104 protein-coding genes and 4 pseudogenes (1 of these 108 only partly in view) are annotated in these 115,343 nt (G+C 41.9%); 80 read left to right on the top strand and 28 right to left on the bottom strand.

Going from position 1 to position 115,343, the window contains the following annotated elements; all coding sequences use genetic code 11:
• Positions 1 to 785: the 3' portion of a response regulator transcription factor gene (locus NSQ50_RS20010; RefSeq protein ID WP_038572376.1), read on the top strand. Its footprint begins 622 nt before the window's first position; 785 of the gene's 1,407 nt are visible here — the last part of the coding sequence; its start codon lies off the left edge, out of view; it ends in the stop codon at positions 783 to 785.
• Positions 782 to 2,449, top strand: a complete 1,668-nt coding sequence (locus NSQ50_RS20005) for an extracellular solute-binding protein (protein ID WP_076225099.1) — start codon at positions 782 to 784, stop codon at positions 2,447 to 2,449. The genes NSQ50_RS20010 and NSQ50_RS20005 overlap by 4 nt, the downstream gene beginning before the upstream one ends.
• Before the next feature lie 59 nt (positions 2,450 to 2,508).
• On the opposite strand, the gene NSQ50_RS20000 is transcribed toward NSQ50_RS20005, so the two are convergent.
• Positions 2,509 to 2,928, bottom strand: coding sequence for a MarR family winged helix-turn-helix transcriptional regulator (locus NSQ50_RS20000; RefSeq protein WP_036685765.1), 420 nt, complete (start codon positions 2,926 to 2,928; stop codon positions 2,509 to 2,511).
• Between the two features lie 164 nt (positions 2,929 to 3,092).
• Here NSQ50_RS20000 and NSQ50_RS19995 point away from each other — a divergent pair, with 164 nt between their 5' ends.
• Positions 3,093 to 4,553, top strand: a complete 1,461-nt coding sequence (locus NSQ50_RS19995) for an MFS transporter (RefSeq protein WP_076100124.1) — start codon at positions 3,093 to 3,095, stop codon at positions 4,551 to 4,553.
• A gap of 33 nt (positions 4,554 to 4,586) precedes the next feature.
• Here the strand turns inward: NSQ50_RS19995 and NSQ50_RS19990 are convergent, their stop codons facing one another.
• From NSQ50_RS19990 to NSQ50_RS19980, 3 genes are read right to left on the bottom strand one after another with little or no spacing between them, the layout of a single operon-like run.
• Positions 4,587 to 5,654, bottom strand: a complete 1,068-nt coding sequence (locus NSQ50_RS19990; protein ID WP_036685768.1) for a glycosyltransferase WbsX family protein — start codon at positions 5,652 to 5,654, stop codon at positions 4,587 to 4,589.
• A gap of 13 nt (positions 5,655 to 5,667) precedes the next feature.
• On the bottom strand, positions 5,668 to 5,982 hold the full coding sequence (locus NSQ50_RS19985) for a glycosyltransferase family protein (RefSeq protein ID WP_081386992.1): 315 nt from the start codon (positions 5,980 to 5,982) through the stop codon (positions 5,668 to 5,670).
• 7 nt (positions 5,983 to 5,989) lie between these two features.
• Complete coding sequence (locus NSQ50_RS19980; RefSeq protein WP_076225097.1) at positions 5,990 to 6,706, bottom strand: DUF3880 domain-containing protein; 717 nt, start codon at positions 6,704 to 6,706, stop codon at positions 5,990 to 5,992.
• A gap of 207 nt (positions 6,707 to 6,913) precedes the next feature.
• Between NSQ50_RS19980 and NSQ50_RS19975 the strand changes: the two genes are divergently transcribed.
• Complete coding sequence (locus NSQ50_RS19975; protein WP_232061415.1) at positions 6,914 to 7,324, top strand: hypothetical protein; 411 nt, start codon at positions 6,914 to 6,916, stop codon at positions 7,322 to 7,324.
• 89 nt (positions 7,325 to 7,413) lie between these two features.
• Here NSQ50_RS19975 and NSQ50_RS19970 read toward each other — a convergent pair whose 3' ends face one another.
• Together NSQ50_RS19970 and NSQ50_RS19965 are read right to left on the bottom strand one after the other, a co-directional pair.
• Positions 7,414 to 8,769: a PFL family protein gene (locus NSQ50_RS19970; RefSeq protein ID WP_256717116.1), complete on the bottom strand. Its 1,356-nt coding sequence runs from the start codon at positions 8,767 to 8,769 to the stop codon at positions 7,414 to 7,416.
• 17 nt (positions 8,770 to 8,786) lie between these two features.
• Complete coding sequence (locus tag NSQ50_RS19965; protein ID WP_036685776.1) at positions 8,787 to 9,056, bottom strand: ACT domain-containing protein; 270 nt, start codon at positions 9,054 to 9,056, stop codon at positions 8,787 to 8,789.
• 217 nt (positions 9,057 to 9,273) lie between these two features.
• Between NSQ50_RS19965 and NSQ50_RS19960 the strand changes: the two genes are divergently transcribed.
• From NSQ50_RS19960 to cysI, 5 genes are all read left to right on the top strand, one after another.
• Positions 9,274 to 10,905: a diguanylate cyclase gene (locus NSQ50_RS19960; protein ID WP_038572367.1), complete on the top strand. Its 1,632-nt coding sequence runs from the start codon at positions 9,274 to 9,276 to the stop codon at positions 10,903 to 10,905.
• A 61-nt stretch (positions 10,906 to 10,966) separates the two neighbouring features.
• Entirely contained in the window at positions 10,967 to 11,347 is a 381-nt protein-coding gene (locus NSQ50_RS19955; protein ID WP_036685780.1) for a response regulator, read from the top strand.
• Complete coding sequence (locus NSQ50_RS19950; RefSeq protein ID WP_076225095.1) at positions 11,325 to 14,585, top strand: ATP-binding protein; 3,261 nt, start codon at positions 11,325 to 11,327, stop codon at positions 14,583 to 14,585. The genes NSQ50_RS19955 and NSQ50_RS19950 overlap by 23 nt, the downstream gene beginning before the upstream one ends.
• Positions 14,586 to 14,819: 234 nt before the next feature.
• The gene (locus NSQ50_RS19945) at positions 14,820 to 16,676 is read left to right on the top strand and encodes an assimilatory sulfite reductase (NADPH) flavoprotein subunit (RefSeq protein WP_076100412.1); all 1,857 of its coding nucleotides are present in this window, start codon (positions 14,820 to 14,822) and stop codon (positions 16,674 to 16,676) included.
• Between the two features lie 46 nt (positions 16,677 to 16,722).
• A complete protein-coding gene (cysI, locus tag NSQ50_RS19940; RefSeq protein WP_076100127.1) occupies positions 16,723 to 18,447 on the top strand; it encodes an assimilatory sulfite reductase (NADPH) hemoprotein subunit in 1,725 nt (574 codons plus the stop codon).
• Positions 18,448 to 19,456: 1,009 nt separating this feature from the next.
• On the opposite strand, the gene NSQ50_RS19935 is transcribed toward cysI, so the two are convergent.
• The gene (locus NSQ50_RS19935) at positions 19,457 to 21,082 is read right to left on the bottom strand and encodes a cellulase family glycosylhydrolase (RefSeq protein ID WP_076225094.1); all 1,626 of its coding nucleotides are present in this window, start codon (positions 21,080 to 21,082) and stop codon (positions 19,457 to 19,459) included.
• 398 nt (positions 21,083 to 21,480) lie between these two features.
• Between NSQ50_RS19935 and map the strand changes: the two genes are divergently transcribed.
• Positions 21,481 to 22,227, top strand: coding sequence for a type I methionyl aminopeptidase (map, locus tag NSQ50_RS19930; RefSeq protein WP_036685786.1), 747 nt, complete (start codon positions 21,481 to 21,483; stop codon positions 22,225 to 22,227).
• Between the two features lie 54 nt (positions 22,228 to 22,281).
• On the opposite strand, the gene NSQ50_RS19925 is transcribed toward map, so the two are convergent.
• Positions 22,282 to 22,686 (bottom strand): CBS domain-containing protein, encoded by a 405-nt coding sequence (locus NSQ50_RS19925; protein ID WP_038572361.1) that lies wholly within the window; start codon positions 22,684 to 22,686, stop codon positions 22,282 to 22,284.
• A 176-nt stretch (positions 22,687 to 22,862) separates the two neighbouring features.
• Between NSQ50_RS19925 and NSQ50_RS19920 the strand changes: the two genes are divergently transcribed.
• From NSQ50_RS19920 to NSQ50_RS19895, 6 genes are all read left to right on the top strand, one after another.
• Positions 22,863 to 24,971 carry a methyl-accepting chemotaxis protein gene (locus NSQ50_RS19920; RefSeq protein WP_052097158.1) on the top strand — a complete coding sequence of 703 codons (2,109 nt, stop codon included), beginning with the start codon at positions 22,863 to 22,865 and terminating at the stop codon, positions 24,969 to 24,971.
• 684 nt (positions 24,972 to 25,655) lie between these two features.
• Positions 25,656 to 25,856, top strand: coding sequence for a cold-shock protein (locus NSQ50_RS19915; protein WP_036685790.1), 201 nt, complete (start codon positions 25,656 to 25,658; stop codon positions 25,854 to 25,856).
• A 64-nt stretch (positions 25,857 to 25,920) separates the two neighbouring features.
• Positions 25,921 to 26,148 carry a hypothetical protein gene (locus tag NSQ50_RS19910; RefSeq protein WP_036685795.1) on the top strand — a complete coding sequence of 76 codons (228 nt, stop codon included), beginning with the start codon at positions 25,921 to 25,923 and terminating at the stop codon, positions 26,146 to 26,148.
• Between the two features lie 208 nt (positions 26,149 to 26,356).
• Complete coding sequence (locus NSQ50_RS19905; protein ID WP_038572355.1) at positions 26,357 to 27,166, top strand: GNAT family N-acetyltransferase; 810 nt, start codon at positions 26,357 to 26,359, stop codon at positions 27,164 to 27,166.
• Between the two features lie 8 nt (positions 27,167 to 27,174).
• Complete coding sequence (locus tag NSQ50_RS19900) at positions 27,175 to 28,278, top strand: LCP family protein (RefSeq protein ID WP_051491411.1); 1,104 nt, start codon at positions 27,175 to 27,177, stop codon at positions 28,276 to 28,278.
• 37 nt (positions 28,279 to 28,315) lie between these two features.
• On the top strand, positions 28,316 to 28,798 hold the full coding sequence (locus NSQ50_RS19895) for a DinB family protein (RefSeq protein WP_051491412.1): 483 nt from the start codon (positions 28,316 to 28,318) through the stop codon (positions 28,796 to 28,798).
• On the opposite strand, the gene NSQ50_RS19890 is transcribed toward NSQ50_RS19895, so the two are convergent.
• Entirely contained in the window at positions 28,795 to 29,004 is a 210-nt protein-coding gene (locus NSQ50_RS19890; RefSeq protein ID WP_036685800.1) for a hypothetical protein, read from the bottom strand. The genes NSQ50_RS19895 and NSQ50_RS19890 overlap by 4 nt on opposite strands.
• Before the next feature lie 280 nt (positions 29,005 to 29,284).
• Here NSQ50_RS19890 and NSQ50_RS19885 point away from each other — a divergent pair, with 280 nt between their 5' ends.
• Positions 29,285 to 29,644 carry a hypothetical protein gene (locus tag NSQ50_RS19885; RefSeq protein ID WP_036685802.1) on the top strand — a complete coding sequence of 120 codons (360 nt, stop codon included), beginning with the start codon at positions 29,285 to 29,287 and terminating at the stop codon, positions 29,642 to 29,644.
• A 40-nt stretch (positions 29,645 to 29,684) separates the two neighbouring features.
• On the opposite strand, the gene NSQ50_RS19880 is transcribed toward NSQ50_RS19885, so the two are convergent.
• Positions 29,685 to 30,956: a serine hydrolase domain-containing protein gene (locus NSQ50_RS19880; protein WP_076225093.1), complete on the bottom strand. Its 1,272-nt coding sequence runs from the start codon at positions 30,954 to 30,956 to the stop codon at positions 29,685 to 29,687.
• A 66-nt stretch (positions 30,957 to 31,022) separates the two neighbouring features.
• Here NSQ50_RS19880 and NSQ50_RS19875 point away from each other — a divergent pair, with 66 nt between their 5' ends.
• From NSQ50_RS19875 to NSQ50_RS19860, 4 genes are all read left to right on the top strand, one after another.
• The gene (locus NSQ50_RS19875; RefSeq protein ID WP_076225092.1) at positions 31,023 to 31,706 is read left to right on the top strand and encodes a response regulator transcription factor; all 684 of its coding nucleotides are present in this window, start codon (positions 31,023 to 31,025) and stop codon (positions 31,704 to 31,706) included.
• Between the two features lie 2 nt (positions 31,707 to 31,708).
• Complete coding sequence (locus tag NSQ50_RS19870) at positions 31,709 to 32,983, top strand: HAMP domain-containing sensor histidine kinase (protein WP_038572352.1); 1,275 nt, start codon at positions 31,709 to 31,711, stop codon at positions 32,981 to 32,983.
• Positions 32,984 to 33,143: 160 nt separating this feature from the next.
• The gene (locus NSQ50_RS19865) at positions 33,144 to 33,917 is read left to right on the top strand and encodes an ABC transporter ATP-binding protein (RefSeq protein ID WP_036685808.1); all 774 of its coding nucleotides are present in this window, start codon (positions 33,144 to 33,146) and stop codon (positions 33,915 to 33,917) included.
• 2 nt (positions 33,918 to 33,919) lie between these two features.
• A complete protein-coding gene (locus NSQ50_RS19860) occupies positions 33,920 to 36,262 on the top strand; it encodes an ABC transporter permease (RefSeq protein WP_076100135.1) in 2,343 nt (780 codons plus the stop codon).
• A 57-nt stretch (positions 36,263 to 36,319) separates the two neighbouring features.
• On the opposite strand, the gene NSQ50_RS19855 is transcribed toward NSQ50_RS19860, so the two are convergent.
• A complete protein-coding gene (locus NSQ50_RS19855; RefSeq protein WP_036685812.1) occupies positions 36,320 to 36,748 on the bottom strand; it encodes a VOC family protein in 429 nt (142 codons plus the stop codon).
• Positions 36,749 to 37,182: 434 nt separating this feature from the next.
• On the opposite strand from NSQ50_RS19855, the pseudogene NSQ50_RS19850 reads away from it, so the two are divergent.
• Positions 37,183 to 39,853, top strand: a pseudogene (locus NSQ50_RS19850) (glycoside hydrolase family 6 protein).
• Between the two features lie 130 nt (positions 39,854 to 39,983).
• Here the strand turns inward: NSQ50_RS19850 and NSQ50_RS19840 are convergent.
• From NSQ50_RS19840 to NSQ50_RS19830, 3 genes are all read right to left on the bottom strand, one after another.
• Positions 39,984 to 40,838, bottom strand: a complete 855-nt coding sequence (locus NSQ50_RS19840) for an IS3 family transposase (protein ID WP_340900762.1) — start codon at positions 40,836 to 40,838, stop codon at positions 39,984 to 39,986.
• Positions 40,839 to 40,858: 20 nt separating this feature from the next.
• Positions 40,859 to 41,548: a helix-turn-helix domain-containing protein gene (locus NSQ50_RS19835; RefSeq protein WP_340900311.1), complete on the bottom strand. Its 690-nt coding sequence runs from the start codon at positions 41,546 to 41,548 to the stop codon at positions 40,859 to 40,861.
• A 95-nt stretch (positions 41,549 to 41,643) separates the two neighbouring features.
• Entirely contained in the window at positions 41,644 to 42,039 is a 396-nt protein-coding gene (locus NSQ50_RS19830) for a DUF2871 domain-containing protein (RefSeq protein WP_036689034.1), read from the bottom strand.
• A gap of 185 nt (positions 42,040 to 42,224) precedes the next feature.
• Here NSQ50_RS19830 and NSQ50_RS19825 point away from each other — a divergent pair, with 185 nt between their 5' ends.
• From NSQ50_RS19825 to NSQ50_RS19765, 13 genes are all read left to right on the top strand, one after another.
• Entirely contained in the window at positions 42,225 to 42,779 is a 555-nt protein-coding gene (locus tag NSQ50_RS19825) for a GNAT family N-acetyltransferase (protein ID WP_038572346.1), read from the top strand.
• 125 nt (positions 42,780 to 42,904) lie between these two features.
• The gene (locus NSQ50_RS19820; RefSeq protein ID WP_244886359.1) at positions 42,905 to 43,588 is read left to right on the top strand and encodes an MgtC/SapB family protein; all 684 of its coding nucleotides are present in this window, start codon (positions 42,905 to 42,907) and stop codon (positions 43,586 to 43,588) included.
• Between the two features lie 467 nt (positions 43,589 to 44,055).
• The gene (locus tag NSQ50_RS19815) at positions 44,056 to 45,213 is read left to right on the top strand and encodes an ROK family transcriptional regulator (RefSeq protein WP_076225085.1); all 1,158 of its coding nucleotides are present in this window, start codon (positions 44,056 to 44,058) and stop codon (positions 45,211 to 45,213) included.
• A gap of 28 nt (positions 45,214 to 45,241) precedes the next feature.
• On the top strand, positions 45,242 to 46,246 hold the full coding sequence (locus NSQ50_RS19810) for an asparaginase (RefSeq protein ID WP_076225084.1): 1,005 nt from the start codon (positions 45,242 to 45,244) through the stop codon (positions 46,244 to 46,246).
• Positions 46,247 to 46,335: 89 nt separating this feature from the next.
• Positions 46,336 to 47,940 carry a glutathione ABC transporter substrate-binding protein gene (locus NSQ50_RS19805; RefSeq protein ID WP_036689025.1) on the top strand — a complete coding sequence of 535 codons (1,605 nt, stop codon included), beginning with the start codon at positions 46,336 to 46,338 and terminating at the stop codon, positions 47,938 to 47,940.
• Between the two features lie 112 nt (positions 47,941 to 48,052).
• A complete protein-coding gene (locus tag NSQ50_RS19800; RefSeq protein ID WP_076225083.1) occupies positions 48,053 to 48,976 on the top strand; it encodes an ABC transporter permease subunit in 924 nt (307 codons plus the stop codon).
• A gap of 147 nt (positions 48,977 to 49,123) precedes the next feature.
• The gene (locus NSQ50_RS19795; protein WP_370510612.1) at positions 49,124 to 49,954 is read left to right on the top strand and encodes an ABC transporter permease; all 831 of its coding nucleotides are present in this window, start codon (positions 49,124 to 49,126) and stop codon (positions 49,952 to 49,954) included.
• A 13-nt stretch (positions 49,955 to 49,967) separates the two neighbouring features.
• Entirely contained in the window at positions 49,968 to 50,969 is a 1,002-nt protein-coding gene (locus NSQ50_RS19790; RefSeq protein WP_076225082.1) for an ABC transporter ATP-binding protein, read from the top strand.
• A complete protein-coding gene (locus tag NSQ50_RS19785; RefSeq protein WP_143760565.1) occupies positions 50,966 to 51,958 on the top strand; it encodes an ABC transporter ATP-binding protein in 993 nt (330 codons plus the stop codon). The genes NSQ50_RS19790 and NSQ50_RS19785 overlap by 4 nt, the downstream gene beginning before the upstream one ends.
• A gap of 41 nt (positions 51,959 to 51,999) precedes the next feature.
• The gene (locus NSQ50_RS19780) at positions 52,000 to 53,439 is read left to right on the top strand and encodes a leucyl aminopeptidase family protein (protein ID WP_076225080.1); all 1,440 of its coding nucleotides are present in this window, start codon (positions 52,000 to 52,002) and stop codon (positions 53,437 to 53,439) included.
• A 24-nt stretch (positions 53,440 to 53,463) separates the two neighbouring features.
• Entirely contained in the window at positions 53,464 to 54,156 is a 693-nt protein-coding gene (locus tag NSQ50_RS19775) for a copper homeostasis protein CutC (RefSeq protein WP_038572334.1), read from the top strand.
• A gap of 28 nt (positions 54,157 to 54,184) precedes the next feature.
• Positions 54,185 to 55,135 (top strand): ROK family protein, encoded by a 951-nt coding sequence (locus tag NSQ50_RS19770; RefSeq protein WP_036689009.1) that lies wholly within the window; start codon positions 54,185 to 54,187, stop codon positions 55,133 to 55,135.
• Positions 55,136 to 55,183: 48 nt separating this feature from the next.
• A complete protein-coding gene (locus tag NSQ50_RS19765; protein ID WP_076225079.1) occupies positions 55,184 to 56,461 on the top strand; it encodes an alpha-L-fucosidase in 1,278 nt (425 codons plus the stop codon).
• 401 nt (positions 56,462 to 56,862) lie between these two features.
• Here NSQ50_RS19765 and NSQ50_RS19760 read toward each other — a convergent pair whose 3' ends face one another.
• Together NSQ50_RS19760 and NSQ50_RS19755 are read right to left on the bottom strand one after the other, a co-directional pair.
• The gene (locus NSQ50_RS19760; RefSeq protein ID WP_038572325.1) at positions 56,863 to 57,858 is read right to left on the bottom strand and encodes an HAAS signaling domain-containing protein; all 996 of its coding nucleotides are present in this window, start codon (positions 57,856 to 57,858) and stop codon (positions 56,863 to 56,865) included.
• On the bottom strand, positions 57,845 to 58,192 hold the full coding sequence (locus NSQ50_RS19755; protein ID WP_036689003.1) for a PadR family transcriptional regulator: 348 nt from the start codon (positions 58,190 to 58,192) through the stop codon (positions 57,845 to 57,847). The genes NSQ50_RS19760 and NSQ50_RS19755 overlap by 14 nt, the downstream gene beginning before the upstream one ends.
• 281 nt (positions 58,193 to 58,473) lie before the next feature.
• On the opposite strand from NSQ50_RS19755, the pseudogene NSQ50_RS19750 reads away from it, so the two are divergent.
• The 7 genes and pseudogenes from NSQ50_RS19750 to NSQ50_RS19720 form a co-directional block, all read left to right on the top strand.
• Positions 58,474 to 58,824: pseudogene (locus tag NSQ50_RS19750) on the top strand (aminoglycoside phosphotransferase family protein); the annotation flags it as partial.
• A 52-nt stretch (positions 58,825 to 58,876) separates the two neighbouring features.
• The gene (locus NSQ50_RS19745; RefSeq protein ID WP_076225078.1) at positions 58,877 to 59,572 is read left to right on the top strand and encodes a response regulator transcription factor; all 696 of its coding nucleotides are present in this window, start codon (positions 58,877 to 58,879) and stop codon (positions 59,570 to 59,572) included.
• Positions 59,573 to 59,675: 103 nt separating this feature from the next.
• Positions 59,676 to 60,914, top strand: a complete 1,239-nt coding sequence (locus tag NSQ50_RS19740; protein ID WP_170914176.1) for a histidine kinase dimerization/phospho-acceptor domain-containing protein — start codon at positions 59,676 to 59,678, stop codon at positions 60,912 to 60,914.
• A 98-nt stretch (positions 60,915 to 61,012) separates the two neighbouring features.
• Positions 61,013 to 61,726: a CPBP family intramembrane glutamic endopeptidase gene (locus NSQ50_RS19735; RefSeq protein WP_076225077.1), complete on the top strand. Its 714-nt coding sequence runs from the start codon at positions 61,013 to 61,015 to the stop codon at positions 61,724 to 61,726.
• An 80-nt stretch (positions 61,727 to 61,806) separates the two neighbouring features.
• Positions 61,807 to 62,274, top strand: a complete 468-nt coding sequence (locus NSQ50_RS19730; protein ID WP_076225076.1) for a MarR family winged helix-turn-helix transcriptional regulator — start codon at positions 61,807 to 61,809, stop codon at positions 62,272 to 62,274.
• An 87-nt stretch (positions 62,275 to 62,361) separates the two neighbouring features.
• Entirely contained in the window at positions 62,362 to 63,333 is a 972-nt protein-coding gene (locus NSQ50_RS19725; protein ID WP_076225075.1) for a ring-cleaving dioxygenase, read from the top strand.
• A gap of 106 nt (positions 63,334 to 63,439) precedes the next feature.
• Entirely contained in the window at positions 63,440 to 64,534 is a 1,095-nt protein-coding gene (locus NSQ50_RS19720) for a winged helix DNA-binding domain-containing protein (RefSeq protein WP_076141085.1), read from the top strand.
• Positions 64,535 to 64,931: 397 nt separating this feature from the next.
• On the opposite strand, the gene baiCD is transcribed toward NSQ50_RS19720, so the two are convergent.
• Positions 64,932 to 66,857 carry a bile acid Fe-S flavoenzyme BaiCD gene (gene baiCD / locus NSQ50_RS19715; protein ID WP_076141084.1) on the bottom strand — a complete coding sequence of 642 codons (1,926 nt, stop codon included), beginning with the start codon at positions 66,855 to 66,857 and terminating at the stop codon, positions 64,932 to 64,934.
• Between the two features lie 181 nt (positions 66,858 to 67,038).
• Here baiCD and NSQ50_RS19710 point away from each other — a divergent pair, with 181 nt between their 5' ends.
• Together NSQ50_RS19710 and NSQ50_RS19705 are read left to right on the top strand one after the other, a co-directional pair.
• A complete protein-coding gene (locus tag NSQ50_RS19710; RefSeq protein WP_036688994.1) occupies positions 67,039 to 67,560 on the top strand; it encodes a PadR family transcriptional regulator in 522 nt (173 codons plus the stop codon).
• 68 nt (positions 67,561 to 67,628) lie between these two features.
• The gene (locus NSQ50_RS19705; protein WP_076225074.1) at positions 67,629 to 67,835 is read left to right on the top strand and encodes a hypothetical protein; all 207 of its coding nucleotides are present in this window, start codon (positions 67,629 to 67,631) and stop codon (positions 67,833 to 67,835) included.
• Positions 67,836 to 67,904: 69 nt separating this feature from the next.
• Here NSQ50_RS19705 and NSQ50_RS19700 read toward each other — a convergent pair whose 3' ends face one another.
• Both NSQ50_RS19700 and NSQ50_RS19695 read right to left on the bottom strand, forming a co-directional pair.
• A complete protein-coding gene (locus tag NSQ50_RS19700) occupies positions 67,905 to 69,173 on the bottom strand; it encodes an alkaline phosphatase (RefSeq protein WP_076225073.1) in 1,269 nt (422 codons plus the stop codon).
• 128 nt (positions 69,174 to 69,301) lie between these two features.
• Complete coding sequence (locus tag NSQ50_RS19695) at positions 69,302 to 69,910, bottom strand: methyltransferase family protein (RefSeq protein ID WP_076225072.1); 609 nt, start codon at positions 69,908 to 69,910, stop codon at positions 69,302 to 69,304.
• 107 nt (positions 69,911 to 70,017) lie between these two features.
• Between NSQ50_RS19695 and NSQ50_RS19690 the strand changes: the two genes are divergently transcribed.
• The gene (locus NSQ50_RS19690) at positions 70,018 to 70,548 is read left to right on the top strand and encodes a hypothetical protein (protein ID WP_076225071.1); all 531 of its coding nucleotides are present in this window, start codon (positions 70,018 to 70,020) and stop codon (positions 70,546 to 70,548) included.
• On the opposite strand, the gene NSQ50_RS19685 is transcribed toward NSQ50_RS19690, so the two are convergent.
• Positions 70,518 to 71,066, bottom strand: a complete 549-nt coding sequence (locus tag NSQ50_RS19685; RefSeq protein WP_081384448.1) for a MepB family protein — start codon at positions 71,064 to 71,066, stop codon at positions 70,518 to 70,520. The genes NSQ50_RS19690 and NSQ50_RS19685 overlap by 31 nt on opposite strands.
• Positions 71,067 to 71,318: 252 nt before the next feature.
• Between NSQ50_RS19685 and NSQ50_RS19680 the strand changes: the two genes are divergently transcribed.
• The 9 genes from NSQ50_RS19680 (at position 71,319) to NSQ50_RS19640 (ending at position 82,141) form a co-directional block, all read left to right on the top strand.
• Complete coding sequence (locus tag NSQ50_RS19680) at positions 71,319 to 71,510, top strand: cysteine-rich CWC family protein (protein ID WP_076141099.1); 192 nt, start codon at positions 71,319 to 71,321, stop codon at positions 71,508 to 71,510.
• 86 nt (positions 71,511 to 71,596) lie between these two features.
• Positions 71,597 to 72,166 carry a 5' nucleotidase, NT5C type gene (locus NSQ50_RS19675; protein WP_076225070.1) on the top strand — a complete coding sequence of 190 codons (570 nt, stop codon included), beginning with the start codon at positions 71,597 to 71,599 and terminating at the stop codon, positions 72,164 to 72,166.
• A gap of 219 nt (positions 72,167 to 72,385) precedes the next feature.
• Positions 72,386 to 74,086, top strand: a complete 1,701-nt coding sequence (locus NSQ50_RS19670; RefSeq protein WP_076225069.1) for a molecular chaperone HscC — start codon at positions 72,386 to 72,388, stop codon at positions 74,084 to 74,086.
• A complete protein-coding gene (locus NSQ50_RS19665; RefSeq protein WP_076225068.1) occupies positions 74,083 to 75,567 on the top strand; it encodes a J domain-containing protein in 1,485 nt (494 codons plus the stop codon). Before NSQ50_RS19670 ends, NSQ50_RS19665 begins: the two co-directional genes overlap by 4 nt.
• A gap of 16 nt (positions 75,568 to 75,583) precedes the next feature.
• Complete coding sequence (locus NSQ50_RS19660) at positions 75,584 to 76,261, top strand: DUF1266 domain-containing protein (RefSeq protein WP_051491590.1); 678 nt, start codon at positions 75,584 to 75,586, stop codon at positions 76,259 to 76,261.
• Between the two features lie 681 nt (positions 76,262 to 76,942).
• A complete protein-coding gene (locus NSQ50_RS19655; protein WP_038572259.1) occupies positions 76,943 to 77,566 on the top strand; it encodes a TetR/AcrR family transcriptional regulator in 624 nt (207 codons plus the stop codon).
• A gap of 42 nt (positions 77,567 to 77,608) precedes the next feature.
• Positions 77,609 to 78,856, top strand: coding sequence for an MFS transporter (locus tag NSQ50_RS19650; RefSeq protein ID WP_179087784.1), 1,248 nt, complete (start codon positions 77,609 to 77,611; stop codon positions 78,854 to 78,856).
• A 166-nt stretch (positions 78,857 to 79,022) separates the two neighbouring features.
• The gene (locus tag NSQ50_RS19645; RefSeq protein WP_076100187.1) at positions 79,023 to 81,362 is read left to right on the top strand and encodes an ABC transporter permease; all 2,340 of its coding nucleotides are present in this window, start codon (positions 79,023 to 79,025) and stop codon (positions 81,360 to 81,362) included.
• A gap of 14 nt (positions 81,363 to 81,376) precedes the next feature.
• On the top strand, positions 81,377 to 82,141 hold the full coding sequence (locus NSQ50_RS19640) for an ABC transporter ATP-binding protein (protein WP_036688966.1): 765 nt from the start codon (positions 81,377 to 81,379) through the stop codon (positions 82,139 to 82,141).
• 237 nt (positions 82,142 to 82,378) lie between these two features.
• Here the strand turns inward: NSQ50_RS19640 and NSQ50_RS19635 are convergent, their stop codons facing one another.
• Positions 82,379 to 84,241: a rhamnogalacturonan lyase gene (locus NSQ50_RS19635; protein WP_162164293.1), complete on the bottom strand. Its 1,863-nt coding sequence runs from the start codon at positions 84,239 to 84,241 to the stop codon at positions 82,379 to 82,381.
• 165 nt (positions 84,242 to 84,406) lie between these two features.
• Between NSQ50_RS19635 and NSQ50_RS19630 the strand changes: the two genes are divergently transcribed.
• Together NSQ50_RS19630 and NSQ50_RS19625 are read left to right on the top strand one after the other, a co-directional pair.
• The gene (locus tag NSQ50_RS19630) at positions 84,407 to 85,447 is read left to right on the top strand and encodes a phosphotransferase (protein WP_340949688.1); all 1,041 of its coding nucleotides are present in this window, start codon (positions 84,407 to 84,409) and stop codon (positions 85,445 to 85,447) included.
• A 218-nt stretch (positions 85,448 to 85,665) separates the two neighbouring features.
• Positions 85,666 to 86,217: a hypothetical protein gene (locus NSQ50_RS19625; protein WP_143760563.1), complete on the top strand. Its 552-nt coding sequence runs from the start codon at positions 85,666 to 85,668 to the stop codon at positions 86,215 to 86,217.
• 23 nt (positions 86,218 to 86,240) lie between these two features.
• Here NSQ50_RS19625 and NSQ50_RS19620 read toward each other — a convergent pair whose 3' ends face one another.
• Both NSQ50_RS19620 and NSQ50_RS19615 read right to left on the bottom strand, forming a co-directional pair.
• Positions 86,241 to 87,506, bottom strand: a complete 1,266-nt coding sequence (locus tag NSQ50_RS19620; protein WP_036688957.1) for an MFS transporter — start codon at positions 87,504 to 87,506, stop codon at positions 86,241 to 86,243.
• A gap of 48 nt (positions 87,507 to 87,554) precedes the next feature.
• A complete protein-coding gene (locus NSQ50_RS19615; RefSeq protein ID WP_051491589.1) occupies positions 87,555 to 88,466 on the bottom strand; it encodes a LacI family DNA-binding transcriptional regulator in 912 nt (303 codons plus the stop codon).
• Positions 88,467 to 88,667: 201 nt separating this feature from the next.
• Here NSQ50_RS19615 and NSQ50_RS19610 point away from each other — a divergent pair, with 201 nt between their 5' ends.
• From NSQ50_RS19610 to NSQ50_RS19600, 3 genes are all read left to right on the top strand, one after another.
• Positions 88,668 to 90,257 carry a peptide ABC transporter substrate-binding protein gene (locus NSQ50_RS19610; protein WP_076141071.1) on the top strand — a complete coding sequence of 530 codons (1,590 nt, stop codon included), beginning with the start codon at positions 88,668 to 88,670 and terminating at the stop codon, positions 90,255 to 90,257.
• A gap of 184 nt (positions 90,258 to 90,441) precedes the next feature.
• Positions 90,442 to 90,993: a polymer-forming cytoskeletal protein gene (locus NSQ50_RS19605; protein WP_076141070.1), complete on the top strand. Its 552-nt coding sequence runs from the start codon at positions 90,442 to 90,444 to the stop codon at positions 90,991 to 90,993.
• Positions 90,994 to 91,674: 681 nt separating this feature from the next.
• On the top strand, positions 91,675 to 91,920 hold the full coding sequence (locus tag NSQ50_RS19600; protein ID WP_036688955.1) for a hypothetical protein: 246 nt from the start codon (positions 91,675 to 91,677) through the stop codon (positions 91,918 to 91,920).
• 63 nt (positions 91,921 to 91,983) lie between these two features.
• Here NSQ50_RS19600 and NSQ50_RS19595 read toward each other — a convergent pair whose 3' ends face one another.
• Positions 91,984 to 92,601: a histidine phosphatase family protein gene (locus tag NSQ50_RS19595; protein ID WP_076100194.1), complete on the bottom strand. Its 618-nt coding sequence runs from the start codon at positions 92,599 to 92,601 to the stop codon at positions 91,984 to 91,986.
• 158 nt (positions 92,602 to 92,759) lie between these two features.
• On the opposite strand from NSQ50_RS19595, the gene NSQ50_RS19590 reads away from it, so the two are divergent.
• The 8 genes from NSQ50_RS19590 (at position 92,760) to rbsB (ending at position 100,032) form a co-directional block, all read left to right on the top strand.
• Positions 92,760 to 93,662 carry a LysR family transcriptional regulator gene (locus NSQ50_RS19590; RefSeq protein WP_036688950.1) on the top strand — a complete coding sequence of 301 codons (903 nt, stop codon included), beginning with the start codon at positions 92,760 to 92,762 and terminating at the stop codon, positions 93,660 to 93,662.
• Positions 93,663 to 93,722: 60 nt separating this feature from the next.
• On the top strand, positions 93,723 to 94,190 hold the full coding sequence (locus tag NSQ50_RS19585) for a DinB family protein (protein WP_076225065.1): 468 nt from the start codon (positions 93,723 to 93,725) through the stop codon (positions 94,188 to 94,190).
• 147 nt (positions 94,191 to 94,337) lie between these two features.
• Positions 94,338 to 95,321, top strand: coding sequence for a LacI family DNA-binding transcriptional regulator (locus NSQ50_RS19580; protein WP_076225064.1), 984 nt, complete (start codon positions 94,338 to 94,340; stop codon positions 95,319 to 95,321).
• 23 nt (positions 95,322 to 95,344) lie between these two features.
• Complete coding sequence (gene rbsK, locus NSQ50_RS19575; protein ID WP_036689135.1) at positions 95,345 to 96,223, top strand: ribokinase; 879 nt, start codon at positions 95,345 to 95,347, stop codon at positions 96,221 to 96,223.
• A 2-nt stretch (positions 96,224 to 96,225) separates the two neighbouring features.
• Complete coding sequence (gene rbsD / locus NSQ50_RS19570) at positions 96,226 to 96,621, top strand: D-ribose pyranase (RefSeq protein WP_038572233.1); 396 nt, start codon at positions 96,226 to 96,228, stop codon at positions 96,619 to 96,621.
• A 21-nt stretch (positions 96,622 to 96,642) separates the two neighbouring features.
• Entirely contained in the window at positions 96,643 to 98,124 is a 1,482-nt protein-coding gene (locus NSQ50_RS19565; protein ID WP_076225063.1) for a sugar ABC transporter ATP-binding protein, read from the top strand.
• Between the two features lie 2 nt (positions 98,125 to 98,126).
• The gene (locus tag NSQ50_RS19560; RefSeq protein ID WP_036688938.1) at positions 98,127 to 99,095 is read left to right on the top strand and encodes an ABC transporter permease subunit; all 969 of its coding nucleotides are present in this window, start codon (positions 98,127 to 98,129) and stop codon (positions 99,093 to 99,095) included.
• Positions 99,096 to 99,108: 13 nt separating this feature from the next.
• Entirely contained in the window at positions 99,109 to 100,032 is a 924-nt protein-coding gene (rbsB, locus tag NSQ50_RS19555) for a ribose ABC transporter substrate-binding protein RbsB (protein WP_036688935.1), read from the top strand.
• Between the two features lie 69 nt (positions 100,033 to 100,101).
• On the opposite strand, the gene NSQ50_RS19550 is transcribed toward rbsB, so the two are convergent.
• Positions 100,102 to 101,967: an LTA synthase family protein gene (locus NSQ50_RS19550; protein ID WP_036688934.1), complete on the bottom strand. Its 1,866-nt coding sequence runs from the start codon at positions 101,965 to 101,967 to the stop codon at positions 100,102 to 100,104.
• A 206-nt stretch (positions 101,968 to 102,173) separates the two neighbouring features.
• On the opposite strand from NSQ50_RS19550, the gene NSQ50_RS19545 reads away from it, so the two are divergent.
• The 6 genes from NSQ50_RS19545 (at position 102,174) to NSQ50_RS19520 (ending at position 107,063) form a co-directional block, all read left to right on the top strand.
• Complete coding sequence (locus NSQ50_RS19545) at positions 102,174 to 102,722, top strand: sigma-70 family RNA polymerase sigma factor (protein WP_036688931.1); 549 nt, start codon at positions 102,174 to 102,176, stop codon at positions 102,720 to 102,722.
• Positions 102,712 to 104,004 (top strand): DUF4179 domain-containing protein, encoded by a 1,293-nt coding sequence (locus tag NSQ50_RS19540; protein ID WP_076225062.1) that lies wholly within the window; start codon positions 102,712 to 102,714, stop codon positions 104,002 to 104,004. The genes NSQ50_RS19545 and NSQ50_RS19540 overlap by 11 nt, the downstream gene beginning before the upstream one ends.
• Positions 104,005 to 104,072: 68 nt before the next feature.
• A complete protein-coding gene (locus NSQ50_RS19535; RefSeq protein WP_036688926.1) occupies positions 104,073 to 104,534 on the top strand; it encodes a hypothetical protein in 462 nt (153 codons plus the stop codon).
• Positions 104,535 to 105,336: 802 nt separating this feature from the next.
• Positions 105,337 to 105,852: a GNAT family N-acetyltransferase gene (locus tag NSQ50_RS19530; protein WP_076223101.1), complete on the top strand. Its 516-nt coding sequence runs from the start codon at positions 105,337 to 105,339 to the stop codon at positions 105,850 to 105,852.
• 46 nt (positions 105,853 to 105,898) lie between these two features.
• Complete coding sequence (locus NSQ50_RS19525; RefSeq protein ID WP_076100211.1) at positions 105,899 to 106,387, top strand: LURP-one-related/scramblase family protein; 489 nt, start codon at positions 105,899 to 105,901, stop codon at positions 106,385 to 106,387.
• Between the two features lie 262 nt (positions 106,388 to 106,649).
• Positions 106,650 to 107,063 (top strand): transporter, encoded by a 414-nt coding sequence (locus NSQ50_RS19520; RefSeq protein ID WP_076100213.1) that lies wholly within the window; start codon positions 106,650 to 106,652, stop codon positions 107,061 to 107,063.
• A 210-nt stretch (positions 107,064 to 107,273) separates the two neighbouring features.
• Here NSQ50_RS19520 and NSQ50_RS19515 read toward each other — a convergent pair.
• Positions 107,274 to 107,703, bottom strand: a pseudogene (locus tag NSQ50_RS19515) (LysR family transcriptional regulator substrate-binding protein); the annotation flags it as partial.
• 124 nt (positions 107,704 to 107,827) lie between these two features.
• Here NSQ50_RS19515 and NSQ50_RS19510 point away from each other — a divergent pair.
• From NSQ50_RS19510 to NSQ50_RS19480, 7 genes and pseudogenes are all read left to right on the top strand, one after another.
• Complete coding sequence (locus tag NSQ50_RS19510) at positions 107,828 to 108,139, top strand: antibiotic biosynthesis monooxygenase family protein (RefSeq protein ID WP_076100214.1); 312 nt, start codon at positions 107,828 to 107,830, stop codon at positions 108,137 to 108,139.
• A 161-nt stretch (positions 108,140 to 108,300) separates the two neighbouring features.
• On the top strand, positions 108,301 to 108,774 hold the full coding sequence (locus tag NSQ50_RS19505; protein ID WP_076223104.1) for a GNAT family N-acetyltransferase: 474 nt from the start codon (positions 108,301 to 108,303) through the stop codon (positions 108,772 to 108,774).
• Positions 108,775 to 108,980: 206 nt separating this feature from the next.
• On the top strand, positions 108,981 to 109,421 hold the full coding sequence (gene fabZ / locus NSQ50_RS19500; protein WP_038572210.1) for a 3-hydroxyacyl-ACP dehydratase FabZ: 441 nt from the start codon (positions 108,981 to 108,983) through the stop codon (positions 109,419 to 109,421).
• Complete coding sequence (locus tag NSQ50_RS19495) at positions 109,418 to 110,017, top strand: chorismate mutase (protein ID WP_036688907.1); 600 nt, start codon at positions 109,418 to 109,420, stop codon at positions 110,015 to 110,017. Before fabZ ends, NSQ50_RS19495 begins: the two co-directional genes overlap by 4 nt.
• Positions 110,018 to 110,478: 461 nt before the next feature.
• Positions 110,479 to 111,717, top strand: a complete 1,239-nt coding sequence (locus tag NSQ50_RS19490; protein WP_038572208.1) for an ATP-binding protein — start codon at positions 110,479 to 110,481, stop codon at positions 111,715 to 111,717.
• A gap of 122 nt (positions 111,718 to 111,839) precedes the next feature.
• Positions 111,840 to 112,493 carry a DUF421 domain-containing protein gene (locus tag NSQ50_RS19485; protein ID WP_076143734.1) on the top strand — a complete coding sequence of 218 codons (654 nt, stop codon included), beginning with the start codon at positions 111,840 to 111,842 and terminating at the stop codon, positions 112,491 to 112,493.
• 269 nt (positions 112,494 to 112,762) lie between these two features.
• A pseudogene (locus NSQ50_RS19480) lies at positions 112,763 to 113,156 on the top strand (GNAT family N-acetyltransferase).
• Between the two features lie 70 nt (positions 113,157 to 113,226).
• On the opposite strand, the gene NSQ50_RS19475 reads toward NSQ50_RS19480, so the two are convergent.
• Entirely contained in the window at positions 113,227 to 114,645 is a 1,419-nt protein-coding gene (locus tag NSQ50_RS19475; RefSeq protein WP_370511382.1) for an MDR family MFS transporter, read from the bottom strand.
• Between the two features lie 79 nt (positions 114,646 to 114,724).
• Entirely contained in the window at positions 114,725 to 115,150 is a 426-nt protein-coding gene (locus NSQ50_RS19470; RefSeq protein ID WP_076134363.1) for a MarR family winged helix-turn-helix transcriptional regulator, read from the bottom strand.
• Positions 115,151 to 115,343 lie beyond the last annotated feature (193 nt).

Here is a 115,343-nt window from a genome sequence, read left to right as displayed (position 1 = left end):
CGCTGATCAGTGGATTGAGAGATCAACCGTTACAGGAATTAGAGGAACAGCTCACTGCGAAATTACGCCGTATTCTATTTTATCATCCTGAACCTGAGGATTTGACCTCATTGAAATATGAAGACATAAAGAAGGAACCAGGGGCTCCCTATTCAAAACAAGAGGCGGATAATCTGCTGGAGCAAGCACAGAATTTGAAGTGGACAATTGATGGAAATGAGTGGGAGAAATTTGTAGCAAACATACTTCAGCAGAAACCCCGTTCTGATCAGTTTCTGGCGTTTGCACACTCTCTAATACAAAGCTGGAGTTCTTTACTATTAAAGCCTGAAGATGCTGCTCAACTGGAAAGGGACATTTCCCATAATCTGAACTGGTGCCATTGGAAGAACTGGCTGCGGCGATTTTCTGATCATGTGGGACGAAGAATGCTGGAGCTTGGATTAACTAAAGAGGTTATGTCTTGTCTTATTCGCGCAGTTCGTTATATGCAGAGCCATGCAGGTGACAAAATCAATCAGAGCGACGTAGCAGCCGTCATTAATATGAGCCGTGGTTATTTCAGCCAATGTTTCGCTCGTTTTGCCGGAGAGACATTTGGTGAATGTTTACGGGGAATGCGGCTGGAGCTTGCCAAATCACTGCTGCTGGAGACTACACTTCCCGTCTGTGAGATTGCTTCGCGGTCCGGTTTTGAGGATGATCGTTATTTCAGCAGATTGTTTAGAGAACGTATTGGTAAATTACCAAGTGAATTCCGTGCGGAGGGGAAAAACCAAATATGAAATTTTGGAAATCTATCCTTCTAGTGTTTATGGTCATTGGAATGACATCTTGTCGTGACAATATCAGTACTGTAGATTCAGTTGCAAGCCCTCAGGCAGGGGATGAAGATACTTCTATCGCTTATAGTAAATATGAGGATCCGATTGTGATCCGGGTGGGATTTAAGGTTCCCGACTCGCGACTTAATACAGGTGACAGCAACGATAACAATCCAATCACCCGTTATTTAGAGAGCATTACGAATATCAAAGTGGTTCACTCCTGGGAAGCGAAGGGTGAGGATGCTTTTACGCAAAAGGTGCAGCTTGCCATTGATAGCAACGATTTGCCTGATGCCATGGTTGTGGATCGGGATCAATTGAAGAAATTAATTGATAATGACATGATTGAAGATTTGACAGAGACATATAAAATATATGGATCTGAACTTATCAAGGATATGTACAATTCTACAAAGGGAGAGGCATTAGAGGACGCTTCCCGCGACGGTAAATTATATGGATTACCGAATGTAGCTATTGATGCAGACTCTCCCGTGCTGCTCTGGGTACGTCAGGATTGGCTGGAGAAGCTGGAGCTGCGACCTCCACAAACTTTTGAAGACATCGAGAAAATTGCCAAAGCTTTTATTGAAAAAGACCCTGACGGGAATGGAAAAAGAGATACCGTCGGTCTAAGCGGCTACAAAAATATCGTATATGGAACTAAACCATTAGTTAATGGTCTGGATGCTGTTTTTAGTGCATTTCATGCTTTCCCCACGAATTGGATTAAGGATAACAACGGAAATATCGTGTATGGCTCCATTACACCAGAAACCAAACAAGCGCTTGCTAAACTTGCTGATTGGTATAAACACGGGTTGCTGGATCCGGACTTTGCACTATATAAGGAAACTCAGGAGCCTATTATTACAGGTAAATCAGGGATGTTTTTTGGTCCTTGGTGGATGCCTTATTATCCTTTGTCAGAGGCAGTGGCTTTGGATACGAAGGCAGAATGGAGAGCATATGCAGCTCCAGTTGATGATTCCGGTAAGTTTGTCGCTCATTTGGCTCCGGTAACAGATCGATATCTTGTTGTGCGTAAAGGGTTTGAACATCCAGAGGCTGTAATCAAGCAATTGAACGTGTTTACAAGACTCGAAAGAAGACAGGATCCTAATCAAGAGAAGGTAAAAAAGCTGGGTGATTTCTCTGCGCAGACAGGCATTCAGCTGCGTGCTTATTATCCGTTCGATCTTTTGATAGATTATAGGGATGCGATTGAGAAACATTATGCTGATATCCAGCAGGCTTTGCACGGAAAGATAGACCCGGATACATTAAATTCTGATACCCGGCTCATTTATGATCAATGGGTAGCGGAAACAGAGCAGCCCAAAAAAGATCTTGAAGGCTGGAAAGCAGCGAATGCGTATAAATATGGAGTAGCTGTGTTAACCTCAACTGCTATAGAGGGAGTGCGTGGGGTCTTTTATGGGAACACCCGACTTATGAAGACCAAATGGCCGGAACTGCAGAATCTGGAGAATGAGACGTTCTTAAATATTATTGTGGGTGATTCACCGCTTAGTGATTTTGATGTGTTTGTAGCTAAATGGAAGAGTATGGGCGGGGAAGAGATTACGGAAGAAGTTGCTGAAATTGTAAAGCAAAAGTAAACGTAAAAGTGGGATGCCTCAACAGCCGAGTGGCTTTGGGACATCCTTTTTCTTATGTTCTATTCTTCGTTTGTACTGATTTTTTGCAGCAGGAAATGTAGTTGCTCTACTTCTTCATCGGTTAAATGGCCCACAAGGCTTTTATTAAATTCATCTAAGATGGACTGTAAAACTGGGAAGAAATCGATGGCTTTCGGGGTAGGATATAGAAGGTGGGAGCGTCGATCATTAGGATCGTCTTTGCGCTCGATATACCCCGAATTCTCTAATTGCTTCACAGAACGTGCTGTAGTTGCTTTATCGAACTTCAATTCGGCAGTTAACTGATCCTGAGTAATGCCTGGCCGAGAAAGAATCAATTTAAGAAAGCTATGCTGTCCACCACTACCGATTCCATAAGGGACAAACTGCTTAACCAGTTTCTTTTGATTTTGACGGTGAAGATGGGAAATTAGCTTCCCGATAGGCTCTCTTGCCAATATAGACACCTCTTTGGGTTATAAGTTCGCTCATTTTTTGCCTTGAAATAAAGTGTACAATAAAGTCGTTGCGCACGCAACTAAATTGTTGTACACTGGGTATGGCGAGTTTGGTTGCGTGCGCAACTAAACGGTGATTATTAATATTTAATGAGGTGTTAGTTATGAGTTCTGTAAGTGCAACCTACCAAGAGGATAAAGAAATTCAGAAGAAGCGCTGGATGATTTTAATTGTTCTGAATATTTTTACGTTTATGTCCACCCTTGATGGTAGTATTGTCAATATTGCTCTGCCTGAGCTATCCAAACAACTGAAGTTGCCCATGGCGCAAATCGAATGGGTAACTACAGGTTATTTAATGGCGATCTGTGCAGCGATACTTTTCTTCGGCAAGCTTGGAGATATCGTAGGAAAGATTCGAATCTTTAAGATTGGCACCATTATATTTGTTATTGGATCTATGCTGTGTGGGCTTAGTGTAAGTTTACCAGCCTTGATCGCTTCGCGTGTTATTCAAGCCTTGGGTGCTTCGATGACCATGGCGAACAGTCAGGGAATTGTTACGGATATCTTTCCTGCCACGGAGCGTGGTAAAGCCCTTGGTTTCATTGGTACATTCGTGTCTCTGGGAAGTATAGCTGGTCCAAGTTTAGGCGGGATTATGGTTTCCACCTTAGGCTGGGAGTATATCTTTTGGGTTAACGTGCCTATTGGTCTGATCGCTATATTTTTTGGCTGGAAGGTATTGCCTAAGGATTTAACGAGAGTGAAATCTTCGATTGATGTGCCGGGCAGTTTACTGTTCGCTGTTTTTATTATTACTTTGTTCGCAGGATTATTACTAGGACAACAGCTAGGGTATGGTAACAGCTTAATTGTTACATCAATAATTGTTGCTGTCGTCAGCTTCATTGCTTTCATATGGATGGAGCTTCGTAGAAAAGAACCGTTGTTGCAGCTGTCATTATTTAAGAATCCGTTGTTTTCTTTAAGTATATTATGTGGTTTTCTCGTATTTACAGCGAATTTCTGCTTCAATATTATCGCGCCGTTTTATGCACAGAACATGCTTAATTTATCGCCATTCTATGCAGGCTTCTTGTTAATGCTGTTGCCGATATGTATGGTAGTCGTGGCTCCAATGAGTGGTGCGCTATCGGATAAAATAGGCTCTGAATTTTTGACTTTTGCGGGGCTGGTGGTCATGGTTATTGCACAGTTCGGATTAGCACAGCTTCATGTAGGAAGTTCTGTTGTGCTGGTAGGTGTGTGGATCGCTATGCTGGGTATAGGAAGTGGCCTGTTTCAATCGCCGAACAACTCGCTTGTTATGTCTAAGGTACCAAGAACACAGCTTGGTTCTGCGGGTAGTGTCAATTCGTTAGTTCGTAATGTCGGTATGGTTGTCGGCATTACAATTGCTACTACAATTCTTTTTCAAGTGATGAGCAGTAAAGCCGGCTATAGAGTGACAGGGTTAGTTCCCGGCCGACCAGAGTTATTTATCGAGGGTATGCATGTAGTGTTTGTAACCTCGGCATCCATATGTCTAGTGGCTGCTTTATTAACTGGCTGGAGATTGGTGAGTGCAAGAAGCGCCAGAGTGCAGTCATCGGAAAGATAACATAAAATGAAAAAGATCCTTCTGGCGCTACGGCTAAGAAGGATCTTCTTTGTGATGAAATTGTAGGGCTTCCTTAACGGCTTGCAAGTATTGATATTGATAACGCTCATCCGGTTCCAGATAGGCGCCTTCAGCCCATTCATTCCAGGCGTTGATATAAATATATTCACTTTTGAACATTTTTTTGGCGCGCTCAATTTGTCGTGAAAGGTATTGGCCGAATTTTTGAGGATTAGCACCTAAGGTGCTTTGTCCGGCAGGGCCTTTCCGTGGTGTGTTATCCCAGTTGACAAAGGCTCCCGGATATATGATTTCTCCGTCCCTATGGGGTGTCCGCTCCAACATGGATTCCCATAACTCATCATAATCAATTACGATATGCCTCTGATCCTCCACCTGCTTTGAGCTCCATAAATGCTTAACCCCGCCATGTGCGAATGTGTAATGCGGCTCAAATTCCAGACTGGCATCGAATCCTTGCTCTTTCTGTAGGGGGAAACCGCCCAGTGTCCGGACCAGATGAAGTCCTTTAAGTCCGTTCTGCAGAGCCAATTCGCGCCAATATTGAAGCATTTCTTCACAGCGCGGGATACTAGCAGATCTATAAATGATAAAGACAGGTTTATCTTCCACCCGGATATAACGATCATCTTTGAAGGCTTCCAGCAACGCAAAAAAGTGCATTCGCCAATCCCGTTCTTCTCCGTATTCCTGTGGCATCAGTACATCTTCTTCGGTGCCATCCCAGCTACGTGTCCATGGTTCGTTAGCCCAAGAAAGGCAAAAGGGGAAGTCAGGCTCTTTGCTCGCAAGAATCTGCTGAACCGGTTGTTCCAGTAGTCGCCTGCCATTAAACCAATAGTGATAATAACAAAAACCGTAAATGCCATGAGCCCTTGCAGTCTCTGCCTGCCATTGTTTCACTTTAGGATCCGTTAAATCATAGTAGTTATTATTTAATGGCTTCTTGGGCTGATCATGTTCAGGATAAAGGGCTGCAGCCTTCCTGACATTTGTCCATTCTGTAAAACCCTCACCCCACCAGGAATCGTTCTCTGTGATCTGATGAAACTGAGGCAATACAAAAGCAATGCATCTCAAGTCATGCCACCCCCTATGGTTCCTTGAATATTTTTCTCAGCAGTAACTTTCCTTGCTGGATATAAGAATGGTTATATTTAAGTTCCTTTAGAGCACGAGAGGCAGAAATTCTCCTTTCTTCACTATGTGAAAAATAGTGCTTAAAGCTTTCGGAGAGCTCTTTGAAGTTCTGGAAACGAATGAGATCTTCTTCTGCAATTCGGTAATTATGAAGATGGGGATGATCCTCCACTAACTGAAATACACCGCAAGCGGTGACCTCCATAATCTGCTGCATAGAACCAGTGCAATTGATGACGATTTTTGCTCCATTATAATAACTGGACATATCTTTACTATGGGTGATATCCAGGAAATTTCTGGGGGGGGTCCCAACCACGCCCGGCGATCATTACCTTAAGGCCTTGAAGCAGGTCTGAATACGCCAACGTGTAAAGCACACTATCGATTTGAAAATCGCCGAGAATGAGTACGTCACTCTGATAACAGTCCTCCACACGTCTTGGATAATAGAGATCCGTATCCGCAGCATATGGGAGATAACTGGAATGTTTGCCCCATAAACCCTGATAATAGATCAGATTAGCTATGTTCTGTGTGAAAATATAATCGAATAACAATGCCAGATTACGTTCTGTTGGAGTAAGACAAGCTGCATCTGCCATCCATACCGCTTTGGGAACGTTGGAAGTTTTCAGAGCAGGGAGGTTCTCCTCCGGAAATAGGGTCTCCGATCCTAGAGCTAATATTAGATCAGGTTGAAAATGGGCTAAATATTCCTCCAGATTATGCTGGAATTTAATAGCAAGTACTTCTTTGACCAAATGCCTTAGTTGATCTTTAAAAAGTCGTACATTAGGCATTTTATCGCTGGCCTCTGTAGGAACCAGCAGCAATATTCTTAATTGCTTGAGTTCCCGTTGCAGCGGCTCTGCTCTATAAGAGTTCATCTCAAGGATGAGGTTATGGTGTTGTGATGGATTAACTTGGCTGATGGTGACTTCGTGACTTGAAGGCCTTTCAGGAGTGAGCCTATTAGCTGTCTTCTTCATAATTCCTCCTGTATTCTGTGGAGCCAGTCGTCCGCTCTAGCACCGAGTCTTGCTAATCATTATATGTGTAGGGGGTTATTTTGACTTTAGGTATAAGACCATTAATCAGAGCCCTGAAGATAAAAAGCGGATTTAGTGAAAGCTGTATATCTATCTATGACAGGGCTGGCTTGTTTAACATAAGATATGCTATAAAACCTGAAAGGGATGATCGCCTTGCCAACCTTCGATAACGTTCTAGTTACAGGAAGTCAGACCATTCAAAATGATCTGCACGTTAATGGAAATGAGACTATCGATTCGAATCTGCATTTGAATGGTAGTCAGACCATAATGGGAAGCCTAAATGTGAACGGCAGTGAATCCATACTTGGTCATCTGGGGGTAACCGGTGAAATTAGCGGGGCAGGCACCATTAGAGCTGCAACCCGGTTGATCGCTACGAACCAAGCAACATTGCCACCAGGCGCTCCTACCAGCCTGCAACAAGTTCGATACTTTTCTGTAGGTGCTGTAGGTCAGACTGGTCTCGTGCTGAAGGGCACAGATGGAAATGATTATGTATTATTTATCGATTTGACTGGCGGAACACCTAATATTGGCATCCAACGGGCTTAATCAAGGTAAACTAACATTCTCAGCATCAGATTAATAAAAAACAGCAAGTCTCCTAAGTACAAATAGGGACTTGCTGTTTGAGGTTTCTATTAATTCTTAAAGCTATGAATTGGAGCTGGGATTCGTCCGCCACGATTAATGAAGTTCGCGCAGTTGAAGCCGTTCACTGCCATGACTGGTGCATATCCGAGCAGGCCGCCAAATTCGACGATTTCACCTACGTCCTTGCCGATTACTGGAATCACGCGAACCGCAGTGGTTTTGTTATTCACCATGCCAATTGCAGCTTCATCCGCGATGATACCGGAAATGGTCTCCTTGGTGGTGCTTCCTGGGATAGCTATCATATCCAGTCCCACGGAACAAACACAGGTCATAGCTTCCAGTTTCTCTAGTGTAAGGGCACCCCGCTGAACGGCTTGAATCATGCCGTGATCTTCACTGACTGGAATAAAGGCTCCACTAAGGCCACCTACATAGGAGGAGGCCATCACGCCACCTTTTTTAACATTGTCATTTAGGATCGCCAGAGCAGCGGTTGTTCCCGGTGCGCCAGCTTCCTCCAGACCCATGACTTGAAAGATTTCGGCAATGGAATCTCCGATTTCTGGAGTAGGGGCTAAGGATAGATCGATAATCCCAAAAGGAACATTCATCCGTTTGGAAGCCTCTTGAGCAACTAGCTGACCGACACGTGTGACTTTGAAGGCTGTCCGTTTAATGGTTTCACATAAGGTTTCAAAATCCTGCCCTCGAACCTCTTCAAGCGCACGTTTGATTACACCAGGACCGCTGACGCCAACGTTGATGACACATTCCCGCTCCCCAACCCCGTGAAATGCTCCGGCCATAAAAGGGTTGTCCTCGACTGCATTACAGAAGACTACCAGCTTGGCGCAGCCGATGGAATCCCGATCCTTGGTGCGTTCTGCAGTTTGGATAATAATGTCGCCCATTAATTTCACAGCATCCATGTTGATTCCACTTCTGGAGGAACCGACATTGACCGAGGAGCAGACTCTTTCAGTGACTGCCAATGCTTCAGGAATACTGTCGATCAGAATACGATCGCCTTTGGTGCAACCTTTTTGTACAAGTGCAGAGAAGCCGCCAATAAAGTTAACGCCTACCTCTTTTGCAGCCTTGTCCAGGATTTCAGCAACAGGTACATAGGTATCTGTCTTCACCGCACCAGCGGCAATAGCGATGGGTGTGACAGAAATCCGTTTGTTAACGATAGGAACCCCAAATTGTCTTTCCAGATCTTCACCCGTCTTTACGAGCTTTTCAGCGGATCTGGTGATTTTGTCATATACATTTTGATTAAAGGTGCGCATATCCGTGTGGGCACAATCCATGAGGCTGATCCCCATTGTTATGGTACGCACATCCAGATTCATTTCACGAATCATCTTATTCGTTTCTTGTACTTCCACTAGTGATATCATGGTCAGCCATCCTCCTAGATTCGGTGCATAATATTAAAAATATCCTCATGCTGAAGCTTGATTTCCACGCCAATCGATTCGCCAAGCAAATGTAATTCCTCTACAATATTCTCAAAAGCTTTAGTTGAGCTAGAAATGTCTACAATCATCATCATGTTAAAATAATCTTGAACGATCGTCTGCGAAATATCCAGAATGTTCAAATTGTGTTCGGCTAGATATGTACATACTTTAGCAATAATCCCTACTTTATCTTTTCCTAATACAGTAATAATTCCCTTCATGAATACAGCCTCCCTTTGTTTTTATTGATTTCACCGTGTATACGGAATGAACCATTCCAACTATTATTGCAAATGATGAAACAAGCTTCAACCAAAGGTTTTTTGTCAGTTTGATTAAATATTTATTTTGACAGCTGAAATTATAGAAAATTCATTTGACAGCCTATAAAAAATGTGATGAACTGAGAGTTTGATATGATAGTCTGAAGGAGTAAATATGACTACACAAAAATATAAAGACATGGTTGAGCAAAGAACGAAGATGACCCTCCAGGAATGGACGGAACAGGCGGAAGTGAAGGAAAAGGACATTTATCGTTTTTTGCATAATTTAAAAGGCACTGCTGGAACTGTCGGATTACCAGATGTCGAACAATTTGCCGAGGATACGCTGCCCTATTTCATGGAAAGCAGTCTTAAGAGTTGGTCGGTTGAGGAATGGGGGGATTATTTATATCCACTGATTCCATTGTTTAATGTCCATTCATTGGCAGCTTCAAGCTCTGTTAAAGCATTGGATAAAAAGGGACCTGCTGAGACGCTCACGCAGAATGATATTCTTCTTATCGACGACGATGTAGAGTTAGTTGCTTATCTGAAAGAGTCGTTGGAGAAGCAGAATTACTATGTAAGCATAGCCTTATCTGCTGAACGGGGACTCAAAATCTTTTATGAAACGAAACCAGATCTCATTCTGCTGGATATTCTTTTACCGGATAAAAGTGGGATTGAGGTGTTGAACCAAATTATCGGCAAGGCTAAAAAGGAACGAATTCCCATTATCATTATAAGTGGGGAGTACTCCAAAGCGACGCAAATGCATGCGTATTCGCTGGGGGTAATGGATTTTTTACCGAAGCCTGTAGATATTGATTTATTTCTGGTATTGATCAAAAATCGCTTTCAGCTTAAGAGAGAATGGCAGGAGTCCATCATCGTGGATGATTTGACCGGCGCATTCAATCGCAAACACTTTAATCAAGTCATGAAGCAGTTGATTGGTGATTTTAAGCGGACCAACCGCGTATTTTCGTTAGCGCTGATTGATTTGGATTATTTTAAAAACGTTAATGATACATATGGTCACCTAATCGGAGACGAAGTTCTGCAGGGCTTTTCCGAGCTTGTGAAGAATTCCATCCGTCTGGAGGATACCTTTTGCCGTTATGGGGGAGAAGAGTTTGCAGTGTTCTTACCTAACACGGATGCGGAATCTGCAATGTTGGTTATACAGCGTATTCAAGAGCGGTTTGCGGCTACTGACTTTTTTGCGAAAAATGAAATCTTTCATGTGACCATCTCTAGCGGGATTTCTGAGGTAACAGATGCCGAGAATATAGCCGATAAATTGATTGAGGAAGCAGATCAGGCTCTTTATGCCAGTAAGCATGCTGGAAGGAATCAGACAACGCTTTATTCGGACCATTTATCCACTACTAAAAAGCATTCGGTTCTGAATGTGATTGTTGTAGATGATGATACGCTAATTCGTAGAATTGTGACCAGTCAGTTCGCCATTTGGGAGCCGGATAATATTGCTGAGGTGAAGGTTAGCAGCTATGCGAATGGGCTTGATTTCCTGCAATCGGATTGGTATGCCGTGGATGAGAAGTATATTATTTTGCTGGATGGTGTGATGCCTGATCTGGATGGAGTAGAAGTTCTGGAAAGAATCCGCAAAACGTATCCGGAAGTAAATATATTAGTGATCATGCTGACGGGAAGAAATAATCAGGCGGATATTGTACATGCCCTGCAGATGGGTGCCGATGATTATGTAGTGAAACCGGTTCATATGCCTGAGTTATTGTCGAGAATAGAGCGGTTGGCTCATAGATTTTTGTTCTAATTGGTTTCTGAATATGTTGTGAGCACCAGGAGAGATCTAAAGCGGAGGGAATTAGGCAGCTATGCAAAAGGTAATGGTAGTGGATGATGAAGAAGTATTACGAATGTTAATTGTAGACACCTTAGAAGATTTGGAAGACGTGGAGATCCATACTGCCGAGAACGGATTAGAGGCGCTTTCAAAATTGTCACAGGATCATTATGATTTGGTGATATTGGATTATATGATGCCTGAAATGACAGGGATTGAAGTCCTAGGCCAACTGGATGATGAGAAAAAGAAGGCTACAGCTATTTTAATGTTAACAGCCAAAGCCCAAGATGTAGATCGTCTTCGAGCGGTAGATGCAGGCGCACGTTATTTTATGCCAAAACCTTTTAGTCCGATGGAACTCTTGCAGATTGTGGAGGGGATCCTAAGTGACAAAGGGAAGCAGCTCTAATCACAGTATTAAAAATAGATATTTTCGTATCATTGCCTTGGTTTTTTCGTTAATCATTATTATGGGATCTGTATTTTTATTTTTCATAAATAATGAGCAGAACAAATTAAGTAGAGACCGTGAAGTTCTGCAGAATAAGGCGGACACGATTAACGAATTGGCGACTGCATTAAATGAGGTTTTTTTCCGAGCGAGGGGATTCAGCGCACTTAAGAGTGACAATGAATTAGATCTCCTAAACTTAGGACTTGTTAACTTTGATAAGATTCTGGATACCTATTCTAATCTCAATTTATCTCCGGAAGAAGCCTTGTTTAGAGATGGTTTGAAAGCATTTTATGTTCAGTACAAAACTAAAGTTTTACCTGAAGCGATTCGGTTTGTCGAGGCAGACGATTATGTGTCTTTGAGAGCTCTATCCGCAGATGGCAACACGAAATCAGTGAATGATTTTTTAATGTATACAAAAGAGTACAAGCAACGATCCGATGCCGCATTAAATACTATGGCTATGGATTACATCAAACGTGCCAATGAATTTACCTTTATCGCATTCTTTTTCAGCACGATTATTCTGCTAATCTTCACCTTTATGATCTGGCGGATTCTGAAGAACCTTATAGATCCTATTCTGAAGCTGGAAGGGGCAACCCATTCCCTGGCTGCAGGAGAAGAAATTCTTCTGGGCAAGCTTAAGAATCAAGATGAAATTGGCCGACTTTATGATGCTTTTCTTAATATGGCTAGAAGTATTCAAGATAAAGAAGAAGAATTAATGATGCAGAATGAAGAGCTGCATGCGCAGCAGGATGAACTTCAGGATCAGCAATATAGGCTGCAACGCTCGCTTAGTGAAATTGAAAGTATGATGAAAGCTTTGGATCAATCGTCTGCGGTCGGGATCCTTACTGCTAAAGGTGTCTTTACCTACGCGAATGATAATTTAAGTGGATATACCCGCTATAAAAAGTCTGAGATTATCGGTTACACCTATAAGTTATTTGAACTTTATAATATCTCTGACGAGGGTTATCAGAAAATCTTTAACAAATTAAATACAGGCGGAGTGTGGAACAATGAGCTGCAGATTCTAGCCAAAGACGGATTGCCCATCTGGCTGCATCTGACGATTGTGCCGTACCTGAATGAAGAGGGTGTGATTTATCAATACATCCTTATTGCGAACGATATCACCTCAATGAAAAGCGTGCAGCAGGAGCTAGCCGAAACGTTAAAAAATACAGAACAGACCAAGATGATGCTTGAGCTTAATAATCAGCTGAATCATGATATTACTTATACCTTGGATAAGCATGAATTTGCCGATAAGTTTATTGAGTTTATGCATCGCCTGTATGCCTTTGATTCGAGTTTCTTCCTGCTTGTGAAAGATAATATCGCGGCTGTGAAAGGCATTCCGCAGGAGAATGTGGAGCGTTATCTTGATCATGAGAACAATGAGATATTATATCGCTTGCAAGCGGAAAAAACGTATCTAATCAAGCGTTTGGCCACACAACCAGAGCAAGGGATTTCTGCGAGTGAGGTCTATGTTTACGACTTCTACACTACTGTTGTGAACGCAGAGGATGAGATTCTTGCAGTGTTCTGTGGCAGCCGGATTGGTCATTCCTTCAGCAAAGAAGAGATTAATGAGGTTCAGGGGATGATGAACCGCGTAGCGCTGGCGATTGAACGTTTATTCATGTATGAAGAGATTGAACATGGACGAAAGCTGAATCGGGACATCGTAAATAATGTGAACGAGGGCATACAATTTGTGAATACAGAAGGTATGCTCCTGCAGATGAATAAAGCGTTGAGCAACATTTTTAATTATGAGTGGACAGAAGGAACTTTGATTCCCCGACAGAAATGGATGGATTATTTCATCGAGCACTCGAATGAGAACCATGAACTTCGGATGTTTTTTGAAAAAGCGATTGCTGAGGATGCTCTGGAATCCAGCAGCATGCAATACTCCATTGGAACTGAATCGATGAAGCATATTGATGTGTATGCGATCCCTGTATTCCGTCGCGAGCTGCGTATTGGTACATTGTTTGTCTACAGAGATATCACTAGAGAATATGAGCTGGACCTTATGAAATCTGATCTTGTCAGTACGGTAAGTCATGAGCTAAGAACACCGCTATCGAGTGTGCTTGGTTTCACAGAACTGCTATTGTCTAAGACCATGAAGCCTGAGAAGCAGCTTAAATATCTGGAGACGATTCATAAAGAAGCTAAACGACTGACGGAGCTCATAAATGATTTTCTTGATTTGCAGAGAATGGAGTCAGGTAAGCAGCAATATATCACGGAGCATTTGAATCTCAGTGAAATTGTATTAGGCGTAATTGATCAATATAAACTGAGCAGTACCCATCATGTGCTCCTAGTGGATGAGGCTTTGAATGCGGATGTTGATGTGGACAAGGATAAGATTGTCCAAGTTCTGACGAATCTATTAAGTAATGCGATTAAGTTCTCGCCTGATAACAATGAAGTTAAAGTACTGCTGCATAACGAGTCGGATAGGATTATTGTACGTATCCAGGATAATGGTCTTGGCATTCCTAAGGATCAAATAGGACAGCTATTCCAAAAATTCAGAAGAGTGGATAATAGCGCCTCTAAAAGAATTGGAGGAACAGGACTTGGACTTGCTATCTGTAAGGAGATCATTGAGAAGCAAAAGGGAAATATCGGTATAGATTCCGTAGAAGGAGAAGGCACTACCGTCTGGTTTAGCCTCCCTATCCTCCATGCGGAAGCGAGCCGGCAACAGGATGAGCTTAATAAATGGAGCACCGATAAAGAGCTCAAGCCTAATGTAATGATCGTTGAAGATGATTACAGTCTTTCGTTGCTTTTATCAGAAGAGCTTAAAGGGAAGGGCTTCCGTGTTACCCATCATTACCATCCACAGCAAGCTTTTGATCAGGCCTTGAAAACACCATTTGTGGCGATAGTGGTAGATTTGATGTTGGGTGAAGAGCTGGATGGCTGGGATTTGATCCGAATGCTTAAAGAAGATTCAAGAACTGAAAATATCCCTATCGTTATTTCTTCTGCTCTGGATCAATCGGATAAGAATCAATTAAACGATGTAATTCAAAAATATTTAACTAAACCTTATCCGCCCGGCGAGCTATCGAATACGCTTGAGGAGATAGTGAAGATTAAGACGGGGATCGGCGAGGTGTTATTTCCCGAAAGTAAGCAAAAATTATAGCTTTTATTTATCACAATATTTTATAAATAGTATCACTTTTTATAATGAAACCGATCAAAACAGGTTAAATCATACTGTTTTGATCGGTTTTTACGTACTATATAGATACTTTTTCAATAAATTACAATTATTAGGTTAAATCGACATCATTGATCGTTTACAATTATTGTGATAGCCTGATTTCATGAGGTACGGATCATCAGAAGATTTCATGTTTAGGAGAGGTGGATATTGTTGCAACTACAGGTAACGAACAGTCCTTTTAACGAGAGCCAAGTCGAGCTACTCAATCGTCTTCTACCATCCTTAACGGAGACACAGCAAATATGGCTTAGCGGTTATTTGTCGGCCATGGGCCTTACTACTGCACCATCGGCAGGTGCCGGGGTTCAAGCAGTGCAATCAAATACGATAGGAAATGCGGAAGGTAGTGCCGTTAGTCAACCTGTAGCTTCACGTGAAGTGACCGTGTTGTTTGGGTCCCAGACAGGGAATTGCCAACGGCTGGCTGGGAGCTTGTCCCGCAAGCTGGAGGAGCAAGGATTTCAGGTCACGATCACTGCGATGAACAGCTTTAAGCCCAATGCACTTAAGAAGGTTGAGAACCTCCTATTGCTGGTCAGTACTCACGGTGAAGGCGAGCCGCCAGATAATGCACGGATGTTCCATGAATTTCTCTATAGCAAAAGAGCCCCTCAATTAGAGAATCTGAAGTTCTCAGTGTTGGCACTGGGGGATACCTCTTACGAATTCTTTTGTCAGACCGGCAAAGACTTCGATCAGCGGCTTGAGGAACTTGGCGGCAAGCGGTTAAGTCCGCGTGTGGATTGTGATCTTGATTATGATGATTCGGTTACCGAATGGTTTGAAGGCGTGATTGGTGCCTTAAATGCACATTTAAATGCTCCGGCCATTGCGGCAAAAGCGGTTCAAGCTGCGGAAGACACAGATTCTCAGGAGCCTTTGTATACCCGCAACAATCCTTTTAAAGCGGAAGTATTAGAAAATCTAAATCTGAACGGACGCGGTTCCGACCGGGAGACCCGCCATTTGGAGCTATCACTAGAAGGCTCTAACATACAATTTGAGCCAGGGGATGCGCTGGGTGTCTACCCGGAGAATCATCCTGAATTGGTAGACGCTATTATTCATACTATGGGCTGGAATCCTAATGATATTGTTCCATTTAATAAAAAAGGGGAAGAAGGTTCCTTACGTGAGGCACTTCTTCACCACTATGAAATCACTGTATTAACCAAACCGTTGCTTGAGCAAGCGGCGAAGTTATCTTCTTCTAACAAACTAAAGGATTTATTGGCGCCAGAACGTGCGCAACAGCTTAAGGAATATATTCAAGGCCGCGATCTGCTCGATTTGGTTCAGGACTTCTCTCCATGGGAAGGTTCAGCCAGTAACTTTGTGACTATTTTGCGCAAGCTTCCAGCACGACTCTATTCAATTGCTAGCAGCTATAAAGCTAATCCAGATGAGGTTCATTTAACGGTTAGAGCTGTACGTTATGAGGCACATGGCCGTGAGCGTTATGGGGTCTGCTCGGTACATTGTGCTGAAAGAGTCCAGCCGGGAGATACGTTGCCCATCTACATTCAACATAATCCTAACTTTAAGCTTCCAACAAATCCTGATGCGCCGATCATTATGATTGGACCGGGGACAGGCGTTGCACCCTTCCGCTCTTTCTTGGAGGAACGTGGCGAGCTTGGGGTGGAAGGTAAATCATGGCTGTTCTACGGAGATCGGCATTTCGTGACGGACTTCCTCTATCAGACGGACTGGCAGAGAATGCTAAAAGACGGCTTGTTAACTAAGCTGGATGTTGCTTTCTCCCGTGATACCGAAGAGAAAGTATATGTTCAGCATCGCATTCTGGAAAAGAGCCGCGAGGTCTACGAATGGCTGCAAGCGGGAGCTCATATTTACATTTGCGGTGACGAGAAGCATATGGCACATGATGTTCATTCTGCTCTGATTACTGTCATCCAGCATGAGGGTGGGCTGAGTCCTGAAGAAGCGGCAGCTTATTTGGATAATATGCAGCAGGCGCAGCGCTACCAACGTGATGTTTACTAATGGATAGAGGAAAGTTATCGAATGACTTCGGGGGGAGATAACAACAATGGCAAACAATGAAAAGGTTAAGCCGATCGGCGGGCCTCCAAGTGATGTTGAACACATTAAGCAAGAGAGTAACTATCTGCGGGGCGCGCTTGTTGAGACATTAAGCAATCCGATTACCGGAGGTTTGCCGGAAGATGATAATCGGCTGCTGAAATTTCACGGAAGTTATATGCAGGACGATCGGGATTTACGCAATGAGCGTGAACGGCAAAAGCTGGAGCCTGCATTTCAGTTCATGCTTCGTGTAGTTGCCCCAGGCGGGGTAGCGACACCAGAGCAGTGGCTAGTGATGGATGATCTGGCACAAAAATACGGTAATGGGACCTTACGTCTGACTACCAGACAGGCGTTTCAAATGCACGGGGTACTCAAATGGAATCTTAAGAAAACCATTCGCAGCATTAATGATACGCTGATGACGACGCTGGCAGCTTGCGGCGATGTTAACCGTAACGTAATGAGTAATCCGAATCCTTACCAGTCAGAGGTGCATGCAGAGGTCTATGAATGGGCGCGCAAAGTGAGTGATCACTTATCCCCACGTACTCCCGCCTACCATGAGATTTGGCTAGACGGTGAAAAGGTAGTAGATAGCTTAGGCGAACGTGCGGAAGTAGAACCAATCTATGGTCCGGTATATTTACCTCGTAAATTTAAGATTGGTTTAGCGGTGCCACCTTCTAATGATGTGGATGTATTCTCGCAAGATCTGGGTTTTATCGCTATTCTGGAAAATGAGAAGCTAGTAGGCTTTAACGTTTCTGTAGGCGGCGGTATGGGGATGACTCATGGGGATACCAGTACTTATCCTCAGTTGGGACGTATTATTGGTTTTTGCCGTCCCGAACAGTTGATTGATGTGGCAGAAAAGACCGTAACGATCCAGCGGGATTATGGCAATCGCTCTGTCCGCAAAAATGCAAGGTTCAAATATACGATTGACCGCCACGGTCTGGAATGGTTCGTTGACGAACTGCATGAAAGACTCGGATGGCAGCTTGAAGCGGCACATGATTATCATTTTGATCACAACGGAGACCGTTACGGCTGGGTGAAGGGTACCAATGGAAAATGGAATCTGACACTTTATATCCAAAGCGGACGGATTCATGACCAAGAAGGATACACCTTGATGACTGGCTTGCGGGAGATTGCTAAAATCCATACTGGAGATTTCCGGCTAACGCCGAATCAGAATCTAACGATTGCCAACGTCACTACTGCCAAAAAACGAAAAGTAGCTGAGCTGGCTAAACAGCATGGACTTACAGATGGAGCACATCTTTCTGCATTGCGGCGCAGCTCCATGTCCTGTGTAGCACTGCCAACCTGCGGACTTGCGATGGCTGAAGCGGAACGTTATCTGCCTTCGTTGATAGATAAGCTGGAGCTTGTTATAGATAAAGCTGGTTTGCGCGACGAGGAAATTGTAATCCGGATGACCGGCTGCCCTAATGGATGTGCTAGACCGGCGCTGGGTGAAATCTCGTTTATCGGCAAGGCTCCAGGCAGATATAATATGTATTTAGGAGCAGGCTTTACGGGTGATCGCCTCAATAAAATGTATAAAGAAAACATAGATGAGAAGGAGATCCTAGAGACGCTTGAACCTATTCTTCACCGATATGCCAAAGAACGTCAACAAGGTGAGCATTTTGGAGATTTCGTGATCCGTGCAGATTATGTTAAAGCCGTTACCTCTGGACTTAATTTCCATGACTAAATGAAAGTAGATTTAAAAATGTCCCGGGGCCAGTTGGATGGCTGCCGGGGTATTTTTTGTGGTTTGGGCGTAGTTAGGTGCGCGAGGTGTCGTGTCGTACACAAAATGCTCCAGAGGTAAAGACGGTAGACAAGAGTAAATGAGCAGCAGATAAGCAGCAGATAAGCGCATACGAGTAGTAGATGAGCGGAAGATGAGTAGTAGATGAGCGATAGTAGAGCAGTAGATGAGCGCGACGAGCGGCAGTAGACTAACAAGGTGACGGACTCAGGAGCCCTTATTTTCTGAAACCTTGCCAATTTGCAGAGTATTCGGACACCAGCGCTGTTATGGGTATGAAAAGAGGCCGAAATAGGCCTTTTTCAGAGGAATAGCGTCTCTCCAGTCCGAAAGTTGCTCAAAACGGCTTAAATTGCACAAATAGCGTCATCTGAGTCCGAAAACCACAACCGAGTGTTCAAAAAGTAAAGAACGGCAGATGAGCAGCAGATGAGCGGCAGATGAGCGATAGTAGATTAACGTCAGAGTAATGAAAGAGTCGAATTAGATCGTGTGAAAGAGTGAAATCAGATCAGTAGGAGCAACAGTAGAGTAGTACGCAGAATAGCCAAACAAAAGAGCAGCAACCGACTAGCGGAACAATAGACGAGCAATAGTAAACTAACATCAAAGTAGTAACAGTCCAGCAGCAGACTAACAGCAGTAGATCACCGTTGACTGACAAATCTAGCAGCAGCCTTTATTTGATCTACAATAATCTAGTAAGATCCCAACATTTGCGCTACAACAGATCCATCAAAGTAGTAACAGTCCGACAGTAGACTAACATCAAAGTAACAACAGTCCGGGAGCAGACTAACAGCAGTAGATCACTGTTGACTGACAAATCTAGCAACAGTCATCTTTTGAGCTACTATAAGTAAGCATTATCCTAACATCTGCGCTACAACAGATCTAATTTTAAAAACCAGCAAGTCCCCAATCTTGGGAGGCTCGCTGGTTTATGTTTTTAAGGAGCGATGCCGGAGAGCAGTACATCGTTTTGATACAAGGTTACTTTGTTCCAAGTGCTGAAGGAAACTTTGGTTGGGTCGAACGAATAGTCATTTGCTTCATTGAAGTTAGACCAGTCGCTTTTATGCACTCGTAATTGGATTTCTCCTGACTGTCCACCGGCAGGTATGGAGCCCGCGCTAGCGTTGAAAGTAAGCTCAACATAAGAGTCGGCGTTCGTTCCACTAGTGGACCCAAGGGCAACCGATATATTAGAAGCACCGATCTGCGCCCAATCGATCACACCATTGAGGGAGGCGCTTCCATCTTTAGTAAAGTAATAACGAATTTTCAGTCCATTTAGATTGACTGCCGTTGTTCCGTTGTTATAAATGTTGAAGTAAGGTTTGATTGAGTTATCTGTAGCATTGGTATCTGCTGCACGGTAGTAAAGTGCCAGATTACTGGATGGCGAGCCGGTAGGAGTGGCTGTAGGTGTTACTGTTGCTGTTGGCGTAGCTGTTGGCGTTGGCGTAGCTGTTGGCGTTGGTGTTGGTGTTGGTGTAAGTGTTGGCGTAGGTGTAGGTGTAGGTGTAGGAGTTGTGCCACCATCCGGCACAGGTTGGTAACCAGGCGTTGTATAAATTTTATTAAGCACGGAGGTTGCTAAGGTTCCGTTTGCTCCATTAACGACTGTATTTCCCCAGTTGCTGAGTGTTCCTGCTGGACCGCTGGCTAGATCCAGATATTCGACGCCTCCGCCATTACCATACCAGGACCAGGCGAGCCATCCTACCTTTTTTTCCTTAGTGTAGCTCATAATGGTGGCTTCATCGACATCTCCACCCGTGTGCTTGTCACCGAATTCGCCGATAATCACGGGGGCTCCAATGGCCAAGGCACTATCGATATTGCTCTTAACGGTAGCAGCATTACCTCCGGCATATTCGTACATATGAATCGAGAAAATAGTATTTTTTAAGGTATCTGAATTATATACAGCCTGACCACTAGTGAAAATGGATTGTGGGTATTGACCCCATCCCGCTGCATCTACAACTAAAGTGTTCTTAATGCCCGCATTTCTTAACGCCGGAATTGCCGCTTGGTAACCACTGGCCCATGTTGCAGTGTTCCAAGAACCGTACCATTCATTAGCAATATTCACAATGACACGATCTTCTTTACCAATCAAAGCATCCTTGATGCTGATCCAATAGTTGACTGCAGCGTTAAGATCAGATGTGTTGTCTGAGCCAGTAGCATCATGCACTTCCAGCATGGCAATCAATTTATACTGATCACAAAGCTTAAGAATATTTTGGACATCCGCCAAGGTATCGAGAGACCACTTGCTGCCATTAGAAAGTACAATTCTGACGGTATTGGAGCCAGTGGCTGCAATGGCCGGTATTGCAGTAGCCAGATCGTTTTTGTACCAAGTGTGTGCATGATTAACCCCACGCATTACAAAAGGACTGCCGGTGGCATCATACAAAGTGGTACCGCTTACATAAAAGCCCTTAACAGAAGTGTTTGCTGCTGCTGCCTGCTGTTGAGGTAAAGAAATAGAAAGAGTAAGGATACTAATTAATACTAACAAACTGATTTTCCGGAACGAAAAATGCTTACTGAATTTCATCAACATTTCCTCCTTAATCAAATAGGGTTGCTTCTTAGATTATGCGTATCCTTCAGGTGGTTGCAGTAAATGCACTCAATTACAGGCATGTATCACCTCCTCAGTTATTTTGAATATAACATATAAAGGAATTTTTAGGAATAATAAATAATTTAACGATAACAATAATTTTATGTTTTATTAGAAAATAAGACGAAGTGCTGATCAGGCACTCGTCTTTCATCTAACATTATCATAAAAAATGATGTTATTTTTAGATTCAGGAAGGAAAATATAATTTTTTTTGACTAATGATTTGGATTTCTCGCGATTTTCTTTCATAATATAAAGGGTAAACTAAATACAAAAGAAGAACCGTTGCCCGAGAGCGATGAGTTCTGTACAGAAGAGGCGATATTATGATTATCATGAAAACGATGGAAGAGATCGAAAAAATGCGTGCGGCGGGAAAAATTCTCGCTGAATGTCATCGTCAAATTGCGCAAATTTTGCAGCCTGGTATTACGACCTGGGAAATTGATGAATTTGCAGAAAAATTTATATTGTCTCAAGGAGCTACTCCTGAGCAAAAAGGATATAATGGGTACCCGTACGCAACCTGTGCATCTGTAAATGATGTAATATGCCACGGATTTCCGAAAAAAGAGCCGCTAAAAGACGGGGATATCGTAACCATTGACATGGTTGTTAACTTAAACGGCTGGTTGGCAGATTCGGCCTGGTCTTACGGGATTGGCAATATTAGTGAACAGGCGACCAAACTTCTAGACACTACTAAGGAATCGTTATTCCGTGGAATCGAGCAGGCGGTTGCAGGCAACCGTATCGGGGATGTTGCGCATGCCATCCAAGTTTATGCAGAGTCTAACGGATTTTCTGTAGTACGTGATTTTATTGGCCACGGGATCGGTTCAGAAATGCATGAAGCTCCGGAAGTGCCTCACTATGGTCCAGCAGGGAGAGGGCCTCGTCTTAAAGAGGGGATGGTATTTACCATTGAGCCCATGCTGAACACAGGCAGTTACAGAACAAAAATTGATGCGGATGGTTGGACTGCGCGTACCATTGACGGTGGATTGTCAGCACAATATGAGCATACTTTGGCGATTACCCCACAAGGAACGATTATCCTGACTGAACTGTAATTTTGATGAAAAATAAAATGACCAGTCTCCGTATTGGAGATTGGTCATTTTTTATTAATCCGTAATGTTGCGAGTGTAATATTCAATGATATCTTTTCTCCTAATAATTCCAACAAATACACCCTCATTATCAATCACAGGAACGAAATTCTGATCCGCAGCGAGCGTCAGCATATCCTCCATTTCTGCATTAATGAGAACACTTTCGTTATGAACATGCTTTTGGATGTCACTTACTGGAACTTCCCCTATATTGTCAAAGGTTAAATCTGCTGTGTTTTTCAGCTTCCACAATAGATCACCCTCCGAAAGTGTTCCTACATATTTTCCTTCATTATCAATAATAGGGATAGCCGTGTAATGGTGCTGTTCTAATTGTTCTAAGGCTTCCAGCATGGATAGTGAGTTAGTGATATAGGCAACTTGATCTTTTGGCAACAAAAAAGAGGATATTTCCATCGGCATGAACTCCTTTGTATTATGTTTTTTTGATTAGGCTACTTTTATTTAAACATACTTTTGGAATGGATAGAATTTTAAATTTTCATCCCTTGAATTATAGGTAATAAGTCCTATTGAATAGAGGTCGTATTTTGTCGATTAAAGATATATTATCCTAGAGTGGAGTTGTTCAGATGGCATTGTATCGAAGGCTTTCTTTAACGTTTAAGTTTGTTATGGTGGTAAGTTTAGTAATTATTGTGATCTTTTTCTTTAGTTTAGTCGCAAACCTGGCTAATCTGCGTAGTGTGAGCATATCCAACGGTGAACTTCAGGCAGAGATCGCAGGGAAAAGTTATGCGGAGACCATTCAGAATAGAATGATAGACATTCAGTCGACGGGTGAAGCGCTCGCTGAGGTACTGATTGAATCAAGAGAACGTCAAACCTTGGACCGTGAAGATGTTGTTTCTACAATGAAAACTATGCTTGAGCACAGACCAGAAATTTTTGGGATGAGCATATTATGGGAACCCAATGCTTTTGATCAGAACGATCAGGCTAATATAAATAAGATGCCATATGATGACGGTACGGGGCGTTTTATTCCTTATGTCTTTAGAAATCAAGGTGCAATTAAGGTTGAACCCTTAAAAAATTACGATGTAGAAGGTGCGGGTGATTATTACCTTTTACCTAAAAAAGAGAAAAAACCGGTCTATATTGAACCCTATTCCTATGAGACGACTGGTGGAGCAATAGAGATGATTTCGGTCATGCTGCCGATTTTGGATAAAACGGGTGCTTTTCTTGGGACTGTAGGGTTCGATGTTTCGTTAACCCAATTGCAGGAAGAAGCTGTTAACTATAAACCTCTGGGAGGTTATGTTTCTTTAATCACTGGTAATGGCAAATATGCAGCCAATCCAAATGATCCTCAAAGTGTACTCAAAGAGTTCGGTGATACAGAAGATAAAACATTACTGTGGAAGCGTGTGAAGAATGGGGAGGCCACACTGGGATACACGATAAATTCCAAGGGAGAAGACGTGCTGCGGACTTTTGTTCCGATACCAATGCCTGGAAGTGACCAGGTCTGGTACACACAGACAGCGATTTCTAAGGATGTAATCATGGCTGATTATGAACAAGCCAAAACAGAATTTTTTATCATTATGATTATTGGTATTTTGATTTTAGCTGTTATTGTTGGTCTTCAGCTATGGTTGATGGTAGTTAAACCGCTTCGCTTGTTATCTGATAAATTGCAGCTGATGTCTCAGGGTGATTTGACTCAAACCCTGCAGGTTCGAAATGATGATGAATTCGGCAAGATGGCTACACATTTTAATCATATGACCCATAAGCTTCGAGAAATGTTTGGACTTGTTGCTGATTTATCAATGTCTGTGGGAGCTACCTCTGAAGAGCTGACAGCTAACGCTGAGCAGACTGGGAAAGCTGCTGAACAAATTGCTGTGGCAATTGGACGAGTAGCCGAAGGAGCGCAGCTGCAGAGTGATTATGCGGGTGATTCTTCAATGGCGATGAGCGAGCTGAATGTTGGAGTGCAACGGATCGCTGACTCTTCGTCATCGGTGTCTGCGTCTGCAGATGAGGTTACCGATCAGACGAAAAAGGGCAGTGCGCAGCTTCAAATGGCAGTGAACCAAATGTCAGAGTTAAAGCTGTCTGTGGATGAGACGAGTCTGGCAATCGAACGTTTAGGCGAACGATCTGCTCAGATCAGCGGGATTATAGGCCTGATTTCGAACATAAGTAAACAGACCAATCTGTTGGCACTAAATGCGGCTATTGAGGCGTCCAGAGTGGGTGAACATGGCCGAGGTTTTGCTGTAGTGGCCTCAGAAATTCGTATGCTGGCAGATCAGACTAAAAAAGCTGCCGAACAAGTTACTGCTTTGGTTGAAGATGTGGTGCAAGATACTAATCAAGCTTCACAAGCAATGGCTGTCGGCAATGAAAAAGTAATTCTTGGTGTGCAAAGTGTATCTGATAGTGATCTTTTATTTACTTCGATTCTGACAGAGATGACGCAGGTGACTGATCAAATCCAAGAGGTGTCCGCAGCTGCACAGCAGATGACCGCGGGTACGGAGCAAATTTCAGTTACAGTTAAACAATTAGCCGATCTTGCTTCGGAAGCTTCATCTGACTCCCAAAGTGTGGCAGCAGCCTCAGAGGAGCAGCTTGCTTCTATGGAAGAGATCTCAGCTTCGTCGGAGTCACTTAGCTCAATGGTGCAAGACCTGTTGGATAAATTGTCCTATTTTAAAATTTAAATTCCCTTTTCAAATTTTAGAAAAAGGGCTATCCCCTAAGCTATGAAAATGACTGCTGTGTCGAAAGCACATGCTTAGTCACTGGAAAATACGCTTAGTAACCTGCTAAGGGACACAGTGGTCCTTAAACGTAGGATTATCCGATATTTGGAATGTTATCGGACTCCAGTGCAGCTATTGGCCCAAAAAATGCTTAATATGAGCCTCTTTCCAAGGAATAACGTCGCTGGTGTCCGAATTCTAGCTGTAAAGGATAAAAACATGTAAATAACGTCAACTGAGTCCGAAAGCCCCGCAGGATAATGAAAGTGTAGTTGAAGCAGACCGCGAATGACCAAAAAACGCCGAACAGCGATTCTTCGAGAACAGAAGAATCGCTGTTTTGTTGATTTTAAGATTTTGAAAGTGAGGAGGTCAGTCTCCACTCGTAGAATCACTTATGACACAGCTCCTTCTTTCTTCCCATTTTGTTCATAATGCAGAAGAGTATCTATTTGGTGTTAGCTGTGCTATAATCAATCTATCGAAAGTATTTACCTGGCGAATTCACATAGCGTAGAGGGTTATTCTTTAGACGTTAATAACCTTGTACCATATGTGAATTTTTATTTTTTTAGAGATTTTGTAAGAGATTTTTTGAGGATAAGAATAACATGTAAATAAAAATAAGGTGGTAATTATATTATGCAAACAGGAACAGTGAAATGGTTTAACGCAGACAAAGGTTTTGGTTTTATCGAGGTTGAAGGTGGAGAAGATGTATTCGTACATTTCAGCGCAATTACTGGTGACGGATTCAAGTCCCTGGATGAAGGACAACGTGTAGAATTTAACGTAGTTCAAGGCAATCGTGGTCAACAAGCTGAGAATGTTGTAAAACTGTAAGTAGTAAAATGAATCCCCAAACGTATCGTTTGGGGATTTTTTTATAGAAAGGTGGCGGATGTAAATGCAGGTGTTTGAAGACTGGAATTTAAAAGTTAAGAAAACCTTTAACGCTACAAGTAACAAGGAAGTATTGACGGTATCTGAAGCGGGAAGCTTGCTTGGGCTGTCTAAAGATCAAATGAAAAGTTATGTAGATCAGCATAAGTTGACTAAAGTTCCGATCATGAGAAGTGTCGTCAGATATCTTTTACTGAAGAGCGAGATCGATATGATTGTGAAAAAAATCTAAGATCAGCATTAATAAATAGGGTAGACCAATCCTTGATAGGATATGGTCTTTTTTTGTCTCACAAATTTCTTATAAATAGAAACTTATCGACCCGAAGATCGTCTATAATAATGGGATATTTTAGGTAACGGTGTCATCCAGTAAAAAAATATTCTCACAAGCTGGTGGTTATCTATCAAAACATTACGTGATATCTAAGGAGAAAATTATGAAACGACTAGAGTGTAAAGATTATTACAAAGCAATTGAGCCTTTAGAAAATGTGAAAATAAATACGATGTTTGCTGAGTCAGTGGTGAAGCAAGTCATTGCTGGCAGCGTATATGTTGACGATATCGTTAACCCGCGTGCTTTTTACATTGCACACCCTTGTGGAATGTCTTTATTAATTGGAGAGTCGGATAATGAAGAGTTTAAGCGCGACCTTTTTGATTACATAACCAATAAAAATATGATTCGGCATCATCAAGAGTTGCTGCAGGCTGATCCAGCGGGAGGTTGGCCGGAAGTTATCGCTCATTGGAGTGAACAGGAAATGCTCCATAGAAATACAAGGGTCAACTTCAGCTTTAACCGCGAGAGATATCTGAACCAGAAAGCTTCTTATCTTAACCAAGACCTTGAAGTGGTGCGAATGAACAAAGAACGGTTTATGGCGGCAACAGGAGGTGTCAATCCTAAGGATTTTTGGAGGAATGAAGAGCAATTTCTTGCTGAGGGGCTGGGCTTCAATATTCTTGATGCTGGGGAAATTGCCTCTACGGCATTTTCGGGTTTTGTTAATGAGCATCAACTGGAAATTGGCATAGAAACCTCAGAAGCACATCGGGGGAAGGGCTATGCCTACGCTGTCTGTTCAGCCTTAATCGAATACTGTCTAGAACATCAGCTTGAGCCGGTGTGGGCGTGTCGTCTGGATAACGAAGGTTCTTTCAACTTAGCGCATAGATTAGGCTTTGAGACAACCTACATGATTCCCTATTACCGGCTGGTAGAATCCGTCATCAGGAAGGGTTAAGGATCCGAATGAAAAATAAACAGATTACCCATTCAGCTTCTTCTTTTTCTTTAAGTAGAATTGAGAAAAAGAAGGTGAAGAAGAAAACTAAGACCAGCAGGAAAAAAAAGATCTGGCTATTTATGCTTGCTATCGTACTTATTGCTGGGCTAGGATCTTATGTTTTTCGTAAAGAACTGCTGATTTTCGGATTTAATAATGTTGTGGCTCCGACTATTGAACACACGCTTGATGGGTCATACGTTCCTTTAAAAAATAATGAAAATGCTGAAGCTCCTGGATTCCAACCCACGACGGATAATAAGGATCGTCCATTTTCTATCCTCCTATTGGGTACTGATCAGCGGGGAAAAGAGAACGGGCTTTCTGATTCGATTATATATACTGTGATTCGGCCAGTTGATCATAAAGTATTGTTCGTGTCGATCCCTCGTGATTCCTATGCAGAAATTATCGGAGCGGAAAATGTTAAAGGAGCTAGGAAAGAAACCAAGATTAATGCAGCACATTCCTATGGCGGTCCTCAGATGAGTGTAGACACCGTTAAAAATTTATTAAACGCGCCTATCGAATATTACGCTACTATTAATTTCAACGGTCTTGTGGGCGTTACAGATGCTCTAGGGGGTGTTGAACTTCCGATTACCAAGGTGATTGAGAACAAGAGCCCGGATCATGAGAAATTAAGAATTGAACCGAACAAACCGATTTATTCTGGCGCTGAAGCATTAATGTATGTAAGATACCGTGAGGATTCTGATTTTAAACGAACGGAGCGGCAGCGGATCTTTTTGAAATCTGCGCTTGAACGGATGAAGAGAGTAGATAATATCCTTAATATACAGAAAATCATCGAAATAGCAGGCAGTAATTTCCAAACCAATATGAAGTCAGACTTTATTCTTGATTTGGCGAAAAGAGTAATTCTCGAGGGGGGTACTCCTGAGATCACAAGCCATATGTTGCAGGGTGAAGGCAGACGGAAGGATCAATGGTATTATATGCTTGACGAAAATGATGTGAAGCGTACCCATGAGTTGATTGAGATTTGGCTGAATCCTGACTCTACCGATATGGATCTGGCCGCAGCTTCTGCGGATGACGCAGCATAGATGTTGTGACTGAATTATTTTATTTTTCATGTGGAGGTTGATCTCTCTGGCTGCAAAAACAAATGAGCAAATGTTACTCGAATTTAAGTCCCTCATCCCGTTCGTAGAATCTTTAGGGGAAGTATCAGACAAACATTGGAATCAGCCTATTGCAGCTGGTAAATGGACTGTAAAGGATATCATCTGTCATCTCATGTTATGGGATAAATATTTTTATGAAGGTGCGATTAAGAAAATAATTCTCCGGGAACCGATCACAACTAAGCATTTGGATTTTAACGAGTTTAATGCTAACGCTGTAGAATATGCTAAATTATTATCTGAACAAACATTAATTGAACAATTTGTACGTTATAGAACTAAAATCATAGATGCAGCTGCAGGGTTAACGGAAGATGAATTCAATCAGGAATATAAGGACGGAGATCGCAAAAAATTCAGCGTTCGCAAGTATTTGAGAAGTTTTATCCCACATGATAAGCATCATAAAAAACAGATTGAGCAGTTCTTAAAACCTTAAACCTTGGCGCGGTTTTGAACTAACTTCATGGATTGGCGTATGAGGATAGGACCAAACATGCTTCCGGCAGAGGCGGCAATTAAGGAATGGAAGGGGAATTTTATAGCAAAATAAAAGACCCATCCAGCAACAATATCAATAAGGATGAACTTCTTGATCTCGGATAATGGAATGGTCACGAAGACAATGGATTGTTTGTTTCTCACAGCAATGACCTCCTAATTTTAAGAAAACATCTTATAAATCCACTGTTCATTCTATTTTGGAACTAAGATGTCCCATTCCGTCTAAATCTACAATCGAATCGTAAAAAAAAGGAAGTATGCCTTGCGGATCTTTTTCGCAAAGTGTACTTCCTTTTTTGTATGTGAGGATATTATCTGACTAATATTTGGCAGGGTATGGAAAGTCACAGAAGATATATTCAATCACTAGTACAATGTAAGCGTTGTCTTTTGTGAAAATATATCCTAAAGGAGCTAAGCTATGAGAGTGAAGAGACTATCTTTTAACCAGCTTGTGTTTATCTGTTTAGGTTTTCAATACTTGTTAATGCGTTTGTTCTCTGCCGGCGAGGCGATCGTTATCACATCGATAGAGCTAGTAATATATATTGTTTATACTGTCGCCACCCTTGCCGGATTGTTTCTCCGGAGCAGACGAATTGATAGTGAAGCTGTATCTGGGTTGTCGTCGTTATTTTTCAGCGTGTTATGGACGGTGTCTTTGTTCTCACAATTTCGGAAAGAAAGTTATCCAAATGCTTTAACAATCATTAATTCGCTGGGGGTGTCTTCAGCGGTAATCGTGATGCTCACACAATTTATTATTTTGGCCAAGGCTTAGGCTTTAGCTGAAAAAAAAGGCGGGTGCCCCAGCAGCCATTTCATGGCTTATGCGGCACTCGTTTGTTTTTTTTCATCCCCAGAAATGAAAGCTCACCCTGTTCATTCCGTTTAAATTCAAATTCACTGTCATGCTTGGTATGATGGAATCTTGTTTCTGAGATAGGATAGAACGGTGTAACCTCTTCATCATTCCAGACAAAATAATAGTCCTGGCCCCTACGCTCTACGCTCGCTTTGCAGCCAAATCCCTCATAGGTCCCCATATATTCAGCATACATGCTATCATCAAGTGGGAAGGCTTGCGGGAATATCGGCATCTCGGCAGGCTCACCGAATACTAATCCAGATAGAGATTCCGTTAACTTGGTAATGGGGACACAATCATAATTGGTCAATATGATGACGGTCGTCTCCTCTTCTGGATATCTGTGCATTTCACTTCGGAAGCCGCGATAAGCGCCGCCGTGATACATTCTTTTGCGATCATAACGTTCGTCCAAAAACCAACCAAAACGATATTTGAGATTACTTGAATGAAAAGCCATCTCCAAAGTATCGTGGGATACTAATTGATCGGAGTATAACGCTTGATCCCACAGGAAAAGATCAGCAGCCGTCGAATACATAGCACCCGCTGATAGGATAGAGCTCATATTTATGTATTCACCCTGAGTATACTCACCCCATGAGGAATGATAAGGTGAGGCTAATTTTGAAATGATTTGCTGATTGTTATAAACTCCTGTATTTACCATGCCAAGAGGCTGTAATATAAAAGTAGTGATATAATCTTCAAATGTCATGCCTGTAATCTTCTCAATAATCATTCCTAATAAATAATAACCTGAATTATTATAGGAAAACGATGTGCCAGGCATAAATGCAGGCGGTTGACTCACAAATAGCTGTAACATCTCCAGTGGAGTCAGCTTCAGCTTATTTAATTTTTGATTATATTCGGGTAGAGAAGTGTAGTTGGCTATACCCGAGGTATGTCCCAGCAGATGAAGGACGGTAATCCCCTCGAATGCATGCTGTTCAGGAAGATACTTAAGGATCGGATCTTCCAGTCGCAGACGTTTTTGTTCTTTTAGCATCAGAATTGCCATGCCAGTGAATGACTTGGTTAATGACCAGATCCGGAATTTGGTATCTATAGTGTTCGGAACCTGATGTTCAAGATTCGCATATCCGTATGCTTTTTGTAGCTTGATTTCTCCATGCTGAGCTATTAAGACTGTGCCGCTCAGTGGCCAGCTTTGTTCGTATTTTTCTAAATATTGCTCCAGACGCTGGGATTGTTTATCCACAGGTAACCCCTCCTTAAAGGCATATTCTAACATAATACTAAATTCTGTTGAAGCGGAGAGAAATCCATGAGATATGATTGTTTAATTATTGATGATGAAACTGAACTTGCGGAGACCACCTGCGAATATTTTAATTTGTTTGATGTTCAAACCGCGTTTGTTACAAGCGCTGCTGCCTGTCGGAGCTTTTTGCGTGAGCATCAGGTCTCAATGTTACTGCTTGATATTAATTTAGGCGGTGAATCCGGCTTCCAGTTATGCAAAGAGCTGCGTCAGACGATGGGGATTCCTATCTTGTTTATTAGTGCCCGCTCCAGTGAAGATGATGTATTGATTGCTCTTGATATCGGAGGAGATGACTATATTCATAAGCCGTATACCCTGAGAGTGCTGCTCGCAAAAGTGAAGGCGGTGCTTAAACGCCACAATAACGAAGTTATAGCTGAGGCAGCGGTCCTTCAAGCCGGCTCTATCCAGATAGACCCTGAACTTAGGAGGGCAAGCCTTAATGGCGTAGCTCTCAAGCTGAAAACGATGGAATATAAACTGCTCAGCTATTTGATTCAGCATAAAAATAGGGTAATCCCCAAAGAGGAGTTATTTACAGAGGTATGGGGAGATGTTTTTGCGGGGGATGGCACCTTAAATGTACATATTCGCCATCTACGCGAGAAGATTGAGCAGAATCCTAATGATCCTCAGTACATCCGTACAGTATGGGGCATCGGTTATGCTTTTGAGGACAAATAGTTATGACTAAAAAACTGCTGTTGGCTCTTCTACTTACTATATTTGCCGCAAGTTTAACGCTCACATTCCTAATTCTTAATTTGCAGGAGGAGACAGGAACAGATAGAGTGGCTATCAATACCATTGTGAAGCTCACGGAACAGAACTGGGACAAGCTTGATCCGAACCTGTACAAGGAAGGTCCTTATGAATTTGCCATTATCGATACCGCGGGAGTACTTAAATATCAGACGGGAAATGCGATTTCCGTTACCGTTAACGAAGCCATCAACAATCGGGATACTCTAGTGGACGTTTTTGTTCAGGATAAGATGGTGGGTAAGGTGATTATTAATAATGATTACCATGCGATTTTTATACATATGAAAAAACAATTTATACAAGTTTCTATTGTGATGCTGCTACTGCTTACGGTTTTAGGCATTCTCTATATTTGGTTCCTGAATCGATCGGTTCTCCGTCCGTTTCGCAAAATGCAGCTATTCGCGAAGCATATCGCGAGAGGTGATCTGGAAGTTCCGCTGGAGATGGATCGTAATCATCTGTTTGGTGCTTTTACCGAAAGCTTTGATATGATGCGGGAAGAGCTTGCAGCGGCTAGACACAGCGAATATTTGGCGAATAAAAGTAAAAAGGAACTGGTTGCTAGTCTCAGTCATGATATTAAAACACCAGTTGCTTCGTTAAAGGCGATTACGGAACTGATGTTATTAAGCGCAAGGGATGAGAAGACCAGCAGACAGCTTAACACTTTGTATTCCAAAGCGGATCAGATTGATCGTCTGGTGACCGATATGTTCCATTCGACCTTAGAGGAACTAAATGAACTTAAAGTCAGCTTAACGGAGGAGCAAAGCCACCTGCTGATCCAAATTATAAATAATGTAAATTTCTATGAACGGATTTCAGCAGCAGCAGTGCCTGACTGTATCATTACGGTGGACTCCTTGCGGCTGCAGCAGGTGATTGATAATGTTGTGAATAATTCCTACAAATATGCCTACATAGACACACCTATTGATATTAGGTTCGAGATTACGGATCATTATCTGGAGGTAGATATTCTGGATTATGGCCCCGGGGTTCCGGAGGAGGAGCTGCCTTTAGTATTTAATAAATTTTTTCGGGGCAGTCTGGCCGTGAGCCAGAATGGTGCGGGTCTAGGCCTGTACATTTCCCGTTATATGATGCAAAAAATGCAAGGCGACATTGTGTGCTCCAATCGGGAGGATGGATTTACAGTCAAACTGCTAATTCCTTTAGCAGGACAGAATTAAGAATTAGCTAAGGATTGCACAAAGACATGTTAAGAACATTTAACGTACGATAAGGTTGCAATTACGAATGAGCTTGTGATTGCAGCCATTATATTTCGCGTAGAGCAATGATTTTCTTTTAGCGCAATTAATGAGCATGAATGTAAATGGAGTGTTCAACATGAGCGAAGTGAATAATAAAGTGCTGATGCAGACTAATAAGCTTGGAAAAACCTTCTCCCATGGAGGAACTCAGCAGCATGTTTTGAAAAATCTGGATCTGACCTTATATCATGGTGATTTCACGATTATCATGGGCAGCTCTGGTTCTGGTAAATCAACACTGCTGTATGCCATTTCGGGTATGGATAAGCCAACGCTTGGAGAGGTTCTATTTGAAGGTCAGGATATCACAGCCATGAGTAATGATCAGCTTGCGATATTCCGGCGGAAGAATTGTGGGTTCGTGTTTCAGCAGATTCATCTGCTGGATACGATGAGTGTCCTCGACAATGTATTATCTAGTGCTTTTCTTGTACAAAAGGATAGAGCAGGGGCTGTGAAAAAAGCCAAAAAGCTACTCTCAGATGTAGGTCTGGATGACTCTGTCTGGGGCAAGTTTCCGGCGCAAATCTCAGGTGGCGAAGCTCAGCGGGCGGGTATTATCCGGGCATTGATCAACAGTCCAAAAGCGGTTTTCGCTGATGAGCCGACAGGTGCGTTAAACAGTTCAGCAGGAATAGGTGTATTGCGCGTCCTCACTGAGGTGAATAGGCAAGGGCAAAGCATAATTATGGTTACACATGATCTTAAAACCGCGTTGCGTGGTAATCGGATATTGTATCTGCGGGACGGAGTCATCGTTGGTGATTTGCGTCTTACCCCTTATAGCGAAGATAACGGACCTGAACGGCAGCAGCAAGTACAGTCCTTTCTAACCGAATTGGGGTGGTAGGGATGAGCAGCCTAATAGGAAAACTAGCTTGGTCAAATATTCGTAAAAGAAAAAGCGCCACGCTTACACTCTTCATTTTGATCATGATAGCTGTGCTGCTGCTGAACATTGGCCTTACGGTCAGTTTAAAGCTAAATTCTTTTCAGCAAGAAAAAATGACTGAATTAAGGACTCCAGAAATAAGTGCATTTTTCCCAAAAGATGATCATCTAGAAGAGTATGAGGAGCTTGTGGATAGTTATTCATATACAGAAACCTGGGAGAATGAAGCAGCAATTCTGTTAGCAGACGCTAAAATGAAGTACGGACAAACGGACACTACGGTAGCTTTTATAATTCTTAACATGGATACACCGCGGACCAAGGGACTATTCAAGACAACGACTCCGTTAGGATCTAAGGATGCGGATATGATCTATTTGCCTTATTTGTTCCATGTTGGATCGGGGTATAACCTTGGCGATACCTTTTCTTTTGTATACGATAATAAGCCATTCTCTTATACCATAGGTGGCTTTATTGAGGAGCCGTTGCTAGGGACGTTAACTAATGGAGCTTTAAAAGTATTTTTGAATGATGAAGGTTATAAGCAGTTGGAGAAACGTCTTGGAACAGAAGCTCAGTACAGCTTTCTATCAGCAGATTTAACCGATCCTTTAAAGGATGTAAAGCTGGAACAAATGCTAAGTGAGCGGATTTTTGCCTCAGGAAGTACGGATCAATTTCAAGTCATGCGGGCAGAGGTTGGTCTCCAAGGGAACCGTGTTTTTGTTAATCTTTTAGCGGCCATTCTGATCGTATTTGCCCTGATTATGGTTCTGATCTCGCTTATTGTCATCAGGTTTCAAATATTGGGACATATTGAAGACAATTTGACGAATATCGGTATTTTAAAAGCCAACGGTTATACTTCATGGCAGATTAAAAACGCGCTTCTGCTACAGTTCACCTCAGTGTCAATCATCGCAGCTATACCGGGAGGTGGGTTATCTGGGCTGGTTATGCCGTTGGTAGGGAATATGATTTCGTCTTCAATCGGACTTCTGTGGCCAATATCCTTTGAAGGGGTCAGTGCAGTACTTAGTTTGGTTATTGTCTCTGGACTAGTGCTACTTGTTACCTATCTGTCGAGCCGGCGAATTCGGAACATTACTCCGATTACAGCTCTGCAGAGCGGAATCCTCACTCACAATTTTAAGCGGAACCCAATTCCACTCGAAACATCCCGAATGAATCTGCAATTCAGCTTAAGCCTTAAAGCTTTAGTAAGGCAAATGAAGCAGAATATGATGATCGTATTGATCGTTGCCGGATTAACCTTTTCTAGTATTTTTTGCTCTATATTGAATTTCAACTTTAAGGGAGACACCTCAGCAGTTATAAAACTGGTAGGTATAGAACGCAGCGACTTTTTGTTGTTGCCGAAAAACGGTGACCTACAGCAGGGGAAGTTTACAGAATTAGAAGCCATGCCAGGGGTTGAAAAGTTGACTGTATTGGATAGCATGGTCGCTTCGATTAAAAATACCAGCTTTATGCTCCGGGTATCTGACGATTATAGCAAGCTGGAGACACAAACCATATACAAAGGGCGAGAGCCTATTTATGATAATGAAATTGTGATTTCCGGTGTTATTGCAAAGTTGAAAAATACAGAAATAGGGGACGAGGTACCTATCACTTTTAATGGTGTGACGGAGAATTATTTGGTCACTGGCTTAAGCCAGCAGATTAGCCAACTTGGAATGGTGGCGAGTATGACCGGTGATGGAATGAGAAGACTTCAACCGGAGTACACCCCTCTGTCCATCAATGTGTATCTGAAAGAGGGGGGAGATGCGCAAGCTTTTGTGAAGGATCTGGAAGCACATTTCCCCGGAAAATGGAATATTACTAACATTCGAGAAACGGTTGATAGTACGCTCAGTACATTCACTGCCGCAGTATCTTCTATGACAGCAGTCATCACTGTGGTGACGATTATAGTAGTAAGCCTGATTTTATATTTAGTGATTAAGACTTTGATTCTGAAGCGGAAGCGTGAGTTCGGCATTCTTAAAGGAATGGGTTATACCACTTTTAATCTGATGACGCAGATTACCTTTAGTCTGTTTCCGGTGATTGTGGTGGGAGTAGCTTTGGGGAGTATAGGCGGTTATTTTTTCTCGGACTCTGCGTTTGTACTATTGCTCTCGAGTTTAGGGATTTATAACGTCCAACTGGCGGTTAGTTTGCCACAAGTATTGCTATTGTGTGCAGCCATTCTAGTAGTCGCTTATGCGGTGTCTATGCTTGTTGCCCGGCGAATTCGGAAGGTTAGTGTTTACGATTTGATTATGGACTAAGCAAAAGACAAAAAAACAACGAGCAGGAGGTTTGTTACTCCATACTCGTTGTTTTTTTTACATATTCATTCGTCCGTCATCATAATTGAATTGCCAATCAATGCCGAATTTATCTTTTAGACTACCATAACAAGAGCTCCAGAAGGTTTCTTGCAGTTCCATAACTACTTTACCGCCCTCTTGAAGTTTATTGAAATATTTCTTTATGTTATCTAAATCCTTACTAACTACGGAAAGACTAATATTGTTTCCTTCGATAAAAGGCATGCCTGGAAAAACATCAGAAAACATTACATTACTGCCTTCGATATTCAAGCGGGTGTGCATAACCAAATCTTTAGCTTCCTCAGGAAGAGTGAAATTGGGATCGGGTGGTGTTTCACCAAAGGTCATGATTTGTGGACGTTCAGTGCCAAACACCTCTGCGTAAAACTCTGCTGCGTCACGACAATTCCCGTTGAAATTAAGATAAACATCGATAGACATTTTTTTCACTCCTTAAAGGTTTGTTAGCGGCACATCAAAAGTTCTTAAAATTCAAAATACCTTATCACATCCACATTGTATCATTTACCAGTTTATAAACAAATATACTTTTAGTCTCATTATTAAACTTTTATTTCATCTACTATCTTCTAATTAAAAATAGGATATGGTAGTATTCAAGAAAAGGGATAATTTTCTATAAATTAAATAAAATTATATTTATGTTAAATAGTTGGGGTGGATTTGGGCTCGTGTTTGATCTTTACCACTGAGAGGAGGTGATGGTGAGTGCGGGTAAGGCATAGAGGAGGTGACAATTCTTTAAAGGAGTGAATACTGCAATTGTAGCATCGCGTGGCTATTAATAAATTATTTACGAATTTATTTAATTGTCGAAAGGAGAATAATAAATGACAAAAGCACTAAGGAAGCAAATGTTGTTATTGCTTACGATCATGGCTTTAGTTATCACCGGATATGCTCCTTCTACCACGTATGCCAGTGAGGCACATGTTGACAATCCGTTTGTAGGAGCTACAGCATATGTGAATCCTGATTATGCCGCACTGATTGATACCTCTATTGCTCAGGTTACCGATAGTACTTTAGTTTCCAAGATGGAGACCATTAAAAAATATCCGACAGCCGTATGGCTGGATCGAATTGCTGCAATTTATGGCGGAGAGGACAATGGAGGTAGAAAAAGTCTGGAACAGACTTTAGATGCCGTACTCGCGCAAAAGCAACCCAATACGCCGATTACAGCCACGTTCGTAATTTATGACATGCCTGGGCGGGATTGCCACGCTCTTGCCTCCAATGGCGAGCTGCCACTGACAGCTGCGGGTCTTACAACCTATAAGTCAGATTATGTTGACGTAATCGCCAGTATTTTTGCAAAGCCCAAATATAGTGACATTCGTATAGTGACTATCGTAGAGCCGGACTCGCTTCCGAATCTAGTCACCAATCTCAGCACACCAACAGTGTGCTCAAGCTAACTCCACGAATATTTACCGTGATGCTACGCGTTACACTTTAAATGCTCTCCATGCCATTCCGAATGTATATACTTACATGGATATTGGCCACTCCGGCTGGCTCGGATGGGATACTAACCGTGGCCCCGCTATCGACCTCTTTACTTCGGTTGTGTCAGGCACTACAGCTGGACTTGCTAGTGTCGATGGATTTATTACGAATACAGCCAATACCACTCCACTAGTAGAACCTAATCTTCCAGATCCGAATCTTACGATAGGCAGCCAGCAGCTTCGCTCCGCAAGTTATTATGAATGGAATCCGTATTTTGATGAAGCCGATTTCACAGCAGCTTTGTATTCAGGTTTTGTAGCAAAAGGTTGGCCTTCCACGATCGGCTTCCTTATTGATACCTCCCGTAACGGGTGGGGTGGACCTAATCGCCCGACTAGTGCAAGCGGAACAACCGTTAACGCTTATGCAGATTCCGGTCGGATTGATAAACGTCTCCATCGCGGCAATTGGTGTAATGCCAGCGGCGCTGGAATTGGAGAAGTTCCACAAGCAGCCCCTGCAGGTTATGCAGCCTCACATTTGGACGCATTTGTCTGGGTGAAACCTCCGGGAGAATCTGATGGTTCCAGCAGTGCCATTCCAAATAATGAAGGCAAGGGCTTTGACAGAATGTGTGATCCGACTTATACCAGCTCAAGCGGCACACTGACCGGTGCATTACCTAATGCGCCTGTATCAGGTCACTGGTTCCATGATCAATTTGTTCAGCTGGTACAGAATGCTTACCCTGTAATTCCTCTGAGCAACGGAGGGGGCACTGTAGTTCCAGAGGCACCCACTAACTTGGTAGCGACAGCGGGAGATGCAAAGGTAAGCCTGAGCTGGAGCGCATCCAGTGGTGCGACTAGTTAAACGGTAAAACGAGCGACCACAAGCGGAGGGCCGTATACCACAGTAGCGACAGGATTAACAGCTACGAGCTACTCCAACACCGCCTTAACGAACGGAACAACTTATTACTATGTTGTAAGCGCAACCAATAGTGTGGGAGAGAGTGTGGATTCTACACAAGCGAGTGCGACTCCAGCAGCAGTGGCGACTGTTCCCGCGGCACCAACCAATTTGGTAGCGACAGCAGGTGAGGCGAAAGTAAGCCTGAGCTGGAGCGCATCCAGTGGAGCGACTAGTTACACTGTGAAAAGTGCAACCACAAGCGGAGGACCGTACACTACTGTAGCGACAGGGCTAACGGCAACGAGCTACACCAACACGGGCCTAACGAACGGAACAACCTATTACTATGTTGTAAGCGCAAACAATAGTGTAGGAGAGAGTGTGAATTCGGGACAAGCAAGTGCGATCCCAGCAGCGGTGGCAACTGTTCCAGTGGCACCAACTAACTTGGTAGCGACAGCAGGAGATGCGAAAGTGAGCCTGAGCTGGAGCGCATCCAGTGGTGCGACGAGTTACACTGTGAAAAGTGCAACCACAAGCGGAGGACCGTACACCACTGTAGCAACAGGGCTAACGGCAACGAGCTACATCAACACGGGCTTAACGAACGGAACAACCTATTACTATGTTGTAAGCGCAACCAATAGTGCGGGAGAGAGTGTGAATTCGGCACAAGCGAGTGCTGTTCCACAAGTTCCGGCAGCAACTAGTCTGACGTTGCAGTATCGGGCGGGAGATACTAATGCGACAGACAATCAGATCAAACCTTATTTTAATATTAAAAATAACGGCACAGCCGCAGTGAACTTAAGCGATCTTAAAATCCGTTATTATTTCACTAAAGATAGTAATCAGACGTTAAACAGCGCAATTGACTGGGCACAAGTTGGCAACAATAATATTCAAGTCGCCTTTGCAGACTACACAGGCACGAATGCAGACACTTACGTTGAACTTTCGTTTACTTCTGCAGCTGGTTCCATTCCAGCTGGAGGCCAGTCCGGAGATATTCAGCTCAGAATATATAAATCCGATTGGACTAATTTTAACGAAGCCAATGACTACTCCTTTGATGCTACTAAAACTGCTTATACTAACTGGGATAAAGTGACACTTTATCAAAGTGATGCTCTCGTATGGGGGATTGCTCCGTAACGGAAAGCAGGGGATATTTAAAAGAGCCGCTGGAGTGATTGAAGTGCTCCCTGTCAAGTGGACAGTGTAAAAAACAAAAATAGTTAGTTTAGATACCTCAGTTCGTATTGCCAGAACTGAGGTATCTTCGTTATGCAGCTCGTCGGTATTCGCTAGGTGACAAGCCATCCAAACACTCTGTGTAGCGGTAATTATTGTAGTAGTGAATATATTTGCTAACCTCTGTAAGGACATCATCATAGGTGTCATACTTTGTAAGATAATAGCTTTCTGACTTGTATGTACCCCAAAAACGCTCAATAGGTTGGTTGTCCAAACACCGACTCACACGAGACATGCTTTTCTTAAATCCGTATTTTATATGAAGTCGGTTGTACTCATGAGACGTGTACTGGAAGCCTCTGTCGCTTTGTAAAAGAGGGGATACGCCAGGATTCTTTGCGTAAGCCCTCTTCAACGTATCCATCACGAGTTTATTGTTGTTAGAATGGCTTAATACCCATGAGACAATGGAATTATCATAGACATCAATAATAGCGCTCAAATAGGCTTTGCGCCCATTCCCGTACTTCAGTTCAGTCACATCTGTACACCATTTTGAATTAGGAGAATTGGCATCAAAGTTACGGTTCATTACATTTTCAGCTACATGGATCTCCGTAGCTTTCACATAACTTGCTCGTTTTCTGCGAATGACCGCTTTAAGCCCAAGAGCACACATGATTCGGTAATAACGCTTTTTGTTGTACTTCTTTTTGAGCTTTCGGTTTAATTGCGTACGCATTTGACGATAGCCAAGTATCCCTTTTCGCTTGTCATAACGAAGCTTTACTTCTTTGGCTAACGCACGAATTTCAAGTTCCATGCTAGAGGGTTTCCATTTTAACCACTTGTAATAGGCAGATCGAGCAACCCCAGCTAACGCACACAACTTCGTAATTGCGTGACCTTTTTCTTTGTTCAGTTCTTGAATCGCTTGATACAAGTTTACTTGCCGAACGAGGGTTAGCGTGTATTTCGTCGCTTGATCTCCGCCAACTTTTTTGCGAAGTCATTCTCCATCTCTAGGTATTCATTTCGCGCTTCTAGCTCTTTAATCCGTAGCTTAAGACGTTCATGCTCATCTAGTTCTTCTACAGGCTTTTTGCGACCGCGATTGTCCTGAAGAGCCTCCTCCCGGCCAGCTTGATATTTCCGAACCCATGCGTAAACTTGCTGATAAGATACTCCGTACTTTTCAATCGCTTTCTGATAATCCAATCCATTAGCGATGGTATATTGTGCAATTTCAATGCGTTCTTCGAAAGTTGTTTTACGTCCTTGGTTCATATGAGATAGTCCTTTTCCTGTATGTGTAGGTTTCAATTCTATCTCATTAGTATACTTGGTAATCCATTTTGTCAAAACACTTCTGCTTGAAATATAATGCTTGTTTGTCACCTCTTCAACGGAGCAACGACCAGACAACACTTCGTTAACAGCAGCAAGCTTCAATTCCTTTGGGTATGATTTCCATGTTCTCGATTCCCTCAACCCGTCCAAACCATCTGCTTTATATTTCCTAATCCATTCTCTAACTGTGTGTGAACTAAGACCTAGCTGCTTTGCCTCATAGTTTGGATTTGACTTGTGCTCAAGGCACAGCCCTACGACATGTAATTTTACTTTTAAAGATGTTGGACTTCTATTAGACATTAGAAAAACTCCCATCATTGTAGCAGTAGAAGTTTTTGTTTTTTCTACTGTCTACTATGATGGGAGCTTATCAGATCCTGGCGGCTCTTTCTGTATTATTTAATTCGTTTACCGAGTAGCACAAGCAGCCAGATGATTCCAGCCCCAACAATGGCGTGACCAAGCCCCGCAATATGGGGCAGGAAGCTAATATCACTGCCGTTAATTTGCAGCATTCCACGTGTAGCCATTGCACCAATCGTGATTAGAAGACCAATGTTATAGACAATGTACCATGCACCAAAAGATTTAGCCTCATGGATATTAAATAACTTATCTAAGATCATAGCAATAATAAAGAAAAAGAATCCTAAGATTAGAATGTGGGTGTGAAGCGCAACTAATATAGTATCTCCTGTGAAATCATTCATTTTAGTAATTTCGCGATAGGCCACTCCGGCTATCAAACCAAGAATTGCATAGAAAAAAGACGTGTAATACAATTTTTTCATAAGAATATCTCCTTTGTAGTTATCGTTATGATTGAAGTGTATCAAGCAATTAAGAACGCAATATGAACAAATGATTACAAGGTGAAAAAAATCACTAGTTTATAAATACATTATATCCTAAAGGAAGTTTCACTTTCCACGACGAACTGTACTACTAGAGAAATGAGAGGAGACTTAAGGAAAATATGAATGATAACATTGAAGTATTTCCGGTGCTCGAAACTGACCGCTTTATTTTGAGAAGAATTACACTGGATGATGCTAAAGAAATATATGATTATTTTTCAAAAGATGAAGTGACCCAGTATTATGATCTGGATAGCTTCACCGATATACAGCAAGCGATCAACCTTATCGAAAGATGGGATGAACGTTTCAAAGGCAAACAAAGCATTCGCTGGGGAATAGCCAGGCGTGAGGATAATATAATGATTGGTTCATGCGGATATCATAACTGGGCGCACAGAAATTTCAAAGCAGAGATTGGGTATGAATTATCTCCACTTTATTGGTGGCAGGGTGTGATGACGGAAGTTCTGACAGCTATTATTGCGTATGGCTTTGAGCATATGAAGCTCCATCGAATTGAGGCGTTTTATGATCCGGCTAATATTGCCTCCAAGAAGTCGCTTTTGAAAGCGGGCTTTAAGTATGAGGGGTTGTTACGCGAATCTTTTTTTGAAAAAGGTAGATTTGTAGATGCGGAGATTTGCTCTTTGTTAGCTTCCGATACGAACTAAGAAGTGTAAAATTAATAAAAGCAAGTTAACCATAATGCGAGAGGACGTATTATGGTTTTTTGTTTGTGATACAATAAATAGATTATCGAATTTATCCTACGTGGTACTAATCCAACATACATATCATGATGAAAGAAGGTGAAGGTATGGAGTTTGAGTATTTGCTTCGTGTAATTGGCGCGGGAATTTGTGGCGTATTAGTTGGATATGAACGCAAAAGCCGGATGAAAGAAGCTGGAGTTAGAACACATTTTGTTGTAGCCTTAGGTGCTGCACTCATGATGGTCATCTCCAAATATGGGTTTCAGGACCAAGCGGATTGGCCTAATCTTTCTCTTGATCCCGCTCGGATAGCTGCTCAGGTAGTAAGCGGAGTAGGTTTTTTGGGAGCAGGGATGATTTTTATGCAAAGACACACAGTCAAAGGGCTCACTACTGCTGCAGGGATTTGGGCAACAGCCGGAGTGGGCATGGCCATAGGGTCTGGTCTTTATATTCTTGGCGTAGGAGCAACGATAATCATTTTACTTGGGCAAAAGATCTTACACAGTCGTAACAGCTGGCTGGCCGCACCAAAAACCCAACAGCTCGTTATAAGTCTAGCTAACACAGAAGGCGCTATGGGCCGAATTCAAGAGTTACTTAAAGAACACAAAATTGCTGTTCTAAGTTTTCATGCTGAAAATAACAGTGTAGAATCCGAATTAAACGTAGAAATCGTTGTAAGATTGCCTGAATCATTTAATCCAGTGCAATTGTTATCGATGATCCAAGAGGACGCAGCCGTTAAGACCGTTGAGTTTCAATGATTTTTTAGCACCCTCGATGTAACTAACTCACTTCGCATCAAAGGTTACCTCCCTTTAGAGAGCTTCCTTTTGATGCGAGTGTTACCTTCCATTTTACAATCGATTCACACACCTCACATTAATCCAAACAAAATACTTCTTTCAGTCTTTCTATCCCAATTAATAGGATCAAGATTCAAATTAAATGCTAATTCATGGGTATGTGTGTTATGTCTGTGTTATATATTTAGTGGTTTTTGTGTCGGTTATCTTTAGTTAACCGCTTACATTTATTTTTAAATAAAAAATATGTCATTTATATTGACACATAAACCATGACCCTTTATTATTAATCCCATCACTGGAGAAACTAGATTAAAATTTAAATCAAACAATACATTATCAGCGCTTTATTTGCAAATATTTTCTTGTTTTTGTGGTTTATTAATCCAATTAATGCACTGGAGAAAATAATTAGGAGAATGCCCGTGAAAAAGCACGATCAGGATTTTATGAAGCGACAAAATCGTTTAACGGTTTTCGAAATTATAAAAAATCAACAACCGATTTCTCGCGCTTCTATTGCTAAGCAGACTGGTATGAGTCCTACGACTGTAAGTCGAATTGTCGGAGAGTTGACGGAGGAAGGATATTTACTCGATTCAGAGCAGGTATCATCAGGATTAGGTAGGAAATCAACGTTAATAGGTATGATGGACGCTTCTGTATTATCGGTTGGCGTTGAACTGGATCGCAGTCTTATGTCTATTGGAATTGTGGATTTACAAGGACAGCTTATCTGCAGTAGTCAATTTCCCCGTACACCAGACGAAAGTCCAGATCGAACGCTGGAGCGAATTAAGGATGCCATCGAACAATTGTTCCAGCTGCATGTGATTGACAGAACACGTATCGTGGGTATTGGCGTTGGACTTCCCGGCATTGTGAATAACGAAGAAGGAATTGTTGTCTTCTCTGTTCAGCTAGGATGGAAAAATGTGCCGTTAGCCAAACGCTTGAAGGAACTGACAGGTTTTGAAATCGCTGTGGACAATGAGCTGAAAGTAAGGGCTCTTGCAGAACATCTTAAAGGAGCCGCAGTCGGCTCCAGCCGTACGGCATTATTGGGGTTCGGTCAAGGCGTGGGTTCTGCGATGATTCTCGAGGGAGAGATTTACCGAGGGGTGATGAACAGTGCGGGTGAAATTGGGCATACGACAGTGGATCCTAACGGAATGATGTGTGAGTGCGGCAAAGCGGGCTGTTTACAGACTTATATAAATATCAGTTCTTTATTATCTGAAGCTAATCGGATTCGCCCGATCCGTACGATTGAGGAGTTATTCGCAGCAAAACATGCAGGAGAACAATGGGCGATTCACTTGATCGACCGTGCACTCATGTATATGGCGATCACCATTAATAATGTCGTATGCATGTATAACCCCGACAGCGTGATTTTGAGTGGAGAACTCGTGGACAAATTCCCGGATATATACGAAGAAGTTGAGCAGCTGTACCTCTCGCGCTTTACATGGGAGCCGCTTCGGGGTTCCTTTACGATTCATCGTTCGTTGCTGAATGAGAAGGGTGTAATTATCGGATCGGGACTTTTATCGCAGAACCGATTTTTTGCCTTAGATTAAATTAAATACTGCTGGGGAGGTTGTACAGATGGGATTTACAACATTGGTAGAAGAATATCGTGGTGACCTGCTGGAGAATGTGCATTATGGTGCAGTTAGTGTAGTTGATGAGAAGGGCAGCATTTTGTACAAAGCAGGTGATCCGGAGCATATGACTTATCTTCGCTCTGCTGCTAAGCCATTCCAAGCTTTGCCGGTAATGAAACGCCGGATCGATGAAGTATATGGTTTGACAAGTAAAGAAGCATCGCTGTTTACCGCTTCACACCGGGGAGAAGCCTTCCATATTGAAGCGCTTGAAGCTCTTTTTCAGAAAATGGGATTAAAAGAAGAGTCACTTCATTGCTGCTCTACATACCCGCTGAATGAAGAAGCCAAAGCAGAACGTCACCGGGCAAATGAGCCAACTCGTAAAATCTTTCATAACTGCTCAGGCAAACATGCAGGTTTAATGGGCCTTAGCAAATATATGGGTTGGGATATAGACACTTATTACGATCCTAACCATCCTGTACAACAGGAGATTCTTGAGATGATGGCTTATATCGCTGAAGTTCCCAAAGCGTCCATCCCGCAAGGTATTGATGGCTGTGGACTTCCTATCTTCGCACTTCCGCTTCATAAAATCGCTTATTCCTATCTAAAGCTAGCGTGTCCCGATTTGATAGAGGATACGGATATACGTAAGGCAGCCGCTGCCATTGCAAAACTTATGAACGATAACCCGGTTATGATTGCTGACACGAAATTTGTATGCTCAGAGCTCCTGAAGGATGACAATCTGACAGCTAAAGGTGGAGCAAAAGGGGTATACGGTATCGGACTCCGTAAGGAACGAATGGGTATATCACTGAAAGTATCCGACGGATCAGAACAAGTCTGGCCATGTATTATCGCATCGATTCTAGAACGTATTGGTTACAGCAATCAAGACACAATTGATCGCTTATATGCACTTGTGCCTAACACGATTGTTAATGATGGCGGTACTGTGGTCGGCGAACGCCGTGCTGTATTTCAATGGGAGATCTAGAGCATAAGGTCAAGAATAATCTTCAAGTTTGGTGATTAATCGGACTAGAAGCTTTTCTAATACATCGTTTGAATAGGGGAGTGTAAAAAATGAAAGCAAAAGGAAAAGTATGGTCAATGTTCATGCTGCTGCTTATTACAGTAGTAGTGACTGCAGGGTGCGGCAACAAAGCGAGCAACGAGGGACAAAAAGGCAATACTGCTGGTGGAACTGAAACTAGCACCCCAACTACAAAGAATGATAAAGACATTGTAATTGCCATCAATTCTAACTTTATTACGCTGGACCCTCATAACGCAAGCGATACGCATTCAATCAGCGCTGCCAGAACGATGTACGAAGGTCTGATGGGTTTTGATGAGAATATGAACGTAGTTCCTGTTCTTGCCGCAAGCCATTCCATAAGTGAAGACGGGTTGGTCTACACGTTCACGCTGCAAGAGAATGTTAAATTCCAAGACGGTACTGACTTTAATGCTGAAGCGGTTAAAGTTAACATTGCCCGTATTCAAGATGAGAAGAATAATCTGAGACTGCGCAAAAGCTTCGCAAAGGTAGCTAAAGTGGAGACTCCTGATGCCAAAACAGTGGTTATTACACTCAGCGAGCCGTACAACGCATTTTTAAATAAAGTAGCTATGGCACCTATTATTAGTCCGAAAGCTTTAGAAGAAAATGGCGCCGATATTTCGAAAAATCCTGTAGGAACGGGACCATTTAAGTTCAAAGAATGGGTGCAAGGCGACCGCTTGGTTGTCGTTAAGAACCCTGACTACTGGCAAGCTGGGTTGCCAAAAGTAGATAGTGTGACCTTTAGACCTGTTCCAGAGAATGGATCACGGATAGCCATGCTAAAAACCGGCGAGGCAGATTTCATTTATCCAATGCCAACGGAGCAAGTATCTGAGGTTGAAGGTCTTGAAGGAATTACTGTAGATACCATCGATTCGACAATTGTTCGTTATGTAACGTTAAATACGATGAAAAAACCTTTTGATGATGTGAAGGTTCGTCAAGCCATTAACTATGCTATCAATAAAGAAGCTTATATCAAAGTTGTGAAATCGGGTCTTGGCGCTAAGCTTGATTCCACGATGTCTTCCAAAACACAATACTATTCCCCACAAACAGGTTATGACTATGACATTGAAAAAGCTAAACAATTGCTTGCTGAGGCAGGATATCCTGATGGATTCGAAACCGAAATTTGGGGTGAAAATGAATCCGAAACTATGAAGGGTATGCAATTTATTCAGCAACAGCTAGCACTTGTAGGGATTAAGGTAGACGTGAAATCCATGGAAGGCGGCACATTGTCCGACCAAATTAACTCTGCTAAGACGCCAGAAGAAGCAAAAATTCAAATGTGGTATGTCAGCTGGTCTCCGTCTTCAGGTGATGCAGATGGTGCAACCAGAGGGTTGTTCAGTAGTGAAATGTTCCCGCCTGCTGGCTCAAATACAGCTTATTATAAAAATGAAAATGTAGACAAGTGGATCGCTGAGGCGAATAAATCTGTTGATCCAGAAGCGGCTAAATCCATTTATGGCAATATTCAAAAAACAATATGGGAAGATGCTCCATGGGCATTCATGGGCGTCGACCAAATCATCTCAGGCAAAAGATCGTATCTGGAAGGAGTTAAGGTCTTCCCCGATGGTTCCATTAATGTCCTGAATGCAGAAGTGAAATAATGCTAAACAAACGTTAGGTTTAATATCCCAAGAAATGAACGAGGCCGCTTCTGTAGTATGGTGGGAAGCGGCCTCACTAAATCATTTGTCGATACTGAAGGGGGCTTATGAGTTGGGTAGATATGCTTTACAAAGACTCCTCGGGGTTATTCCGCTGTTGTTCATTGTATCGGTGCTTGTCTTTTTGTTTATTCACTTAATCCCAGGCGATCCAGCCCGACTTATTGCCGGTAAAGATGCCACACTTGAAGAGATTCGTGGAATTCAGGAGCAGCTGGGTCTCAATCTGCCTTTGTGGAAGCAATACATAAACTACATGGGTGATCTGCTAAGTGGGAATCTGGGCAATTCGATCCGTTCAGGGATCCCGGTTACCGACATGCTAGAAAGCAGAGTAATGCCAACGTTGTGGCTGACTTTTCTCAGTATGGCCTGGGCTCTAATTATTGGTCTTCTAATTGGCGTGGTTTCAGCCGTTTATCGCAATCGGTGGCCAGATTATTTAGGGACGTTGACAGCTATTTCAGGGATGTCTATTCCTGGATTTTGGTTAGGCTTGGTACTCATTCAAATTTTCTCGGTAGAGCTTGGTTGGTTTCCAACAGGTGGTGTTGATTCCTGGAAGTCCTATATTCTTCCTTCCATTACACTTGGGATGGGAATTATGTCTATGTTGGCCCGTTATTCTAGGTCATCTATGCTGGAGACCCTTCGGGAGGATTATATCCGTACAGGACGTGCAAAAGGCTTACGCGAGTATGTTGTTATCGGCAGGCATGCGCTGCGCAACTCTTTGATTCAGGTGGTTACCGTAGCTGGACTTCAGTTTGGGTTCCTGCTCGGCGGCTCTGTAATGGTTGAGACGGTATTCAGTATTCCGGGTCTTGGTAGGCTGCTAGTAGACTCCATTTTGTTCCGGGATTATACAGTCATTCAAGCCTTACTGCTTCTGTTTGCTACACAATTTATTCTTATCAATCTATTAGTAGATTTATTGTATGGCGTACTTAATCCGAAAATAAGGTTTTCTCAGTAGCTAATGCGACTAAGAAGCAGAATTTCAATAGATTTATAGGGTGAATTTAGGATCAGGAGGGATATCATGAGTGACAATTCGGCGGTGATGGGAGCAAAATCTCCATTACCCGGAGAGGTACTGGCCCCGGAGAAAACAAAAGGCCGTATGGGTGTTTTTTTACGTAAGTTCAGTAAACAAAAGATGCCCCTTGTGGCCGCATTTTTTATTATATTGCTATTCCTAATTGCAATTTTCGGGCCATTTCTGACCCCGTATAATCCTGATGAACCAAACTACGATGCCCTTATGGCGGGTCCTTCTGCTGCACATTGGGCCGGGACAGACGAATATGGCCGTGATATTCTAAGCCGTTTGATTGATGGTACTCGCTTAACCTTAGCTGTCAGTCTCAGTTCCGTCTTAATCGCAGGCGTACTTGGAACCATCCTAGGTCTGTTAAGTGGATATTATGGCGGTTGGCTAGATCGGATTATTATGCGTGGCAGTGATGTACTATTTTCATTTCCTGACTTGCTGCTTGCCATTGGGATCGTCGCCATCCTCGGTCCGGGTCTATCCAATGTTGTTATCGCGGTTGCAGTCTTTGGTACTCCATCGTTCGCCCGAATTATTCGGAGCGTAACGCTGTCTGCGAAAGAAACATTGTTTGTGGAAGCTGCTCGTTCCATGGGAGCGAAGCATCGCCGGATTATTTGGCGTCATATTTTTCCTGAGACCGTGCCCAGCATTATCGTTAATCTATCCATGAAGATTGGCGGAGCGATCTTGGCCGCTGCATCACTAAGCTTTCTCGGAATGGGTGCAAAAACAACGGAGCCTGATTGGGGCGCAATGTTAAGTATGGGACGTGATTATTTAAGTATTGCTCCACATATCGTTTATTTTCCGGGGATAGCCATCTTTTTAACTGTACTTGCATTTAACCTGGTCGGGGACGGACTGCGTGATGCTCTTGATCCCAAAATGAAAAACTAAGGAGGGACAAGACATGACTCAACATTTGCTGGATGTACAAGGGCTGAAAACGGAGTTCAAACGCGGCGATGGAAGTATTACTGCGGTTGCGGGGGTAGACTTTGCTATTAAAAAAGGTGAAGTGCTAGGCCTGGTTGGTGAATCTGGTTGTGGCAAAAGTGTAACCTCATTATCGATCATGCGGTTGCTTAAAGATACGCCGGGTAGAATTTCTGAAGGTTCTGTGCGTTTTGAAGGAAAGGATTTGACGAAGATTTCTGAGAAGGAGATGCGCCAAATCCGGGGAAATGATCTGGCAATGATTTTTCAGGAGCCGATGACCTCTCTTAATCCAGTGCTGCGGATTGGACTGCAATTAACAGAGCCGATTAGACTGCATTTGGGTTATGGACGCAAGAAGGCTCGTGAGCATGCGATTCATATGTTGCGGCTTGTAGGTATCCCTCGCGCAGAGGAATTAATCGATGAATATCCGCATCAACTATCCGGCGGAATGAGACAGCGGGTCATGATTGCAATGGCCATGTCTTGTCATCCTAAGCTGTTGATTGCCGATGAACCCACGACCGCACTCGATGTAACGATTCAAGCGCAAATTCTTGATCTGATGAAGCAGTTGAAAGATGAACAGGATATGGGAATGCTGCTCATTACCCATGATCTTGGAGTAGTTGCCGAATTATGTGACCGGGTAGTTGTAATGTATGCAGGTCGTGTGGTGGAGGAAGCCTCTGTTCAGGAGCTGTTTGCCAGACCGCAGCATCCGTATACCAAGGGATTGATTCAATCGGTACCTAAGCTGCGCCACAATGTACATCGCTTGGAGTCAATAAAAGGAAATGTGCCAGACCTTTCACAAATGCCTGCCGGCTGTAAGTTTGCGCCTCGCTGCGACTTTGCCATGGAGCGTTGTCTGTCGCACGAACCTGAGCTACTTCCGATTGAGGGACTAGAGCGCAAAAGCCGTTGTTGGCTTACACAGCAGGAGGACACGGAAGGAGCGGGATGTTTATGAAAGAGACTCCACTAATTGAAGTTAAGGGTTTGAAGAAGTTGTTTTCTGTGAAGAAGGGCTTCTTCGGAACGACTAAATATTTGCACGCCGTTGATGGGATTTCATTCGCCATTCGTAAAGGAGAAACGTTCAGCCTTGTAGGTGAAAGTGGCTGTGGGAAATCGACTACGGGCAGACTAGTGACTCGCTTACTGGAACCCAATCATGGAGAAGTGTGGTTTAAGGGGCAAAATATTAGCCATATCTCAGATAACCAAATGCGGCCTCTGCGCAAAGATATGCAGATGGTGTTTCAAGACCCTTACGCTTCACTTAATCCACGCATGAAGGTGAAGGATCTTGTCGCCGAACCCCTGCTTATTCATACAAAGCTGTCCTCCAAAGAGCGGGATAAGCTAGCTTGCGAACTGCTGGAGACCGTTGGATTGAACAGTTTGCACGCTGAGCGATTTGCGTTTGAGTTCAGCGGTGGACAGCGGCAACGGATTGGGATTGCCCGGGCTTTGTCAGTGCGCCCTAGTCTAATCGTGGCGGATGAACCCGTGTCAGCACTGGATGTATCGATTCAGTCCCAAGTGTTGAATCTGTTACAGGACTTGCAGGAGGAATATGGCCTGACCTATTTATTCATCTCTCATGATCTTAGTGTGGTCGAGCATATTAGTGATCGAATTGGGGTCATGTATCTGGGTTCCCTTGTGGAGACGGCTGATAAGGATACATTGTATGACCGTCCCTTGCATCCTTACACCCAAGCGCTGCTATCTTCAGTTCCCGTGCCCGATCCAAGCTTGAAGAAGGAACGCATTATTCTAAAAGGTGACCTTCCAAGTCCCGTTGATCCGCCGACGGGCTGTCGCTTTCATACAAGATGCCCTTCCTGTATGGAGATCTGTAAGCAACATGTGCCTGTATTCCGGGAAGTTGGACCAGGTCATGAGCTCGCTTGTCATCTGTTTGATGAAGAAATGTTGAAACTAGAACGATAATTTTAAATGTGAGTACACTTTACGGAAAAGAAGGGACAGCTATGAATATCTTGTTCGATTCTGCTAATGGGGCGGATATGCTTATCTACTTAGCCTATGAAGAGGAGCCTTTTCCTCTTCGGCTGGGAGAAGCTCACAAACAGAGTGGCAGTGTGACATGGTTATATGCTCGTTCTGAGGAAGAGTCCGATGTGTTAGCTATTGGAATGGGAAAACGCAAGGCTCTTACGCTTGAGAAAATTCGTCGAGCAGCGGGATCTGCCGCCCGCTTAGCTCTAAGAGAAGGGCTGAATTTCGCTTCATTTGTTCGTAGGACAGCAGAAAGTGATATTTCCGCTGCGGATGAGCTGCAAGCATGGATTGAAGGCTGGCTTCTCGGATTATATCGTTTCCAAACCTATCGTGGCGTTACTAAAATAGACAATTCAGTTGATTTGCTGCTCCAGACAGCCGATTGGCCTGAGCTGACTAAGCTTGAACTGGAAGTTGTACTAAGTACTGGCCGCATACGCGCTGAAGGAGCAGTGGTTGCTCGCGATCTGGTGAATGAGGTGCCCGGGACTCTAAATCCGGATCGGTTCGCAGAATGGATGGTCGAATATTTCGAGCGTGATAACGCAGCAGTGAAAGTTCATGTTTACCGGGGGCAGGAGCTGGTTGACCTACAGATGAATGGGTTGCTGGCGGTTGGAGCAGGCAGTAAACACTCCCCGGCCCTCGTTGAAATTCGCTATGAGAGTAACCCTGAATTGCCAATGCTGGCATTGGTGGGTAAAGGTGTTACCTTCGATTTGGGTGGGATGAATGTTAAGACCGCAAGTGATATCAGCGATGCACGTATGGATATGGGTGGCGCAGCAGCTGTTATTGGGGCGCTGGATATTTTAGTACGGAATCAAGCTCATGTAAATGTGACCGCATTGATCCCAGTTGTTGATAACGTACCAGATGCTGAAGCGATGCTGCCATCGTCTGTTATACGCTATCCTAATGGGCTGACGGTTCAGGTTGCAAATACGGATGGCGAGGGGCGGCTTATTATCGCGGATGCGCTTATTCATGCAGCAAATATCGGGGCAACTAAGGTCATCGATATTGCAACACTTACTGGAAATGTTGGCGCAGCGCTAGGATTAGGTATCGCCGGCATATGGGGTGATGGAGAGATGACGCAGAACCTCGTCGAAATCGGTGAGCGCAATGGTGAGCGACTGTGGCCCATGCCGCTTATGGATGAATATGAAGTCGATCTTCGAAGCAATTACGCTGATCTACGTAATGTTAGTACTTCACCTTTTGCAGGTGCGATTACAGCAGCGCTTTTTATACGGCGTTTTGTAGCGGAATCGCTGAGCTGGGTTCATATTGATATGGCTGGGACGGTTCAGTACAAGCAGGATGTGGGGTATTCAGAAGCTGGAGCAACGGGCTATGGTGCTCGACTGCTCGCTGATTATGTCATGAAACAGGCACAACAATAACAACCGGAAGAGTGGGGGAAAGTTATGAGATTGGAAGTCATCGCTACCTGTATGGACGATGCTCTTACAGCCGAAGCGAACGGGGCTGACCGCCTGGAGCTCATTACTGCGATTACGGAAGGCGGTCTAACACCAGGGATAGGATTGGTGCAACAAGTTGCTAAATCGGTTAGCATTCCTGCGTTTGTTATGGTTCGCCCGCACAGCCGTTCTTTTTGCTATTCAAAGTATGACATTTTGACCATGGCAGCAGAGATAAAGCAAATTGCAGCCAGCGGAGCGGCGGGGATTGTGATTGGTGCGTTAACACCGGAAGGGACTATCGACGAGCGAGCGCTTGAAACATTATTGCCGTTGACCGATGGATTGCAAGTAACCTTCCACCGTGCTTTTGATGAGTTGAAGGATCAAATAGAAGGTTATCGAACGCTTTGTAAGTATCCGCAAATTACGCGTGTACTCACTTCTGCTGGGCCAGGTCCGGCACCAGAAGCTATTCCTGCTATGCGGAAGCTAGTCGAGGAATCAAGAGGTAAAACGGTAAGTATACTGGCTGGAAGCGGTTTGAAGCCGGAAGGTATTACTTCATTTATACATCAGACTGGAGTAACAGAAGTGCATTTTGGGTCGGCTGTTCGTTATGATAAAGACGCTTTGTCGCCAATCGATCCAGCAGCCTTACGGGCGTTAGCAGAGAGTATTCATTCTAACGGCTAATAATAGATAGTGAAAAGGTGAATGGGTTATGCAGAAGGTTGAGAGCTACGTAGTTGGAATCGATTTAGGAGGCACAAAAATTGCCGCAGCATTGTTCGATTCAAAGGGGACCGTGTTGAAACGGGAACTGATGGAAACGGCTGGGGCACGTACCGCTAAAGAAGTGGTGCAGCGAATGATCGATATGATCCGCTCCGTATCCGAAGGACGACCACTCACTGGAGTGGGGCTGGCTTCTCCCGGAGCTGTAAATAGCCAGGACGGGATCGTTATTCACGGCACCAATCTTCCGGAATGGGATAATGTTCCGCTGAAGCACTGGATGGAGTCGGAGCTAGGCGTTGAAGTAAAGGTAGTGAATGATGCGAACGCTGCGGCTTGGGGTGAGTATGTCCGAGGAGCTGGCAAAGGTGCAGACAACATGGTTTATGTTACCTTTAGCACAGGGATTGGAGCAGGTATCGTCATTGACGGCAAGCTGCTTCTTGGCAAAAATTCATTTGCTGGTGAACTAGGTCATAATATTATTGACCCGAACGGAACGGAATGTAGCTGTGGAAGATTCGGCTGCTGGGAAGTTTTCGCTTCGGGCACAGCGATTCGGGATATGGCGCTGCGAAGTATGGAGAGCAGACCGTCGATGATTACGGAACTGGCTAATATAAATGGAGAAAAAATTACTTCGCGGCACGTATTTGAAGCCATGGCACTTAACGATGCCGTGGCCGTCGAGGTTATTGACCGCAGTATTCATTATATGGCACTAGGTCTAGCCAATGCAGTTCATACGTTCAATCCTGATCGGATCGTGATCGGTGGAGGCGTGAGTAAGGCTGGAGATTTGTTATTCCCTGCACTGGTGGAGAAGACGGAGCAATTTGTCATGGATCCATATAAGGGTACTTTTACAATTGAACCTGCCGCTCTCAAAGACGATGTAGGTTTAATTGGAGCCGCAGCATTATTTCATACCGCTTAGGTGGAGTGAAAGATTGATTATAGCTTTCATTAACGAGGAGTTGGAGAGATGGGTGCAAGAGAAGAAAGAACGAAATGGTTCTTACAGGATAGGTTCGGGATGTTTATCCATTGGGGATTATATTCAATTCCTGCTAGAGGGGAATGGATACGCGGTAACGAGCGGATGAGTAGAGAGCATTACATGACGTATTTCGATGAATTTGACGCCTCTCGATATGATCCGAAGAAATGGGCAAGTGCAGCAAAAGCTGCGGGTCAGAAATACGCTGTTCTTACGACCAAACATCATGACGGGTTCTGTCTGTTCGATAGTAAGCTGACTGATTTCAAAGCCACTAATACGCCCGCTGGGCGTGATCTAGTGCGGGAATATGTAGACGCTTTCCGGGCTGAAGGGATTGCAGTAGGTCTATATTACTCTATCATAGACTGGCACCATGAGGATTATCCCGGATATGGAGATAAGGCACATCCTGATCGGGATAACGAAGCGGCTAAAGATAAGCCGATTGATTTCGATAGATACTTGGAGTATATGCATGGGCAAGTAAAGGAACTGCTCACCAATTACGGTAAAATCGACATTATGTGGTTTGACTTCTCCTACGATAATATGACAGGGGAGAAGTGGAAGGCGACGGAGCTTATCCGGATGATTCGTTCCATACAACCTGATACTATTATCGACAATCGATTAGGTGGCAATATTCGTGCGGCAGAACCTGAGGAATATGCTGGAGATTTCTTCTCCCCCGAGCAGATCATTCCACCTGGCGGCATTGTTGACGTAAACGGCCAATCCATCCCTTGGGAAGCCTGCATTACCCTTAATGACAACTGGGGTTATCATTCCGAGGATAAGAATTATAAATCAACCAAGCAAGTCATCCGTACGATGGTCGAATGTATCAGTAAGAATGGTAACCTGCTCCTCAATGTTGGACCAGATGCTAAAGGTGAAATGACACGGGAATCACTGGTTATCCTTGACGAAGTTGGGGAGTGGATGCGCCTTAATGGAGACAGTATTTATGGATGCGGGAAGTCTTTGTTACCTAAGCCAGAGTGGGGACGTTATACGCAAAAGGGCAATAAGTTATATGCGCACGTTTACGACCGTGGAATTGGCCCGATCTATTTCCAAGGCTTGAAAGGGAAGATTAAAAAGGCCAGATTACTACGTGATGGTACCGAGCTAAAGGTGGAGGCGCCGTGGATGGCTGAGGAATATTCGGATGTTGACGGTGGAGCGTTTATTACATTAAAAGGCGCGATGTTACCTGATGAGATGGATACGGTTATCGAGCTTGAACTATTTAATTAAATCAGAAGGAGTTGTCCTAGCAGCCATTCATGGCTTATGGGACAACTCCTTTTTTTCGTATTCTTCGCTAACATTTGCACATACGAAACACCTATCGGACACAGATGACACTAAACCCAGAAATATCGCACGTTTGGGATGCCAACGGACCGCATAGCCGCTATTGCCTTGAAACACCCCCGATATGGAGCTGATTCTAGGGAATAACGTCATTGGAGTCCGAAGCCCTGTTCTAAAGGCAGAAAATGTGCAAATTACGTCATCTGGGTCCGTAACTCTTAGAGGGTGACAAAACTGTTGAAGCTGTTGAATTTGTTGAAGCATTTGAAGCAGGCATTCAACGAGTCAGAAAACAAAGCGGCAATTCTCCAAATAACAGGAGAATCACCGCTCTGCGAATACTAGAGGCGAGCCTTGCGGAAGCCTTCATATATATTGAGGACCGCAACTAAAATCAAGACTGCTATACCTCCACCTACTAGCCCCGTTTCAAATTGGTTAGCTGTAGTAGTTAATAAATTAGACATGTAGTTAATGAATTCTTGGTTAAATACATTCGGATTTATAAGGATAACAGCGAATACAATAAGTACAATGAGCTCGAGGACCGTATTACATAATGCTAATTCTCTAGTCCATTGTCTCTTGATTAATTTATATATAGTTAATGCGACTTCTAATCCGATCACAATAAGAATAATAGGCCAATAATCAAGTAACACATGCTGATTAAAAGCTGGGGCTACGAAGTTAAGTGCGCCTTCACCGCCTCTATAGACTCTGATCAGGTGTTCAGCATTAAAATAAACAGTAGCCCAAATGGCAGTCCACAGTAAACTTCCGAACACTTCGAAGCTTGTAATTGCTTTTTTCTTATGGACAAGCGCGATATCCTTCAAATCATCAGGAGTCCATTTCCTTAATTTTGTAGTAAGCGGATGCCCTTCCTTTCCTTTATCCGCCCGTTCGATAATAGCGAACACAACAGTTATCCAAAAAAAGACTTGGATTCCTACTTCAAGGAAGGTTCCAATTCCTGTACTTATAACTGCAGTAACAATATCCGCAACTGTTTTATCGCCGCTGTAGCCAATCAAGTAATCAGCAACCAGAGCGATTAAAGAAACAACTACAGCGATTGGTATAATCATTTTTAATAACGTAACATATAAATCGAAATAGCGTGGGCCGATGAGATACATGGGCTGATCGCGGTACTCACTAGCTAAAATAGCTGGATTGCCCAATTTTTCAAGGACGGCCTTTACCTCTTTTTCGTCATAATCATCCGGTAACATATCCTCGATGGTTGATCGTAATTCTAATGCGATGTCTTCCCGATTTTGTTCCGGTAACCTCCGAGTAACTTCATGAATGTAAATCTCAATTAGCTTCATGGTCATCCTCCCCTTGTAATAGGCCGTAGAGTTCTTTCGAATTCTTAAGCCATTCTTCCTTTAGCTGTAAAAAAATCTCTACGCCATAGTCACTTAGAACATAATACTTACGGGGTCTGCTCTCGGATGTGTCCCAGCTGCTCGTCACTAATTCCTGTTTCTCTAATCGGCGAAGTAATGGATATAAGGTGCTTTGATCGATGATGATGCTGGATTCCTCCAACAATTGAACGAGCGAATATCCATACTGGGGTGTTCGTAATTGACTTAAAACGGCTAGCGTTAACGTACCTCTTCTAAGCTCTGTGATTAAAGAATTTAATAAAGTACTCATTCACCCACCTCATTATTTAAAATATAAGGATTTATAATCTCTTATAAATTGTTCTTATATTTTTGGTTTAAACGCTTGTTGTCCTTGAGAGGACGTCGAAGCCGCTTATACTTACTATGTGTCATACAGTATTCGATCTATACTATGCATCATACACTATTGTTGTTCCAACATCAATTGAATAAAATAATCTTCTAAGAAATAAATAAGAAAATTTTTCTATTTTGTGAAGCGGTTTGATTAAAAGGAGGTTGTGAAATGACCTCTTCAGTTTGGGGTGGAAGATCGATAAGTACATCACGAAATATCAAACATTCGGCATTGTTCTAAAGGGAGCAGAGCAGGTCATTGAGTTTGTGGAGGCGAATCGTTACTTATTGGAGGGGCGGCCGCAGACTTTTCAACACGGCGACTATCATGTAGGGAATATGATCATTACGAAGTCGAGGGAACTTGGAATTATTGATCTTAATAGATTTGATTATGGTGATCCTTGGGAGGAATTTAATCGCATTTCTTGGTGTGCACTAACGAGTCCAGAGTTCGCATCGGGCCGAATCCATGGGTATTTTAATCATGATGTTCCAGAGCTATTCTTTAGGCTTTTTATACCGAAGTGGTATTTGGCAAGTTATACTGAGTGAAAAGACTCAGCTATTTGAGATTAGTTAGGGGAATTGAGCGATGAATATACTGATTGCTGAAGATGAAACTGATATAAGAAAACTAGTGAAAATACATTTAGAAGATCGATCCTATCGAGTATTCGAAGCCAAGGATGGCATTGAGGCTTTAGAGGTTGTTAATCAACATGAAATAAATCTTGCCATTCTGGATATTGTAATGCCCAAGCTTGATGGGCTTAATCTGTTGCGACAGATAAGAGAGAAAAGCCATATTCCGGTTATCTTGTTAACTGCCCGCGGTGAAGAAATTGATAAGGTTGTTGGTTTAGGTCTTGGAGCGGACGATTATATGGTGAAGCCATTTAGTGCTTCAGAGCTTGTGGCTAGGGTTGAGGCGCAGCTGAGACGAAGAAATATATACGATCTTAGCCAATCGATAACTGAAGAAACAATCCAACATAGAGAATTGAAGCTGAATTTAAAGGAATGTATGTTGTACATAAATGAAAGTCCGGTTCTTTTAAATGCCAAGGAATATAAGGTATTACAATGTCTGATGCAGAGTCCTAATCAAATTTTTACGCCCAAAAAGTTATATGCAGCGGCGTGGGAAGAGGATTTCTATAGTGATAATAATACGATAATGGTTACCATCAGCCGTCTAAGGAATAAGATCGAACGGGACCCACACCATCCCGAATATATCGTTACAGTGCGTGGACTAGGTTACAAATTCTACAACCCAGGTAAATAAGATGAGAAAACAAAATATATCCTATCAATTGTTAAAAAACTATATCGCGATCTTTCTTATAACAACGGTTATAACGATATTGGTGATTGTTGCTTTATTTTGCATGAACAGGCTGGGATCTAAAGATATTATTTATAATCAGTTAACGGCTGCTAAGCTTATGCAAAATGACTATCAAAGAATTGACACTAGTGTTATTAATGATGTCGGGGGCAGTTTACAGGTTGTGAATTCCAATTACGAAGTCATAGACTCCATTGGCAACAATCCATTTACGTCCGAGCAGATTAGTGTCAAAGAATTTACGGATTTTCTAATGAATACTGGCGCTAACAAAAATATGATCACTGTTGAATATAATGAGCAGGAACAATTTTGGCTGATCGTCTCTTTACCTATACAAGTGAAAATGACAGGCAGTTTCCATTGGAATTCAGATTCACCTATGCAGGATCATACCCTTCGAATGCTTGGGTTTATTGGGTTAGGTTATTTGTTGATTCTGATTCTAAGCACGATGATTTATGCGAGAATTACGGCGGTTAGTTTCATTAAACCCTTAGACCAGTTGTCCGCTGCTGTTGAAAAAGTTAAGAATGGGGATTATTCAGCAAGAGTGCAGGTAGGCGGGAATCGGGAGTTTAGTCAACTGGAGCAGGCTTTTAATCATATGGCAGAAGTGATTCAGATCCAGACCTCGTTAAAAGAACAGAGTGAAAACAATCGAAAAAATCTAATATTAGATATATCCCATGATTTAAAAAATCCATTAACAAGTATTATGGGTTACGCAGAGCTTGAACTAAAAGAACAGGTGAGCGGTCGGATAGAACATTTGGAATTTGCCAAAATAATATACGAAAATAGTATCCGTGCCAATGTATTAATTCAGGATTTGTTTGAATTATCGAGAATGGAAAGTCCCGAATTCCGCTTGGATGTTACACCAGATGATTTCTCAGAATACTTGAGAGAAGAAATGATACATATGTTGCCCGAGCTTGAGGCTGCGGGTCTGATCCCTGATTTTGTAATCGAGCCAGAAGAAATAATTCTACAGTTTGATAAAAAAAGAATGAATCGAGTATTCTCAAACCTGCTTTATAATGCCATCGCTTATCAGGAGCAAGGTTCTACGTTTCAAGTTGTGCTGGAAAAGGTGAATGATGGAGCCAAGCTTACTTTTATTAATTACGGCGAACCATCAGCCTTGAACCCGGCAGGTTCTGGATTAGGGCTACTCATTGTTCAAAAAATAATAGCTGCTCATGGAGGGACTGTTCAGCTGAATACGCAAGATAACCAGTTTGAAATTATAATTGAGCTGAACCGGCAAATTTAAGGTCTATGTAAGATTACATTAAGTCGTATGAAATTTCCTAATGCTAAAATGGTTGATATTCAGTCTATTAACAATTTTACATGGGGGATTAGATTATAATGATTGATGAGAAATTAAGTAAATGGCAATTGATCATGGGCGTTATATTAGCAGTAATGTACTTTTTAGGCTTGTTCTCCATTCTCTTGATCCGGCCGGTTATGGAGATTCTTAACCATGTTTTTATTTGGCAGCCAGAACAACAAAATCGAATGGCCTTACTGTTGAATGGTCTGATCTACATAGGAGTGATTATAGGTATTAGAGGGTTCTATAAACAAGCTGTTCATGATTTCAGACAACACTGGGTGCGTAATATGGTATGGATCGTTTGGGGACTTTGTTTGATTATTATCATCGGAAGTATGTTGATTCCCACACTAATTTCCATCTTTCATCCCATTACAAAGTCTGTTAATGAGGTGGATTTACGGGCAATGTTGTCTTCGTATCCATTTATTTTTACAGTGAATGTGGTATGGATTGGTCCCGTGATTGAAGAATTAGTGTATCGGGCAACCATTTACAGAACGATCCGCAGGAAAAGTCGTCTTCTGGCTTATCTGATATCTTCCTTTTTATTTGGCTTCCAGCATGTCTATAGAGCCGTGGTTTTTCAGGGTAACTATAACGAAATGTGGAATATCTTCTCCTATATGACTGCTGGATTAATCTTTGCCTACCTATATGAGAAAAGAAAAAATATATTAGTGCCAATAGGTGCACACATGTTTAGTAATGGTTTATCTGTGCTTCTCTATTTCTTAAGTTAATACGAAACTTGACTCCACATCAGATTACTAGTAAACTGATAATCAAATAGATCCAATTCCAAAGCAATGGATGTGGCATAATGCGAAACAATGGATTCACTGAAGACAACAAACTAAGCTTGTTGATCTGGCTGCGGCTGGTAAGAGTTTATGACAATAGTAACGATCTTTCCAATGAGTTCTTGAAGCAGTTTGATTTAACGGTTAGCCAGTTTGATGCGTTAGTACAAATACTATTACATCAGCCTGTGACACAGATGGATATTGCAGAGCATTTAACCATTACTAAAGGTGGAGTATCACATATGCTTGGCAGATTAGAAAAAGAAGGATGGATTGAGCGTAAGCAGGATTGGAAGGTGAAGTATATTTCTTTAACTGAAAAGGGCCAGGCGCTTATCGAGAAAGTTCTTCCTTTGCAATCGGATTTCCAAGCTTCGTTATTCGATCCACTGACGGACGAGGAGAAAAAGGTATTTTACAGCATGCTTAAGAAGATTCACCGCCATAGCCAAAATGAGAATCGAATTCCACGAGGAGCTCAGTAGTTGCGCTAAAGCTTTATTCTGAATAAAGCTTCCTTTTTTCAGCATCAGTTTACTAGTAAACCATAATCATATTAGGAGGAAATTAAAATGAGCCAACAACAAATAACCGGACAACATCATGTATCAATGATTACTAAAGACGCTAAACAAAACCTATGGTTTTATACAAAAGTTCTGGGACTAAGACTTGTCAAAAAAACCGTAAATCAGGACGATCCAACCATGTACCATTTATTCTATGGCAACCCTAATGGCGCTCCAGGCACCGAGGTATCCTTTTTTGAAATGCCAAATGCAGGCCAGACCCGGAAAGGAACGAACAGCATTTCTGCAATCTCTCTTCTCGTTCCTAGCGATGAGGCCTTAGTATATTGGGCTAACAGATTAGATACATTTGAAATCGCTCATGAAGCTATCGTAAGTATAGAGGAGCGCAATTCGCTTACTTTTCAGGATAGTGATGAATTAACGGTTCATCTGGTGTCCGCAGAAAAAGATAATGTGACTCAACTGGTAGAACCTTGGATTACTGATGATATTCCACCACAATATGCCATTGTTGGTTTGGGTCCCGTTGAATTGACTGTCCGTGAGGCTAGCCGTACAAAGGCTGTTTTGGAGGATATTTTAGGCTATACACAAGTTCGTAGAGTGCCATCCATGGGTGACCCGAAGGTAATGGTGGATATTTATGAAACAGCTAAAGGCGGCTTGTACACTGAACTTCAGCTCAAAGAAGTTAATGATCAAGACCGGGAAAGACCGGGAAAAGGCAGTATTCATCATGTGGCTATAAGAGTGAAGGATCTGGAAGAGTTAACCGCATGGGCTGCTAAAATCACAGCTGCAGGGTTCAAGAACACAGGGGTCATTGATCGTTATTACTTCCATTCTTTGTATTTCCGTGATCCGAACCATATTCTTTTTGAGCTTGCTACAGATGGTCCAGGGTTTGAGATTGATGAATCTTTTGATGCGCTGGGCGAGAATTTGACCTTACCTTCTTTTCTGGAAGAACGCCGGGAAGAGATTGAATCGAAACTTCATCCTATCCAATAATATAGCTAAGAAATAAGAAAAACTATGAGATTGGAAAAAATTATATTAAAATCATTCCTATAAGGTTAGACGATGGTTTGATAAGGTTCACTTAAGGAGGTAAAGTGTGACGAATAAAATGATAGCTGCTCAGCGTTTATATAATCAGAAGATCGTTGATTCCAAGCTAATCAAGCCCGAACAGGTCGTTAAAGAATTAGGGGCAATACAGGCGCAGGATTACATGCAGGCGATGTGGGCGATCGGATTACGTACTCCATCTTCGAATTTAGCTGATATAGAGTGTGCTATCGTTGATCGCAAGATGATTCTGAATTGGACGCTGCGTGGTACGCTTCATTTTGTCCCACCGGAAGATGTAAAGTGGATGCATCAGCTATCTGTGCCGCGTTTAACGGGACAAACAAAGCGACGAAATGCAGAGCTTGGGCTAGATGATCAGACACTAGAACGTTGTAGACATATTATAGTTAATGCTTTACAAGGTGGAAAGCAGCTAGATCGTGCTCTTTTACTTCAGCTAATAGAAGAAGAAGGTATTCACACAGGGAACCAGCGTGGTTACCATATGTTGTGGAATGTTGCGTACCAAGGGCTGATTTGTTTCGGGCCGATGAATGGTAAGCAGCAAACGATTGTTTTGCTAGAGGAATGGGTGCCTCATTTTCGCGATCTTACTTACGAAGAGTCATTGTATGAACTCGCTCGGAGATATTTCACTGGACATGGTTTAGCAACTGTTCAAGATTTTGCTTGGTGGGCAGGCATAACCCTTACAGATGCCAGACGAGGACTGGAAGCGGCCAAAAGTCAACTGCAATCAGAGGTTATTGATGGCAGTGAGTATTGGATGTCTGCTCATCGGCTAGAGCCAACTGCTGAGGACTCGGGCGTTCATCTGCTTCCGGGTTTTGATGAGTACATTCTTGGTTATAAAGACCGAAGTGCCGTTCTAGAGCCCGACGTTGCTCCTTTGATAGTTCCGGGGAATAATGGTGTTTTTCTTCCAACGATTGTTGTGGAGGGTCAGGTTGTGGGTACATGGAAAAGAACTCTAAAGACCAAGGGGATCGAGATTGTGATCCATCCTTTTGCCGAGCTGGGCGATACGGAAAAGTTGGTACTTAAAGAAGCAGAGCGATATGCGGCATTTATCGGGCTGCCGATACTCAAAATGAATGTGAGTGGTTCATTGACATGAGTATTTCACTATTCTCATCATTCTCACCGTTTTCATCTTTCTTACCATACTTTTGTGCGCACCTTTAACGCTAACGGACACCAGTGCACTTATTAGCTCCTAAATGCTGATTTGCTGAGCTTTTCGGACTCCAATGCAGTTATTCCCGTCGCAGCACCACTTTTGCCCCCTGTTTTTGCGGAATAGCGGCATCTGGGTCCGATAGATTCGTAAAAAGACTACTTTTAGCTCAATAGCGCCTCCTGAGTCCGAAAGACAGAACGGCATAATGGGCGAATGGTGAATGGTTGAATGGATACCGATTACCGGATAACCGCTCACGAATGCACTCTGAGTAAAAAATAACCCGGCAGGGCGACCTGCCGGGTTTATTTCATAAATCTTATAGCTAGCTTAATTAGATTCGTCTAGCTAATTCAGCGCCTTCCCAAATCGCATTAAGCGCTCTACGCGCTTGCACCGCATCGCCAATTATATGATAAGGGATGGAGCTTTCCTCCAAGAAATCCTGAAGAGGTTGTTTGTTGAGGGCGCGTGAACCTACGGCGATTACTACATAATCAGCAGGTAGGCTGTGAGATTCGCCGTCTTTTTCAACAATTACGCTATCCCCTTGAATCGCCATACATTTGCTGTTGGTTATTAATTCAACGCCATGTCCATATAGACTTTCCATGACACAGATTTTACGCAAAAGTCCTAGATCATTAGCAACATCGGCTTGCATTTCAACTACAGTGATTTGATGTCCGCGTTCTACAAGCAGCTCTGCGACCTCAAGCCCCACTAAACCGCCACCGATAATAACGACTCTTCCTTCTGGATGAACCGTTCCCCACAACACATCATGTGAATTGACCACATGTGAACTGTCGACGCCTTCCACAGGCGGAATAATAGGAGAAGATCCGATTGCAAGAATGACCTCATCTGGACCAATTTCTTGGATTAATTCAGGTGTAACCTCTGTATTCAATCGAATGTCTACACCTTCACGTTTAGCGGTTTCTCCCATATGCAGAGCGGCTGCAGCCATTTCCTCTTTACGTGGTGCGGCGCCGGCAATATAAAGCTGTCCGCCTAGAATGTCATTTTTTTCGCATAATATTGGATGATGCCCACGTCGTTTCAGTGTGACAGCTGCTTCTAATCCACCAGGGCCACCACCAGCAATAAGTATTTTCTTGGGGATATTCGTTTGCTGCAATTCATATTCACTTTCACGGCCGGTTGCAGGATTAAACACACAGCTGATAAATGGCACATTAGGATTCACGAATCCATCGAAGCAGCCTTGGTCGCAACCCACACATTTAACGATGGTGTCTGCACGTCCGGCTAAAGCTTTATTGCAGAATTCCGGATCAGCCAGCTGCGCACGCCCAATGGCTACAAAATCAGCCAAACCCTCCGCGATTATCCGGTCTGCAATTGCTGGATCATTAATACGGCCTACGGCAATAACAGGGATGTTAACCACAGATTTAATTTGCGCTGCGTTATCTACATTGAAGCCCACAGGTAAATCGATTGGCGGAACTTCATATTTAATTGCAGCGCCAGCAGGGACCCCACGAGATACATTAATAGCATCAATTCCAGCTTCTTCAGCGAGCTTCGAGAAGAGCTTCATATCTTCCAGCGTAAGTCCGCCCGGTAGATCCTCAATTGCAGAAATTCTCATCAAGATAGGGAACCCAGGTCCAACCGCTTCCCGGATAGCGCGGATACAAGCCAACGGGAAGCGGCAACGATTCTCCCAAGAACCGCCGTATTCATCCTGACGAAAATTCATTGCAGGACTTAGAAATTGTTGGGGCAAATAACCATGGCCGGCATGGAATTCCACGCTGTCAAATCCGGCTTTCTTCGCACGTGAGGCTGTATCTGCGTAAGCTTGAACCATCTCGCCGACTTCATGATGCGCAAGTTCACGTGGTATATGACTTACGCCTTCAAATGGAACAGGTGAAGAGGAGACCTGAATTAGGTTGGGAGTTACTTTACCTCCATGCCATAACTGTAGACAGCTTTTGCCTCCTGCCTCTCGAATAGCTAATGCTAATTGAGCCATACCTGGAATAAATTTATCATCATAAAGGGCAGGAGCATCATCGGAGGCCGCCGTTGGGTGAATAGTTGTTACTTCTACAGTATTTAAGCCGTTGCCGCCTTTAGCTCGTGCTACATGGTAATCAATCAGACGATCACTGACGTATCCACCCGGCGCATTCATTTTCGTGCCCATCGCTGGTAAAATGACCCGGTTCTTAAGCTCCATATTTCCGATTGTGCCCTTGCTAAATAAATGTGTGAATTCCATATGATAACTTCCTCTCTACATATAGGTTAAAAATAAATAGGTTATTTTAACCTATATTAGCGAAAGGGTAGGGTGAAAGTATGTGCAAAAAATCACGAGTGATTTGGCAGGATTGTAGTAATTGAGGTAATATAAGAAAATGATGAACCGGATACGTATTCCGGAAGCCCGGAGGATGATTATGGATATTGAAGTTTTGATTCTGGCCCAATTAATGAAAGGGGCCAAACATGGTTATGAAATTAAAAAAAACATTATTTTTGTAATGGGCAATGATAAAATCGTAAACAATAACTCGCTTTATCCAAAGCTGAAATTATTTGAAAAGCGAAAATGGGTAATCAAAAAAACGGAAATTCAGGAACGCCGGCCTAAACGTTATGTATATTCTATAACTACTGAGGGTGAGGAGCGGTTTAACACCTGCTTAACAGAATTTACGCTGGAGACGATTAGAATTGATAATGAATGGTCTATTCGTCTTGCTTATTATGAGCTTTTGGATCAGGAGACACGTAGAAGATTGCTTGATTACAGAGAGACTTATATGAACGAAAAGCTGGACCATTTACAGCAGTTATCCAAAGTAGTAGGCAATAGTGAGGATATGGATTACTCTGAGGAGCTCTATTTTTACACCCGAAGTATGGTTTTACGAGAGATCGAGTTAATTAAGGAGCTGTCACGTAAATTAGAAGCATAAGGAAACAGTTTAGCACCCTATGAACCAATCATTTTTTAAAATATGAGGAGGTACAATAGAATATAAGATTGGAGAGTCAAGCTTATGACTGTGAAGAAATGGTTAAGTATGATACAAAAGTAGAAAACGATAATGAGTATAATTTGATGATTACTAATAACAGTCCGTTATTTTTGAAAAGCGTAGTTGTAACAGTTGAAGAAGAAGAAGAAAAAGATAACAATCACAAAAATGCTTTAATTGATGCTAATATCAACCGAGGTAATCAGAAGTGAGGATGCCCCCTGCTCAATAGAGAGCAGGGGGCATCCTCCTTAATTTGGCTAGTCTTTTATTGTTCGCCTTTATTTTTTGGCTTTAAAACCTGATGCTTGCATAAGCTTGGTGAATACTTCGGTGTTTTCGTAGATTCCAGTAAATAATTGTGCATTTTTGCCCATAGCTGTGATTGGAATATCAACCGCAGTATGGCCTGAGGTCGTCCAGTCCACTACAAAATTGTGTTTGGAATTGGCGATGGCGAATGGGCCGTCTTCTTTGGATATGCCGTCACCGGACTCATCATCTGCGTCAACTGCTTCAATAGAAAATCCGCCGGTCTCATGGTCGGCAAGAACTAGAACCAGTGTATCTGGATTCTTTTTGGCGAAGTCTTTGGCTACTTGCACGGATTTGTCCAGTTCTTGACCTGATTTAATCGTCATTTTAGCGTTGTTTTGGTGTGCAAATTCGTCAGTGCCTTCTTCTTCCACCATAAGGAAAAATCCCTTTTTATTTGTTGCTAGCGTATCTATAGCTTTCTTAGTCATCTCGGGCAGCGATACCACCGGATTATAAATATCTCCTTCACCCTCAGGCTTTTGCTGGAACATTTCCTCGTTTGCGAATATTCCAAGCAGCTTGCCGTCTTTTGCTTTTTGCATATCCGCTTTGTTCGTTACATAGGTGTAGCCCAATTGTTTAGCTTTATCAACAAGGTTTCCTTGCGTTCCTTTGCTTTTTTCTGAAGGATCTTCAGCGGGTTCATCTGGGAATTTGCCGGGATTGCCTGCGGGGTACCAGAAATCCTCACCCCCACCGAGCAGAACATCAACCTTGCTCTTAGTCAGAAGCTGAAGAGCGATATCACTTTGCTTTGAGCGGTCTTCAACGTGAGCACCAAATGCGGCGCCAGTCGCGTCTGTAATCTGACTAGTAGTAACGACACCAGTTGATTTCCCGGCATCTTTAGCATATTCCATAATGGTTTTAACACTTTTTTTATCGGCATCCATTCCGATAGCTCCATTATAAGTTTTCACACCGCTGGCATAGGCTGAAGCAGAAGCAGCCGAATCTGTAACAGGGACAGTGGAGCTTGTATGAATTAATCCAACGTATGGCATCGAATCCATTGCTAGATTTCCTTTTTCACCTACGGTGGCAAGCCGGATGGCATCACGCTGAGCAGCACCCATTCCGTCTCCAATAAACAGAATTACATTTCTTGTGTTCGAAGATGCTGCGTCTGCTTGATTAGGTGCATGAGTAGTGACTATGCTGGATACAAAAAGAGCCGTTGCCGCTGTCGCTACAATTGCTGTTTTGACGCCATGCTTTTTCGGTGATTTCATAATTTCCCTCCTAATGTATGTTTACAGTCTCATATTATAGTAGTTACATTAAGAGAATGTTTTCTTGTCTTGTAAAAAATGTAAAATGATAAAGCGAATATAAATTATCCGAGCTGTGATAAAAGATTTTAAAATAGAAAATATCTAGGTGTATTATTGGAATATTGGATATATTCATCTCTGAATACGGACTTTAAATGTTGCTCTTCTTGAAGAATTAGTAAATGAATCGCGGCAATGTTAAGAATGAATATTAGGAGTGTTAACAGATTGGGGTACATCAGATACAATCCCAGAAACATGAGATCAAACCCGACAAATGCAGCGTTTCTACTATATTTATAAATACCGTGTGTGATGAGTTTGGTTACAGTAGTCTTATCAATCCCAACTCTCCATGAAGTGCGCATAGCAATCATAGCTTGAATGAAAATAAAACATCCGAGGGCAGCTACACCAACACCGCTAAAGTGAATTACAGGAATATCAAACGGTTTACCTACAAGTGTAACCATAAAGGACTCTGCTACGGAAAAAACAAACCATGCTGCGCCCCATAAAAAAGTAGAGGTTTTTACCAATAGCTCGGTATAATGGATCTTAGATAGTTTATCGCCTTTAGCCAGAACGTTTCCTTTAATGTGGTTTTTCTTGTAAAGTATAAGGAGCTTTAATAGATAAGAAATTAGGAAGATGCAGAAAAGAAGTAGAGATAGGATATTTTTAAGATCGCTCATTATGATTTCCTCCTTACCAATACATATGAATGATTGCTCATATGTTTGTTTATATCTTATTTCCTAATATTGTACATGTCAACTAATTATTGATTTAGGGGGATATCGTGAAAACAAATGTATACAAAAAACGGTGGCTTTGGGTGTTGGTTATCGTGGTTATTGCACTTGCAGGTACTGTAATCGGTATGCTGCTTACGCAAACTGGGCTTGCAACCTTTACTTCCGATGCTTATGGAGTCTCTTTGAAGTATCCAATGGAATGGGTCGTAGATTCAGCAGATGATGAGAAGGGTCAGGGGGAGGATGGTTATTTTCAATTATCCGCTATGTCTGGAGAGGGACAATCAATAGATGAAGTAGCTGAAATTATTGCCTCCCATCAGCTGAAGCCTTATGGCTCCAATCCGCAAATCACTGAACTGACATTAGAGAGGTTAAAAGAGGAAGAGAAGGCAAAGTTGATTATGCCTTCTGCTGACCAAGGGGAGGAATGGAATCATCAAGCGGCGCTTATAATTAAATATCCCGAAGCGGTGAAAATAGGAGATGATGTATACTATTATTTTATTTTGCAGGGCGATAAGGAACATGTGGAGGAGATAGGTCAGACCGTAAGATTTACAGGTAAACCGTAAAGTGCTTGTGCACGAAGGTAGTCTATGGGTTTATTTACAGGGATATCCAAGAAATATTCCGACTGCCATGTTTGCGTTTTTTGAGCTTGGCGACTCGTGGGATTGTCCCAAGGCGGGTAGACTCGAAAAGCTCTTTTTCCACCTTCACCTTTAGCAGATAGAATATCTTGTTCTCCTAGGACAGCTTTTGGAAAAATAAATTGGCCAAAGTGATTCCCATTTCGTGTACTTATAACGAAGAGATCAGCAGGATCTGAGATGTCATAGGGTTGGATGGGATGATCTCCAATTCGCTCCCATAGTGTCACAAATTGCCCGACTTTAGTGGGTGTGATTTTAGCCACCCGGAATCTAATGGCCAGCGCATTTAAGGTAAAGATATATGCTCCGTATTCCGCATTTTGCGGTTCAAGAATTGGTTCGGAGCAATCAAACCTGCAAGGATTATATACTTCTTCCATGGTAGCAAGTAAGTCACTATGTAGGGTATCTAAAAAGCTCATCTTCTTATCATTCATCTGTTATTCTCCCATTTGAGTTCGTAATGTTCACTATCTTAATGCAAGTGAACCGAGTTCACAAGTCTAGGAATAATAGAGAAATTGGGCTTATGCTAAACTAGGGATCTTCAGAAGTGGTTATGGCGGAAACCTATTCGGGGGGGTGTTTGTTTTACTTACTGACGTATTGTCATTTGTTGGATTTTTTTATTAATATGGTTTTCCAAAGAAAAATAGTTTGTGATTTTTGGGGGAGCAGAAATTTTGGATATGATGAACATACTGGTTGAAGAACGCCATTGTCCTTTATGTAAAGAATTGAATCGTTGTGGCGCTGAAAGTGGTGACTGTTGGTGTTTCCATACAGAAATTCCACTCGAATTGCAAGAACAGATCCCGGAAGAACTGAGAGGGAAAGCTTGTATCTGCCAAAAATGCGTAGAAGCATTTAATAAACATTAACCGGGATTTTAATTAAACTCTCGACGAAAACCGTAATTTCATTGTATATAATTAAAGTGTAATCTAAAAAAATAATGGAGGCGCAGATGAGGAAGCCAATAATTGCAGTAGATATGGATGATACAATTTGCCATCTAGTGAAGCGAGCCATATACCATAATAATAATGATTTTCCCACGCATCTGCTACGGTATGAGGAAATGCTTGATTGGAATACGGATCATTTACGTCATCCGGATTGTACACAAGAGATTTTCTATGGGCGGCCCGGTCTGTATGAAGAGCTTGAACTGTTTGACGAACATGTCGTAGAAGAAATGGAGAAACTGCATAACGCTTATGATGTAATTATTGTTACGGCAGCCCAACCCCAGTCGGTGGTGGAAAAATGGAACTGGCTGCAGAAGCATATGCCGTTTATTCCGATTGAAAATTTCTTTACCTGTAAGCGAAAAAATCTTATTAGCTACGATCTATTGATCGATGACGGGGTGCATAACCTGGTTCCAGCATTGCAGGAGGGAAGAAAAGTGCTTTGTATTCCGCATCCATGGAATTTGCGGGCCCGTGAACAATATGCTTTTCCATTATTGACCTCATGGGAAGGTGCAAAAGAGAAGATAGATCAGATGTTAGGACGTCCAGAGAACGAATGAGACTGTTTTTTATAGATGATGTACAGAAAAATATCCTCCGCCAAAAAATGAAGGTATCCCATTAGCCATTATGGCTTTTGAGATACCTTTTTATATGTCTATTGCAGAAGCGCAATTTCATTATTATGCACTGAATGTAAATATGTTGAATTAGTGACATTTCGATTCTTGGACTCTTTTCTTTGTATATTATTGTATATAAAAGGAGTGGAGATAGTAGTGAGAACAATCGGAATTGATTTAGGAACGACCTATAGTCTTGCTGCTTATTGGGACGGCAGTCAGGCTGTAATTATTCCCAATGTACTCGGGGAGCATGTAACACCCTCGATTGTTAGTGTAGATGCAGGGGGAGAAGTATTAGTTGGAAGAATCGCACAGGAACGACTGATTACACATCCACAGTTAACCGCCTCGACTTTTAAGCGCTTTATGGGATCAGCAAAGAAATATACGCTAGGTTCGATGACTTTTACTCCTGAAGAGTTATCTTCTTTTGTTCTGCGGTCACTGAAAGAGGACGCGGAAAATCATCTAGGTGAGTCCGTAACGAAAGCTATAATCAGTGTTCCGGCTTATTTCAATGATGTTCAGCGGAAAGCAACTAAGAAAGCGGCTGAGCTGGCTGGTTTACAAGTAGAGCGGCTTATTAGTGAACCTACGGCGGCAGCACTCGCTTATGGCCTGCATCAGAATCAGGAGACTTCATTTCTTGTTTTTGATCTGGGTGGAGGAACCTTTGATGTGTCAATTCTGGAGCTTTTCGAAGGGGTAATGGATGTTAAGTCGATTGCCGGAGATAACTATCTAGGCGGGGAAGATTTCACGGAGATACTAGTGGCCTATTTTATCCAAAAGAATAAGCTGGACGCGGAATCGTTAACACCAATAACGAGGTCGATGTTGTATAAGCAGGCAGAGCAGAGTAAACGAATTCTTGGTACAGAGTCTGCTGCGACTATGCGGATAGTTATTAAAGAGGAAGAATACGTGCTGACTATAGATCGCTTAGAGCTTGAGCAATTGGTGCAACCGTTACTAATACGTCTAAGGCAGCCGATAGAAAGAACATTGCGGGATGCTTCTTTGCAGCCTTCCGATCTGGATGGGATTGTGATGATTGGGGGTGCGACTAAAATGCCTCTGATTAAGCAAATTATCAGCCGTATGTTCGGGAAAATGCCTTATGCGAATATCAGCCCAGATGAGACAGTCGCACTGGGAGCTGCGGTTCAGGTGGCCCTGAAGCAGCGTGATCAAGCGCTGGACGAAATGATTTTGACGGACGTTTGCCCCTATACATTAGGGACCAGTGTTCTGCGTAGAGGTTCAAGTGGACAAACGTCATCTGGACATTACTTTCCGATCATTGAACGTAATACTCCGATTCCTGTTAGCCGGGTAGAACGTCTATATACAGCTGCAGATAATCAGAAGATCATAAGTGTGGATGTGTATCAGGGGGAGAGTCCTCGCGTTGAAAATAATCTTTTCCTGGGAGAAATGGAGTTTCAGATTCCGCAAGCACCTCGGGGAGAAGAAAGTATTGATGTCAGATATACATATGATGTGAATGGGATTCTTGAGGTGGAGGTTACAACAGTTTCAACAGGTCAGAAGCATCAGATGATCATCGAGCAAAATGCTGGTGCAATGACGAAAAAGCAAATTGAAGCTCGTTTACTGGAACTGCGGAGTATCAAAATTCATCCGCGTGAGCGTACCGAGAACAGGCTTCTGCTTGCTAGAGGTGAGCGTTTATATGAAGAGGTGCTTGGGGACCAACGGAAGTTTATCGCACAGTGTCTGAAAGTATTCGAAGATGCTTTATATACTCAGAACGAGAAAGTGATTGAAAAAGCGGCACAAGCTTTCAATGAGCAATTGGCGGAAATTGAAGGGTGGTCATACTTCACATGACAATCTGGAGTATGTTGGAGATTGAACCCACAGATGAACTAGCTATCATCAAAAAGGCCTATGCCAAAAAACTGAAATCGCATCACCCCGAAGATGACCCTGAAGGATACCAGCAGCTTAGAGAAGCTTATGATACAGCTGTGAAATGGGCCCGCTCCGGGCAGCGTATAGCAAGCACTGTCCCTTCATTTGTAGGTGAGGATAAGAAAGAAATAGCGGAAGCAATATCAAAAGAAATAGAAGAAATGGTGATACAAGCAGAAAAAGTAATACGAGTAGATGAAGCTGAGGAGGAAGAAGGCGAGGAGGAAGAACAAGAAGTTGAGGAGGTAGACACCGAGGAAGAAGTAGAAGGGGCAACTTCTATACCGCATGAAAACGAGTGGGCGCTGGTTCGCCCTCTTCCCATCCAACTTGATGCTGATCTTCAAGAACAGCCAGCAGATATTTTTGACAGACAAATTAGGGAACTGTATGCGGATTTCTCGCGCCGGATTAAACAAGCTTCGTGGCATTCACTTTTGAATGAAGATTTCATGTGGAGTATAGAGCATCGTGATCGGCTAAGGGATAAGCTTATGTTGTTCCTTGATCAGCATCGGAATTTGCCTCATGCCGTATGGGAGGCTTTGGATTCATTTTTTCATTTTCGTGAGGACAAGGAAATATTTCTTCAACGTTATGATAATAAGTTAGTCGAGTACATACTAGGGCAGGTCGACGGAAGTTTGGAGATGCGTTATGAGTGTTTCCTTTTGCAGGCGTCTCTTGAGTTTGACATAGAACACTATCTAAATTTGAGGCGATCCGCTCAATTCATGCTGATGGAGGATAAACATACTGAAGCTGGTCAACTGCTCGACGAAGCAAATAAGCTGTTTCAGAATGATCCGGATCTGCAATTAATGCGAGCTAAGTATTGTCTGGATACTGCTGATTATATGGAAGCGCTGGTGTGTTTAAACCAAGTAACCACTATGTGGCCTAACGAAAGAGACGGTTACTTATTAAGAGGGCGGCTTCTCTACTATTTGCAGCGTTATGAGGAAGCGATGAAGGATTGTGAATATCTGTTGCAGGAGGATGCTGGAAATAGAGATGTGCAATGTTTAATTCTGGAATGTAAGATTGCACGTTCTCAAATTGAGGAAGCTCTTACACAAACGGAGACAAATGAGCCTAAAAAAGACGAGTTCGTTCATTTTCGTTATCTTGCGAATAAGTACATGTTGAAGAACAAAAAACTGTATCCACAACGTCTTCGTATCTCTTCGCTAGTAACCATTGGAAAGAACATTATAGGGCCTATATTATTCTATCTATTGGTTTTCCTGAAATTAAGCTGGTTCTATATTTTGGTATATACCATATGTTATTTTTCAGTTTCTGAGCTTCCCCCGCTTGTCAATGCGGTGTTCATTCTTATTATTCTATGGAAAATCAGGAACATTTGCAAAACAGCATACTTATTCTCGAACTAATATCAGGAGGCTCTACATGCTGAAGGAATACAATGTTAAGCAAAGAAAACGATTGGAAATGTATTTCCGCTGTCTTTCCTCTACCTGCATACGTGGTCTCTTAGGGAGATACTATGTGGTTTATGAGTTTGATTTCAGTAATGTCTTCTTCAAAAGAGGATTAATCAAAAATGCTTGTGAAAGATGGAATATCGAGGATGCTAACTCCTTTCATCGCCAAATTCGCTGGCTTTTAGAAGATGGCAACCGTGCAGAATATAGATCTTTACATGCTCGTTTAGCCACACTTTCCGAAACCTCACGCAGTAAATATCTTGAGGCACATAAGGATCATGAGGATTTTGTTAATCTGAAGGTTGTTGCACAAGGAATACATCAGTTGCCTTCTGGTGACATTTCTGCTTTTGGGTTAGCTTGGGTAATTTATCTGAGCCGGATTGGTTATGTTGAGGATTATTTGAAGAAGGAAGAAGCCTGGGAATACAAAATAGAAGCAGCAAGGCAGCTACAAGAACGTTATAGCAGTTGGGCGGATTATTATATAGCCTATTCCTTGGGCAGCAAATTTTCATTAGTACAATCCGGCGGATTAGATAATCTTTTTGAGACGGGATTGCAGAAGCTCATGCGAAATAGCAGCATTCTATACAGGGAAGCCGTTTGGGGGCAAAATCTGCAGCCGGAAGCCACTTAGTCCGTACTTAGGTAATTAATACCTATTGAATACCTATAGAATACCTATCCCGTGTAGCTTAAGGACCCAAAGGACGCTATTTGCAAATTTATAGCCCTTTGAGCCGGTTTTCGGACTCCAGTGCAGCTATTCCTTGAGGAAGGGGTCTTTTGTGGTGTTTTTCATGTCAATAGTGGCTATGCGGTCCGTTAGGATTCCAAATGGGGGATAATGCAGCATATAAGGTCAGCTGTGTCCGATAGGCTATTATGTCGTAAGTGTAAATGTGATATAAGCAAACGAAGTTTAGTGTTACAACACGAGCAAAGGTTTCGCTCAACGGATCAGATCAAAGAGCAAGCTAAAAGTAAAACGCAGCCGGAAGACCAAACAGTAAAACCCAACAGTAAAACCAAACAGTAAAACCAAACAGTAAAATCCAACAATAAACAATAAGACCCAACAGTAAAACCTAACAGTAAAATCCAACAGTAAACAATTAGACTAAACAGAAAATAGTAAGACTAAAACCAACAGTAAAACTCAAAAGTGAATCACAAAAAAAGAGGGAGTTCCAGCTGCTATAACATAGCTTTTGTAATTCTCTCTTTTTGTGATGCCGGATTAATCTTGACAGGATCTGATATTTGTATATAATTGGAATAGACCGACGGTCGGTCAATAGAATGGAGGACGTTTCAGATGAGAATTTCCAAAGAAGCGGAAGAACGTAGAAATGAAATATTGGATACAGCAGAAATGCTGTTTTTTACGAAAGGGTATACCAAAACGACAGTGAATGATGTCTTGCAGGCTATAGGTATTGCGAAGGGAACCTTTTACTATTATTTTAAATCGAAGGAAGAGGTCATGGATGCTGTAGTGCTGCGATTTATTGATGTTGGTGTAGCAACCGCTAAGCAAATTGCTGCAGATCCTAAGCTGACCGTTCATGAAAAGCTGCTGCAAATCATTATGGCGCAAAAGCCGGATACGGACAGAAAAAGCCAAATGATTGAGCAGTTCCATCAGGCTGATAATGCACAGCTGCACCAGAAAAGCTTGGTGGAAACCATTTTGCGGCTAACTCCTGTTTTGACGGAGGTCATTGAGCAGGGCATAGAGGAGGGACTGTTTCACAATCCGTATCCCCGGGAGACGATGGAATTTCTATTGATCACCTCTCAATTTCTTTTTGATGAAGGTATATTCAAGTGGCAGCCTGAGGAAATCATCCAGAAGATAAGAGCTTTTATCTATACGATGGAAATTACGCTAGGGGCGGAGAAAGGTAGCTTCGACTATGTGTTTCAAATGTTTGAGTAGGGGAGAGGGAATATTCTGAACAACAAATCCTTCGGAAATTTTATGATCATTTGGATGGGGGAGTGGATATCCAGTATTGGCAGCGGGTTGACGGCTTTCACCTTAGGGGTTTATGTGTTCCAGATGACGCAGACTGCCTCTAGCGTGGCACTTTTAACCTTATGTGCTTTTCTCCCTTCCATTGTGCTCAGTCCTTTTGGCGGCGTGTTAGCGGATCGGTTTGATCGTCGATTGATGATGATAGCAGGGGATTTGTTATCTGCTTTTGGACTAGTATATGTTCTCATCATCATGCTGCTGGGTGAACCTCATTTATGGCAGATTTGTCTGGGTGTGACGTTTAGTTCGATTTTTGTATCCTTGCTTGAACCTGCCTACAAGGCTACCATTACAGATTTATTAACAGAGAAGCAATTTGCCAAGGCCAGTGGTTTAGTTCAGCTTGCTGCGTCCTCAAAATATCTTCTTTCCCCTATCCTTGCCGGGATTTTGCTTAGCTTTATGGATATAACAACTATCCTGCTTATAGATATCTCAACCTTTCTAGTTACAGTTCTTGCAGTGATGGCTGTTCGCAGGAATCTACAGACTGAACACAGAGTCCCAACGAATCAGTCGTTTGTAAAAGATTTGAAGGAGGGCTGGGATGCTCTTATTTACACGAAAGGTGTACTGCAGCTTACGATCATTTTGTCTGTCGTTACTTTTTATGTGGGTTTTCTCCAAACCTTATATACGCCTATGCTTCTACCCTTTACGGATACGAAAACTCTAGGCACGGTATTGTCTGTAAGTGCTATAGGGATGTTGCTCGGCAGTCTGATTATTGGAGTTTTTAGCATCGATCGTAAATATATTAAAGTATTAGCGCTCGGCCTAGGATTCGCCGGTTTGTTTTTTTCATTGGTGGGTCTGACCACGAATGTTGCTTTTATTACAGCTGCTGGCTTTTTATTTTTTGCAACGTTGCCTTTTGTTAATACCAGTGCTGACGTTATGATTCGCAACCATATCCCAAATGACACACAGGGGCGGGCATGGGGGATCATTGGCATTTTATCACAACTTGGTTATGTGGCTGCGTATGCTTTTGCTGGCATATTGGCTGATAAAGTGTTTAATCCTCTTTTACGAGAGGGAGGTCTGCTTGCTTCATCAGTAGGTAAGGTGATAGGCACAGGGGAAGGACGGGGAATCGGCTTATTATTTATCATCTCTGGTTTGCTCATCATTATTATGGCATTTGTGATCCCCCGAATGAAATCCATTCGCTGTCTTGAACGTGAATAATTAAACGAATTAAAAACCATAAAGGAAAGAAATGAAGAGAAAGTTTGGAACTGTAGGAGCGATAGCGACCGCCTTTGTCTCCGGAAGTCCAAATTTTCGCGCAGTGACACTAATTCTAGTGATTATCTGTAGGTGGATTCAACTAAGGAGAGGAGAAGGCCCGTCAATGCTGCTACGAATTGTAAAAAGAGACCTTCAACGCAATAAAATCATTACCTTCGGATTATTTGTGTTTATCATGTTATCGGCTTTGCTTGTTGCTTCTGCGTCGCAAGTGATTATGGAATTGTCGGGGTCCTTGAATCAGCTATTGATTAAATCCAAAGCCCCTCATTTCGTGCAGATGCACGCAGGACAAATCGACAGCTCAGCAATCGAGAGCTTTACAGCTACTAATCCACTGGTGAAAGATCAACAAACCGTAGAGATGCTTAACTTGGATGGATCTAACGTTTATCTAGGCAGTAACCAAGGCTCGGAAGCAAACAGCGTGATGGATATCGGCTTTGTAGAGCAGAATCCTTCGTTTGATTTGCTGCTGAATTTAGAGAACAAGGTGATTGAGGTATCGGCAGGAGAAATCGCTGTCCCCATTTATTATATGAAGCAAAAGAATTTGAAAATCGGCGACGTAGTTAGCATTCTAGGTGAACAGTTCGATAAAAAGTTTGTGATTACTGATTTTGTAAGGGATGTCCAAATGAATCCAGCCATGGTCAGCTCCAAACGATTTGTCGTAAATACTGCTGACTTCATAGCGCTGAGACAGAATCTGGGTGAACCTGAATACCTGATTGAATTTCAGCTTACGGATCTATCCAAGCTCAATGATTTCCGCAATGAGTATCAATCCTCAAATCTGCCCAATAAAGGCCCCTCTATTGACTATCCTTTATTTAAAACGCTGAATGCACTGACGGATGGGATTATCGCAGTTGTTATTATTTTGGTAAGTGTTCTGCTGATGCTGATTGCTATTTTATGTCTCAGATTTACGATGATCGCTACCTTGGAAGAGGATTACAGAGAGATAGGTGTCATGAAAGCGATTGGGATCACGCAGCAAGATATTCGCAGCATTTATTTAGCAAAATATATCGTGATGGCAGCCGTCGCCTCTGTATGTGGATATTTACTATCTTTAGGTGTGGTGCGTTTGTTTACAGCCAATATTACTTTGTATTTGGGCGTTGCTCCTGCCAGTATACTTCAATATTTTGTTCCTGTCCTGGCGGTAGGTTTGATCTTTGGAGTTGTTGTATTCTTTTGCCGGATGATTCTTAGACGCTTTAATCGCATCACGGTTGTAGAAGCTTTACGGTCAGGTACGAGGGGTGAAGCAAGGATTAACACAAGCAGATTTTCACTTAGTAAGCGTAAATTTGTTAACGTGAATGCTTTTCTCGGGGTAAAAGATGTTTACGGGCGCTTCACCATGTACGGATTATTGTTCTTCGTATTTGTGATCAGTTTGTTTATCGTTTTAGTGCCAGTGAATATATTGAATACCCTTCAGTCTCCCCGGTTTGTTTCTTATATGGGCGTCGGTCAGAGCGATATTCGTATAGATTTGCAGCAATCGAACCAAATAGAGAAGCGTTTTAATGAGATGATAACCAAGCTTGAAAATGACCCGGACATCTCTAAATTATCTCCACTGATTACTTCTAGATTTAAGGTATTAGGTAGTGATGGTGTATGGGAATCGCTAAATGTTGAAACCGGTGACTTTACTATTTTTCCGCTCTCGTATGTTAATGGAGGAACTCCTAGCAGTGCAAGTGAGATCGCTCTTTCTGACCTGAACGCCAAGGAACTGAATAAAAAGGTGGGGGATACCGTTCTTTTAGAGGTTGCTGGGGTGGCAAAAAAATTGACTGTTAGCGGGATCTATCAGGATATAACTAATGGTGGCCGAACCGCAAAAGCGCAATTGCCATATGATCCGAAGACGGTTCTCTGGTATGTAGTAGCTTTGGATGTGAACCCGGGAATTTCCGTCCAGGCAAAAATGGATCAGTACACCAATTTATTTTATCCAGCAAAAATCACTCATCTGCAAAGCTATTTAGCTCAAACATTAGGAAATACAATTCGCCAATTGAAGCTAGTTACAGGCTTATCCATCGTTATCGCATTTTCGATTTCGGTATTGATTACCTCTTTATTTCTGAAAATGCTGCTTGCCAAGGATTCTTCGCAAACCGCTATTTTGAGAAGTGTTGGCTTTACGTTAGGAGATATTCGTAGGCAGTATCTGGTAAGGATGCTGATAATATCAGGGCTGGGCGTCATTCTTGGTACTTTTGCGGCTAACACTCTCGGGCAAAAAATTGCTCAAATGCTAGGCTCTTTTATGGGTGCTTCTAAGATACAGTTTGTAATCAATCCGGCGGTAGCCTATCTTATTCTTCCGCTACTTTTCATGCTGATTGTAGCGCTCACCACCGTAACAAGCACGATCTCAATGAGAAAATCCAGTATAGCCAAACTAATTGTCGAATGATAGGAGGTGGCAGAATGTTCATATTAGAGACGAAGGGGTTAAAAAAAAGTTATTCAACAGGGCAAGGAACTCCGCAGTCGATATTAAAGGATGTTCAGCTTCAGGTGTCACAGGGGGAATTCATAGCTGTCATGGGACCTTCTGGTTCAGGAAAATCAACATTGCTGTATACGATCAGCGGGATGGATAAGTTGACAGCGGGAAGTGTTATTTTTAAAGGGCAGGAGATCAGCGGAGTTTCAGAGAACGAATTAGCCGGACTGCGCTTAAAGCATATGGGCTTTATTTTTCAGCAAATGCATCTGTTAAAAAACTTGAATATCCGCGACAATATCATCCTGTCTGCTTATCGGGCGAGAACCAGCAGCCGTAGAACTATCAATAAAAGAGCAGCCGAGTTAATGAACAAAACAGGAATTGCTACGCTGGCTGAACGTGATATTACACAGGTGTCAGGAGGACAATTGCAAAGAGCAGCAATCTGCAGAGCACTCATTAATCAGCCAGATATATTGTTTGGCGATGAGCCAACCGGGGCGCTTAACTCAAAAGCAGCTAGTGAAATCATGGACATATTAGCAGATATTAATCAATCAGGAACAACGCTTATAATCGCCACACATGATGCTAAAGTCGCTGCTCAAGCTGAGCGTGTCTTATATATGCTAGATGGCAGCATTGCAGCTGAGCAACGGCTTGGAAAATATAATCGCGTAGATGGTGAATTGAAAAGGCGGGAGGAGAAGCTTGCGGCCTGGCTATTAAAGCTGGGATTCTGATTGGGGATCTAGCGCTGTACGAATGTCAAACAACGTTTTACAGTTTAATATCTGCCCAGCACTAAAACCTATTTTATATGCAATAATAACCACTCAATGCGAAGGCATTAAACAATTAAAAAAACTATTAACGCACCTCGATCATTGCTGATATAAACCGAACAAAAAAGCAATTGCCCCGGCACATCCGGATAACTGCAATTGCTTTTTTATTCACTTACTAATTCTTTAGAAAGCTTACGGCACTACGTAGATATTGGGTTTAGACACAGTGGGCATACCGTTGCCTAGGAAAAATCCTGTGTGCGGAGGTTGATTGTAAGCTGTATTCTGCCAGGCAATGCTCAACCGATATACTGGATCATGCATTAAGGTATATATTTTATTAGTGGTGATGTTCGTAGTTGTATAGATTCGTAGAGCCGAGTTATCGGACTTTCTCCAGATAGCCTCTTCGCGCCAGTCTCCAAGCAGGTCGGCCTGTAGGCTTGGCGTTGCTTTGGTACTATTGTTGGATGCTACGCTCGCTCCGGTTAATAAATTGGTAACGGAGTTACTTGCAGGGTTCCATTTATCAATCTTGACACCATCCAGCAGTTCGCGGGACAAGTCGCCATCCCACCAGATTCCAAAATTCACAGAAGGCATTGTGCTGCTTATTTTGGTGCCTGTAATGGAGTATAGGCCAACACCGTGAGCCCATACCTCTTCCCCGGGATAATTGGGATCAATATCGGCAGCCATCCCCCGGCCGGTATCTTTTCCCGTGTATACACCCCATAAGACCGTCCCGTTTGCAGCATCCCATACCGCAGCGCCATAGGGAGAACTAGTATTTTCCATGACTTTAAAAACTTCGAGACCGGGGCGGTTCGGATTTAAATCGCCTACATGCAGCGCGTCTCCATGACCCAGCCCTGTATTGTATAAGGTCGCACCGTTATTATCAATGGTTAAGGCACCATAAATGATCTCATCCTTACCATCGTTATCCACATCGGCTACACTTAAGCTATGATTACCTTGACCGGCGGTTCCAGCATTGGTGGAGCTATTGCTATCAAAGGTCCATTTACGAGTCAAAGCACTGCCATTCCAGTCAAAAGCTACAACGACTGTGCGTGTATAATAACCACGTGCCATAATGATGCTTGGATGTACTCCATCCAGATAGGCTACTCCTGCTAAAAAGCGGTCTACTCGATTGCCGTAATTGTCACCCCAACTGGATACCGTTCCTCTGGCAGGAACATAATCAATTGTGGTTAAGGCTTTCCCCGTTTGTCCGGAAAATACACTCAGATATTCAGGTCCGGTCAGGATATATCCACTGGAATTGCGATAATCTGCACTTGCGTTTCCAATGGTTACGCCAACTCCGTCAACCGTACCGTCTGCTGTTTTGCAGACTACTTCGGCTTTACCATCACCATTGAAATCATAGACTAGAAATTGAGTATAATGCGCGCCAGCCCGAATATTTTTGCCCAGATCAATTCGCCATAGCCGAGTTCCATTCAGCTTATAGGCATCCAGATAGACGTTGCCAGTATAGCCACTTTGCGAGTTGTCTTTGGAATTGGAAGGATCCCACTTCAATACGATTTCATATTCCCCGTCACCGTCTAAGTCACCCACGCTGGCATCATTGGCACTATAGGTATAACTTACGCCATCTGGCGTAGTGCCGCCAGCCGGAATCTGAATTGGAACGTCCAAATAATTGTTGGCCCATACATTTGCTGCTGGAGAATCAGATTGCTCAATACCGCCAACGATTGCTCGAACTGTATAGCTAGACGAAGCTGTGCCGGCGTTATCCTGATAATTCGTGCTGTCCGTGATTGGGGTAACGTTTACTTTTGTGCCATTGCGGTATAAATTAAAAGAAACCGACAGTTCTTCTGTTCCGAGTAGCCGCCAGCTCACAAATACACCGCTGGATACCTTCACTGCTACTAGTCCCCGATTTAGCTTTTCCGCTTGCCGGGCAGCTGCTGCCGACACAGAGGAAAGAGAGCCAAAAGCTGCCGTCCCTAAGGTAAAGACTAAAAACCAAATGATTACAAGATACCCTGATTGATGTAACCGCTTACTCATTAACGAAGCCTCCTTTTCATTTTTGGTTCACGAGGGTTACACAGGATGTCATAGTGAACAGTACATAATATTTCATAAAGATAAAAATATGTTTTAAATTTACTTGAACCATTTTATATGAGTACGGCTTCACTCACACGGAAAGGAATACATAACATGGAAAATATGAGCTATAATTTAAAATTCGCAACACTTTGTGCCAAATATAATCTGGGTCTGTTGATGAATGAACCTGAACCGATAACAGGTGGACTCTTGCACAGAATGTATCGCCTGCAAACGGATAAAGCGCAATACGCAGTAAAGGCCTTAAATCCTCAAATTATGCAACGAGATACAGCCATGTCTAATTATATTTTTTCTGAAATGGTTGCGAATCTGGCTTATCAAAAGGGGATCCATGCTGTTCCGGCAATCGTATCTAATGGCAGTAGTATGCACGAGGTTGAGGGGCAATTTTATTTATTGTTTCCATGGGTTCAGGGGAAGGCATTACCTTTAGGTGAAATAGATTTAGATTGTTGTAAAAAGATTGGGGCAATTCTTGCGCAGCTCCACATCATCGATTTCTCACAGGGAACGGATGATCATCACTTTGAAACGCTTATAGCGTCTAATGCTGCAGTTGCCAATTGGAAAGAGCTTGCTCTCAAAGGAGAGCAGCAGCGTGCAGAATGGTCAAGCTTGCTGGCAGATCACCTGCATAAGATAGAGAATTGGGAGGCATTGATTTATTCTTCAGCGAGTCTATTGACGAATCATTATGTTATCAGCCATCGGGATTTAGACCCCAAAAATGTCTTGTGGGATGAGCAGAAAGTTCCGATAATAATCGATTGGGAAGCAGCAGGACCTATTCATCCGACAGTAGAGCTGATAGATGTAGCTTTATATTGGTCAGGTTCTGAATCGGGAGATTTAAGCAAAAAGGCATTCTCAAATTTGATTAACAGCTATCTGGAGCATGGCGGAGAGATTTATGCGGATTGGCAGGTTGTGCTCAACTATGGCTTTTTGGGAAAATTAGAATGGTTAGCTTACAATATCAGACGTTCGCTAGGACTGGAGAGCTCGGATGACGCAGAACGGGAGCTGGGTACTTGTGAGGTAATCCGTACGATTAATGCATTACAGAACTATGCAGATTTTATTCCACAATGTTTATTATGGTTGGGAGATTTAGATAACCGTCACTACCTTTGGTGAGGATCATTTAGCAGGCCAACCTGCCAGGGAGTTTTATCGGAAATTTGGATTTAGTCCTTTGCAGGAATATGTTCCCGATGGACCGGATGGGGGTTCACGCCAAAAGTTTAAACTGACTGTAAGTTAAAAAGGAGGACTTATGAAGAAGTTTATAGTTATATCTGGCGTCTCGCTATTTTTGCTGGCGATTTCTTTTAACCCATTGTTCAACTATATACGTGAAAACAGGCAGGAAAGCAGATATGACTCCATGGGATGAAGAGGAGAAAGCCCCGCCTGGTGATATTGTCAAAGTTCAGTTCTTATTAAATGATCAAAAAATCTCCACCCCTGATGAAATATGGCTATCCAATCGGGACAGAGGCAGCAGATATTTTTCGTGGATAGATATTCTCACAGTAAAGGACCGAAAGACTGGTGAGGAACAAGTAAGTATAGTCCAAAGACTGACCGATGATAGTCAACCCATGGAAACAAGAAAATGGAAAATCATCACGATTGCACAAAACGGAGATGTAGACGAAGAGGTTCTCAGCTATGCGCAAAGAAGCAACAATCATTTAGGTGTCAAGCTAATCGAGTTCTCCGGTACCTCCCTTATGGGTATGGGGTATTATTCAGATGTTACTAAGGCCTATCCTAGTATTTTCTTCCCACTCCTATTTCCGTTTCTAACTGGAATAGCGGGTCTCCTGTTATTGATTTTTCTGGTTGTTCTATTACTGTTTGAGCTTCATCTTAGACGCGTTATTAGAAAAAGAGGGCGATAAAGAACACAGGATACATTCTGAAATTACTTGTAGTTTCGAATTACCTTTAATTTAGTGATAGTTGATAAGGCAAACAGCAGCAGTAAGACTCCGATTGAACCCATGACAGGACCAGGGCTGAAGAGATCAGACAAGAACGAGACAGCAGTAAGACCAATGGATGGGGCTACACTCATGATAGAACCTAATACACCGAACACCCTACCCTGGATGTCTTCTGAAACTTCCAGCCTAAGGATTGTATTAATCAGCAACGTGGAGAATGAGAACATGAAGCCAATCACAAGAATGATAGGAATGGCAATCGCAGCGGAAGTGACGAATGATAACAGGAGGTACAGGGGACCGAGACATAGCAGTCCAGTCATAATAAGGAAACCTCTGTTTTTCAATTTGGAGCCAAGCAGCAAGATCAGTCCGGACCCGATCATATAACCAAGTGGAATACAGGCTTCAATAAGTCCAAACTGAAAGGGAGTGGAATCCCACACTTTGACGGCCATAACCTGCGTCAACATCAGGGAGGGGACAAAAAATAAGGTTAAGGTAGGAAGCATAATCATAACGGCGCGTGCGAAAGGATACCTCCAAATATAGCGAATTCCATCAACCAGATCCTGTGTGAATTTCCGTTCTTTCTTGGGTGCGTTATTTAATTGAGTTGGCAAAGGAAGGGAGCGAACTGCTAAAACGAGCAGAAAGGAGAGGAAAAATGTAGCTCCATCAAATAAAATAGCGTCGGCTGCTCCAAAACTCGCTACGAAAATACCACCGGCTGAATAACCAATAGTCCGGCAGATGTTTTCAGACAAGTTCAACAATCCTACCGCTTTTTGTAGATGTTCTTTACCAACAACAGTAGTGATAGAAGCTTGGTATGCCGGGGACTGGAATAAAGCTGAAACGGTCGTAAGACCCGTCAGTATAGCGACTATAATGAACGATGTAGAGGGCAGGGAAATGGCTAAAGCAAGTGTCACTACGAGTCCGCAACTTATCAGATCGGTGATCAGCATGAGGGTTCGACGATTGACCCTATCCGCAAAAGTTCCCCCTATCGATCCAAGTAAAGAACTGAGCACTAAATTGATTATCGTGATGATGGCAATCATTTTGGCGCTGCCGGTCGTTTGCAGTACCCATAAACTTAAAGCAATACTATGAAAAGTGTTACCGAATAAGGAAATGGAGTACGAACTGAGTAGCAGCAGGAATCTCCGATTTCCCCAAAGAGAGGGATGAGCTTGAACAGCAGGGGGAACTTGTTTCACTAATACAGGATCAGGCATAAGTTATGCTCCCTTCAACTTAAACGCTTAAGTGAATAGACAAAAAAATTATTCTACAAAATAACAATTATTTTCTTGTGCGGAGTAGTCAGAATGATGCAATAATTTGTCCATGAGTTCAAATGCAGTAGCCGCTTTATCCCCTGTGAAAATGAATTTATGAACGTCATCGCCTAATATTTCCGGACAATTGCAGGTGCAAAGCACAGAGAGTTGTTCGAACCTCCCGTTTTTTTCAACGTAACTTCCAATAAACTCATTAATGACAATGGCCTCTTTATAGTCCCCCTCCTGTAAGAATGTATTTAATTCCTCCAAATTGACAACGGTGAATATCGCTTCTTCAGGTAATGGAATACTGTCCTGAATAAAGCGGGTGAGGAAAGAGTTATTGAAGCTCTCCATAATTAAACATACCTGTGAAAGGTCCTGTGGTTTTACCTTTTGCAGAGCTGCTCGATAGTTGAAAAGGACCTGCTTAAAGAGTTTATCTTCAATCATGCTGTCGATCAGAATCAAAGGAATTCCTTCTACAAAATGCTTGGAGATCGAATAAAAGGCTTCCTCGCGCACATCGATCAGAAATACAGCCTCCAGCTTTCTTTCTACGATAATATCCAAAGAAGGCTGATCAACATCAAGTGAATATAGCAGCGTATGGTAACCAGCATTTGTTAACCGTTGTTCCAAGGCATGTATAAATGAGAACTGGGCATGGAGCTTCCAGTGTGGTGTATGGGCTGAGGTGTTAACAAGCACACCTACCAATCCTGTTTTCTGATTCGCAAGTGAACGTGCCGCCAGATTGGGTATGTAGTGTAGTTCCTCGGCAAGCTGAAGAATCTGCTGGCGCGTTTTCTCAGGAATGGTTTGGTTGCAGACACGATTCAGAACATAGCTCACTGTTGCGACGGAGACATTGGCACGAAGTGCGATGTCCTTCATGGTTGTCTTTTTCACCAGTAAATAGCTCCCTTATCCTTGTGATATTTTCTAAAGATTAACATTCTGATCCCAAAGCGTCAATGGGAAGTGAGTGTGCAGTTAGATGACCCTGCTAGGTTCTAGAAATGGAAGAATTGCGGTGAAATTAATCTATCGGAATTAATAGATTCCATGTTATTCTAGTTAATAAAAATAATAGAAATAGGGGAAGTGTCGATGAAAAAATTGCTCCATGTTCTCTTTGTTTTAGTATTACTAATAGGTTTAAATGTAAGTGAAGAGAACACTGCATCTGCTGTACAGGCTAAACAGGTGTTGCGTATTGGTTTTGATTATATTCCTGTAGATCTAGATCCTGCCACTTCCACAGATAGTAGTACGACTACGGTCATTAAAGGGATATTTGAGGGATTGGTGCGTTTGAATGATGCGGGAGAGGCGGTTCCCGGGATAGCCAAGTCGTGGACAGTCTCCAAGGATGGGAAAACATACACGTTCTCCTTGCGGCCGAGCGCAAAATGGAGTAATCAGCAGCAGGTTAAGGCTTCAGATTTTGAGTATGCATGGAAACAAGCGCTTGCACCTCAGTCTATGAATAGCTATGCATTCAAAATGTTCATAATTGCTAACGCAGAGAATTATCATAAAGGGAAGCTAAAGGAGTCTTCGAAAGTGGGTGTGAAAGCGTTAAATAACGATACACTCCAAGTGACTTTGAATGAAAAAACTTCACATTTCCCGCAGCTTCTCACGGAAAGTATTTACATGCCAATTAATGCGCAAGTCGCGAAAGCAGATAAGAATTGGGCGTACAATATTAAAACTATGGTTACTAATGGCCCTTTTAAACTGCAACAGTGGGATGAAAATTCGATTCATCTAATTAAAAATCCAAACTATTATGCGGCGCAAGAAATTCGTTTCTCAGAGGTGCATCTACTTCGGCCTAAAGCTGGAACACCTTCGCCAACTATGGCCTACTTAAACAATGAAGTTGACTGGGTAGGGGCAAAAGATGAGCTGATAGATAAGGCTTCTTTAAATTCTGTATTCCCTCAGGAGTTATATGCATTGCCGTATGCTTCTACATATTATTATCAGTTCAATCTAAGCAAAGCACCTTTCAAAAATCTGAAGATACGTAAAGCATTAGCCATGGCAGCTAACCGAGAATCTATCGGCTATGGTACACCTGCTTACGGTTTTATTCCTCGGAGTATTCGTGGTTCCAAGTTGAATTTTAGATCAGAGATTATTGATACACGGTATTTCAAAGAGGATGTAATACAGGCTAAGAAATTACTTCAGGAAGGTTTGAAGGAAGAGGGCTTAACTCAGCTTACTAGTTTTTCGATTATTATAAATGAAGGGCATGAAGAAATTGCAGAAGCCGTTATTAACAGCTGGAACAAAAATCTGGGCATTACAGTAGGTTTTGAGGTTCAACCCTGGGAAGATCTGCTTGATAATCGTCTTAAGCTGAATTATACAATGGCAAAAGCGGCATGGGCAGCCGACTATAACGATCCATCGACTTTTTTAGATTATTTCACATCTTGGAGCAGCGATAATGATTCGGGCTGGAGCAGTGCACTTTATGATAGTTATATTAAACAAGCTAGGCTTACATTAGACACTAGCGAACGAAACAAGCTTTATGCAAAAGCTGAAAAAATGCTCATTGACCAAATGGTCATCCTTCCGCTGTATTATTTTTATGCTGATGTTTTGCATAAACCTAACATTAAAAAAGTAAGTGTAGAGTATGATGGTTCCATATCTTTTTCAAGAGGGTATTTAATCTGAAAAATTATAGTAATAAAGACTATGAGGATACTTCCGCAGTTATTGGGAGTGTCCTTTTTGTATGGAATTAATCACCTTTGTGAAACCGCTTCAGATAACGACACAATATTGTGAAAATTTTCACCTATTTATTAAAAATTTTAATATATAATTAATTTATAATCAAAAACAAGGGGGATTTAAAATGAAGTTATTTAAAATGATGTTAGTAGCAGGCGTCTCGGTTGCAGTCTTGTCTGGTTGTGGTGCGAATAATAATAATGCGACTAATTTGGCGGCTACTACGGCTCCAGCTACAGAGCAAACGGATGCAGTTACTACAGCTTCAATCGTAAATCAAGCAGATGCGTTTACCAAGGCTGTAAGTAAAGATGGAAACTGGATTATTGCCATTCTAAATGATGTGACCATTGCCCAAGATGTTGTTGTTGAAGGCGAATTCCATGATAAAGGGGCCGCAGACGGCGACATCTACCGTAAGATTGCTCTTTATGCCCAAGACGCTGATCACAAAGTTACTGCCAATTACACACTCACTGTACCTAAGTTAACTGTACAAAGTGAAAATTTACGAGTTCAAGGCGGAACCATTAAAGGTGATGTTTATGTAGATGCGAACGGATTTAATCTGCATGAAACTTCGACTATTGATGGAAATCTTTACTTCGCAAACGAAGATGTGAAAGCAACTGCAGGGATTGAAGGTAAAGTGACTGGGGCAACTGAAGTTAAATAAGTTAGTGATGATTTCGATTAGGTAGAAGTAGAAGGACTAACTATATAGATAGAATTATCCGGATAGGTTCAGGAAAAAGGAATCAGTATGAATGGGCTGACTCATAATGGACTACACCCCATCTAGTTACCATATGAGAGCCAACGGCTTCGAAGTAACAAGTAATGGAGTATTGAAGCAGTGAATTATTGGAGTATGAAGTAATGGAGTATGAAGTAATGGAGTATGAAACATTGAAGTGTACAGTAGATGGTTTTAACTGTATTTTGTACAACTAAAATGCTCAAAACGCCCGGCCAATGCAAATAGCTGTATTTTGTACATCTATTTTCCTGATTTAATACTCTATAGGCTATTTCTCTAGTTTTTAATTGTATAGAATACACTTAAAGTTAGAATTAGCCCTTGTGGATATCGAATAAGTGTATAGATTGCAGTTATCTTACAGATATATCAAGATAGTGCGCTACAACGGAGTGGTTATCCGAAAGCTACGAATGATTAAGCTTAGCTCATAACCTATCAAGCAAATCACAACAGACCCAAAACACCAGTCAGCGAACCTCCAATAACGGAGAATTGCTGCCTGGTTGTTTTTTTGTGGATGATGAATATATGAACTATTGTTGATTTTCTTCCTATTGACTTATAATATTACTACCACTACTAGGAGGAACACATATGTCTAAGGAGTATTCGCGCACATATATTGAGAGCGTAAAGCTTGAAATGTTAAATAGGTTGGGATTAAAGCAGGTGTTCTTCAAGGAGCAAATAGGGGACAGCCTAATTTTTGAAGCTGTGGGCTTTGATAAAGGGGCAAAACACCGCTTTTGCGTTAGACCAAAGACGAAAACGATTGATGAATTCATTTCAGGCAAATGGATGAAGGTCCGCAGTTTTATAATCAAAAGTGTGGATATTTAATGTTGAACGCTAAAAAGGTAGCCCCGTTAATCGGAGTTACCTTTTTATTTTTTTAATACATAGTCATTGATAATGTGAAGTATCTCCATACAGATCGATGGTTGTATTGTTATCAGTTAGGGTTACTTTACATAATGCAGTAGAGAGAATATCCGGTAACTCCCCTATTTCCTGCAATGATTTATTAAGAAAATAAGCCATAATGACCTTTAAAGTCATCCGATGGGTGACGATGAGCACCTCTAGCCCTACGTTATCGTTTATGATGCGCTCCATTGTCGGCACTACTCTTTCTTCAAGCTGCTTATAAGTCTCACCTGAGGTTAGAGGAATATATAGATCGGGTCTGGTGAAAAAATGGGAATATTGTAAAGGGGATTCTAGTTGTATCTGATCCGTATTCATTCCTTCCCAGCTCCCCATGTTTATTTCCATTAAAGAAACTTGCTGTTGAATAGGTAAACTCCGCTTTCCCCGTAAAATCTGCGCAGTATGCAATGCTCTTGGACTAGTACTAGAATAAATTGCGCCTAAGTTTTCTACTTGCAAACGATCCCTTAACCATTCGGCCTGCTGTTCGCCCAAGGCTGTAAGCGCAGAATTTTGATGCCCTTGCATTCGTTTTTGTAAATTCCATTCTGTTTGCCCGTGGCGGGTTAAGTATAATACTGTCTTTGTCATTAACAAAACCTCCCTTATGAATAGTTGTAAGTATAAAAGAAATAAATATAAATAAACAATATATAATAGTTAACATCCATAATGTATAGTTATAGTAAAATGACTGAGGATAAGCGGCGAATACAGATATTATTTTATGAAGTGAGGAAGAGATCACGATGAACTATCATGTATTAAAATTGTTTTATTACGTTGCGATCACAGGTAGTGTGACCAAAGCCTCTGAACGTTTGCATATCAGTCAACCCGCTATATCAGCGCAAATCCGTAAGTTTGAACGGGAGAATCATATTTTGTTATTTGAAATTAAAGGAAAGAGGATGGTGCTCACCCCTTTAGGAAAAAGGTTAATCGAACCTCTTGAGAAGTTTTTTGCCATGGGTGATCAAGTCCAGCAAATCATTGAAGACTATCACAAATTTCCTGAGGGGAATCTGCGGATTGCAGGTAATTATTTGGCGACAAGCATCCTCATTCCCCGGTGGGCGTCATTATTTAAACAATCTTTTCCGGAAGTTAACATTCAGATCACTACTACTAATTCTCATGGAGTCATGGAAAAATTGAATAATTTTGAAGCAGACGTGGCGATTTACAGTGATATGGAGTTTCCTTCGCATAATACAGGAGTGTTCGAACATCGGGAGTTATATAGGGACGAGTATGTATTCGTGGTTTCTTCCCAGCACCCTTATGCCAATCAGCAGGTTAGCTTTGAAGAAGTGATGTCTGAAGCATTTATTATGAGAGAAGAGGGCAGTGCAGCCAGAGAGCGGCTTGTCCGGTTGTGTGAAGAAAGAAGTGTACAGCAGCCAACGATTGGGCTTCAATTTAATGGAGTGAATGAAGTTATTCAAGCTGTGATTGCCGGTTATGGAATTAGTTATGTATCTGCTTTGTTGGCGAAACCTTATCTTGATCAGGGAACATTAGCTAATGTAGCAGTAGAAAATGTAGTCTCCAAGCATTCGATATGGATGGGCTACAGAAAGAAGGAACTTCAAGAAAGTTATATGCAGTCGTTTATTACGTTCGTTATGAAACAATTAAGTTTAAAATAATATTAGGAAATTAAAGATAAGCTTATGGTAAACTATGGATAAAAGTTAGGAGGGGTCATAATGGATCAAATCATATTCAAACAACTTAAGTTTGTGCGTAGTGTTACTGTGCGTGCTGTCGAGGGACTATCTGAGGAAATTTTAGATAGTATTCCAGAAGGTTTTAATAACAATATCCGCTGGAACTTGGGACATATTTATTTGGTGCAAGAGAAGTTTGCCTTTCATTCTGCTAGGGAGCTTATGCAATTGCCGGCAAGCTTTGAACGCTTATTTGCGAAAGGGACTAAACCAGCCGAGTGGAATGAGGAACCGCCAACGCTTGAAGTTTTACTTGAGATGCTTACGGAGCAACCCAAACGGATCCAGGAAGCTTTTCACAATCGCTTAAGTGAGCAAGTAACCCCTCTTACAACAGGAAGTGGATTAACCTTAAATTCAATCGGTGAATTCATAAATTTCACACTTTACCATGAAGGTATGCACTTCAATACAATAAAATTATTAAATCGCTTTGCAGATGAATAAATTCAAATAACAAAAGATATCGATATATAATTGGTATCTTTTGTTAGCTTTATGATCAAAAAAAAGATTTGTAAATGAAAAGGTTATGTGATAATCTAATTTATGTAATACATGTAACCGGTTACACATTGGGGGATGAATTAAAGAATGATGACGATCAAAGATGTCGCAAAAATAGCTGGAGTTTCGGTAGCAACAGTCTCACGGGTTATAAATGAATCTGGATATGTGAATATCGATACTCGCAAAAAGGTTGAGGCAGCGATCAAAGAAATGAATTATACCCCTAATGAGGTTGCAAGATCATTGTACAAGCGGAAATCTAAATTAATCGGGCTGCTCTTGCCTGATATTACCAACCCCTTCTTCCCGCAGTTAGCGCGGGGGATAGAGGATCGGATGCAGGAGCAAGGTTATCGGATCATCTTTGGCAATAGTGATGAGAACGAGGACAAAGAGATGGATTATATTCAAACCTTTATCCAAAATAATGTCATTGGTATGATATCGTCAACCAACTTCCCTGAGAGCGACGTTTATTCTAACTTGAAAATTCCGGTCGTATTTCTGGACCGTACTTCTAACGATAGCCCTTCCGTATACGCAGATGGCAAAAAGGGCGGACGTCTTGCAGCACAAGAGATTATCGCACGGGGAAGCAAAAAAATCACAGTAATACAAGGACCGGCGCATATCAAACCTGCACAAGATCGATTTCTTGGGGCGATTGAAGTACTTAATGAAATGGGAATCAGCTATAATGTGATCCAAACTTCATCCTTCTCCCATACAGTAGCAGAACAATGGGCTGTGGAGTTATTTGCTAAATATATAGATACAGATGGCGTAATTGCCAGTAATGATATTGTCGCGACGGCAGTCATTCATGAAGCACATCGTTTAGGTAAAAGAGTGCCGCAGGATCTGCAAATCATCGGATTCGATGATATCCCGCTTAGCAGCTTGTTGTCACCTGCTTTATCCACCATTCGCCAGCCGGCACATGATATGGGTAGAGAAGCGGCGGGTTTACTTATTAAGCTAATTGAGCAAGATAAGGTGGAAGAGAAGATTATTCAACTACCCGTTAGCTTTGTGGAGCGGGAAACTACAAGAGTAAAGAATAGATGACAACATGAGAAAGGTTGATGAAAATGGCTAAGATTTGTGTAATTGGCAGCTGTTCAATGGATTTAGTAGTGACTTCGAATAAGCGACCTCACGCGGGTGAGACTGTGCTTGGAGAACAATTCTCCACCGTTCCGGGCGGTAAGGGCGCGAACCAAGCAGTCGCTGCTGCCCGTCTTGGAGCAGAAGTTACGATGGTTGGTTGTGTAGGTGATGATTTCTATGGTACCGCTATCATGGATAATCTGAAAAAGAATCGCGTTTTTACCGCCAATGTGGAACCGGTTACACATGCCGAAAGTGGCACAGCCCACATCATTTTAGCGGAAGGTGATAATAGCATTATCGTTGTAAAAGGAGCCAATGATTTAGTTACTCCTGCTTTGGTTGAACGGGCACTTGAGAATATTAAAGGCTCTGACATGGTATTAATCCAACAAGAAATTCCGGAAGAAACGGTGTCTTTTGTAAGTGAGATTTGCCACAAATTCAATGTGCCTATGTTGCTTAACCCAGCACCTGCTCGTCCTATCAGTGAAACGATTATAAACAATGCCACCTATTTAACACCCAATGAACATGAATGTGCAATATTATTTCCTGAGATGAGTACTGCTGAAGCTTTACGCAAATATCCCAATAAGTTATTTATTACCGAGGGCAGCAATGGTGTGCGTTATTACGATGGTAAACAGGAAGTTTTAGTTCCCACCTATAAAGTGAATGCTATAGATACCACTGGAGCAGGAGATACTTTTAATGCGGCATTTGCTGTTGCTCTAGCTGAAGGCAAGTCTATTCGAACTAGTGTAAAGTTTGCCAATCGCGCGGCTTCTTTATCCGTCACAAAATTTGGTGCCCAAGGTGGCATGCCAACAAGAGTAGAGGTGGAGGTGAGTCTTTAATTATGAAAAAACAAGGAATCTTAAACAGTCATATTTCCAAAGTGCTTACTGATTTAGGCCACACCGATACGATTGTCATTGCTGATATTGGATTACCCGTTCCACCTGGTGTTCCAAAGATTGATTTAGCACTTAAATTGGGAGTTCCCAGCTTCCAAGAGCTTGTCGAAATCATTTCAGAGGATATGGTCATTGAGAAAGTTATCGTAGCAGAGGAATTAGCTGAAAAAAATAAAGATACCTCTGAATACTTGAATGACAAATTTAAGGAAATACCTATAGAGGCGATTTCACATGAACAATTTAAATGGTTAACCCAGCATGCGAAGGTCATCATTCGTACGGGGGAAGCTAAGCCTTATGCAAATTGTATTTTACAAGCCGGGGTCTATTTTTGATAAAAAGGGGGTTCAAAGCGTATGCACATTACGATGAAAGATATTTATAAATCTTTTGGGGCTAACCGTGTGTTGACGGGTGTGGATTTTGAACTGAAGGATGGCGAAGTTCATGCCCTGATGGGAGAAAATGGCGCAGGCAAGTCTACTCTGATGAACATTCTGATTGGACTGCATCAGCGTGATCAAGGGACCATTACTATAGATGGTCAGGAAACATACTTTAATAATCCCAAAGAGGCTGAACGTTATGGGATCGCTTTTATCCATCAGGAGCTGAACGTGTGGCCGGATATGACGGTTCTAGATAATCTGTTTATTGGTAAGGAACGAACCTCCAAACTAGGGATCTTAAATATGAAAGAGATGAAAGCGTTAGCAAATGAACAATTTCGTAAGCTCTCCGTAACGATTCCCTTAAATCAAGAGGCGGGGGAATGTTCGGTAGGTGAGAAACAGATGATTGAGATTGCAAAAGCGCTTATGACTCATGCAAAAGTTATCGTCATGGACGAACCGACAGCGGCATTAACCGAACGGGAAATCCAAAAATTGTTCGAAGTCATAACTTCCCTTAAAAAGGAAGGCGTCTCCATCGTGTATATTTCGCACCGGATGGAAGAGATCTTTACGATATGTGACCGAATAACGGTCATGCGAGATGGGAAAACAGTAGACACGAAGCCCATTCCAGAGACTAACTTCGATGATGTAGTTCGGAAGATGGTAGGGCGTGAATTAACTGACCGGTTTCCTGAGCGTACCTCCAAACCCGGAGAGGTTGTTCTTGAAGTCAAAAATGCCACGAAAAAAGGGCAATTTAAAGATGTTAATTTCTCCGTTCGTTCTGGTGAGATCTTAGGCTTCTCAGGATTAATGGGATCTGGACGAACAGAAATGATGAGAACCTTATTCGGATTGGAATCGTTAGACCGTGGTGAGATTATGGTACGGGGAGAAAAGGTCACGATTCGAAATCCCAATGATGCGATGAAGGCGGGGATAGGATTCGTTACGGAGGATCGGAAAGATGAAGGGTTAGTGCTTGATTTCTCTATTCGAGACAATATGGTCCTTACAAATTTATATAGCTTCGCTCCTAAGGGTGTAATCATTGATAAAAAAGAACAAGAATTTGTAGACATACTTATCAAACGGCTGCACATCAAGACACAGTCTTCCTCCACTTTGGTCCGGAATTTATCCGGGGGGAATCAACAAAAAGTGGTCATCGCCAAATGGATTGGGATTGGCTTAAGTGTGCTTATCCTCGATGAACCTACCCGTGGAGTGGACGTAGGAGCTAAACGGGAGATCTACCAGCTCATGAACGAATTAACGGAACGTGGAGTCGCCATTATCATGGTATCGTCAGAGCTTCCTGAAGTTTTAGGAATGAGCGACCGGATCGTAGTGGTTCATGAAGGGGAAATTAGTGGAGAGCTATCACAACAAGAAGCTACGCAAGAAAAAATCATGACGTTAGCTACAGGGGGGCAATAGTAATGACAACTATCAAAGGTGAGAGAGAAAATAAAGGTTTTCAAATCGGGCAAATTACACAGAAGCTAGGTCCATTACTAGGGCTGATTATTCTAATTGTTATCGTTACGGTGTTGAACCCAAGCTTTATGGAGCCCCTTAATATCCTGAACTTGCTTAGACAAGTTGCCATAAATGCGCTTATCGCTTTTGGGATGACCTTTGTTATTCTAACGGGTGGTATCGATTTATCGGTGGGTTCTATTCTAGCCCTATCCAGTGCCTTCACAGCTAACCTGATGTTGTCAGGTTGGGATCCTGTCTTAGCTATTATTGTAGGTTGTTTAGCGGGTGGTGTGATGGGGATGGTCAATGGACTCATGATTACCAAAGGTAAAATGGCACCATTTATCGCTACGTTGGCGACCATGACGATTTTCCGGGGATTAACTCTTGTATACACAGACGGTAATCCAATCACAGGTCTTGGAGACAGCATGACCTTCCAATTGTTTGGTCGTGGATATTTACTGGGAATACCTGTACCTGCTATAACAATGCTCATCGTCTTCGCAGTCTTATGGGTTGTATTGCACAAAACTCCATTTGGTCGTAAAACCTATGCCATTGGTGGTAATGAAAAAGCATCAATTATTTCAGGGATTAAAGTAGACCGCATTAAAATTATGATCTATTCATTGACCGGTATGTTGTCCGCATTGGCAGGAGCTATCCTGACTTCCAGATTGAACTCAGCACAACCCACAGCAGGCACATCCTATGAGCTGGATGCTATCGCAGCTGTAGTATTAGGCGGTACGAGCTTAACTGGTGGTCGTGGACGTATCGTAGGCACATTGATTGGTGCACTGATTATCGGGATTTTGAACAATGGTTTGAACTTGCTCGGCGTATCCTCTTTTTACCAGATGGTGGTCAAAGGGATCGTTATTGCCATTGCCGTACTCATAGACCGTAAGAAAGCCGTATAAGGGGGATTCCAACATGAAAAAGTTAACTTTGATTCTTACTTCCTTACTATTAATTCTCATGACAGGATGTTCCTTGGAGCCTCCAGAGTGGGCTAAGCCTAGCAGTGGTGGAAGCATGGAGAATATGAAGATTGGATTATCCATATCTACATTGAATAACCCCTTCTTTGTATCCGTTAAAGATGGTGTTTTGGCCGAGGCTAAGAAGCAAGGCTTGGAAGTCCTTGTCATTGATGCCCAAAATGATTCTGCTAAACAAAGTAATGACGTCGAAGATTTGATGCAAAAAGGTGTGAATGCGTTATTGATCAATCCTGTAGATTCATCAGCGATCTCGACGGTAGTGCAAACAGCTAACAGTTTAAATATTCCCGTCGTTACGTTGGACCGTTCCGCAGATCAAGGGGATATCAAAGCTCTAGTTGCCTCTGACAATGTAAAGGGTGGCTCTATGGCGGCAGAATATATTGTAGAGCAGCTTGGGAAAGGTGCAAAGGTCATCGAGCTAGAAGGATCCCCAGGAGCGTCAGCGACTCGGGAACGCGGTAAGGGATTCCATGAAATTGCGGACAGCCAGCTAGATGTCATTGCTAAGCAAACGGCTGATTTCGACCGTACGAAAGGCCTGACCGTTATGGAGAACCTTCTACAAGGAAATCCTGGCGTACAAGCAGTTTTCGCTCATAATGATGAAATGGCGCTAGGTGCCATTGAAGCCATTCAAAGTTCAGGCAAGAATATCCCTGTGATTGGTTTTGATGGAAATGAAGATGCACTTAAATCCATCGAAGCTGGTAAATTAACAGGAACCGTTGCTCAGCAGCCTGAATTAATTGGCCAGCTAGCCATTCAAGCCGCTAAGGATGTATTAGAAGGCAAAACCGTAGAAAAGCTGATTGCGGCACCGCTTAAACTAGTTGTTAAAGAGTCAAAATAATAACCATTATAGAAAAAGACTGCGCTCGCCGATTTGGCGAGCACAGTCTTTTTTGCTGTACATTGCAGCTTATTCTTCAATAACTCTATCCGGTAGCTGTGTAACATAGCTGTCTGACAAATGGAGCAGTTGTAAGGCACGCTCGAATTCGTCTTCTGTGGATTGCAGAGGTTGATCGCCGTTACCAGATAAAGTATAATGCTGGCCATCCTCGAAGCCACTGCCGGATAAGAAGAGCTCTTCGTTATTTACGAAAGATCCTGTAGGCAAATAATACCGTTGTGGAAGTAAGTTATATGTTGATTGATTCAAGAGATCTTGTCCGAAATGAATATGATCTGTAAGAGAGACACCCAATAAATTAGATACGGTAGGTAAAATATCTACTTGCCCGCCCAGCTGTTCTTTTACACTAGGTGTTGTAATCCCTGTCGCTGACATGATCAACGGAATATTAATCAATTCACGTTCCGAATATTCATGGCCGAGAATCTCTTCCAGTAGGAGATGATCATCCTCTTTTAGAGAGAAGATAGGCAGCCCACGATGATCCCCGTACAATACGATCAAGCTGTTATCCCACACTCCGTTTTGTTTGAGCTCATCGATAAAAAGTCCTAGCGCATAATCAGCATAATTCTGAGCCCGAATATAATCGCCAACAAGCGTTCCTTCGAATCGCACTGGAAGTGTCATTTTGTATTTATCCTCTGGGATGGAGAACGGGTTATGAGATGACATCGAAATTACATGGGAGTAGAAGGGCTGGTCATCCTGATCCATTCTTGCCAGCTCTGCAGCGGTTTTTTCATACAAAACTTCATCAGAAGCGCCATAAAATACTGTGTCTTCTTCCCCGAAGTAAGTTTTATCATAATAACGATTGAATCCCAAAGCACTATAAAGCTCACCACGGTTCCAAAAGTCGACTTCGTTCGTATGGAATGTTGCCGTATCGTAACCTTGTGCTTGCAGCAGCTTGGGTAAGCTTGGAAGCTCTTTAGGAGCGTACATTTGGGTAGCTGGACCATCAGGTGGTACATAAAAAGAAGTGTTTACAATAAACTCTGCGTCAGAAGTGTTGCCTTGTCCAACCTGCTGGTAGAAACGCGGGAAGTAGAAGCTGCTGGCCGCAAGCTTGTTCATATTTGGTGTGATTTCTTGTCCATCAATCTTTAGATTGATTAAGAAGTTCTGGAAAGACTCCATTTGCAGAATGATTAGATTTTTTCCTTTGGCGGCTCCAAATAAAACCGGGTTAGAGATCGCTTGAATTCCTTTGGTTTTATCAATAGTGGATTGCGTAATCTCAGAGACGTCAATTTGTTCTTCCTCTTGATCAGCTAGCAGAGAGTAGGCTTCATAATTAAGAATGCCCATTTGCTCCGCTTTAATCGTTTCGTTCATACTGGCACGGTTTGGAAAAATATTCATTGCACAAATGATGATGGAAATACAGAACAGGACTGCCACCGCTTTACGGTTACTTTTGCGCGACATGGCTTTTTTCCAATCCAGTGCTTTCTGTTTTCTAAACATCACCAAGCTGATGACAATGATATCCACAAAGATAAGCATATATTGAGGACGAAGGACCGAAAATATACTTTTCTTTACGGCTCCCACTTGTTTGACCTGATCTAATACTTGCGAAGTAGCAATGATGCCAAAATGATTATGATATACAATTAATGAGAAAAATAGAGTAGTAATCAACACATTGACAAGCATGTAAATTGCAATTTTTCGTTTCGTAGCGAACCATTCAATCAAGCAAAAGACTAGAAGTACAAAAGGGATTTCTTTAAGCCAAGTGGTCCAAGTAGGGCCATCTTCAAATAGAAAATACCAGGCAAAATAGCTTTTTACAAGCATAATGAGAGAGAAGAATAGCAGGGATCTTTTACTGAGGGTACGAGGTTCTTTAAACGGCATTGCTTATGCCCATCCTTTTCTTTTTAGATTAGTTCATTCTATTACATTGAAGCGTTTAAAATCAACTAGATTTGGGTATGTCTGAGTGAAATTTTCCTGAATATTACAGTTTAGGTGGATTGAATAGTTCGCGATATATAAAAATTTTTTATGAAGATGAACTTTTTACAGTGCTCCTGACTCATATAGGGGAGAGAGGTGAAGGCATGGATGTTATACGATTGGTGAAAAAAGCCAAAAAAGGAAATAAAGAAGTTTTGCTGCAATTAATTATGTCTGAAAAAGATGTTTTTTATAGGCTTGCGTACAGCTATATGGGAAATGCGCAAGATGCAATGGATGCCATGGAGGAAATGATAGTTACGTTATACGAGAAGATTGATCAACTTAAGAAAGAGGAGTCTTTTTACAGCTGGAGTAAAACGATTTTGGTAAATGGCTGCAAAAGGCAGCTTCATAAGCGAAGCAAGCTGGTGTTATTAGAGGATTGGAGCTCCAATGTTAAGATGGAAAGCGTCCATGTTGCACCAGGCGATCCTTATCATAAAAGTGAACAGCAAATGGATATGCAGGCGTTATTGTTACATGTGAACGAGCAGCAAAGAGAAGCAATTCAATTAAAGTATTTTCATGATCTCGATAATCAAACGATAGCTGACATTACACAGGTCTCGATCGGAACTGTTAAATCAAGAATCTACAATGGATTACAAACGCTAAAAAATCATTACAGAGGTGATGTTGATGAACGATAACGTCGAACAACGATTAGTGGATGAGAAGAGGAATTTAGAGTCCATAACTGCACCTGAGGGTTTAGAAATGAGATTAAGAAATGCTTTAGACTCGGCACCCCCAAAAAGAATAAAAAGAAAAAGCTCCCCCCTCTGGAAGATTGCAGCCGTCATCTTATTAGTGATAGTGGTTACTGGAAACAGCTATAATGCCTTCGCTTATTATGGAAAAAAGTTATTTGGTTTTGATGAGGTGTTAGAGGGAACTTTACAACAACTCAATGAACAAGGAATGGGACAAAGCATAGACAAAAAGACGACGTTAGCAGATGGTACAGAACTTAAGATTAACGGAATTATGGCAGATGCCAATCAATTTATTGTGTATTACACGTTAGACAATCCTAAGGGACTAGAGGAGACGGGAGATCATTTTAGTCCTTCTAAAATAGAAGGGTTTCTCACGAATTCCAACATAAGAAGTGGTGTATCTTTAATCAATGACGAACATACAGAAATAAAAGGCACGATGACATTTGATAGCGTAAGCCCATTTTCGAAAAAACTAACACTTCATTACTGGGGACCTCTACAGAAAGGGCAGATGAGTGAAGGGAGCATAACGTTTTCTTATAATCCAAATCAAGCGATGGTGACTCAGATCAAACAATCGATTAATAAAAAGGTCAAAGCCGACAGAGGATCAATTACCTTCAAGTCGATCACGGCCACACCAACCATGACTGTGATTAAAGGGAGTATGAATGTCGAGAATTTCGATCGAATAAGATTAGGGCTAGAAGGCATTCAATTAATTGCCAATGGAAAGCCTGTAGAAATATTAGGTAGTAGCAATAAAACCTCGCTGGGTGGGAGATCATTTGATATTCGTTATGACACCTTGCCAAAAGAACTACATTCATTGCAGCTGGTTGTTAAAGAGTTTGTTGGATATCAGAAGCTGGAAGAGAAGTATCCTCTAAATGCTGATAGTAATGAGCCGATTCTACTGGGGGATAAAGAATTATGGATTAAGGATGTGTCCAATACCGCTCAAGGGATTGAAGTAACTATTGCTACAGATGAGGATGTAATGCTGGATGGTGTGTCTATAGAAAATGCTGGCGAAAACACGGCTTTAAAAACAACAATTAATCAAAAAGAGTCAGAACAAACGAACGGTAAACTCATGAAGGAACGCACCTTATTATTTGATACACAAACGAAACCTGAAAATATTCTGATAGAAGGAATACATTATATGAAGGAATATAACAAGGTGATTGAGATTCCAGTGGATTAAAAAGAGGTGCCATATCCATAATTTATGAAATATAGTAAGCTATAATAGTCTGAGAAAGTGAGGGGGTTATGGAAAATATAGGAGCTTATAAAGTGAGTCGTCCATCGTTAATGTCGCTTCTGTTTTCTATGATTTTTTCAAGTAGCATACTACTGTTAAATGCCAGAAATAATATGGAGTATAAAGTATTACTTTATTTTGGTTATATATGGTTGACCTTCTGTCTGATTGTTGTAATCATATTGCTCTATAGGATCATTACGATTAGAAAGTTCATTGAGGTTCGGATTCTTCCAGACTCTATACTAGTAGATAACAAAGAAATTCAAGCGAAAAAAATTGAGAATATTTATGTAAAGGGCTATTTCATACCCGTAATAGGCATTAAACCTGTAGATCACAAATTTCCTCCCTATAGATTATGTTTTAGTTTTCTTGACGAAGAATACAAAGGTATGAAAGAACTAACCGCATGGGCCGAACATAATCAGATTAAACTATCTAAAAAAAGATTTATGAGATGGCTTTAACCGGGCTCTGATCAGTCCACCATACCGCGCTATATGCGCACTGCGGAGAGGATGGGTGTCCCAAAAGCCGAAAATGGCTACTGGGGCACCTCATTTTTTTTTGCTCCATCATCGAACCCCAAACGTCGCTCGTTTCCTCTATCTGCGAATCCAGTCAGAATCCCCAAACGTCGTTCGCTTCCTCCATCCGCGATTTCTCATACTTCGTTTGTTACCGCTATCACCGATTTCCCAAACCTCGCTCACATTCTCCATCATTCAACCCCAAACCTCGCTCACATTCTTCATCACCGAATCCTCAAATTTTGTTCTCTTCCGCTATCACACTCCCAAGTCACACTTTCTTCGATCACTTTGCGCACCCGGAAGTAGCTATTGGACTCAGATGACCCTTAGACGCGTCATATCCCACTTATGGAATTCTAACGGACCGCATAGTCGCTATTGGCCTGAAAAATACCCCAAAAGCAGCCTTTTCAGGGGAATAACTGCACTGGAGTCCGAACCCTTGCTCCAAAGCCGAAATATTCGCAAATAACGTCATCTGGGTCCGAAAGTAACCGCCATCCATCATCGAACCCCAAAAACCTCGTTCGCTTCCACTTTTGGAGTCCTGACTGCCGCATAGAGACTGATTACGCCAATACGCTAATAGGTGGAATGAATGGAAAACACTTAGTTTTTGTTGCAAATACAACAATTATGGTATACTATTTTCCTGTCACATCTGCATAACACCATATAAATGGAGCTCAAAATAAGAGTTTATTTGTAAATTGATATTTTAAAAGGAGAAAACACAATGGCTATAAATATAAAAAAGTGCACGTTCGAAGATTTAGGTTCACTTCAAGGAATTAGTGTTGAAACATTTAATGAGACATTTAGTAATCAGAATTCAACTGAAAATATGAAAGCCTACTTGGATAGAGCATTTAACTTAAAACAATTAGAAAAAGAATTGTCGGATAGCTCATCGGAATTCTATTTTATTTATTTTAATGAAGAAATAGCTGGGTATTTAAAGGTTAACACCGATGATGCTCAATCTGAAGTAATGGGCAATGATTCGCTTGAAATCGAGAGGATTTATATTAGGAAAAAATTTCATAAACAGGGGCTTGGGCAATATCTAATAAATAAAGCTATAGAAATAGCGATACAATGTAATAAAGAGAAGATTTGGCTGGGGGTTTGGGAAAAAAATAAGAACGCCATTAGCTTTTATGAAAAAATGAAGTTTGTTCATACAGGAACTCATTCTTTTTATATGGGTGATGAGGAACAAATAGACTTTATTATGACAAAACAACTATAACATTTCTCTTAAATGATGTTAACTAAGGAGCGATAGGAGGCTTAGAATGAAGCAACTTTATATAAAACAAAAGGTATTCAGTCTAAGTGGTAAATTCACGGTAAAGAATCAGCAGGAGCAAGATGTCTATTACGTAGAGGGCAGTTTTATGCAAATTCCCAAGACTTTCTCTATTATGAATACAACAAGAGAAGAAGTCGCACTAATTACGAAAAAGGTGTTCAGTTTTTTACCAAAGTTTTTTGTTGAAGTAGATGGTCGAGAGGTGTTAACGATTAAGAAGGAGTTTTCTTTCTTTAAAGCACGTTATACGATTGATGCTGCTGACATTGAGGTACATGGTAACTGGTGGGACATGGATTTTCAGGTTTTACAGCATGGTGTAGTCATCGGTAAAGTGAACAAGGAGTGGTTCACTTGGGGTGATAGCTATAAGGTTCAAATATTGAATGATGAGATGGAGACGCTCATGATTGCGTTCGTTGTCGCTATTGATTGTGTGAAGGCTGACCAAGCATCTGCATCTCATCAGTGACGATTTAACATTAAAGCTGAAAACTTAACAAGGTGACGTGGACGGAATTAATTCAGCAGGTGCTGATGAGTGTAATTGGCTTAGTTTATTTATGATGCGTTGAACCGTAGTATAAGTAGGAGCAAGTTTAGTTTTTTGATATTGCCTATGTTAGATCTTATTGTTGATTTTCATTTTTTGGAAAAACGCCCATTGCGCCCAAGCGCCCTTTCCACGAATGCATATGATGATTATGCCTACTCATTGAAAGGAGCGATCACATATGGGATTTTTTCCAACACCGGGAGCCGGCGGAGGATTTCCAGGATTCCCGGGCGGACCTGGCGGACCTGGCATACCGGGAGGACCCGGAGGACCTGGAGGACCCGGGGGACCAGGGTTTCCGGGAACCCCCGGACAATTTCCGGGGGGTGCACCAGGAGGCGTTCAAGCGCCGACGGCTCCTCCACCGCAATTCGTGCCGCAAATGTCGACTACCACATTTGCCATTGATCCCGGCGGGATCAGACGCTGCCTGTTCCGCAACACATACATTTGGCTGAACAACGGCGAGCAATTTTGGTTCTTTCCAGTATTCGTCGGGCGTAATTCTATTGCAGGGTTCAGATGGAACGGTTTTTTCTGGTCGTACTTCGGCATTGATTTGAATCGGATCGCTTCGTTCACGTGCTTCTAAAGCAGACAGCGATAGAGAACAGCCAGCAGGCTGTTCTCTATGTTATGCGAATTTTCGTGTTCCGGGAGTAGTGAATTACGCAAAAGATACATAGACAAGGTTCATTTTTCCCTGACGCTGACGTTAATACTAGATTCAAAAAAGGACCACTCTGCGAAGGATAACCTTAAAGCTTGCCGTTACAGACAGCGCGTTGAGCCGTATCATTAATCACGGTAATGCGGAGGGTTGGGCACGTTGGGTGATCCATTCTGTTATGAATTCAATTAGTTTTTTTGCCGCTGGAGAGGCATTTTTAATGGATGCGGCTGCAATGCCAATAGAACGATAATGCTCTCCTTCTAATGGGCGATAACATACTTTGTCGGGGAGATGTGACAGAATCATTTCGGGGAGTATACTTACTAGGCAGATTTACAAATCCCAAGTCAGCGGTTCCATCGGCAATCCATTCTTCTATTTCAGAGTAGTTACCATCAAGTAGTTTTATTTCAATATGTGGAAACTGATTTTGAAATTGTTTAATGATTTGGGGCATCCATTGGATCGATACACTAGAGAAAGTACCTATTTTCACAGTGCCAATCTCAACTACCTTACTGAAAATCTGATATTTTAAAAGATTCATAATGATTTCTCTCCTCAATAATATATGAAAAAAATTCATTAAACTAATAATTAATATTCATTATTTTTATCTTAATTATAATAGTATAATCTGTTTTATATAAAAACATCTACGATTAAAGGGGAGTTTGAGCGGAATGGTTCATGAATCAAACGGATCTTATTATGCAGTCATATTTTCAAGTCAACGTACGGAGGGGGATAACGGATATAACATTATGGCTGAAAAAATGGAGCAGCTTGCGTCCGGGCAACCTGGGTTTTTAGGAGTGGAAAGTGTCCGGGATTCTTCAGGAGCGGGTATTACGATTTCTTATTGGGAGAGCTTAGAGGCGATTAGTAACTGGAAACAGCATCAATCTCACAAAGTTGCTCAGGAGAAAGGGAAGAATGATTGGTACCAAAATTACAAAGTGAAAATTTGTAAAGTTGAAAGAGAGTATTCTTGAGTGGTAACATATTACTGCAACTGCAAAGTAATTTGGGAATCAATCCATTGAAGCGTACAACAACAATTGTTTTATTTCAAAAGGATGCGAAGAAACTTATCCGAGAAAATAGAAGATTCCTTTACTAATTAGATAAAATATAGATATGGGATGATTATTAAATGAACTATCAAATTAAAAGGGCGACCCTTGAAGAAAAAGAAATCCTCAACAACCTAATGCAATTTTATATGTATGATTTCTCCGAGTATATGGATTTGCACCTTGAAGAAAACGGAAAATTTAATGATTATCCTCTCAACGATTACTGGACAGAAGAGTCGAATTTCCCATATCTGTTAACTCTGAATGAGAAAAATGCTGGATTCGTTTTAGTCAAATTAAAAAATAGAGATGATGATTTATACTTTTCCATTGCAGAGTTTTTTATTATAAAAAAGTATCGGAGAGTAGGATTAGGTAGACTAGTTGCAAAAGATATTTTTAATTTACATAAGGGGCAATGGGAAGTTTATCAAAAAGATAATAATGAGCCCGCACAACGCTTTTGGAAAAAGGTAATAGAGGAATACACTGGCGGAAAATTCACTGAACGAATTGAAGCAGGGAGAAAGACACAGGTGTTTGTTAATTGAGTTTGAATCTTAAGCTAACAGGATACAGTAGATCAATAAAAAGCGGCAGTCGTGGACTTTATTTACTAGTTCAGGGCTGCCGTTGTTTTTTAGGTTCTCCAGAAGTGATGTTATAAGCCAGTTGCTTTGGTATTTTTGAGTAGTACAAAATCTCTTCTGGTGTTAAAATTACCCAAAAAGTATTTTAGGAGGCTAAGACGGGAATTATGCTAAATATACAGCAGATTGTAGAACTTATTCCTCATCGGTATCCGTTTATTTTAGTGGACAGAATTATAGAGTTGGAGGAGAACAAGAGAGCAGTAGGTATAAAAAAAGTATCCATTAATGAACCGTTTTTTAGCGGCCATTTTCCTGAGCATCCTGTAATGCCAGGTGTTTTAATTGTGGAGGCATTAGCCCAGGTAGGAGGAATCACAATGTGCAAAAACGAAAAGCTGATGGGCAAGATAGGGTTATTAGTTGGCATTGATAATGCCCGTTTTAAGCGCCAAGTAACGCCTGGGGATCAGCTTCTTCTCGAATTCGAAGTCAATCGGATGAAAGGTGAGATTGTAAAAGGCAAAGGCATCGCAACAGTAAATAGTGAGCTGGTATGTGAAGCTGAGATTTCTTTTGCATTTGTGCAAAAAGGAGGTTCAAAATGAAAAGGATGCCGTTTGTACGACCAACTGAACATTACGATCTGCAAATTAAGGATATCGACGAGCAAATATGTGCATTGATCAAGCAACGAAAGGAAATCTCGAATAATAATCCAGGATTCCCACCGTTTGAATCTATCTCTAAATGGGCAGAAAATTATGAGCTCTATGAGGATTTTTTGAAAGCGGTATTTGGGACATTGCTAAGTGAAGAGCATTTTAAACCGATGGTTGAGCCAATTGATTTTAGAAAACATATTGCAGTTCTTAAATCAATTGAGAAAGATGAATTATTTTATACACTGACCTCTATACGTCAATACAGTAATGCTAGTGTGGTCACCCTTAATATAGATTGGGACATGACAACTGAGCTTCCAGCAAATTCTCATAGCCATAGCTTTTTCGAGCTGTTTATAGGAGAAGAATATGATAGTCGAATGACGAATGGCGGAAGTTCAACCGGACAAGCTTCTTATAATTACGTGATTTCTCCACCGCTTTCTGACGATCCTTCAGGCGTTACATTAGAGTTCAGGAAATATGGTAAACCCTTCAAGAACAATGAGACAGGAGATCAAATTGTTTTTAGGCTGTAGTACTTATTTATTCATCGGAAAATATTGCTTATAGCTGTCTCCATTGCTATGATCAAAAGTGGAGATCCGAGCGAAGTTAAATTAGGCGCCGCTCCATATCACAGTTAACGGATTTTTAGTGAAATAAAAACCGGCCATCCTGAGGGGATGGCTGTTTTCTGTGTAAAACAAATTCAATGATTCATTTCCAGCCATAAAAACTACGAAGGTACAGTTTATAATGTGGATATTCAGGAATACGAAAATTGATGACCCCATACAGACTTCAGATGTCTGTATTTTTTTGCTAATTGTGGTTCTATAGTATGATTTTTTGGGATTATTTGAAAAATGGTTGAGAAATACTTAGTGTATAGTCAATACTGTGACTTATAATGTTAGCTTAGGTAATTATCTAAAACCCTTAATATAACCTTGAATATATTCATTTACGCAGCAAAAGGCTGAAAGGAAGTCATCTCTTGTTTGAAACCCTACTTTTGAATTTTTTGTTTTTGCTTTTTCCAGTATTAACATTTCTGATATTTTTTGAGAATCGGGCCTATTCCTACAATAGATTGATTCTCGTTTTTATGTCAGCAGTGACCATGAGTCTCTGTATCGCTAAACCTATCAGACTAGAAATTGGCTATATTTTTGATTTAAGGTACATTCCGTTTATTATTGTGGCACTCTTTGGAGGATATAGGAATGTTTTTCCTCTATATATTATTTTGAATGCGTACAGATTCTATGTGGGTGGAGATGGCGTATTTTATTCGTTTCTATTTGCGACGGCGATTCTGATTTTGGTGCCGTTATATAAAAACAGATTTTTAAAATTACCATCGAAAGGTCGTGTGATTGCGGCAAATCTGATTGCTTTGCTAATTATGGGGGTTTATCTGTTTATTTTAGGTTTGGTTCAGGATTCTTTAGACAGGCAATTTTGGATTCTTTCATTAAATGCTTTGACGACTCATGTTGGGGTGATGAGTGTCATTATGATTTTGATTGAAAAAATTATATCTAATATTAAAAATCGGGAACGGATTGTCCAATCGGAAAGATTAAATGTCGTCAGCGAGCTAGCGGCAAGTGTATCTCATGAAATCAGAAATCCACTTACAGTGACTAGTGGTTTTTTGCAGCTATTAAATAAATCTAAAACAATGACGCCAGAGGAAAAGGGATTTGTAGAGTTGTCTCTACAAGAGCTACAGCGAGCAGAAAAAATTGTAAGTGATTATCTCTCCTTTGCCAAGCCACAATCTGAAAACATGGTTTACTCCAATATGAAGGCAGAATCAGAATATACTAAAAATATCATAATGCCTTATGCCACCATGCACAAAGTAGATGTTCAATTCAATTTTAATAATTCCTTAAATAAAAATTATGACCGGAACCAGATTCAGCAGTGTCTAATTAATTTATATAAAAACGGTATAGAAGCGATGAAGGAAACCGATGGCGGAACGCTATTTATCGATATATTTGAAAAAAAGCAAAATATTATGATCAGTATCAAAGATAACGGAGTCGGCATGACTAAAGATGAAATATCGCGACTCGGTAAACCGTATTATTCTACTAAAGCAGAAGGGACGGGGCTGGGTATGCTTATGGTCTACAGTACCGTCGATAAAGTGAAAGGAAATATTGAAGTCGATAGTGAAAAAGGCAAAGGGACAACATTCCTTATAACTATCCCAACATAGGCAAGTTGCAGAGAGTATCTTTTGCTGTTTATACCCCACTAGGAGTGTGTAATACCTTTCATGAATGGATTTCGTGTAAAAAGGGCAACGTGCCTGCGCGAGTCCCATCTGGAGGTGCAGCAATGGAGATATTTGTAACTATAGGCGTCAAATTGGTCATCAGCTTTTTTGGTTTGTGGATCATTACCTTTATTACCGGCCGCAAGACGCTTAGTCAATTGACACCACTTGATTTTCTGTCTTCATTGATTTTAAGTGAAATTGTCGGCAATACGATATATGATGATGAGGTGAAGATCTGGCATCTGCTGTTTGCTCTTTTTATTTGGACCGCATTATCTTATCTGTTCGAAAAGGTGACTACCCATTTTGTGAAATTCGGGAACATGGCGGAAGGCCGGACAGTGCTGCTAATTGACGATGGCATAGTGAATCAGGATTTGTTGGAGAAATATGATATTGAGTATACCCAACTGCTGTTCATGCTGAGGCAACAAAATATCTTTTCCCTAAGTGAAGTACGGTATGCTCTGCTCGAAACGAACGGTTCTCTATCGGTAATGCGCAAGTCTGAAGATGAGCAATCTTCTGCTTTTTCCGTTACAGTTATTGATAAAGGCAGGGTACTGGAAGAGTCTATGCGTGGCAGATCGATGAACAAGGAGCAGATTAAGGAACGCGTCAGAGAGCAGGGCTATAATTGCATTGAGGATATTGCCTATGCTGAATATAAAGAAGACGGAACACTCTATATCCTTCCCAAAAACAAACCATAAATCCACATGATGAGACGCTGGAGCCGGGAGGCTCAAGTGTCTTTATTTGAAATCAGGAGTGCAAACTCAACTTTTTGGGCTTCACATTACATTGTTTGGAGTAGTTGTGATATTAGCCTATGAGGGTGGCCGCGGGATAGGCGTTTTTATTGGATTAGTTGGGCTGTTTACGGGTATCTTGGGCTCTTTTAGAGATTCCTCTAAATCGGAGGATAAAAAGAATATCTGACAGCTTATATATTTACTAACTTTCGGAGGGGTATAACTTTATGGAGATTTCTTTATGTAAAGCAGACGCGAGCGACGCAGCGTTTATTCACGAAATGCAAGTTAAAGCCTTTATGCCATTGCTGGAGAAATATAAAGATTATGAAACCAGCCCAGCCAATGAAACTGTGGAACAAATCAGGGATCGAATTAATCAGTCTTTTGCAGATTATTATATGATTAAGTATTTTGATATTGCTGTGGGCGGTGTCCGCATCGTTAAAAAGGATAATAAAACTTATCGGGTCAGTATCAAAGAAATGGGAGCTGGATAGTATTATACAGGAGCAAAGGAATTGCTATTTATATGAAAAGTTAGGGTATAGAAGCACGGGGGAAACCAAAAAAATAAATGACAACTTAACATTAGTTTTTTATGAAAAACATATGAGTTAAAGCCTTAGGATTATACTTAAAAAAAAAGACAGCGGGCAGTTCATGTCCACTGTCTTTTTAACAGACAAAATCAATACACTCGAATACGCTTCACAAATAACGATATAATCAATCCAATACCTGCAATTGCTGCGATAAATAAGTAAGCATGTGTAATTCCAGCGGTTAATATTTCAGGCTGTGCAGCGGTTGGATGTGTGTTTGCGAATCGTATTTGTCCGCTAGACATTAGCGTAACAGCGAACGTTGTACCAAGAGCACCTGCAATTTGCTGAAGTGTACTCATAACAGCAGCCCCATCCGGATAGTATTTCACAGGTAATTGATTTAACCCATTGGTTTGAGCGGGCATAATGACCATTGCTAATCCGATAAACATTGCGCAGTGTATTAATATAAAGGTTAGGCTACTGGTTTCAGTAGAGTTTCTTGTAAATAGAAAACCAGCAATGGTTGCGATAAAAAATCCAAGCGGCAGCAATAATTTCGGACCGTATTTATCGAATACTCTACCCGTAACTGGAGCCATAGCCCCGTTAATAACGCTGCCTGGAAGAAGTAGAGTACCAGCCATTGTGGCCGATAACAATAAACCTCCTTTTAAATATAAAGGTAATAAAATTGCAGAAGATAAAATGATCATCATTCCTAAAAAGAGCATTATAAGACCTATCGTAAACATGGGATATTTAAATACCCGTAAATTCAGCATTGGGGTTTCCAATTTAAATTGCCGTAATACAAACAAGATTAAGCTGATGAAACCAACAATAAGAGGCAGCAAAACAATGATTTCACTCAAAGAATGATCAGCAAAGTTACTAAAACCAAAGACGATTCCACCAAATCCAAGAGTAGAAAGCAAGATGGATAAAATATCAATTTTAGGTTTTGTGATGTTGGCTACATTTTTAATGAATGTTAATCCGAAACCTAATGTAAATAACAATAAAGGTAAGCTTATCCAAAAGATATACTCCCAGCCAAAATGATCTACAATTAAACCAGATAGAGTAGGTCCAAGGGCCGGTGCACACATAATAACGAGTCCCATCATTCCCATGACAGTTCCGCGTTTATGTGCAGGGAAAATAATAAGAATAATATTGGTCATTAATGGAAGCAATAAGCCTGTCCCTAAGGCTTGCACTAATCGTGCAATTAATAATGAGCTGAAATTAGGGGAGAGGGCAGCAATTAATGTACCGATAATAGAAAATAGCAAGGAAGCGGTGAATAATTGTCTAGTGGTAAACCATTGCATTAATAGGGCGGATATTGGAACGAGGATACCTAATACAAGTAAATATCCTGTGGTTAGCCACTGAACCGTTGAGGCGTTGATTGAAAATTCATCCATTAAATTTGTAAAAGCCATGTTTAAGGCGGTTTCACTAAATAGCCCGACGAATGCACCTAACATAAGCGAGAAGGCCATGAGGGCTGGACGTTTAACTTGAACAGTTGATGATGATTCCATAATAATGATGAACCTCTTTTCAGAATTTTGATTCGTATTATTTTTGCATGATAGATGATATATCAACTATAAGGGGGAGAGAAATGCTTTAAGCATCTCTTACATTATTCAGCACATGTGTTAGCAAAGTCTTTAACGTTGAGTAATCTGAAGCAGATAATCCTGACTCGATAATTTCGTTTAAATTGACCGTCACCTCATTTATAGTATTCTCTAATTTCCGTCCTTCTTCTGTTACATATACATTTACCGCTCGGCGATCTTGCGCACTTGTTACTTTGCGTATGTAACCTTTGCTCTCTAAGCTGGCGATCATTCTGGCAACACTGGCTTTGTCCTTACCAAGATTAGCAGCAATCTCGTTCTGAGATAGACCTTCTTTCTCAAGCATCAGAGCCATAAGTAGATGCTGTTCAGGTGCAAGTCGAAAAGGAGCAAGTAACTTTGTTAAATAATTTGCTATTTCTAAATGCAAATCTCGAATGACCAAACCTAAAGGTTCTCTTGAATCCATATGATCTCTCCTAATTGAAGAATAGATGATATATCAACGTTATTGATTTGTCTATATTAGCATACAGTAACTGGTGCTTGTCAAGTTAAAGAAAATGAATAGAATCATAGGCTTAGATACAAGCGACAAAGTTGTTTAATGCCCAATCATTTGATGATACATAGTCATATGCTGTTGTGAAATTAAAAAAAAG

Origin of the sequence: Paenibacillus sp. FSL R10-2788 (assembly GCF_038003885.1) — a bacterium.
Classification (GTDB): domain Bacteria; phylum Bacillota; class Bacilli; order Paenibacillales; family Paenibacillaceae; genus Paenibacillus_AQ; species Paenibacillus_AQ odorifer.
The sequence above is the reverse complement of the archived record's forward strand: the minus strand, read 5'-3'. Positions and strand labels throughout refer to the sequence as shown.

Excerpts from the sequence above, each read along its gene's own strand:
- NSQ50_RS20005 (WP_076225099.1), top strand. The coding sequence starts at position 782 with ATGAAATTTTGGAAATCTATCCTTCTAGTGTTTATGGTCATTGGAATG.
- NSQ50_RS19995 (WP_076100124.1), top strand. The coding sequence starts at position 3,093 with ATGAGTTCTGTAAGTGCAACCTACCAAGAGGATAAAGAAATTCAGAAG.
- NSQ50_RS19985 (WP_081386992.1), bottom strand. The coding sequence starts at position 5,982 with ATGTCCAGTTATTATAATGGAGCAAAAATCGTCATCAATTGCACTGGT.
- NSQ50_RS19980 (WP_076225097.1), bottom strand. The coding sequence starts at position 6,706 with ATGAAGAAGACAGCTAATAGGCTCACTCCTGAAAGGCCTTCAAGTCAC.
- NSQ50_RS19975 (WP_232061415.1), top strand. The coding sequence starts at position 6,914 with ATGATCGCCTTGCCAACCTTCGATAACGTTCTAGTTACAGGAAGTCAG.
- NSQ50_RS19965 (WP_036685776.1), bottom strand. The coding sequence starts at position 9,056 with ATGAAGGGAATTATTACTGTATTAGGAAAAGATAAAGTAGGGATTATT.
- NSQ50_RS19960 (WP_038572367.1), top strand. The coding sequence starts at position 9,274 with ATGACTACACAAAAATATAAAGACATGGTTGAGCAAAGAACGAAGATG.
- NSQ50_RS19955 (WP_036685780.1), top strand. The coding sequence starts at position 10,967 with ATGCAAAAGGTAATGGTAGTGGATGATGAAGAAGTATTACGAATGTTA.
- cysI (WP_076100127.1), top strand. The coding sequence starts at position 16,723 with ATGGCAAACAATGAAAAGGTTAAGCCGATCGGCGGGCCTCCAAGTGAT.
- NSQ50_RS19935 (WP_076225094.1), bottom strand. The coding sequence starts at position 21,082 with ATGAAATTCAGTAAGCATTTTTCGTTCCGGAAAATCAGTTTGTTAGTA.
- map (WP_036685786.1), top strand. The coding sequence starts at position 21,481 with ATGATTATCATGAAAACGATGGAAGAGATCGAAAAAATGCGTGCGGCG.
- NSQ50_RS19925 (WP_038572361.1), bottom strand. The coding sequence starts at position 22,686 with ATGGAAATATCCTCTTTTTTGTTGCCAAAAGATCAAGTTGCCTATATC.
- NSQ50_RS19920 (WP_052097158.1), top strand. The coding sequence starts at position 22,863 with ATGGCATTGTATCGAAGGCTTTCTTTAACGTTTAAGTTTGTTATGGTG.
- NSQ50_RS19915 (WP_036685790.1), top strand. The coding sequence starts at position 25,656 with ATGCAAACAGGAACAGTGAAATGGTTTAACGCAGACAAAGGTTTTGGT.
- NSQ50_RS19910 (WP_036685795.1), top strand. The coding sequence starts at position 25,921 with ATGCAGGTGTTTGAAGACTGGAATTTAAAAGTTAAGAAAACCTTTAAC.
- NSQ50_RS19905 (WP_038572355.1), top strand. The coding sequence starts at position 26,357 with ATGAAACGACTAGAGTGTAAAGATTATTACAAAGCAATTGAGCCTTTA.
- NSQ50_RS19900 (WP_051491411.1), top strand. The coding sequence starts at position 27,175 with ATGAAAAATAAACAGATTACCCATTCAGCTTCTTCTTTTTCTTTAAGT.
- NSQ50_RS19885 (WP_036685802.1), top strand. The coding sequence starts at position 29,285 with ATGAGAGTGAAGAGACTATCTTTTAACCAGCTTGTGTTTATCTGTTTA.
- NSQ50_RS19875 (WP_076225092.1), top strand. The coding sequence starts at position 31,023 with ATGAGATATGATTGTTTAATTATTGATGATGAAACTGAACTTGCGGAG.
- NSQ50_RS19870 (WP_038572352.1), top strand. The coding sequence starts at position 31,709 with ATGACTAAAAAACTGCTGTTGGCTCTTCTACTTACTATATTTGCCGCA.
- NSQ50_RS19865 (WP_036685808.1), top strand. The coding sequence starts at position 33,144 with ATGAGCGAAGTGAATAATAAAGTGCTGATGCAGACTAATAAGCTTGGA.
- NSQ50_RS19860 (WP_076100135.1), top strand. The coding sequence starts at position 33,920 with ATGAGCAGCCTAATAGGAAAACTAGCTTGGTCAAATATTCGTAAAAGA.
- NSQ50_RS19855 (WP_036685812.1), bottom strand. The coding sequence starts at position 36,748 with ATGTCTATCGATGTTTATCTTAATTTCAACGGGAATTGTCGTGACGCA.
- NSQ50_RS19835 (WP_340900311.1), bottom strand. The coding sequence starts at position 41,548 with ATGTCTAATAGAAGTCCAACATCTTTAAAAGTAAAATTACATGTCGTA.
- NSQ50_RS19830 (WP_036689034.1), bottom strand. The coding sequence starts at position 42,039 with ATGAAAAAATTGTATTACACGTCTTTTTTCTATGCAATTCTTGGTTTG.
- NSQ50_RS19825 (WP_038572346.1), top strand. The coding sequence starts at position 42,225 with ATGAATGATAACATTGAAGTATTTCCGGTGCTCGAAACTGACCGCTTT.
- NSQ50_RS19820 (WP_244886359.1), top strand. The coding sequence starts at position 42,905 with ATGATGAAAGAAGGTGAAGGTATGGAGTTTGAGTATTTGCTTCGTGTA.
- NSQ50_RS19810 (WP_076225084.1), top strand. The coding sequence starts at position 45,242 with ATGGGATTTACAACATTGGTAGAAGAATATCGTGGTGACCTGCTGGAG.
- NSQ50_RS19805 (WP_036689025.1), top strand. The coding sequence starts at position 46,336 with ATGAAAGCAAAAGGAAAAGTATGGTCAATGTTCATGCTGCTGCTTATT.
- NSQ50_RS19795 (WP_370510612.1), top strand. The coding sequence starts at position 49,124 with ATGGGTGTTTTTTTACGTAAGTTCAGTAAACAAAAGATGCCCCTTGTG.
- NSQ50_RS19790 (WP_076225082.1), top strand. The coding sequence starts at position 49,968 with ATGACTCAACATTTGCTGGATGTACAAGGGCTGAAAACGGAGTTCAAA.
- NSQ50_RS19785 (WP_143760565.1), top strand. The coding sequence starts at position 50,966 with ATGAAAGAGACTCCACTAATTGAAGTTAAGGGTTTGAAGAAGTTGTTT.
- NSQ50_RS19780 (WP_076225080.1), top strand. The coding sequence starts at position 52,000 with ATGAATATCTTGTTCGATTCTGCTAATGGGGCGGATATGCTTATCTAC.
- NSQ50_RS19775 (WP_038572334.1), top strand. The coding sequence starts at position 53,464 with ATGAGATTGGAAGTCATCGCTACCTGTATGGACGATGCTCTTACAGCC.
- NSQ50_RS19770 (WP_036689009.1), top strand. The coding sequence starts at position 54,185 with ATGCAGAAGGTTGAGAGCTACGTAGTTGGAATCGATTTAGGAGGCACA.
- NSQ50_RS19765 (WP_076225079.1), top strand. The coding sequence starts at position 55,184 with ATGGGTGCAAGAGAAGAAAGAACGAAATGGTTCTTACAGGATAGGTTC.
- NSQ50_RS19760 (WP_038572325.1), bottom strand. The coding sequence starts at position 57,858 with ATGAAGCTAATTGAGATTTACATTCATGAAGTTACTCGGAGGTTACCG.
- NSQ50_RS19755 (WP_036689003.1), bottom strand. The coding sequence starts at position 58,192 with ATGAGTACTTTATTAAATTCTTTAATCACAGAGCTTAGAAGAGGTACG.
- NSQ50_RS19745 (WP_076225078.1), top strand. The coding sequence starts at position 58,877 with ATGAATATACTGATTGCTGAAGATGAAACTGATATAAGAAAACTAGTG.
- NSQ50_RS19740 (WP_170914176.1), top strand. The coding sequence starts at position 59,676 with ATGAACAGGCTGGGATCTAAAGATATTATTTATAATCAGTTAACGGCT.
- NSQ50_RS19735 (WP_076225077.1), top strand. The coding sequence starts at position 61,013 with ATGATTGATGAGAAATTAAGTAAATGGCAATTGATCATGGGCGTTATA.
- NSQ50_RS19730 (WP_076225076.1), top strand. The coding sequence starts at position 61,807 with ATGCGAAACAATGGATTCACTGAAGACAACAAACTAAGCTTGTTGATC.
- NSQ50_RS19725 (WP_076225075.1), top strand. The coding sequence starts at position 62,362 with ATGAGCCAACAACAAATAACCGGACAACATCATGTATCAATGATTACT.
- baiCD (WP_076141084.1), bottom strand. The coding sequence starts at position 66,857 with ATGGAATTCACACATTTATTTAGCAAGGGCACAATCGGAAATATGGAG.
- NSQ50_RS19710 (WP_036688994.1), top strand. The coding sequence starts at position 67,039 with ATGGATATTGAAGTTTTGATTCTGGCCCAATTAATGAAAGGGGCCAAA.
- NSQ50_RS19700 (WP_076225073.1), bottom strand. The coding sequence starts at position 69,173 with ATGAAATCACCGAAAAAGCATGGCGTCAAAACAGCAATTGTAGCGACA.
- NSQ50_RS19695 (WP_076225072.1), bottom strand. The coding sequence starts at position 69,910 with ATGAGCGATCTTAAAAATATCCTATCTCTACTTCTTTTCTGCATCTTC.
- NSQ50_RS19685 (WP_081384448.1), bottom strand. The coding sequence starts at position 71,066 with ATGAATGATAAGAAGATGAGCTTTTTAGATACCCTACATAGTGACTTA.
- NSQ50_RS19680 (WP_076141099.1), top strand. The coding sequence starts at position 71,319 with ATGATGAACATACTGGTTGAAGAACGCCATTGTCCTTTATGTAAAGAA.
- NSQ50_RS19675 (WP_076225070.1), top strand. The coding sequence starts at position 71,597 with ATGAGGAAGCCAATAATTGCAGTAGATATGGATGATACAATTTGCCAT.
- NSQ50_RS19665 (WP_076225068.1), top strand. The coding sequence starts at position 74,083 with ATGACAATCTGGAGTATGTTGGAGATTGAACCCACAGATGAACTAGCT.
- NSQ50_RS19660 (WP_051491590.1), top strand. The coding sequence starts at position 75,584 with ATGCTGAAGGAATACAATGTTAAGCAAAGAAAACGATTGGAAATGTAT.
- NSQ50_RS19655 (WP_038572259.1), top strand. The coding sequence starts at position 76,943 with ATGAGAATTTCCAAAGAAGCGGAAGAACGTAGAAATGAAATATTGGAT.
- NSQ50_RS19650 (WP_179087784.1), top strand. The coding sequence starts at position 77,609 with ATGATCATTTGGATGGGGGAGTGGATATCCAGTATTGGCAGCGGGTTG.
- NSQ50_RS19645 (WP_076100187.1), top strand. The coding sequence starts at position 79,023 with ATGCTGCTACGAATTGTAAAAAGAGACCTTCAACGCAATAAAATCATT.
- NSQ50_RS19640 (WP_036688966.1), top strand. The coding sequence starts at position 81,377 with ATGTTCATATTAGAGACGAAGGGGTTAAAAAAAAGTTATTCAACAGGG.
- NSQ50_RS19635 (WP_162164293.1), bottom strand. The coding sequence starts at position 84,241 with ATGAGTAAGCGGTTACATCAATCAGGGTATCTTGTAATCATTTGGTTT.
- NSQ50_RS19630 (WP_340949688.1), top strand. The coding sequence starts at position 84,407 with ATGAGCTATAATTTAAAATTCGCAACACTTTGTGCCAAATATAATCTG.
- NSQ50_RS19620 (WP_036688957.1), bottom strand. The coding sequence starts at position 87,506 with ATGCCTGATCCTGTATTAGTGAAACAAGTTCCCCCTGCTGTTCAAGCT.
- NSQ50_RS19610 (WP_076141071.1), top strand. The coding sequence starts at position 88,668 with ATGAAAAAATTGCTCCATGTTCTCTTTGTTTTAGTATTACTAATAGGT.
- NSQ50_RS19605 (WP_076141070.1), top strand. The coding sequence starts at position 90,442 with ATGAAGTTATTTAAAATGATGTTAGTAGCAGGCGTCTCGGTTGCAGTC.
- NSQ50_RS19600 (WP_036688955.1), top strand. The coding sequence starts at position 91,675 with ATGTCTAAGGAGTATTCGCGCACATATATTGAGAGCGTAAAGCTTGAA.
- NSQ50_RS19595 (WP_076100194.1), bottom strand. The coding sequence starts at position 92,601 with ATGACAAAGACAGTATTATACTTAACCCGCCACGGGCAAACAGAATGG.
- NSQ50_RS19590 (WP_036688950.1), top strand. The coding sequence starts at position 92,760 with ATGAACTATCATGTATTAAAATTGTTTTATTACGTTGCGATCACAGGT.
- NSQ50_RS19585 (WP_076225065.1), top strand. The coding sequence starts at position 93,723 with ATGGATCAAATCATATTCAAACAACTTAAGTTTGTGCGTAGTGTTACT.
- NSQ50_RS19580 (WP_076225064.1), top strand. The coding sequence starts at position 94,338 with ATGATGACGATCAAAGATGTCGCAAAAATAGCTGGAGTTTCGGTAGCA.
- rbsK (WP_036689135.1), top strand. The coding sequence starts at position 95,345 with ATGGCTAAGATTTGTGTAATTGGCAGCTGTTCAATGGATTTAGTAGTG.
- rbsD (WP_038572233.1), top strand. The coding sequence starts at position 96,226 with ATGAAAAAACAAGGAATCTTAAACAGTCATATTTCCAAAGTGCTTACT.
- NSQ50_RS19565 (WP_076225063.1), top strand. The coding sequence starts at position 96,643 with ATGCACATTACGATGAAAGATATTTATAAATCTTTTGGGGCTAACCGT.
- NSQ50_RS19560 (WP_036688938.1), top strand. The coding sequence starts at position 98,127 with ATGACAACTATCAAAGGTGAGAGAGAAAATAAAGGTTTTCAAATCGGG.
- rbsB (WP_036688935.1), top strand. The coding sequence starts at position 99,109 with ATGAAAAAGTTAACTTTGATTCTTACTTCCTTACTATTAATTCTCATG.
- NSQ50_RS19550 (WP_036688934.1), bottom strand. The coding sequence starts at position 101,967 with ATGCCGTTTAAAGAACCTCGTACCCTCAGTAAAAGATCCCTGCTATTC.
- NSQ50_RS19545 (WP_036688931.1), top strand. The coding sequence starts at position 102,174 with ATGGATGTTATACGATTGGTGAAAAAAGCCAAAAAAGGAAATAAAGAA.
- NSQ50_RS19540 (WP_076225062.1), top strand. The coding sequence starts at position 102,712 with ATGAACGATAACGTCGAACAACGATTAGTGGATGAGAAGAGGAATTTA.
- NSQ50_RS19535 (WP_036688926.1), top strand. The coding sequence starts at position 104,073 with ATGGAAAATATAGGAGCTTATAAAGTGAGTCGTCCATCGTTAATGTCG.
- NSQ50_RS19530 (WP_076223101.1), top strand. The coding sequence starts at position 105,337 with ATGGCTATAAATATAAAAAAGTGCACGTTCGAAGATTTAGGTTCACTT.
- NSQ50_RS19525 (WP_076100211.1), top strand. The coding sequence starts at position 105,899 with ATGAAGCAACTTTATATAAAACAAAAGGTATTCAGTCTAAGTGGTAAA.
- NSQ50_RS19520 (WP_076100213.1), top strand. The coding sequence starts at position 106,650 with ATGGGATTTTTTCCAACACCGGGAGCCGGCGGAGGATTTCCAGGATTC.
- NSQ50_RS19510 (WP_076100214.1), top strand. The coding sequence starts at position 107,828 with ATGGTTCATGAATCAAACGGATCTTATTATGCAGTCATATTTTCAAGT.
- NSQ50_RS19505 (WP_076223104.1), top strand. The coding sequence starts at position 108,301 with ATGAACTATCAAATTAAAAGGGCGACCCTTGAAGAAAAAGAAATCCTC.
- fabZ (WP_038572210.1), top strand. The coding sequence starts at position 108,981 with ATGCTAAATATACAGCAGATTGTAGAACTTATTCCTCATCGGTATCCG.
- NSQ50_RS19495 (WP_036688907.1), top strand. The coding sequence starts at position 109,418 with ATGAAAAGGATGCCGTTTGTACGACCAACTGAACATTACGATCTGCAA.
- NSQ50_RS19485 (WP_076143734.1), top strand. The coding sequence starts at position 111,840 with ATGGAGATATTTGTAACTATAGGCGTCAAATTGGTCATCAGCTTTTTT.
- NSQ50_RS19470 (WP_076134363.1), bottom strand. The coding sequence starts at position 115,150 with ATGGATTCAAGAGAACCTTTAGGTTTGGTCATTCGAGATTTGCATTTA.